The organism is Caballeronia sp. LP006 (genome assembly GCF_031450995.1).
In the GTDB taxonomy this organism is placed as follows: Bacteria; Pseudomonadota; Gammaproteobacteria; order Burkholderiales; family Burkholderiaceae; genus Caballeronia.
Genome location: NZ_JARTVW010000004.1, coordinates 459468 through 573793 on the forward strand (window position 1 = coordinate 459468; position 114326 = coordinate 573793).

Here is a 114326-nt window from a genome sequence, read left to right on the forward strand (position 1 = left end):
TGACCGGATCGGTCTGCGTGCGCTTTTGTTCGGTGCCGCCATCGTCGAGTAAGTAAACGTTCACGCGCTCGCGGTCATAGCGCATGTCGAGTGCGGCGCGCAGCGTGATCTCGAGCATCTCCGGCGGCTCGTTGTACGAAGGCACGTAGACGTCGACGGTCGGCAGCGGGCCGGCCGAGCGGTTCAACGGCACGCCTGGGCGCTCCAGCGCCCGGCTATTGACGAACAGACCGCCCAGCGTCAGCACGATGCCGTAGAGTTCCGCGCCGTACATCATCATCATCAGGATGAAGTCGGCGAAACCGTTATAGCCAAGTGTCGAGGTGGTGCGCCAGCAGACGTAGCGCATCGAAAGGAAAGCGGAACACAAGAGGAAGAAGAGTCGCGTGTGTTCGATGAAACGCGAGCGGCGCAGCACGACCATCACGGCGAGCGTGGCGAACGCCAGGCAAAACTGCGCTTCGAGGTCGATGCGAACCATCGCCAGCACGGCGACGACCGCGAATGCCGCGACGCATGCCACGACGATGACCCAGGTCGGCAAGCCGCCGGGCCGTCGAGGCGGTGGCGCGTGTTCGACACCGACGCTCGGCATCTCGCGCGCGGGCGGCCGCAATGCACGCGGCGTGAAATTCAACCTGGTCGCTACACTCATTAATCTCGCCCGCGTTGATTCGAATCAAGGCACGGGTCCTTAAGACCGTGCGTTGCCCCATTGGCATCGGCGCGTTCCGCCCATACGGAGAAGAACCAAGGAGAACAAGGCGCCTGATTCACTTAACGGCAGGTCGCAAGAAATCCTGAGCAAACGTTTCCTGGCAAAGAGCGGTTTCGGTTTGAAAATGATTTTTATATGAAAGAAGTACCGACATTCGCTTGTGGAAAGCATGGAAAGCACCTTTTCGGTGCTCTCGATATCGGGGGGGCGCGCAGGTCGAATCGCAAACGCGCACTTTCGACGATCGGCTTGCCTAGTCAGCCCGCGCGTTATCATTGCCATCTCTCGAATAACAATGAAGACGACCGCCGATCATGGCTTCAGGCAGACAAGATGAAACCGACGCGGACTTCCGCCCCGACGGGGAAGCGGACGCGTCCACGGCAGGCGCCAACTATCTCGTGCCAGGGCTCGAACGAGGCCTGCGCATTCTTGCTGAATTTTCGGCGCGTGAGCCGGTGCTCGGCGCGCCGGAATTGTCGCGCCGCATCGGCATTCCACGCACGACCACGTTTCGCCTCTTGCAGACGCTCGAATCGCTCGGCTTTCTCGAACGCGTGAATGGCGACCGCAATTTCCGGCTGGGCGTCGCGGTCTTGCGACTCGGCTTCGAATATGTGAATTCGCTCGAACTGACCGACTTTGGCACACCGTTGCTTGAACGCCTGCGCGATGCCACCGGCCTTTCCACGCATCTGCTGATCCGCGATCAGCGTGACGTGGTCTTTATCGCCAAGGCACAGAGTCACGAGCGCATGTTCAGTTCGGTGAAGGTGCAGGTCGGCACGCGCCTGCCCGCTCATGCGACCGTGCACGGTCACGTACTCATGGGCGACCTGACGCGCGAGGCGCTTCGCACGCTTTATCCGGAAGAGCGGCTCGAGCAGTACACGGACCGCACGCCAGTTACCGTCGATGAACTGTACGAGCGCGTCCGCGAGTGCGCGACGCTTGGTTATGGTCTGAGCGAGGCGTCGTTCGAGCGCGGCATTTCGGTGGTCACGGCGCCGGTGCGCGACCGCGCGGGTGCCATCGTTGCGGCCGTCACGGCGACCGTGCCGCGCTCAGACATCGGGCGGGACGAGGAGAAGCGCCCGCTTATCGAAGCGGTGTGCGGCGCGGCCATCGATCTGTCCGCGCGGCTGAACTACCGCCCATCGCCCGACGATCCGACCGCGCGGCTCCTCTCCCGCTAGAACGAGTGATGAATGCCCGCGAGCACGATCACCTGATTGGCCGTGCTCGACACGCCCGCCGTGAAGAACGCCGCCTTGGCGCCCGACGTGGCGTGCTCGTAGAGCGCATTGACGTATAGCTGCGTGGACTTCGACAGCAAATATATCTCGCCGATTTCGAATTGCGTCCAGCGTCCGCCCGCGAAAGTCGTGGTGGCCGCGCCGCCCGCGATCCAGTTGTCGGGCATGAGCTTGTAGGTGAGACCGGCATCGTAGGACTGGAAGGTGTTCGAGAAGCCATTCGATTCCAGCTTCACACGCGTATAAAGCCCATGCACGAGAAATTTGCCGATCTCGTATGACGCGCCCGCGCCCATCACTTCCTGCTTGTCCGCCACGTAACTCGCGGATGCAACGCCCTGGAAGGTGTTGATGCCCGTCGTGACGATGGACGGGGTGCGGTTATGCTCGTTCGCGTAAGTCGCGGCCGCCTTGAACGGACCGTTTGCATACGAGACGCCAAAACCGAGGTTCCTGCCCGTGGAAAAGTTCGTCGTGTTGCCTAGGCCCATCATCGCGCCGGCGGAAAAGCCATAGAAGTTCGCCGAGCGGAATTTGACCGAGTTGTCGTACGGCACCACGCCCGTATCGGCGAGTTCGTCGAGATTGCCCGGATGGAACGCGTACCAGCTTGCCGCGAGATAGGCCGTCGAAAGCGGTCCGAGCATGTCGAAGCTGAATGGCGTCTGATGCCCGAACGTCAGCGTGCCCACGTTGTTCTGATCGAGACCGAGGTAGGCTTGCCGATTCCACAGCGTGTTGGCCTTCGCGAAGGTTCCGGTATTCGTATAAAAGCCGTTTTCGAGTTGCGCCACCGCCTTAAGCCCGCCGCCCAGATCCTCGACGATCCGAAAGCCCCAACGATCCGGCTGCATGTTGCCCTGCTCTTCCATCCACTTTGGATGTCCGCCCACGTTGTTCACGTACGCGATCCCGGCATCGAGGCTGCCGTAAAGCGTCACTGTACTTTGCGCCGCCGCGCCGGTTGCGATCCCGGCTCCGAGCAGCCCCGCTGCGATGATGTGCTTCACCCTTCGTCCTCCTAACCGTGTGGTTCAAGAGCGGACCCGTTCCGCTTCTTTCCTTTGCCGTTTCATAGCGCTTGACCGCAACCCGGACGGCCTTCGATGACCGTGCTTCGGAAGGCATCGCGCCGATCCATGGTTGTGTTCCATATATGGATCAACGTCCTGCCTATGGAAAGTATAGTGAGGTTTTTAGCGCGGAAATAATAATTTTGCGACGCGGTCGGCAACGTCAAACGGGGCTGAAGAACTGTAGCTCCGGCAGGAAAAATGCTTCTGAATCAAGGTCAAAGCGCACGCTAGGCGCGTTGCTAGTGAGAGGGGATGCACATTTTTAAGACGCAGCTTCAGTGTTTTCACCTAGAGCGGCGGATTTTTATTTTGTCGCAGCAAAAGCACTCCTATAATGCCCATACATAAACTGATGTTCCGTAGATGGAACGCAATACGATCCCAAGGAAGGTGAGAGATGGCAGAACAGTGGCGTTGCGCCGGTCATGCCGGCGACTTGTCGGAAGATGCGCCGATCGAGTTCAAGCTCGACGACGGCGCGGAAATCGGCATCTACAAAGTCGGCGATGAGGTGTACGCGCTCGAAAACGTCTGCCCGCACGCGTATGCGCTGCTGACGCAGGGTTTTATCGATGGCGACACCGTCGAATGTCCGCTGCACGAAGCGGTGTTTCACATCCCCACGGGCAAATGCATGAAAGAGCCCGGCGGACGCGACCTGAAGATGTATTCGGTGCGTCTGGCCGGTGAAGAAATCCAGATCAAGGTGGCGTGACATGGAAAAAATCGTGAGCTTCAATCCGCATCTCAAGCCGTGGCTCGCGCCGCAACCGAATAACGTCGCGGGCAAGGGCGTGATCGAGCAGCCCGGACAAACCAAAAACTTCGTCTGGCAGACGCGCAAGGCGGAACCGACCCAGTACGAGAACGATTTCGGCGATGCCCTCGAACGCGTGTTCGAAGCCGGTGCGCTGGAACTCGATCAGGTGGCCGCAGGCTTGAACAAGGATGGCTTTCGCACGCCGGAAGGCGCGGCCTGGACCACCGAGCGTCTCGCCGCCGAGTTGCGCACGCTCGCGGAATGACGCGGCGGCACTGACAAAACGACATCGAATCCGGAGCAGATCCCCATGACGTCCCTCAAGCAAATCTCGACCGCCGATCCCGTCCAGCGCTATCTGGATCGCGGTCTGCGTAATTACTGGTATCCCGTGGCGCCGAGCTGGCAAGTGGCGAATGCGCCTATCGGGCTCACGCGTCTCGGCGATCAGATCGTCCTGTGGCGCGATAACGAAGGCCATGTACATGCGCTCGAAGATCGCTGCCCGCATCGCGGCGCGCGGCTGTCGCTCGGGTGGAATCTCGGCGGCAGCGTGGCGTGCTGGTATCACGGTATCGAAGTGGATGGCAGCGGCACCGTGCAGAAAGTGCCGGCCGTTTCCGCGTGCCCGCTCGAAGGACAGAAGTGCGTGAAGTCCTATCCGGTGGAAGAGCGCGCCGGCGCGATCTTCCTCTGGTTCGGCGACGACGCCAATCAGGAACCCGCGCCGCTCGTGCTGCCGGAAGAACTCGTCGGCGAGGAATACGCGAGCTTTCTTTGCATGTCGCACTGGAAGTGCAATTACCAGTACGCCATCGATAACGTCATGGACCCGATGCACGGCGCATATCTTCACGCGACCTCGCATTCGATGGCCGAAGGCGACAAGCAGGCCGACATGCGCGTGCGCAAGACCGACACCGGTCTCATGTTCGAAAAGGTGAATCAGCGCGACGTGAATTTCGACTGGGTGGAACTCGGCGAAACCGGCTGTCTGTGGATGCGCCTGGCTATTCCCTACAAGAAGAAGTTCGGCCCGGGCGGCAACTTCGGCATCATCGGTTTTGCGACGCCCGTGGACGAAAACAACTGCCAGGTCTACTTCTGGCGCACACGCAAGGTGTCCGGCTGGCAGCGCGACGCATGGCGTTTCCTGTATCGCAATCGTCTGGAAGGGCTGCACTGGGCCGTGCTGGAACAAGACCGCTACGTGCTCGAAAGCCTTGCGCCCAACGCGCGCGATCACGAATTTCTCTATCAGCACGATGTCGGCATGACGCGCGTTCGGCGTCTTCTGAAGCAACGCGCGCAGCAGCATTTGGCCGCGCTGGAAACGAGTGCAAAGGACGCGGAGCACGTTCATGCGTGACGCGCTCAAAGGCCGCCGCGTACTCGTGACCGGCGGCGCTCGCGGACTCGGCGCAGCGTTCGTCACGGCGCTCGCCAAACAAGGCGCGCGGGTCGCTTTCGGCGATGTCCTGCGTGCCGAAGGCGAAGCGCTCGCGCGATCGCTCAGAGAAGCGGGCCACGACGCGCATTTCATCGCGCTCGATCTGGCAGACCCGTCAAGCGTCGAAGCGTGCGTGGCGGCGAGCGTGCAGACGCTCGGCGGTATCGACGGCCTCATCAACAACGCCGCGATCACCAACTCGGGCGGCAAGTCCGCGGAAGAGCTGACGCCCACGACCTGGGATGCCGTCATGAACGTCAACGTGCGCGGCGCATGGCTGATGAGCGTGGCATGCCTGCCGCATCTCGCGAAGTCGGGGCGCGGAAGCATCGTCAATATCGCTTCGGATACAGCGTTGTGGGGCGCACCGAAGCTTCTTGCCTACGTTGCGAGCAAGGGCGCGGTGATTGCGATGACACGTTCCCTCGCCCGCGAATTCGGCGGCCGCAACGTGACGGTCAACGCCATTGCGCCCGGCCTCACCGAAGTCGAGGCGACCGCCTACGTTCCCGCCGAGCGTCACGAGTATTACCTGAAGGGCCGCGCGCTCATGCGTGCGCAAGTACCCGACGACGTGAACGGCCCTGTGCTGTTCCTGCTCTCGGACGCCGCGCGTTTCGTGACGGGCCAGTTGCTGCCGGTCAACGGCGGCTTCGCGATGAATTGACTTCTACCTCATTCGAACACCTGGAGATTGACGATGGCCGATGCAGATATCGAACGCAAATCGTGGGAGCAGCCCGCTGGCGCGAGCTTCGATCAATGGATGACCACGCGCGTCGCGCGCCTCGACACGCGGCGCTACGACTGGGACGCGCTTAAGTTTCAGGCTGACTACGACCCGAAGTATCGCCGTGCGCAGATGCGCTATGTCGGCACGGGCGGCACCGGTGTCGCCAAGGACATGAACACGGTTCCCGCAGGCGGCTTCACCTTCTCGACGATGGTCATTCCCGCCGGCAACATCGGACCGAGCCATATCCACATGGACGTCGAGGAAATCTTCTTCGTATTGCGCGGCAAGATGAAAGTGGTTTGCGAGAAGGACGGCGAAACCTGGGAAACGGTGATCGGCGAGCGCGATCTCATCTCGGTGCCGCCGGGCGTGTATCGCACGGAGATCAACATCGGCGAGGAAGACGCGCTTATGTGCGTGATGCTCGGCGCGGCCAAGCCCATTACGCCGACGTATCCGCCGGACTCGCCGCTCGCCAAGCTCAAGCGTTGAGACCCGCCATGACCGCTCGCACGCTCACCTACCTCGACGCGCTCGCGCAGTTTCCCGAAGCGCGTATCCATACCGCACATGGTGTCACGGGTTATCGCAAGGCAGGTGCCGCGCACCTGCGCACCCTGCCCGTGGTGCTTCTGCATGGTATCGGTTCGGGCGCGGCGTCGTGGGTCAGGCAACTCGACGCACTCGGCGCGCATCGCCGTGTGTTCGCATGGGACACGCCGGGTTATGGCGTATCGACGCCCGTGGCAAGCGCGCAGCCGCATGCGGCGGATTATGCGCAAGCGCTTGCGGCATGGCTCGATGCGCTCGATATCCCGCGTTGCGTGCTTGTCGGTCATTCGCTCGGCGCGATCATCGCGGGTTCGTTTGCAGCGCGCATGCAAGGGCGCGTCGCGGGCTTGCTGCTGATATCGCCGGCGGCGGGATATGGCGCGGCATCGAAGGAAGAGCGTGAAAAGAAACGCGACGCGCGTCTGGCGATGCTCGCCGAACTGGGTGCGCAAGGCCTTGCACGCGAACGCAGCGCCAACATGCTGTCGCCCGATGCGGACGATGCCGCGCGCGACTGGGTGCGCTGGAACATGGCGCGCATCGTTCCTGCCGGCTATGCGCAAGCGACGCATCTGCTCGCCAACGCGGATCTTGCAGCGGACGTTGCACGTTATGAAGGACGCGTGGCCGTGGCCGTCGGCGCGCATGACGCGATCACGCCGCCCGTTGCGTGCGAGCGCATCGCGCAAGCGGCACGCGTGAGCTTGCAGGTGATGCCGCACGCGGGCCACGCAGGTTATGTCGAAACGCCCGGCGCTTATACGGCGTTGATCGAATCGTTTTGCACTAGCGCGGATCGACCATGAAAGACGAAGGACAAACAATGAAACCGGAGACGTTCGGCGCAGACGACGCCGACAAGGCCGAACCGACTTACATCGTGCCGGGACTCGAACGCGGCCTCAAGATTCTCACGGAGTTTTCGCCGCGCGAGCCGGTGCTCGGCGCGCCCGAGCTGTCGCGGCGTCTAGGCATTCCGCGCACGACGGTGTTTCGCCTCTTGCAGACGCTCGAATCGCTGGGTTTTCTGGAGCGCGCGGACAAGGATCGCAATTACCGGCTGGGCGTGGCCGTATTACGCCTCGGCTTCGAATACCTCAGCTCGCTCGAATTGACCGATCTCGGCTTGCCCGTGATCGAAGCCTTGCGCGATGCAACCGGCCTCACGAGCCACATCCTGATTCGCGATGGCCGTGATGTCGTGTTCGTGGCGAAAGCGCAAAGTCACGCGCCGATCTTCAGCTCGGTGAAGGTGAATGTCGGCACGCGTCTGCCCGCTCATGCGACCACGCACGGTCATGTGCTGATGGGTGATCTTTCGCTCGACGAGCTACGCGCGCTTTATCCCGAGCCGCATCTGGAACGCTTTACGAAGGCGACGCCAGAAACGGTCGAGGAACTCTTCGAACGCGTGAAGGAAGACGCCGAACGCGGTTTCGCCACCAGCCAGTCATCGTTCGAGCGCGGCATTTCGGTGGTGACCGCGCCGGTGCGTAACGACACGGGGCGCATCGTTGCCGTCATCACGACGACGATCCCGCGTCCGGAGATCGATGCCGCGCTGCTCGAAAGCGGTCTCATCGACCGGGTCCGCGAAGCCGCCGATGCGCTCTCCATGCGTCTGAATTATCGTCCGGCCGCGCGGACCGCCGCGTCGAGCCGCTATATGAAGTCTCTGGGGTTGCAATGATTCAGATCGATCTCACGGATAAGGTTGCGGTAATCACGGGCGGATCGTCTGGTATCGGCTTCGCGACGGCGCAACTCTTCCTGCGCGCGGGCGCGGCAGTCGCCATCTGCGGCCGCAACGGCGAACGCCTCGACGCCGCGCAGGCCGAACTCGAGCGCCAGTTCCCCGATACGCCGTTGCTCGCGGCCCGCTGCGACGTGCTTGATGCCGAACAGGTGAACGCTTTCGCGGCGCGCGTCATGGAGCGCTTCGGCCGCGTCGACATGCTGGTGAACAACGCGGGACAGGGCCGCGTGTCCACCTTCGCCGATACCACCGACGACGCCTGGCGCGACGAGCTCGACCTCAAGTACTTCAGCATCATCCGTCCGACGCGCGCTTTCCTGCCGATGTTGAAGGATGCGCCCTCGCCCGCGATCGTCTGCGTGAATTCGCTGCTCGCGCTGCAGCCCGAGGCGCACATGGTCGCGACGTCATCGGCGCGTGCGGGCGTGTTGAGTCTCGTCAAGTCGCTAGCGACCGAGCTTGCGCCCGAGCGCATCCGCGTGAATTCGATCCTCATCGGCATCGTGGAATCGGGACAGTGGAAGCGCCGCTATCGACACTATCTCGATGCGCAGCCCGAACCGCGTCAGAGCTGGGAGCAATGGACCGCCGAGCTCGCGCGGAAGAAAAACATTCCGCTCGGCCGCTTCGGTCTTCCCGAAGAAGCCGCGCAAGCGCTCTTTTATCTTGCTTCGCCGTTGTCGTCCTACACGACCGGCAGTCATATCGATGTTTCTGGAGGCTTTGCCCGACATGTCTAAAACCACCACGGTCGGCGAACTGATCGCCGCGTTTCTCGAACAATGCGGCGTGCGCACGGCGTTCGGCGTCATCTCGATCCACAACATGCCGATCCTCGACGCCATCGGCCGGCGCGGCAACATCCGCTACGTCGGCGCACGCGGGGAAGCCGGCGCGCTCAACATGGCCGACGGTCTTGCGCGCGTGTCGGGCGAACTGGGCGTGGCGTTCACCTCGACCGGCACGGCGGCGGGCAATGCAGCAGGCGCGATGGTCGAAGCGCTGACGGCGGGCACCGCGCTGCTGCATATCACCGGTCAGATCGAAACCGAGTATCTCGACCAGGACCTCGCGTATATCCACGAAGCGCCGGACCAATTGGCGATGCTGCATTCCATCTCCAAGGCGGCGTTTCGTGTACGCACCGTGGAGACCGCGCTGCCGACCATCCGCGAAGCCGTGCGCGTCGCGCTGACCGCGCCTGCGGGTCCGGTGAGCGTCGAGATTCCCATCGACATTCAGGCGGCGCAGATCGAATGGCCGGCGGACCTCGCCGCACCGCACGTCGGCATGCTCACGCACGACACTCTGCGCGTGCAGCAACTCGCCGAAGCGTTGACGCAAGCGAAGCGCCCGCTCCTGTGGCTTGGCGGCGGCACGCGTCACGCGCGCGCGGCGGTCGAGCGTCTGGTGAAGCTGGGCTTCGGCGTGGTCACGAGCGTGCAGGGGCGTGGCGTGTTGCCCGAGGATCATCCGGCCACGCTCGGCGCGTTCAACGTGCATCCTTCCGTCGAAGCGTTTTACAAGACGTGCGACGCGCTCGTGGTCGTCGGCTCGCGTCTGCGCGGCAACGAAACGCTCAAGTACAAGCTCGCGCTGCCATGGCCGCTCTATCGTATCGATGCCGACGCACTCGCCGACAACCGGGGTTACCGCAACGAACTCTTCGTGCATGGCGATGCCGCCACCGTGCTCGACGAACTCGCCACGTTGCTCGAGGGCCGCTTGCGCGTCGATCAGACGTTCGCGGGCGATCTTGCCGCCGCGCGGGAAGTCGCGGTGGCGGAAGTATCGAAGGGACTCGGGCCGTACAAGCGTCTGGTCGATTCGCTGCAACGCGCGGTAGGCCGCGACTACAACTGGGTGCGCGACGTCACCATCTCGAACAGCACGTGGGGCAATCGGCTGCTGAAGATTTTCAATCCGCGCGCGGGCGTGCATGCGCTAGGCGGCGGCATCGGTCAGGGCATGCAGATGGCCATCGGCGCGGCGCTTTCGTGCGCGGCGAAGAAAACCGTCGCGCTCGTCGGCGATGGCGGTTTGATGGTGAACGTAGGCGAACTCGCCACCGCCGTGCAGGAAAAAGCCAACGTCATGATCGTACTGATGAACGACCAGTGCTACGGCGTCATCCGCAACATTCAGGACGCGCAGTACGGCGGTAGGCGCATGTTCGTCGATCTGCATCAACCGGATTTCGCGCAGTTTTGCGCGAGTCTCGGCCTCGCGCATCGCCGCATCACGTCGCTCGATCAGGCCGATGAGATCGTGCGCGAAGGGCTTGCCATCGACGGTCCCGTGCTCGTGGAAGTGGACATGCTTTCGGTCGGCTCGTTCGCGACCGCGTTTGCCGGGCCGCCCGTGAAAAAGGAAGAGCCGAAGGAGCCGGAATATGCGTGATCCCCGACATGTCCATCAAGCGATCGATGTCGCGATGATCGGCTTCGGCGCGATCGGCCGCGCGGTGTATCGCGCGCTCGATCACGATCCGCATGTGCGCATCTCGCATGTGATCGTGCCGGAGCGCGATCGCCACGATGTGCGCGCCTTGCTCGGCGACGGCGTCGATGTCGTATCGCATGTCGATGCGCTTTCGCATCATCCCGAGTTCGCACTCGAATGCGCGGGCCATGCGGCGCTCGTCGATCACGTGGTGCCGCTGCTCAGGTCGGGTACGGACTGCGCGGTGGCGTCCATCGGTGCGCTGTCCGACGTGAACCTGCTCGCCGCGCTCTCGCACGCCGCCGACGAAGGCGCGGCCACGCTCACGCTGCTTTCCGGCGCGATAGGCGGTGTGGACGCGCTGGCATCGGCGAAAGAAGGCGGCCTCGACGAAGTGCAATACACCGGCCGCAAGCCGCCGCTCGGCTGGCTCGGCACGCCCGCCGAAGGCGTCTGCGACCTGCACGCGCTGACGGTCGAGACCGTGATCTTCGAAGGCACGGCGCGCGATGCGGCGCGGCTCTATCCGAAGAACGCGAACGTCGCGGCAACCATCGCGCTCGCGGGCCTCGGGCTGGATGGCACGCGCGTCACGCTGATCGCCGATCCGACAGTCGAACGCAACGTGCATCGCATCGTGGCGCGCGGCGCGTTCGGCGAGATGTCGCTCGAAATGTGCGGCAAACCGCTGCCGTCGAATCCCAAGACGTCCGCGCTCACCGCGTTCAGCGCGATTCGTGCGTTGCGCAATCGCGCTGCACGCTGCGTCATTTGAGGAGCATGTAGAACCATGAATCATCCCGACACTTCGCTCGTTTCGTCTGGCGAGATTTTTCTCGGCGGCGAGTGGCGCAAAGGCCGCGGCAACGGTTACGCGAGCATCTATCCGGCCGATCAATCCGTCAACGCGGAGATCACCACGGCGAGCGCCGACGATGCGCTCGAAGCCGTGGAGATTGCAGATCGCGCGTGGCGCCGCGACGACTGGGCCGGCCTCAAGCCGCATCAGCGCGCGGCGGTGCTGCATCGCATCGCTGCCCTGATCGAAGCGCGCCACGAAGCGCTCGCGCAATTGCAGCGCCGCGACAACGGCAAGCCGATCAGCGAAACGCGCGCGCTCGTCGCGAGCGCCGCCAGCACGTTCCGCTATTTCGCATCGTGTCTCGAAACACTCGAAGAAGCGCTGACGCCCCCACGCGGCGACTATCTGACGATGAGCGTGCACGAACCGCTCGGCGTTATCGCCGCGATCACGCCGTGGAATTCGCCCATCGCCTCCGATGCGCAGAAGCTCGCACCCGCGCTCGCCGCCGGCAACGCGGTCGTGCTCAAACCCGCCGAAGTGACGCCGCTTGCTTCGCTGGCGCTGGCGCGCATCTGCGAGGAGGCGGGCGTGCCGCGCGGCGTGGTGAGCGTGTTGCCGGGCAAGGGATCGGTGATCGGCGACGCGCTGGTGCGCCATCCGCTCGTCAGAAAAGTCGCGTTCACGGGCGGCACCGAAGTGGGCCGTGGCATCGCGCGACTCGCGGCGGAGAAGTTGATGCCGGTATCGCTCGAACTCGGCGGCAAGTCTCCGACCATTGTCTATGCCGATGCGGACCTCGATCACGCGGTCAACGGCGTGCTATACGGCATTTTCAGTTCGTCGGGTGAATCGTGCATCGCGGGTTCGCGCTTGTTCGTCGAACGCAAGGTATATGGCGAATTCATGGCGCGCCTCGTGGAAGGCGCGCGCAAGCTGCGTGTCGGCGACCCGACGCGCGAGAACACGCAGATGGGTCCGCTCATCACGGCGCAGCATCGCGAGACCGTGGAGCGCTTCGTCGCGCTCGGTCAGTCCGAAGGCGGCCGTGTGTTGTGCGGCGGCGAACGTCCCACGGGCGAAGGCCGCGAAAAAGGCTTCTTCTATTTGCCGACGATCATCGAGGGTTTGAGCAACGACGCGCGCATGTGCCAGGAAGAGATCTTCGGCCCGGTGCTCGCCGCCCTGCCCTTCGACGACGAAGACGCGCTCATCCGCGCTGCGAACGACAGCGTATTCGGTCTTGCCGCAGGCATCTGGACGCGCGACTACAAGCGCGCGTGGCGCACGGCCCGCACGCTTGCAACCGGCACCGTGTGGATCAACACCTACAAGCAATTCTCGATTTCGACGCCATTCGGCGGCTGGAAGGACAGCGGCATGGGACGCGAAAAAGGCCATTTGGGCCTGCGTGAATACATGCAGCAAAAGAGCCTTTACTGGGGCTTGAACGACGCCCCGCTGCCGTGGGCGAACTGAAGAGAACTGAAGAGGCGGCTATGACCATCCTTGGCATTGAAAGCATCACTTACGGCGTGAACGATCTCGACACCTGCCGGCGCTTTTTCGCGGATTGGGGTCTGCGCGAAGTCGCCCACGACGAGACGGGCGCGCGCTTCGAAACGCTCAACGGTTGCGCCGTGCAACTCGCGCTCGCCGACGACCCCGCGTTGCCGCCCGCCTTCGAAGCCGGTCCAACGCTGCGCGAAGTGACCTGGGGCGTCGCCACGCGCGAGGAGCTCGACGCATTGCGCACACGCTTCGCGGGTCAGCCGGGTCACTTCGAGACCGATGACGCGGTCGGCTGTATCGACCCGAACGGCATGTCGATACGCGTGGTCGTCACGACCAAACGCGCGCTCGACGTGAAGGGTTCGCCTTCGAACGTGTGGGGACAGACGCTGCGTGTCGATACACCGAGCCCCGTCTACGATCGCGCCGAACCCGTGGAAGTGGGACACGTCGTGTTCTTCACGAACTGCGTGGCCGAGCAGGAGAAGTTCTATCACGGGCTGCTCGGCTTCGAGACCTCCGATCGTTACCCGGGTCGCGGCGCGTTCATGCGTTGCGCGCCGCACGGCGGGCACCACGACATCTTTCTTCTGCAATTGCCCGATGGCAAACGCGGCCTGAATCACGTCGCCTTCACCGTTCGCGACATCCACGAAGTCTTCGGCGGCGGCCTGCATATCAGCCGCTGCGGCTGGGCCACGCAGCTTGGACCGGGGCGGCATCCGGTTTCATCGGCGTACTTTTGGTACTTCAAAAATCCGGCGGGCGGTCTCATCGAGTATTACGCCGATGAAGACATGCTCACGCCCGAATGGCAGCCGCGCGATTTCGAGCCAGGTCCGACGGTCTTCGCCGAATGGGCCGTGGATGGCGGGCTGGACGGCCACACGCGCCGTCAGAAGGACGCGAAGGCGCCGGAAGGCAAGTTCATGACGGAGCGTAAAAATGGCTGATTCGAACGTGCTCGACGCGCCACGCACCGTGGTCGTCATCGGTGGCGGACAGGCGGCCGGCTGGATCGTCAGGACCTTGCGCAAGGAAGGCTTCGATGGCCGGCTCGTGATGATCGCCGATGAAATCCATCTGCCGTACGAGCGTCCGCCGCTTTCGAAGGCCGTGCTCTCGGGCGATGCGGACATAAGCACCGTGCGTCTCGTCGATCACGATGCCTTCGCTTCGCTCGATGTCGAAGCGTGGCAGCCGGAATGCGCGGCATCGATCGATCGCGAAGCGCGCGTCGTGCGGACGGCGAGCGGCCGCGAAGTGCATTACGACCGCCTGGTGATCGCGACCGGCGGCGCGGCACGCCGTCTGCCGGACGCGCTGGTGAAGACCTCGCATCTTGCCTACTTGCGCACACTCGACGACGCCGTCGCGCTCGGCACGCGTATGCGCGAGTCGCATGGCAAGCGCCTGCTCGTGATCGGCGGCGGCTGGATCGGTCTCGAAGTGGCGGCGACCGCGCGCAAGCTCGGCGTCGATGTGACGGTGATCGAAGGTGCGTCGCGTCTATGCGCGCGCTCGGTGCCCGAAGCGGTATCGGCGTTTCTGTTGCGTCTGCATCGCGATAACGGTGTCGACGTGCGTTTGAATGCATCGCTCGTATCGCTGGACGATCATGCAGGCGGCGTGCGCGCGCATCTCGCCGATGGCAGCACGCTAGACGCCAATTTTGCGGTAGCGGGCATCGGCCTGAATCCGCACACGGCGCTTGCCGAACATGCGGGTTTGGACGTGAACGATGGCATCGTCGTCGACGAATTCGGCGCCACGTCGGACGCTTGCGTGTTCGCTTGCGGAGATGTCGCCAATCATCCAAATGCGTGGCTCAAGCGTCGCGTGCGGCTCGAATCGTGGGCCAATGCGCAAAATCAGGCTATTGCCACGGCACGCGCCGTACTCGGGGTGCGCGCGCCGTATGCGGAAATTCCGTGGTTCTGGTCGGATCAATTCGACGTCAATCTGCAGATTCTCGGCGATATCGCGCCCGGCTACACACATGTCGTACGTGGCGATCTCGAAGCGCGCCGAGCTTCGCTCTTCTTCTTCGATGGCGACGCGCTGCGCGGCGTGATTGCGATCAACGCGGCGCGCGATCTCAAGGTCGCGAAGAAATGGATGAGCCAGGGACGCGCGGTGGACCTCGCCGCCCTCGCCGACACCGCGAAAGCGCTCGCCTGAGACAACCATCACCCCTTTACCGAATCACCCAGGAGCAGGCATGAGGACCATGGGCAATACGGTCGCCGAGCACGGCGGCACCGCCACCACTGCCGAGGGCGCGGCCGCAGCCGCCGCTTCCCCGGTGACGAAAGGATCGATCATCGCGCGCATCGAGAGGCTGCCCGCCAATGCGATGCAGGTGCGCGCCCGGATTCTGATCGGTGCGGCGACTTTTTTCGATGGCTTCGATGTCATCGTCATTGCGGCCACGTTGCCGCTTCTGATACAGAAGTGGGGGCTGACGCCGGGGCAAGTGGGCTTTCTGATTGCGTCGGGATCGATCGGGCAACTCGTAGGCGCGTTCCTGTTTCCATCGCTCGCGGAACGTTACGGGCGTGTGCGTTCCATTGCGTGGAGCTCGGGCATCATCGGGCTGACCAGTATCGCGTGCGGCTTCGCGCCTTCGTTCGCGGTGTTCGTGGCGTTGCGTATCGTGCAGGGGCTGGGATTGGGCGGCGAATTGCCGGTGGCGGCGACCTACATCAACGAGATCACGCGTGCGCATGGACGCGGACGTTTCGTGCTGTTGTACGAGATCGTGTTTCCCATCGGACTATTGGCATCGAACGGGCTTGGCGCGTGGATCGTGCCGCGCTTCGGCTGGGAAGCGATGTATATCATCGGCGGCGTGCCGCTCGTGCTGTTCTTCCTGTTGCGCACGCTGGTGCCGGAATCGCCGCGCTGGCTCTCGGAACGCGGCCGCATGCGCGAAGCGAGCGATGCGCTCGGCGCCTTCGAGGCCTCGGTGAAAGGCCCGTTGCCGCCGCTTGGCAACGTCGCCGAATTCGATGCCATGGCGCTGCGCCATCCGAAGCGCCGCCGTCTCGATCTGATCGGCCCGGCGTATCTAAAACGCACCATCGCGGTCGCAATGTTATGGATGACGTGCGGGGTGATTCAGTACGGTCTCTCGACGTGGCTGCCTACCATCTACAAGACGGTTTATCACGCACCGCTGCAACTCGCGTTGAACCTGGCCGTCGCGGCTTCCGTGCTCGGCGTGATCGGCTCGGTAACCTGCGCGTTGATCGTCGACAAGGTTGGGCGCAAGCCGGTCATCAACTGGTCGTTCGTTCTGTGCTCGATTTCACTGGTGCTTGCGGGCGTGTTCCAGCATGAATCCGTCTACGTGGTCGCGACGTTCTGCGCGCTTGGGCTTGGATTCATGGCGTGCGGCTTCATCACCGCTTATGTCTATACGCCGGAACTGTATCCGACCAGCATCCGCGCATTCGGCTGCGGACTTGGCGGCGCATGGCTCAAGGTGGCCGCGATCTTCGCGCCGGCGCTCGTCGGCAAGACGCTGCTCGGCGGCCAAATGGACCTCGCCTTCTATGCGCTCGGCGCGGTGCCGTTGCTGGCCGCGCTGGCGGTGCATTTCCTCGGAATCGAAACCAAGGGCCAGGTGCTGGAGCAGTTGGAGGCGTGAGGCGCTCAGGCGGCGGTCATTGGCTTGAGATTCGCCATCGGATTTCAATGCCCGCCAGTCGGTGAAACGAATCAACGGCCGCAGATGGAAGCGGCCGTTGCGTTTAATCGTCGAACCAGCAGTGCTCGTTCGGATCGACGCTCAGAAAATCGATCATATCCCTCAGGAAATCCAGTTCAAGCGCTTCGAACTCGCGCGTGCCTGCTGCGACGTCGTCGGGATTGAGCTTGCCTCGCGCCTTTCGCAGCGCGGCGACAGCTAAAGCGACGGATTGAGTATTCCCGTGCAAGGCGCTGCCGGGAGCGAATGGGAGAGAGGTTTTTGAGTTCATGTTCACGATTACGGCAGGCTCGCGTGAAACGTGAGGCCTGTTTTCTCGAAAGCGCTGATTTTTTACGGCACCCGATGCGTAAGCCTAACTTGGCGCGCATCGTCGGCTTTACTTGCTTGCGTTCGACGCGACGGTTTCTTCGCCAAAGGCCGCATCTGCTTCAATAGATAAAGCTTCGATGATGACAAGATAATTCACTCACGTTCTACAACGTAAAACGATAAAAATGTGATCCCTCGTCGGTCGCTATTAGACATTAGTTTTATTATGTTGGACGCTCGGCTATAAATCCGAGCAGCGACCCCACTTCCCGATCAACGCGTCACGCAATTACGCTCGACGACTCAGAAGCCAATCCCTTGCTAAAGTACGCCTCATCCACTTATCTCCATCCCAGAGAGGCACAATGGTTAAAGCTCCGACTCGAAGAAGCGCACGCGCCCTGTGCGGTTTTGCCGTCTCCCTTCTCGCCGCGTTCATCGCCACGCCGCAGACCGCATCGGCTCAAAGCAAGACCCTCGTCTTCTGTTCCGAAGGCAGCCCCGCCGGATTCGATGCCGCCCAGTTCACCACCAGCACCGACTTCGACGCCAGCGCGCACGCCGTCTACGACACGTTGGTCGAATTCAAACGCGGCACGCTCGACCTGACGCCAGGCCTCGCCGAAAAGTGGGACGAGTCGCCCGATGCCAAGACCTTCACCTTCCATCTACGACGCGGCGTGAAATTCCAGTCGACATCGTGGTTCAAGCCCACGCGTGATTTCAACGCCGACGATGTAGTCTTCACGTTCAAACGCATGATCGACCCGAACGACCCGTTCCAGAAGGCGCACCCGGTGAGCTTTCCGTATTTGACCGATCTCGGCTACGACAAGAACATCGCATCGGTCGAGAAGCTCGACGACAACACCGTGCGCTTCACACTAAAGACGGCCGATGTCGTTTTCGTGCGCAACATCGCCATGGAGTTCGCGTCCATTCTTTCCGCCGAATATGCCGCGCAATTGCTCAAGGAAGGCCGGCCGGAGGACATGAATCAGAAGCCTGTCGGCACCGGCGCTTTCGTGTTCCGCGATTATCAAAAGGACGCGACCATTCGTTACGACGCGAACCCAAGCTATTGGAATCGCAAGGACGTGCATATCGACAAGCTCGTCTTCTCGATCACGCCCGATGCCGCCGTGCGCGAACAAAAGCTCGCGAGCGGCGAGTGCCAACTCACCTCGTTCGCGCGCCCTGCCGATATCGTCGAGGCGAAAAAAAATCCGAAGCTCACGGTGTTGTCGGGCGTGGGCTTCAACGTTGCCTATGTGGGCTACAACACGACGCACAAGCCGCTCGACAACGTGACGGTGCGCCGCGCGCTGGACATGGCGATCGACAAGCAGGCGATCATCAAGACCGTCTACGAAGGCGCGGCCACGCTGGCCACGAACCCGATGCCGCCTTCGCAATGGTCGTATAACAAGGCGCTGAAAGACGCACCGCACGATCCCGCGAAGGCGCGCGAGTTGTTGAAGCAAGCGGGCTTTCCCGATGGCTTCACCATTACGCTATGGGCCATGCCCGTGCAGCGCGGCTATAACCCGAACGCGCGACTGATGGCGCAACTGATTCAATCGGATTGGGCGAAGATCGGCGTAAAGGCGAATATCGTCAGCTACGAATGGGCCGAATATAACAAGCGCGCAAAGACCAATGGCGAGCACGACGCCATTCTCTACGGCTGGCTAGGCGATAACGGCGACCCCGACAACTGGCTCGGCACCACGCTGGGCTGCGATGCAGTGCATGGCAGCAACATGGCGAAATGGTGCAACAAGCAGTTCGACGATCTTTTGGCTAAAGCGCGCCTCATAACAGATCAAAGCGCGCGTACGAAGCTTTATGAAGAAGCGCAAGTCGTCTTCAAGGATCAGGTGCCGTACACACCGCTTGCGCACGCCAATACGTTTCAGCCGATCTCGAAGCGCGTGCACGGTTATCTGATCAGTCCGCTTGGAGGCCATCGTTTCGACGGCATCACGCTGGATTGATTCAACTGGCGACCGCTTCGCGCAAGGCCTGCAAAAAGCGCACATAAGCGGTCGCACCAGGGTCAGCGTGGCCGATGCTGCGTTCTTGCACCCATGCCGCGCGCCCCTTTTGCGATTGCTTCGAGGCAGTAGCCGTTACCTGCGCTTGCGCAGTCGCGATCATGGCATCGAGCAACTCAGTCGCGCTGCCTTGCGATGCTTCGAGCGTATCGAGACTCGGCACGAGTGCATCGAGCACGGTCTTGTCGCCGACCTGACTCTTGCCACGTTCGATGATGCGCGCAGCCACCGCGCGTCCGATGCCAAGCGCCTCGTCGCGGCTCACCGTGTCCTTGCCGTTCATCGCCTTGCCTGCCGCGAGCAAGCCGCCGCCGACGAGCGCTGCAAACGTAGATGGATTCGCTGTCGAGAACGCCTTGCCCGCAGCGAACAATACGTCGGTAAGCGAGGCGTCATCGTTCAAAGCGGCAAGCGCCTTCACGATGGCAATGGACCCTGATTGCACCGTGATGCCGAGATCGCCGTCGCCCAAAGCGGCGTCGAGGTCGCGTAACTCGTCGGCATGCGCGGGCAGCGCGCTTAGCGCACGCGTCAAAATGGCGCGCAGTTCCTGGTTCGATACGCTCATTGCGCACTCCTCTTACGATGCGGTGCCGTCGCGGAAAAATGGCGAACTCGCGGGCGCTTCGAGCAGCGCTTCGAGTTCGTCGTCGAGCAGCATCACCGTGATCGATGCCCCCGCCATTTCCAGACTCGTTACGTATTCGCCGACATACGAGCGCGCTATTTTCAGGCCCTGATCGGCGATGAGTTGCGAGGAACGGCGATACAGCAAATACAGTTCTTCGAGCGGCGTCGCGCCGAGGCCGTTCACAAGTATCGCGAGCTTCGATCCCTTAGGCGCGTTCAGATCGCCGAGAATCTGACCGATAAGCCGCTCGGCGATGGCATCGGCCGTTTCGAGCTTGCCGCGATGCGTTCCCGGTTCGCCATGAATGCCGATACCGATTTCCATCTCGCCATCGGGCAATGTGAAGGTCGGCTTGCCTGCTGCGGGAAGTATCGTCGGCGAGAGGCCCACGCCCATGGTCCGGCAATGGGCATTCGCCTTGCCGCAAATGCGCGTGACCTCATCGAGCGAATCGCCGCGTTCAGCGGCGGCGCCCGCGCATTTGAACGCGAACAACATGCCCGCGACGCCGCGCCTGTCGGCCGCACGTTCCTTCGGCGCGGATGCTACATCGTCGGTCAACACCACTGTCTTGATGTCGATGCCTTCGGGTTCGGCCAAGTCGGCGGCAAGGTCGAAATTCAGGACGTCGCCGCCATAGTTGCCGTATACGTAAAGCACGCCCGCGCCGCCATCCACTGCCTTGGTCGCTTCGAATATCTGTTCCGCCGAGGGCGATGAAAACACGTTGCCCACGGCCACGCCACTGCAAAGCCCCTCGCCGACGTACCCGAGAAAGCCGGGCAAATGTCCCGAGCCGCCGCCTGTCACGATTCCCACTCTGCCTTCCTTGGGCGCGTCCTTGCGCACGAGCGCGCGTTTGTCGTCCGTCGCGCTCTTGATCCACGCGGGATGAGCGATAAGCAAAGCCTCGATGATTTCATCGACGAAGACATCGGGCTGGTTAATGATTTTCTTCATGTTGTGCTCCTCCGGTTTTAGGGTGCGTTGCAAGAACACGTCTAACGCTTGCGCCGCTGACTAAGCGCGTCGAGCAAGACAGCCGCGAAAATGACCCCACCTTGAATGAATTGCGTCCAGAAGGGATTCACGCCGAGTAGCGACAAACCCACGTTGATCACGCCGATCAGCACGACGCCGATAAAGGTGCCCACGATCGAGCCACGTCCACCCGCAAGCGATGTCCCGCCAATCACGATAGCGGCGATCACCTGCAATTCGAGTCCGTTGGCCGCGGACGGCAAGGCGGAATTGAGCCGTCCGGCAAGCACGATCCCAGCGATGGCAGCAGTTACGCCGGCCAGCATGTAGGTGAAGAAAACCACGCGGCGCACGGGAATACCGGCAAGACGCGCGGCTTCCTGATTGCCGCCGACTGCAAAGACCTGATGCCCGAACGTGGTCTTGCGCAAGAGCACATGGCCTATGGCGAAGATCACGAGCATGACGATCATCGGCATGGGCAAGCCCGCGACGGTCTTCGCGCCGAAGGCCGTGAAGGCGGTGGGGAAATCGAACTTCGTGCGACCATCGGAAATGGCGAGCGTGAGGCCGCGCGCCATGGCCATCATCGCGAGCGTGACGATGAAGGGCACGAGGCGCAACCACGACACGGCAAGGCCGTTGAGCGCGCCTGCCGCGGCCCCGACCGCAATTGCGACGCATAACCCTCCAACGCCGAGACCGACGGCGCCTGGGCTCGATCCTGCCATGACCGTGGCCGCGACCATGCCGCTCAACGCAACGAGCGATCCGACCGACAGATCGATCCCCGACGTGATGATGACGAACGTGCCGCCTACCGCCGCGATGCCGACGACCGAGACCTGCACCATGATGTTGGTGAGCGTGCTGGTCGTCAGAAACTCGGGCGATGCAATCGACAAGGCGATGCAGATGATGACGAGTGCGGCAAACAATGGCCCGATGCCGCTCCTCAGTTGGCGAATCACGCGGCGCGAGAGCGCCTCCGAGTCCTCGCGGTTGGCTGCCGTGGAGGTCATGCGCCTGCTCCTGTTGTAGCCCATTGAATGACAGTTTCAGAGTCCGCTTTGTCGCGCCGTAGCTCCGTCACGATGCTGCCGCGATACATCACGAGCACGCGATCCGACATGCCGAGCAACTCCGGCAACTCGGAACTCACCATGACGACCGCTGCGCCCGCACGCGCCATCGACACCATGTGTGCGTAGATTTCGGTCTTCGCACCCACGTCGATGCCGCGTGTGGGTTCATCGAGCATGATGACCACGGGTGCTGTTGCCGTTGCGCGGCCAAGAATGACTTTCTGCTGATTGCCGCCGGAAAGCGTGCCGGTGATCTGCAACACCGAAGACGAGCGAACGCCGAAGCGCGTGCTTGCTTCCTGCGCCAGCTTGCGTTTCTTGGCGCGGCTCACGAAGCCGCCGCTCGCAAGCGCTTTAAGGCTCGACAGTGCGATGTTCTCTTCGATGTTGGCATCGAGCACGAGCCCTTCGAGCTTGCGGTCCTCCGAGGTATAAACGAGGCCGTGACGCACGCCTTGAGTGGGCGAATGATTCGTGACCTTCTTGCCCTTCACGAAAATCTCGCCACCGGTTGCGGGCAGCGCGCCAAAGATCGTCTTGAGCAATTCGGTGCGTCCTGCCCCGGCAATGCCCGCTATGCCCAGGATTTCGCCCGAGCGTACCGTAAAGCTCGCATTGCGCAGCAACGGCGCGCTAGCGAGATTGCGCACTTCGAGCACGACATCGCCATAAGGACGCGGCTCCCACGGATAGAACGATTCGAGATTGCGCGCGACCATTGCCTGCACGAGTTCGGCTTCGGTCCATTGCGACATCGGACGCGCGCCGACCGTCGCGCCATCGCGCATTACGACGGCGGAATCGGCGAGTTCGAACACCTCTTCCAGATGATGCGAAATGAAGATGATGCCCATGCCCGAGGCACGCAGCCGCCGCACCACGGCATAAAGATTGGCGATGTCCTGGCTCTGCAGCGCGGCCGTGGGTTCGTCCATGACGAGGATTCGGGCATCGCGCGCCACGGCTTTTGCTACTTCCACGAGCTGCCTCTTGTTGAGCGGCAGATCGCCGAGGCGCATCCACGGCGGCACGTTGTCGAGTCCCACGCGATCCAGCGCTTCGCGCGCAAGCTGGTTGGCCTCGCGTTGCTTGACGAAGCCGTTCTTTGCAGGCATGCGGCCAAGGAATAAATTTTCCGCGACCGTCATGTCGTTGATCAGCGAGAGCTCCTGATAAATCACGGCCACGCCTGCATCGATCGCTGCGTTGGTGCCGCGCGCAAGCGGTATGCCGTCGATCTCGATCGTGCCTTCATCCGGCTCATACGCGCCAGACAAGGTCTTCACGAGCGACGATTTGCCCGCGCCATTCTCGCCGACGATAGCGAGCACATGGCCCGTTCGCAGTTCGAGGCTGACGCCGCGCAGCGCCTTGACGCCAGGAAAGCTCTTGACGATGCCTTGCATGCGCAATAGCGGCGCGGACGCTTTGAGCGGCGCCTGCGCTTGCGCTTCCGTTTCGACTGTCATGTCGTGCATTCCGTTAGCGGGCAACGCGCTAGAGCCCAAACGCTCGAACGCTTGAAGTCTTAAGCGTGTGCCCGCAGCTTGCCTTACTGTTTGACTTCCTCTGACCACAGCCCGTACTTCTTGGTCTCATCCGAATCGATATTCGATTTGTCGATGAGTAAAGTCGGCCAGGCATAATTCGCCGGAACGTCCTTCTTGGCGTTGTAGTCCGCGATGAACTGCAGCGACTTGGCGGCCATCTGAATGGGGTTCTGCGAGATGGTCGCGTCCTGCTTGCCGGAGCGAATGGCGGAAAGCGCCTGCGCCGTGCCATCCGCGCCGATCACGAGAATGTGCGCTTTATCGCCGAGCGGCTTATAGCGGCCCGCATTGTCGATAGCCTTTTCCGCACCCACGGTGTTGTCGTCGTTGGCGCCGAATACCGCGTCGATTTGCGGATATTTCTGCAGGATATTGGTCATCGCGTTAAGCGACTTCTCCTGATCGAATGCGCCTTCCTGACGCGCAACCACCTTGATGTCGGGATACTTCGCCATTTCGTCGCTAAAGCCTTTCTCACGGTCGGTGGCGGCGGTCGTGCCGACAAGGCCGATCAAATCCACCACGTTCCCTTTAGCCGAACCGTAGCGTTTGGTCAGTTGATCGGCAATCCACTTGGCGCCGGTTTGACCGAGCGCGACGTTATCCGACGCAACGAACGAAGTCACCTTGCCGCCATCCGACCCACGATCGAGCGTGAAGACCGGAATGTTCATCGAGTTGGCTTTCTCGACAGCCGGAATGATGGCCTTGGAGTCGATAGGATTCAGCACGAGGGCAGTCACGCCTTGACTCAGCAAGTTGATGGCGTCGTTGACTTGCTGTTGCGCGTCGCCATTGGCATTGGTCTGGACGAGATCGAAGCCTTGCTCCTTGGCGCCCTTCTCCACGCCGGCCTTGAGCCCGACAAAGAACGCATTGTTAAGCGTTGCAATCGAAAAGCCTATTTTCGCCTTGCCGCCCGCGGCAGCGGCCGGCGCCGGCGCGCTTGCGGGAGCGCTCGCGGCTTCGCTCGAACTCGCGCCTGAACTGCTGGCGGTCGAACTGTTGTCGCTCTTGGAACAACCGCTAAGCGCGGCCGCCGCGCATAGAAAAACCGCGCCGGTCGATTTACCGAACGTGCCCCATCCGTCGAATCTTGCTGAATTCCAGGCCATAGCTGTCTCCGTTGTAGGATTTATTCATTACGATGCAAACGACTATTTCCTCAAGGCAAGCGCGCTAAGAATCCTTCTTGTCGCGCTTGCCATAAGTCTTGAACTTCTCCAACACTTCATCCATCTGCTCCTCCGAAAGAAGCGGCGGAGCACCCAACTGACAGGCGAGAAGATATTGCTTGGCAAGCACTTCCACTTCATGCGCGAGCCACACGGCGCGCGCAAGATCGGTGCCGAGCGCGACCACACCATGATGCGCGAGCAGACACGCACGCCGGTTCAGAAGCGCGGCTAAAGCGTGATCGGAAAGAGTTTGCGTGCCAAAGAGCGCATAAGGCGCGCAGCGAATGGAATGTCCGCCGGCGGCCGCGACCATGTAGTGCACAGCGGGAATATCGCGTCCATGAATGGCAAGCGCCGTGGCCGCTATGGAATGCGTATGCACGACCGCGTGCATGTCTTGCCGTGCTCGAAGAATGTCGCGATGAATGCGCCATTCCGAAGACGGGCGAGCCGTGCGCAGCACGCTCGCGTCGTCACCGACATTTAACGGCAGCCACACTATCATGTCTTCGTGCATTTCACGCGCAGGAACGCCGCTGGGCGTGATGAGAAAGCCGTCGTTGAAGCGCGCGCTGACGTTACCCGAGGTTCCCTGATTGATGCCGAGCCGCTCCATTTCGAGCGAGGTCTCGACAATACTCCGGCGCAGCGCGCCTTCATCCACCGCGCTCATGCGGCATTACCTTCGGCTGCGAAGAAACCACGCAACGAACGTTCGAAAGGCGCTTTCACGATACCGCGCTCCGTGATGAAGCCCGTGACGAGTTCATGCGGCGTGACATCGAATGCGGGATTGCGCGCGTTGATGGCTCGCGGCGCAATAGGTTGCCCTGCAAGCGATGTCACCTCTTCTTCACGACGTTCTTCTATCTCGATCTGCGCGCCGGTCGGTGTGCGGAAGTCCAGTGTGGACGAAGGACAAGCCACGTAGAACGGTATGCCGTAGTAATTCGCTGCGATGGCCACGCTCAGTGTGCCGATCTTGTTGGCGAAGTCGCCATTTGCCGCAACCCGGTCCGTGCCGACGATCACGAGGTCCACCAGTCCATGCGACATGATCGACGCGGCCGCGCTATCCACGATCAGCGTTACATCCACGCCCGCCTGCTGCAGTTCGAACACGGTCAGGCGCGCGCCTTGCAAAAGCGGCCGTGTCTCGTCCGCGAACACCTTGAACACAATGCCTTCGCGATGTGCGGCATAAATCGGCGCGGTGGCGGTGCCTAAGCCTGTGGTGGCAAGCGCACCTGCATTGCAATGCGTGAGCACGCCGCTGCCCGGTTCGATAAGCGGCAGACCATGCATGCCGATGCCTTCGCATAGCGCCTGATCTTCCGCATGAATCTGTTTGGCCTCATCCACCAAAGCTTCGTAAAGCGCCTTCGAGTCGCTTGCGTTGCATGCGCGCGCGCATTGCAGCATGCGTCTCAATCCCCAACTCAGATTCACCGCCGTGGGGCGCGCGGTATCGAGCCAGCCCGCGCGCCGTTCAAGCTCGGCACGAAATTGCGTCAAGGGCAAGTCGCGCGCGTCCTGCATGGCGACGCACAATCCGTATGCTGCCGCGACGCCGATGGCGGGCGCACCCCGCACGCGTAATTCATGAATGGCTCGCCAGACGGCGGCTGCATCGGCGACATGCTCCACCACGATTTCATGCGGCAGGCGCGTCTGATCGAGCAGCAGGAGATCGCCATCGCGCCATTCGATCGTCGGGGCAAGCGTGGGGAACAAGGACTGCGCAACCATGGAAGCTCCGAGTGGACTATGCATGTGTGATTGTTTCGCGCTGAACCTCGCGCGCAAGCATGACGACCTGTTCGATACTGCCAAGCGTCGCGCGCTTGACCAGCAGGTCTTCCGCGCAACGCAGACAGCGCACTTCGATACGCGCCCTCGCCTGAGCATCTGGAATGCGCGTGATGTCCGCGACCTTCGCCATGCCGACAATGCGCCGAATCATCTTGCAGCCAGCGAAGCCGAGCGTATCCGCTAGCAGCCGACGCATGAAGTGCGTGCGATAACCTTCGACAGATCGCGCTTCTGCGTGACCGCCTATAAAGCCGCGTCCGCTACGGCTTTCGTGCTCGCGCCACAGCTTTAGAAATTGCGCGCTAAAGCCATTCCAGACCTCGGCCACTTGAACGAGCAACCATTCCTGATAGCCGGAAGGATCTCGATCGTCTATACGGCCATGCCAGTCGCGCGAAAAATACGCGAGCAGCAGGTTTGCGAGCACCGCGCCGATATCGAAGCCCATCGGTCCGTAGAACGAGAATTCCGGATCGATCACGAAGGTTTCGTCTTCGTTGACCATGATCGAGCCGGTGTGCAGATCGCCATGCAGCAAGGTCTCGGCGTGATTCATGAACGCCCATTTCATGTCGCCCGCGGCAATGCGCAACGCTTCGCTGGTCCTCAGTCGTTCAAGCGATGACGCAGGCAATGCGGCGCTGTACACGTTCGACGGATGATCTTCGAAAGGAAACGTAAAGACGAGGTCCTCGGTGATCTTGCACAACTCGGAATTGACCGCCGCGCTCATGGCCGCTTTCTTGATGTCCGGCGCGAGAAACAGATCGGACCCGTGAAAAAGCGTGTGCGCAAGGTACGTCGACAGATGCGCGGCGAGCTTCGGATAGACGACGCCATCCATCAGGCCTTGCCGCAAAATGCGATGCGAGGCGAGCCTTTGCATCACCATCAGAAAGCGCTTGCTGTCAGCGTGATACACCTTCGGCACATGCCGCGGACATAGCGCACCGAAGCGGCGTAACGCCGCTACCTCATGCTCCATGCGCTGACACGACAACGGCCACGTCTTGCCGACTAGTCTTAAAAAAGGCGGCGCCTGCTTGACGACGACGCTGCGTTCCGGCGCCTTCGTGTTCGTCACGAAGTACACATAGTTCAGGTTGCCGTCGCCGACTTCGGCCACTTCCAGATCGTGCGGCTCGCCAAGCAGCGCACGTATCTCGGGAATTGCGCCGAGATACGCGGCAAGCTCGCTTGCGGTAAAAGCCTCGAACTCCATCGGTGTCTCCTCCGATGTTGCTTCTGGTGCGCGTCTAAACGCAAGATTGTCTTAGCGACGCTTGCGCACCAGATCGAATTTGAAAATGCTCGTGTTGTAGTAGTCGTTGCTATAGCAGAGCGGTTCCCCGCTCTGATCGAAATCCACTTCGTCCAGCAGGAGAAACAAACCGAAGCCGTCTCCGAGTTCCGGCAGATCGCGCGGCGTGAGGATGGTCGGCTGTATTGACGTATGCGTATGCGACAGACGCCGGCCCGTGCGCGCGAACATGCCAAAAAGCGATTCGCCGACTTCACCGTCCGCTGCATCGAAGAGCGTCTTCGGAATGGTGTCGATGCAATAGGCGGCTACGGCGTCGTCCGCGCGGCGCACGCGTTCGATACGTACGCACGGCGCCCCAAGCTCGATGCCGAGTCTTTCTGCCAAGCTCTCCGATGCCGCAATGGTATCCATCTGTATGCGACTCGTTGAAGGCACGGCGCCGACGCTCTTGATCATGTCGGTTACGGACATCAGATCATCCAGACCACCCTGCAACTTCAGCGAAATTTGTCTGATGAAGGTGCCGCGACCTTGAACCCGAGACAGCAGACCGTGCGAGATCATCTGAGCAACGGCTTCACGCAAACTCGAACGGCCTACCCCGAGCAATTCGCAGAGTTCCAGTTCCGTGGGAATCTGATCGCCCGGCTTGAGCTTGCGCTCACGGATCATGGTCAGGAGCGACTCTTGAATCTTGTCGCTCATTGAACGCTCTACGCTTAGACGCATGTTGCTCTCTTCGGTAGCATGCAGTCAAATATACATCAGACATCAGATGTTTTTCTTAGGACTTTCCCTTGGATATTTTGTAGGCTCAATAGCTGGTGATAACGATGAACGGCTTTGCGGTTGCAGCAAGGCCATAATCATTTGCTTGCCGCATCTGACTTGTTGGCGCGTTGCACTGCGCCAAGAATTCATGGCTTCCACTGGTACATCAGAATCTTGGCGCGTGCATCGTCTTCCAAAAGAATGTCGTATTCACCATTGGCCCTTAGCGTGGCGCTGATACCTAGTTCCACATCGACATAGCCGCTAGTCCAGCCTACGTTCGCGCCCGGCGACATGCAGCCCACGTGTGCGCCGGTGCGCGCGTCGTACACATAAACCTTCTGCGTGAAGAGGCCCGCAACAAAGAGGTAATTGCCCGCTGTCGCAAGTCCCACGGGCGTGATTACGGGGTTGGCCGTCGTGTCCCAAGGCAGCGCGATGAGATAGGTCATGACGCGCGGCCCGCGAGTCCAGTTGTCGTAACGCGCGAGATATGGGCCGGCCTCTTTCCAGCGCGCGGCATCATAGGGAATGGTTTGCGTGAAGCCCGAGATATACATCGTGTCGGTCTCAGGCACGTAAAGCACTCGGCCAATGCGCGTGAAAGGCGCTGGCATCGTATAAGTCTTCGCCGATGTATAGGTGTAAAGCGGATTGCCCAAGGCATCGAAGCCCTGCAGCGGCATTTCTCGTATGCCGCTCGTCGGGGTACCGAACCATACGTTGCCAAGGGAATCGACCCAGATGAAGCTGTTGCCTATCAGACTCCCCGTCGATGGATTGCCTATGAATTCGCTCGTGTCGAGATGGCCATCGCCATTGATGTCGCGCCACATCCATTCGCCATAGGCCGGTTGATTCGCTGGAAAACCGCCTGAAATATAGGACTCGGCGAACATGACCGATGGTATTGCCGTATAACCGTGCGCGGCGTCGAAGCGATGCACATAGAGCTGATGCGAATATGGATCGAGCGTGAATAGATACGGCCGGTTGCCGTTCAGGCGCCGTACCATCGGCTGGCCACGCACCGCGCGTCCGATGTGAATCGAAGGGTCATCAGGAAAAGTGAAGCGGTCCACGGTATGCGCCGTGTACGTCCATTGCTTGCCGGGCGCCTTGCTCCAGTCCATCGTAAAGACTTTCGAGCCGGTATAGATGGTGTTCGGCGCGCCGGGATCGAAGCTCGCGCCATCGACGAACACGAGACCGTCCAGTTCCCATGTAACAGAACGTGTGACGCCTTTGAAAGCCTGCAGCACCGCGCCCGTTCCCACCGAGGCAGAGTTCAGAGCTCGCGGACCTTCGCCATTTTGTCCAACGTACAGATTGCCGGCCTGATCGAAACCGATACCCGTGACCGAGTTGAAGCGCCCTGCTTCGATCGTGCCAGCGGTCGCATGATTCACGCCCTTGAGCGTGCCGATCGCAGCTAGCGCTGCGTTTTTTCGGAAAGGCAAGATCTGCTGGCCCACGCCGTTATCTGCGATATAAAGATCACCCGATGGAGTGACCGCGATATCCGCGGGTACCGTTCCTATCGGGAGTATCGGCACGCCGCCAAGTAGCGCGCCCGTCGTCGAATAATGTGCAATGGCGGGGTGTCCGTTGAACGTGCCTGTAATGACCCAAAGCGTGCCGTCTATATCGAGTGCCATGCGTCCCGGTGATGTCACGTTGAACGCGCGATTACGCCTCATCGTGTTGGCATCGAACACGACGATCTGATTGCTCGACGCGTCGGAAACAAAAAGCTCGCTATCGTTAGCGGCCAGGCCGCGAATGCCCGCGTCCGTTCCGGCCGGCACAGTCGCCACGATTAGGAAACTGTTCTTGGTAGCATTCGCGCTGTTGCCGGCGCCGCCCGTAAAAGACGCGCCCTTGGCGATGTTGGCGATCGTGCGTCGCGTAATGCCGAACCACGTATAACCGTTGGGCGGATAATCCGCGCCGACGAGGCCACCGCCTTGATTGCCGATGGACATCGCCGCATAGAGGTATGTGCTGTTCGATGCAATGGCGTCGCCGCCCGCCGCGCCCCAACCATGCGTCGCACCCGCCACCGCGATTCGGTCGCCATTGCGATACGCCGCGATCTCGGCGCCGCTTTCATCCCACGGACTATTGGTATAGACGGTTCCTTCCGGTGCAACGCGGATGGCTTGTATGTCCTGCTGCATCCACTTGCCATCGCCGAAGCCAAAAGTGTTGCCGATCCAGGACGTGGTGTAATTGAGCGGCGACGTAGCCGCGCGCGCACCGCTGGCAAGGCTGAACACCATTAGCCATACCGCTAGAAAACATGAAACGTTCATCACCTGCACCCCGGCAAACCGCCGCAAAGCGAAATCGAGTTACGACCCTAATGATATGAAGAAAAGGCCTGTTTTCTTCTTAACGGCGGTCGGTACGAATGCTTGAATCCGGTTTATTGAGGCGTGTTCAATTCAAGAAGTCGAGCAAACAACGGAGAGGTCGAATGATAGATAGCGTGGACAGGAAACATCTCGAACGATGCATCGAACTGGCTAAAGAAGCGCTCGACCAAGGCGATGAACCCTTTGGTTCTCTACTGGTGGCGAGCGACGGTCACGTGCTCTTTGAGGATCGTAACCGCATCAGCACGGGCGACAAGACCTTGCATCCTGAGTTCGCTATTGCAAAGTGGGCTGCGGAAAATATGAGCGAGCCCGCGCGCAAGAATGCCGTGGTCTACACATCGGGCGAGCATTGTCCGATGTGTTCGGCGGCGCATGCATGGGTGGGGCTTGGGCGAATCGTCTATGCGAGTTCGACTGCGCAGTTCACGCGCTGGCGTGAGGAACTCGGTGCTGGGCCCGGCCCTGTCCGCGCGCTGCCCATTGAAGAGGTGATCGACGGAGCAATCGTGGATGGCCCCGTCGACGACCTTGCAGAACGCGTGCGTGCACTACATGTCGCTTATAGGCAGAAGCATCAAACGCGTTGATCGGTCAGTGCGCTGCTATGGTTTCGCTGTTGCGACACGCCTGGAACTTCGGTCTGCACGTTCGTCTGCGTGATGACCGACTCGCACAACGCGATCACTTGCGGAAGACTCGCGGCATTGAACAACGAATGATCGACATCGGCGTAAGTTGCGACACGCACTGAACGAAGCCGCTTGAGTCGGGCGCCCAGCTTGCCGCAATGCGCGGCGAGCAAGTCCAGGCCCGCATCGTAGGCGCCGTAGACCAGCACCGTGTTCACGCCTCTAGCGTCGAGCGCGCGAATGATCGGCATGGGTGTAGTGGCCTGCTCGGGCGGCGTTTTGCTCAGGCTGTCGAGCCTCAATACATCGACGACACGTGAACGCGCACGCGTGAGCATGTAGCCGCCGATAAAGCCCATTACGCGAAGCAGATTCTTATCGCCGCGCAAAATGGCTTTCCACTTCTGCGGATCGAGCATGGAGAACGCATAACCCGCCATGGAGTTGCGTGTGGATTCGCGCAACGCTTCGGGCGTTTTGTCCTCGGGACGCTTGAACGTAGGGATATTCACCGAAATCACGCCGGTAATAACGCTCTCGCTGACCGCTGCCTTCAAAGCGTGATACGCACCTGAACAAATGCCGAACGCATAGATCGTCTTGTAGCCTTGCCGGGACAACCAACGCGCGGCGACGCCAGTGTCTTCGGTTGCGACCACGTTATAGATTCTGCCGAAGGGCGTGTCTGACTGCACATCGCCCGAAGGAAGCGGACTGTCGCCACGGCCGCGTGCATCGAACCGCAATGAAGCAATACCACGTGATGCTAGCTCGCGTGCAATCCGCACGGAAAGCCGGCTATCGCCTACGCGTGAACTCGCCGCCGTATTCGTCATGACAAACACAGGGCCACGCGCTGCACCATGACGCGGCTCGCACAGCACGCCTACGAGTCCTTGTTCGTCCATTCGCACGGGACGCTCGACAGCCTCCGGCGTTTCGATGACGAGATCTGGCCACACGTCATGTGCCGCAGCCGATGTATTAACGGGGCCTGCTTCGAGCGCGCCGTTTGCAATCCACTCAGTGGCCGTTGCCAAAGCAGCCTTGGGCAATACCGTGAATGCCGACTCTTGAATGAAGCCAAGCAAATCTTCAAAGGGTTGTGTCTGCGTATCGACGCCAAGCCCACTGAGCGCATCCAGCAGCGGGTCTTTCGAGCTCGTTCGTGCGTGCATCAGCAATACGCGATTGGCGGGCGCATCAGCCGCACTTTTCACTTGCGACGCGAGATCGATCTTTTCCAGTCGGGCTCTAAAGGCATCGTCATAAACCTGACCCAGCACGTTGAGCGGACCAGTCTTGGGTTGCGCTTCGCGAAGGGGCGGTGCGAGCTGGTCGAGCCAGGTCTTGCGCACCGCGCCGAGTTCGCGAATATAGGTGCGTCCGCTCACGACTGGCGCAAGCAAGGCGAGATCGTCGACGGGACGCTTGAGCGCCGCAGCCAAAGCGAACGCGGCACCGACCCGAAAGCCCGCTAGCGTGACGTGTTCGATACCCGTCTGTTCCTTGAGGAAATCGACGGCTGAACCGATGTCATCCACCGCCGAATCGAACAGATCTTGTCCTGCTTCTAGATCGGCTGAATCCCCCGTGCCGAGATAGTCGAAGCGCAAGACCCACAAGCCGCGGGCCGCAAGAGCGTCTGCCAGGTGACGCAGGCCGCTATAAGTCCATACATATTCGTGGCCATAGGTGTTGCAGAGAACGACGCCGCGCGTGCCGGCGCCTGCGTGCAGCCATCCGAATCTTTTGCCGAAAACCACCGGTCTCATTTGTATTTTCCTCGTCTTTGGCGGTGTTCAGACGTAAGCAAGGAGTGCCTTCGAAACCGCCAGCCTGCATGCGTCATTATTATGCTTGGACAACTGCAGGCACAAAGGGAACGGGCAGCAAGTGCTATTCCCATCGACACGGGACTCCAGCTAGTCCTAGTCGGGCGTTGCGCAAAGCTTCTCTCCGGGCTTTGCGCCGCCATGCAGCGAGGGTTACTTGTCATCAATTATATTAAGCCCGCTTAGCACTTGCGATGTGCCGACGCGAATTTTGTTCAAACGGACTATCTATTGGCGATCATTGCATGGGGTGCATGATTTCTTGTCTGGCAAATGCGCTTAACTGCAAACAATCCGCGCGGCATCGCACAGAGCTTTTTAGGGTTTGCTTATATTTTTTTTTTTTGCCTTTGGCTTTTCGCAAAGCGGCGAGTCATCCCCGCCTATGAGGTTGCGATAAGGCGCGTGCCGAGCGAATGAGGTCGTCGAGCATGAGATCGCGTTTCTCTGGATCGGTGTCGCGACTCGTCATGAAGCAGAGCGCCGCGACGGCCAAACCGGAACGATCGCGAACGGGCGCGGCCATGCAATAGCGAAACGTATGCGACAAGCCTGTCGTGCAGCAGAAGCCCTGCTCCCTCGCGCGTTCCACATCGGTGAGGAAGTCTGTGAAATCGACTCGCTTGCCGTTGTCCAGAACGAAGTCTTCATCAGGAATGAGCGCGCGAATTGCGTCGCCGCTCAAATGACCCAGCAGCAGCCTGCCCGATGCCGTCCAGGGAATGGGGACCTTGACGCCAATATCCGAACTGATATTGAAAGGTCGAGAACTGTTTTCTGAAAGCACGACCGTGTATTTGTCGCCTTCGAGCATGCACAGTTGCGCGGTCTCGTCGTGGCTGCGCACGAGCGCGAGAATGGACTGATGCGCGCGGCTGATCAGATCGTTGTGCACCGCGTAATCGGAGCCGTAGTAATGCATCTCCCGGCCAAAGAAGATGCTGCCGTCGGGGCCCGCTTCCAGTAGACCCGCCTCGCTTAAAATTGCGACCAGTTCGTAGATGCTTGAACGCGGCGCGCCAGTCGCTTCGATCAATTCGCGCATCGCGAGCGGCCTGCGAGCTAGATGCAATTGCTTCATGATCGCCACGACCCGATCCACCCCGCGCGCACGCGACGTTTCCACAGTCGACATTGGCTGGGCTCCGCTCAATGATCCAGCACGCGATGCAGAAACTGCCGCGTGCGTTCGTTTTGCGGATTCACGAAGATTTGCTCGGGTGCGCCCTGCTCTGTAATCACGCCCTTGTCCATGAACACCACGCGATCCGCCGTCTTGCGCGCAAAACCCATTTCGTGCGTGACCACGACCATCGTCATGCCATCGCGCGCCAGTCCGCGCATGACTTCGGTCACTTCGCCGACGAGTTCCGGATCGAGCGCGGAAGTCGCCTCGTCGAAGAACATGATGCCTGGCTCAACGGCGAGTGCGCGTGCAATGGCCACGCGTTGTTGCTGGCCGCCCGACAATTGACTCGGATAATGCGTCGCACGATCGGCGAGGCCGACACGGTCGAGCGCATCCATGGCGCGCTTCTTGGCATCAGCGGGACTCATTTTGCGCGCCTTGATGAGTGCAAGCGTGACATTGCCGAGCGCGGTCTTGTGCGGGAACAGATTGAACTGCTGAAACACCATGCCCACATGTCCACGAATTTCTTTAGCGCGACGTGCATCGTGCAGCGGCACCTGGTTGACCCACACTTCGCCCGCATCCGCGGTTTCAAGGCCGCTCATGATACGCAACACGGTGCTCTTGCCCGAGCCCGATGCGCCGATCAAGACAAGCACTTCGCCAAGCCTCACATCGAGATTGATTTCCCGCAGCACTTGCGTGGCACCGAACGACTTGCCCACGCCCGCGAGGTTGATGATCGACGCTTCACTCATGACAGCACGCTCCTTCTACGGTCGTGACGGCGCACCCACTGCGACAGCGGAAAGCACACGATGAAATACAGTATGGCGACGAGGCCATAAATCTCGACTGGCTTGCCCACGCGATCGACGATCGCCTGGCCGCCGTGCATCAACTCCGACATGCCGATCATGCTAACGATCGACGTGTCCTTGATAAGCGAGAGATATTGCCCGACCAGCGGCGGCAAAACGATCCGGCCGGTCTGCGGCAAGACTACGGAGAAGAACGCTTGCGTTTTGGATAGACCGAGAATCTGCGAGACTTCCCACTGTCCTTTAGGGACCGCCTCGATGCCTGAGCGAAATACTTCGGCGATATACGCGCCTTGATAAACGCTCAAGCCGACGACTCCGGCGGCAAAGACATCAATGGCATAGCCGAAGTAGGACACGCCGAAATAGATGAACATCAGTGTGATGAGCACTGGCGTGCCGCGGAAGAGTTCGGTGTAGAGCCTTGCAATCTTGTCGGTGCCCCAAGGCCCGAAAGAACGAAGCACGGCGGCCAGAAGACCGATTACCGTACCGCCCACGATCGACGCGGCCGACAAGGCCAGCGTCATCAAGAGCCCTTGCAAAAGGATCGACAGGCTCGTCGTCAATAAATCGCTCGACATGTCTCGCTCTCCGATTAAGTGCGCGCGGCAGGACGGCGCAGCATGAACGATCGGCGCGAAGGCTTCCTGATGACGAGCGGCGGATGAAAGAGCCTCAAGCCAATCTGCCCTGCAGCCCAGGAAAGCAGGTTGCTGAGCACGAGATAGGCAAGAAGCGTGACCGTGAAAGTCTGTACGTAAAGCAGCGTGCGCGAATTGATGACGGTCGCTGTACCGCTCAACTCGGGCAGTGCAATCGCGGAAAGCAGCGACGTGCCGAGCAAAAGCTGGATCAGGTTGTTGACGATAGCCGGATAAACAGCGCGCGCCGCTTGCGGCAAGACCACTTGCGTGAAGATCTGCGAGCGCTCTAGTCCGAGAATCGATGCCGCTTCGAGCTGACCCTTGGGCACCGACTGGATGCCCGCCCGAAACACTTCCGCCAGATAAGCGCCTACGTTCACCCCTAGTGCGATCACACCTGCTGTATAAGCATCGAGCGTAATGCCAAGGGACGGCAAGCCGAAGAACACGATGAATATCTGCAGCAGGACCGGCGTGTTGCGGATGACTTCGATATAAACGCTTGCGATTCCGCGCAGCACGCGGCTCTTGGACCCGCTTGCAAGCGCCGTCAAAAGACCGAGCGCCATCGCAAGAATGAACGCCAGCAGCGTGATTTGCAGCGTGAGCCATGCGGCATGCAGGAAGTCGCTGAAATAGCCAGCAAGCGTCAACCATTCATAGCCCATGATTTTTCCTCACGTTGGACGTCACGCAACCGGCGTCACGGTTAAATTAATATTGCGGGTTGAGCGGGAAACGCGGCTCTTGCCCAAACCATTTTTTATAGAGCTGCGCGTTCTGCTTGGACGCGTTGATCTGGAACAGGAACAGGTTCAGATAGTTGAGCCAGACCTGATCGCCGGCCTTGACGCCGAACGCGTTGTATTCAAGCGGCACGAGGGCTTCGTCAGTGACGGTAAGTTCCTGATCGAGCGATGCCTGGTATGCGAGAAAGTTGTTGTCTTCGATCATCGCGTCAGCCTGGCCTTGCTTGACGGCGAGAATGGCGGCTTGCGAGCTGTCGAATTCCTGAATCTTCACCTGCATGTTGAGTGAGCGCACTTCGTCGCCGTTGGTCGAGCCTTTGACGGTGGCAATCGTGCGGTTGCTCATGTCCTTGATGGATTTGATCCCGCTCGATTTCTTGACCAGCAGCGCTTCACTCGCCACCACGTACGGATTGGTAAAGGCAATTTCCTTGGCCCGTTCGAGATTGCGAGTGAAATTGCAGAACACGACATCCACCTTACTCGTCTGCAGATTTGGAATGCGGTTGGCGCTGGTGGTGTTGACCACTTCGAGCTTTACGCCCATTTGCTTAGCGAGTTCCTTAGCGAGATCGACGTCGTAGCCGTCCGGCTGGCCGTCCTTGTTATAGAAACCGAAGGGCGCAAAGCTCAAGCAATCGCCTACGCGCAAGGTGCCGCGTTGCAAAACGGTCTTAAGCGTTGAGCTTGCCGCCCCATCCTGCGCTGGTGCTTCGACTTTCGAACAGGCCGCCAACGCGACAAGGCCGGCAATTGCAACCCAACGAGCAAAGCGCGCGCTTTCTCTAACAAGTTTCATGTGTGCATCTCGCAAGAGGAAAATCCGTTTGAGGCTTGTCCGATATATCGGACACGTATCCGACGCGGCAGATGGGAGGCAAGTCTTCCACTAAAAAAAACTTGAGGCAAGCGGGTTTACGCGTGGATGGATTAGACGCTCGCAAAGAAAAAGGGCAGACAAATTTCTTTGTCTGCCCTTCGTGGTGGTTCAAGCGCTTGCTAAAGATCCAGCACCAGCACCCTGCTCGTCGCACGCGATACACACGCCGTGAGAAATTCGGTCTTTTCGTCGTCGCCGAGAATGCAGTCGTTGTGTTCGACTTCGCCTTCGAGATAGCGCACTTTGCAGGTGCCGCATAGACCTGCGCAACAAGAGGTTTCAATCGGTACGCCTGCCAGTGCCAACGCGTCTGCAATGCTTTCTTCCTTAGATACCTCGATCTCTTGTCCCGTACTCGCAATGCGCACGGTGAAACTGTCAAGTGCATCGTTGGCGGCTTCATCGTCGAGATTGCGCTCCGGCGCCTTGAAATGCTCGAAGTGCACCGTGCCGGTGGGCCAGTGTCCGGCGGCATCGGCGCATGCCTTCATGAAGCCGCCTGGGCCGCAGTAATACACATGCTCGCCTTCGCGCGGCGCGTCGAGCAACCGGCGCAGATCGAGGCCCGTGGCCGGGTCGCCGCCATCGAAATGCAGGTGCAGCTTTCCGCTTGCGCGCATCGATTCGAACTCGTCGGCAAACGCGGCGCAGCTTGCGTCCCTGGTGCAGTAATGCATCTCGTAGTCGATGCCGGCGTCGTCCAGTTCATGCGCCATCGCCTTGAGCGGCGTGACGCCGATACCGCCTGCGATCAGTAACACGCGACGCGCGCCATCGACGAGACTAAAGTTATTGCGCGGAAGACTCACCTTCACGATGTCCTGTACGCGCAGTTGCTCGTGCAGTGCTTTCGAGCCACCGCGTCCGCGCTCATCGCGCAGAACGGCAATCACATAGCGATGCCGTTCGCGCGGCGCATTGCAGATGGAATACTGACGGATCACGCCGCCTGCAAGATGGATGTCCAGATGCGCGCCAGCCGTGAACGGCGGCAATGCATGTCCCTCAGGGTCGACGAACTCATAGGAGTTGATGCCGCGTCCTTCGAAGCGGACTTGTCGCACCATCAATTGCAGCGTCTGTGCCTGGCGGTCGGTTGATATGGGTTGTGTCGACATGGTTGCGTCTCCTCGATCGATGAGCGGCGGGCTTGCGAAAGCGCTCGGCATTGGTCAAAGCGCCTTCGCCATATGCCGCTATTGCTTCATCGATTGCTCGAGTTCCTCGAAGCTTTGCCGCACGAAGTTAGCGCGCTCATCACCCTTCATCGTCTCGCTCTGCGCGAGAATGGCGACGATCTTCTTGGTGACGGCGCGACGACGCGTGACTTCTTCTTCAACGGTCTTGCCCTCGGGAATTTCGAACACGTTGCCCGAGCAGAAGCTGTTGGGCGAGCCGGCGTTCTCGCGAAACCAATCGGCGAAATTCTGCGCAGATGCCGCCGGGTTCGAACCGCGCACCGCATCGCGCAACATCTTGCGGAAGAGGAAGAGGCCCGCATCGAACTTCGTCGGATTCTCGAGCGCGTGCACGGCAATGGGCCGCTGCGAAATGATCGCTTCGTAATCGCCCGGTGCGTATTGCGCTTCCTTATAAGTCTCGCGCTCGCGATGGTTCGGCGGAATCGGTACGATATCTTCGATCTTGTACTTGCCAAAGCGCTCTGGACGACGCATGGCGACTTGCCCTTCGAGAAAGTCGATCGACTCGTAGCCGACCATTTCCTTCTTGCCCACACCGCGTGTGTCGATGCCCGGACCCATCACGCGCCAGCCGATCATCTTGCTGTTTTGATCGTCGACAGGCACGGTCCAGCGCACGATATGAAAGCGGCTAAAGAGCTTCTTCTTCGAACCGTCCTCCGACGTATATGCGTGCAGACTCAAGTTCGGCAGCACCTGATGCTGCACACGCACGAAGAGCCGATCCTTGTTCACGCGGCGCGCGCCCGCACAAGCGAGGCTTCGGCCTTGCTGCACCGGTTGAAAATGCATATCGGGAGCGACTTCCATCGAGGCCGCGCCGACTTCATCGAACGTCGTGCCCTGGAAGTTGCCATTGACGACGTTCTTGGCCGCATGCAGCGCGGTCGGGTGATAGTTGTCGGCGGCGTTGTCCTGCACTTGCAGCCAGTTGCAATGCTGGAAGTTGCTGTAGGGGACGAGTTCATCGCCGGGCAGCACCGTGTAGTCGCCTTCCCATTCAGGGAACGGCGGCACGTTCTCGGGTGGCCCCATATAAGCGAACACCAGGCCGTTACGTTCGACGGCTTTATAAGCGCCTTGACGAATCGAACAGGCATACTTCTCGGCCTCTTTTTCTTCGCCCTTAGGGAACGGTACGTGAAGACACGCGCCATCCACATCGAACACCATGCCGTGATAGCAGCACATGATGCCGTGTTCTTGAATGGCACCGTACTCGAGCGATGCGCCGCGATGCACGCAATGCGCGTGCAGCACACCAATCCTTCCGCTGCCGTCACGGAACGCCACGAGTTCTTCGTTGAGTATTTTCAGGTAACGCGGAGTATCGGTCAGTTCGATCGACATGCAGATGGGATGCCAAAACGCGCGCATGTACTCGCCCATCGGCGTGCCGGGACCGGTCTCGGTCAACTCCGGATCGTGGCCCGGCACCTTGCTCGTGTAGTACCCGCCGAAGGGAATCAGCTTCTTGACGGCGGGCGCGCCGCCACTGCTCTTCTGCCCTTCCAGCTTGTCTGATTTGATCGTCATGGAGAGTCTCGTCCTGATGTGGGGATGGATATGGTCCGCTGCTTTTGATGGTTGAAGTCCGAACTCCGATTACCGAACTCCGTACTCTGTATACAAAGATTAGCGACGGACCGCTGCGTTGTCTCTATGGGTAAACGCGAATGTGGACTAGCATGCGTGGCTTCGTTCGTTGACCGCCGCACTGGCGGGCTGTAACCTTGTCGTATTCTGTATCCAGAGATTGAGCTCGACATCATGCCCGCCAAACTTCTCAAGCTTCAGGCCCGCACGGACTACGTGGACGAGGTCTACAAGGTCTTGCTCGATGCCATCAGTTCCGGCTCGCTCGCGCCTGGTACGCGCATCACGCAGGAAGAGATCGCCGAGCAACTCGCCGTATCGCGTTCACCCGTGCTGCAGGCGCTGCGGCTCCTAAAAAAAGATGGGCTCGTGCAGGACGCGCCCGGTCGCGGTCTGCTCGTCACCCCGCTCGATCCCGCGTGGATCAGCCATCTCTACGAGATTCGCGGTGCACTGGATTCGCTTGCCGCACGCCTCGCGGCGGAACGTGGAGCGAAGCTCGACAAGTCGCTGATCGCGAACGGCCGGCGCGCGTCGAAAAGCGACGATGTCAAGGCGATGATCGATGCGGACATGGTGTTTCATGGCGCCATCTACGAAGCCTCGGGCAATCCGCTGATCGCCGATACCGCGCAGATGCATTGGGTACATCTGCGTCGCGTGATGGGCGCGGTCTTGCAGGCATCGGGACAGCGCAAGTCGATCTGGGATGAGCACGCCGCCATTGCAGCGGCAATCGCGGAAGGCGACGCGCAACGCGCATCCGAACTCACGGATCTCCATACCGCGAACGCGCGCAAGAATCTGGTCGAGCGTCTGGGTCTTGTACTGAATGAACAGAGGCAGGCGGAAGCAACGTGAACATGAATCGGCATCGCGCGAGAAAGCCCTGCATTTGCAGGGCTTTTCGTGTTGAACTGCTTTCATCGGTCCGTGCGACGGCGGCTATTCACCAACGCAGCCGGTATCGTAAAGACCATGAGGGCGCCTATCACGCAACTTACCGCAAGACCAAGCACACCATTACCGGTCGAACCCGAATGCGTTTGGATGATGCCAATCAGCCACGGGCTCACGACACCCGAGATGCTGCCCACCGAATTGGCAAGCGCGAGCCCTGCGGCTGCCGCACCGCCGCTGAGAATCGCGGGCGGCAAGACCCAGAACTGCGAGATGGTCGTGACCACGCCCATGGTCGCAATCGTGAGCGCGATCATGCCGAAGAAGGTCGAGTGCGCATACACCACGCTGAAATACAGACCGATTGCGCCGACAATGCCCGCGCCCGCCAGATGCCAGCGACGCTCGCCGAGCTTGTCCGAGCTATGACCGACTGCCAGCATGGCGATGGCGCCGGCCGCATATGGAATTGCCGTCAGGAGACCGATGTTGAGCGGATCGGAAACGCCGCTTGCCTTGACGAGCGTCGGCAGCCAGAAGCTCACGCCGTAGAGGCCCATCGTGAAGAAAAAGTAAGTCACGCTCAGCAGCAGCACCTTGGGATGCAAGAGGCCATCCTTCACGGAATGCAGTGCATGTGCGGGCTTCTCATCGCGAAGATTCGCTTCGAGCATGGCCTTTTGCGAGTCACTGAGCCACTTTGCATCGGCGACTTTATCGTCGAGATAAAAGAACGCGACGATACCGAAGAGCGCGGTCGGAATGCCTTCGAGCAGAAAGAGCCATTGCCATCCCGCAATGCCGTGCATGCCGCCCATATGACTCATGATCCAGCCCGACAGCGGTCCGCCAACGACGCCCGACATCGGAATGCCAGTCATGAAGAGCGCGGTCACCTTGCTGCGCCGCGAGGCCGGAAACCAGTACGTGAGGTAGAGCAGGATGGCTGGAATGAAGCCAGCTTCGGCCACACCGAGCAAAAAGCGCATGATGTAGAAGCTCGTCGGGCTGGTCACGAACATCATGCCGGCGGAGATGACACCCCACGTCACCATGATCCGCGCAATCCAGCGTCGAGCGCCTACGCGCAAGAGGATCAGATTACTTGGTACTTCGAACAGAAGATAGCCGATAAAGAATACGCCCGCCCCGGCTCCATAGACCGCTTCGCTGAAATGCAGATCATTGAGCATCTGCAGCTTGGCAAAGCTCACGTTGATGCGATCGAGATAAGCGCAGAGATAACACACGAAAAGAAATGGCAGCAGGCGCCATGTCACCTTTGCATAGGTGGACGATTCGTCGCCCGCCAGGTACGCAACCGGACTATGGGAACTCATTGTTGTGTCTCCGTTGTGGGGCAGGTGCGGCGTCGCATGCATCGCGTGCCTCTTGCCGGTGTCGTGGCCTTGGACGACCGTTATGGATATGTCTCGACGGCTTCCATGTTCGTGGCGCGCACAACGAAAGACAAACGATGCCTGTTCATAGAACCATGACACGCATTCATGCATAAGGAATTGCCATGAGGCGCATCCCCAACTTCGTTCTCTTGCGCGCATTCGAGGCGGCCGCGCGGCTGGAGAGCTTCACGCTTGCCGCAAGCGAACTGCACCTCACGCAATCGGCCATCAGCCATCAGGTGAAGGAGCTGGAGCAGTACTTCGGCAGGCCGCTTTTTCATCGACGCAACCGGCGGGTCGAGACGACCTCCGAAGGACGCCGGCTTCATGAGAGCCTTGGACGCGTGTTCGATGTGATCGAAGCCGCGTGTGGTGAGGTCGCGCTCGAACCCCAGGCGCAAGTGCTAGCCGTGCACTGCGCACCGAGCTTCGCGGCGAAGTGGCTCGCGCCCCGTCTGCCCGAGTTCATGAGCGAGCATCCGATGGTGACCATTCGCCTATCATCGGATGCGGAGCCGGCCGATCTCGCGCGCGTGCGTGAAGTCGATGTCGCGATCTCTTATGGCTTCGCGCATGAGCGTCCCGGTGTGATCACGCGCGCGCTCGGAGCGGAGCGCATCGTGCCGCTTTGTTCGCCTGCGCTCGTGCGCGACGACGTGCCCGTTGCCGAGCAGATCCGCAAGCTGACGCTCATCGACTCGCAACTCAGCCGCGTGACCTGGCCGGGATGGTTTGCATTGAACGAACTGGAAATGCCGCGCGGGCCGAGACCATCGTTCGACCGTGCCGCACTCGCGATATCGGCGGCGGCGGATGGCATGGGTGTCGCGCTGGAAACGACACGGCTCGCCGAACGCGAGCTTGCGCGTGGCGATTTGATTGAACTCGGGGCAGGCATCTTCGCGCCGCTTGCGAGAGAAACGCACTTCCTTTCCTATCGCGTAACCGAGCGCAATGTCGAAAAGGTGAAATGCTTTCGCGACTGGGTGCTGATGAAAGCAGGCCTCGACGAAACCGTCGAAGCCTGAGTGAATCGAGCCGCTTGTTTCAGGCTGCGATAGCCTGCTTCTCGCCTTTTTCCTCGATTGCTCGCGCATGTTCGAAAACGCGCTCGCGCTCACGCGCAACCAGCGCCCGTTTGCGCGCGAGAGTTTGTCGCTGATACTTCGGGTCGCCCATCAAGGTGACGTACTCGTTGTATCGATGCCTGAGATAACGCTGGAAAAATTCAGCGCCGGGCAGGCCGCAATCAAGCGCCATAAGCACGCCGTAGTCCATATCCCTTAGATCGGCCAGGGCGCTTATGGCCGTTTCAAGCGCGGCGTAGCGTTCTGCGAGCGGTAAGCCTTTACCGCATAACGCGTGAAAGCGTTGATAGGGAAATACACAGCCATGCGACGCGCAGCGCCGCAAAGCTCTCGCAAGCCGTAGACTCAGTTCGGTTTCCACATGCCCTCCCTGTCTGTTGCGCGGATCGCAAGCGCAAGATTTCGCCGCCATTATTCGAGCTATCGAGAATGGCGAACCTTTGCCTGAAAATCATTCTTTAAGCCAAGAAAACGCGCGGCATTCACTTCGGGCCGCATTTTTTCGCGATTAGAACGGCGAAAAAATACCATGCAGGCATTTGCACTGGCTTACGGAAATAAGCTTGACACGCAATATCCCATAGTGTGCGTGCCCGTTGCCAAAGATCGAGATGGAAAGCACAACGTTGTCGATTGCCAATGCGCCTAAAGAAAACCAGGCGCAAAAAAGACTTAATAAGGTAACGGGTGACCGCTTTGAGACTCGGAGCGCTAGTTTAAACATGCAGATGCAGTACATGCTAGCAAACATATTGTCGAATACCAAGAAAACTTTTGCCGAGGAAAGTACCAATGGCTTACACGAAAATGTCATCCGGAATGTTTTGCTTGCTGCATCTTAGACGCGTGCGCCAAGGTTCATGATTATGCGGGGAATAAGACGAAGGCCGGAGGTCTGCTTTAGAAAATGACCTGACTAAAAACGTCACCAATGTCGACTGCGCCGCAGGCGATCTTAAGGATGGTTTAAGCGTTCGGGGCTAAAACCATCACGAAACACGTTCAGTCAAGCAAGGTCCACGCGGATGGTCAAACCGGGCAACGCTCAAAGCGCTTTGCTTCAGGCTTAAGAGCGTAGGTGATGACCGTCCCATTTGGCCCGGCAGCGATGCCGGGCTCTTTTTTAAGCGTTTTTATTCGATGGGTCGGGCAACTGCGGAGCATGCTCGTCGCTCCTGGCACTGCTTGCGGGAAGCTCGAAGCTAAACGCCGCGCCCGCTTGATCCAAATCGATGAGTCGAATCTGGCTGCCATGCAACTGAAGCATGCGCTGCACGATCAGCAAGCCAAATCCGCCGCGATGCCTGCCTCCCGAAGCGAAAGCGCGCTGAAAGAGCACGCCGCGCACGTCGGCTGGAATGCCGGGACCTGTATCGCTTACCGTGACTTCCACGTGGCCGTTTGAATGTGCAAGCCTAACTGTGACCGTACCGCCTTCCGGCGTGTGATAAATCGCGTTGTCGAGCAAATTCGTGAGGATTCGCTCGATCATGCCAAGATCAGCCGATACATTAGGCAGGCGCGGCTCGATATGCGCATCAAGTCGCACTTTGCGCGCATCGGCGGGCAGTTCGAATTTCTCGAACACATCTTGCAGCAGATCGGCGAGCGAGAACGACTCCGCTTCGGGATGCACCATGCCGTGTTCAAGCCGCGCTAGTTCAAAAAGCGATTGCGCGAGATGCCCGACCTTCGCGCTTTGCGCAAGTGCGATCGACAGATAACGGCGACGGTCTGTGTCGGCAAGTACATCGGCCTTGAGCGAAAGCGTTTCCAAGTAGCCATGCAAGGAAGAAAGCGGCGTGCGCAAGTCATGTGAAATATTGACGACGAGTTCGCGTCTTTCACGATCCTGCCGCTGCAATTCGCGCCATTGTTCGCCAATGCGCGCGGCCATTTGGGAAAAGGCGCTTTCGAGCACCACGATTTCGTCCCGCTCGTTCTCGCGTGCCGCCACGTGCAACGGTACAGGCGATGGCTCGGCCGATGCCCCGCTTGCGTCGAACCTGCGCATGGCATCGGTCAAGCGGCGCAACGGACGCGTAATGAGCCCGAAAGCGATCACGCCCGCAACGAGTCCGAGCAAGGTCACGAGTCCCATGGACAGAAGCGTGGTGCGCAAGACCGCGCTCGCCGAGGCTTTCGCCGCAAGCTCGTCGTGCTCTTCGCCAAGCAAAACCACATAGACATAACCGAAAGGCGGCTTGCCGGGCGTGGCAAGCGCCGCGGCGCTAAAGACTTTGCGCTTGTCGATGCTGCGTGGATCGTCGCCCAGAATAGGGAGCGGCGCGCCATTGATCAGACGATGCACGGGCGCAAGATCGACACGATCGCGCTTCAGATGACCGGGAGGCGCATCGTCGGCACGAACGCGGCCTTCGTTGTCGAGCAGGTAGACTTCGACGCTCGGGTTCACCACCATCAACTGGCTGAAGAGACGGCGCACGGCGGGCGCGTCGATATCGCCTGCGTCCATGAGCGCGCCATCGTGGGCGATATGCGCAGCGAGCCCGCGCGACAGGCTCTGAATGACTTCCTTCTCGCGCAAATCGCTTGCGCGAATCTGCAACCATGCCGATGCGCCGCAGCATGCAAGCAGCAGCACGCAGAACACAGCGAAAAGCCGTTGCGACAGGGTGAGCTTCATGAACTTCACGATGCGCTGTCCGTCGCGAGTTTGTATCCGCGTCCCCAGACGGTCACGATGCGGGCAGGCTCGGTGGCATCTTTTTCGACCTTGGCGCGCAAGCGGTTGATATGCGTATTGACCGTGTGCTCATAGCCTTCATGCGCATAACCCCAAACCGCATTGAGCAGATCCATGCGGGAAAATACTTTACCGGGATGTTGGGCGAAGTAATAAAGCAAATCGAATTCGCGTGGTGTCAGTTCTATGCGCAGCTCATCTACCCACGCTTCGCGCGCAAGCGGATCGATAGCGATACCCGCGACTTCGAGACGGCCTGTATCCAGGCGCGAATTCTTGGCGACTGCATCCACGCGACGCAAAAGCGCCTTCACTCGCGCCACCAGTTCAAGCACCGAAAAAGGCTTGGCAAGATAATCGTCCGCACCGAGTTCGAGACCGAGAATGCGATGCACCTCGCTGGAACGCGCGCTAGTAATGATGATCGGGGTATAGCGCGTCATGGCGCGCGCACGCCGGCAAATTTCGAGGCCATCCACGCCGGGCAGCATCAGATCGAGAATCAACGCATCCCATCCGCCTTGTTCGAGCAAGCGCAAGCCCTCGGCGCCATCCGCGGAATGCACGACCTCATAGCGCTCGTCGCGCAGATGCAGGCTCAGCACATCGGCGATATGCATGTCGTCTTCCACGATCAGAATGCGTTTAGGCTGGTCCATGAGGAAATTCAAAAGAATTAAAGCGCTAGCCCGGATATTGTGCAGAAAAGCGGCGCGGCCAAGTATCACATTTAATTTAACTTTCGGTGAGGACTCGGTAAGCCGCGCACGCCTAAGATGGGGCTCATCTGATCGAGCGAAGGAAAAGACATCATGCTAGACCGCCGCCGCTTTCTGCTGACGGGCACCGCTGCCGCAGCCGCGTTTGCCTTGACAGGCCGTCTGCGTGCGCTGGCCGCGCCCTCGCCGCAAGAGAAGTTCGAAATCACGCATGGCGACGACGAATGGCGTCGCATGCTCGATTCCATGCAATACGACGTCCTGCGTCGCGAAGGCACCGAGCGGCCCTACACGAGTTCGTTGAATGGCGAGCATCGGGCCGGCACTTTCTCGTGCGCGGGTTGTGCCCTTGCGGTGTTCTCTTCAAGCACCAAATTCGAAAGTCACACCGGATGGCCGAGCTTCTGGGCGCCGCTCGATCACGCTATTGCCACGCGGCAGGACGGCTCGTTCGGCGTCTTGCGCACCGAAGTGCATTGCCGCCGCTGCGGTGGACATCTGGGCCACGTGTTCGACGATGGACCCAAGCCGACCGGTCTGCGCTATTGCATGAACGGCGTCGCGATGAAGTTCACCGCTGGCGCTGCTTGATTGGCCACCTCAACGCTTATTAACTTTCTAAAAAGACACGACCATGCTGCTCATCGTTCTCGCCTATCTCGGCGGCGCGCTGACGATACTCAGTCCGTGCATCCTGCCTGTCCTTCCCTTCGTGTTTTCTCGCGCGGATCAGCCGTTTGCTAAAAGCGGCTTGCCGTTGCTGCTCGGCATGGGCATCACGTTCGCGTTGGTGGCGACGCTCGCCGCGCTTGGCGGCGGCTGGGCCACGCAAGCAAATCAATATGGACGCTGGGCCGCCATCGCGCTTCTCGCCGTATTCGGACTTGCTTTACTGTTGCCGCGCCTGGCCGATCGCATCATGCATCCGCTCGTCAGCGCCGGTAACCGACTGACGGCTTTCGCCCAGCGCGGCGATGGCAAGGCGAGCTTCGGCGGCTCGTTCCTGCTCGGCATCGCAACGGGTCTTCTGTGGGCACCGTGCGCAGGTCCGATTCTCGGACTCGTGTTGACGGGTGCCGCATTGAACGGCGCAAGCGTAGGCACCACGCTGCTCCTGCTCGCTTATGCCGCGGGCGCCGCGACTTCGCTTGCCGTGGCGCTGCTCATCGGTGGCCGCGTATTCGCCGCGATGAAGCGCTCGCTCGGCGCGGGCGAATGGATACGGCGCGGCATCGGCGTCGCGATGCTTGCAGGCGTCGCCGCTATCGCATTGGGCCTCGATACGGGCGTGCTTGCAAGGGTATCGACAGTAGCGACGGCGGGCATCGAACAAAAGCTGGTCGACCGGTTTTCGCCTCGCAATAACGCCATGAAAGCCGCTAATACCACTGCCGATGCCGATGCACCGCGCATGATGCGCGCGAGCGCGGCGCCTTCGACTGCGCCGACGGCTTCGTTGCCCGTGGAAGGCACGCTGCCCTCGCTCGATGGCGCGGTGCAATGGCTCAACACGCCGCCGCTCACGAAGGACGCGCTGCGCGGCAAGGTCGTGCTCGTCGACGTGTGGACGTATTCATGCATCAATTGCCTGCGTACCTTGCCTTATGTGAAGGAGTGGGCAAAAAAGTATCGTGACCAAGGGCTCGTGGTGATCGGTGTGCATGCGCCTGAGTTCGCGTTCGAACGAAACGTCGACAACGTGAAGAAAGCCGTGCATGACCTGGGTGTGGACTATCCGGTAGCCATTGACAATAACTTTGCGATCTGGCGCGCGCTCAACAATGAATATTGGCCGGCGCATTATTTCGTGGATACCGAGGGCAAGATCCGCTATCACCATTTCGGCGAGGGCGACTATGCGCATTCGGAAGAGGTGATCCGCCAGTTGCTGGCGGAAGCGGGTCACGGTAATGCACCCGTGACGAAGCAGCCCGACACCAACGAAGATATCGCGGTACAAGGCGCGATGATGCAAGCCGATAACGCGGACGTGCGCTCACCCGAAACCTATGTTGGCTATGCGCGCGCCGAGCAGTTCATGTCGCCTGGCGGCCAGACGCAGGATCGTGTGCATGACTATGCCCCGCCCAAGGCGCTCGATGTGAACGACTGGGGTGTTGCCGGCCCGTGGAAGATCGGCTCCGAGCACGCGACGCTCGCGGGCAAGTCGGGACGAATCGTTTATCGCTTCCATGCGCGCGATCTGCATCTCGTGCTCGGGCCTTCGCCGGATGGCAAGCCCGTACGCTTTCGCGTCAGTATCGACGGCGCGCCTCCCGGTGCTTCGCATGGTAGCGATGTCGCAGCCGATGGAAGTGGTACCGTGACGCAAGAGCGCCTTTATCAACTCGTGCGGCAAGCGGGGCCTGTCAAGGACCGCACGTTTAGCATCGAATTTCTGGATTCGGGTGTCGAGGCTTATGCCTTCACCTTTGGTTGATTCATCGAGGAGCCATCATGGCGAATAAATTCAGCAAGACAGGCAAGGCCCTTAGCGTGGCTGCGCTGGCTGCAGGTGCTTTCGCGTTGCAGCAAACCGCGCATTCGAGTGAAGACGCCAAGGTCATTCCTGCACCCGCGCATGACGAGAGCGTAGGCGCCACCCACACGGAGACGGCGGTATTTGCCGGCGGTTGCTTCTGGGGCGTGCAAGGCGTGTTTCAGCACGTGCGTGGCGTTAAGGAAGTCGTCTCGGGCTATACGGGCGGCAATGCCGATACCGCTCAATACGAGCGCGTAAGCGAAGGCGATACGGGCCATGCGGAGTCGGTGCGCATAACCTACGATCCTGCCGGAGTGACTTATGGCCGGCTCTTGCAGATTTTCTTTTCGGTCGCGCATAACCCCACCGAGTTGAATTACCAGGGACCGGATCACGGCACGCAATATCGCTCGGCAGTCTTTCCGCAAAATACGACTCAGCGCAATGTCGCTACCGCATATATCGCGCAACTCGATGCGGCGCATGTTTATTCCGGCAAGATCGTGACTCATGTCGAGAATTACAAAGGCTTTTATCCGGCCGAGGCTTACCACCAGAATTACTTGACCGAACATCCGGAAAGCACGTATATAGCGATTAACGATCTGCCTAAGGTGGGAAATCTCAAGCAATTATTCCCGCAGGCTTATAGAAACGACGCGGTGCTCGTGGCGGTCGCATCGAAATAAACGTCTTAGCACGGTGCGCGCGTTTCGAGCCAGGCGTCGACGTAATCGAGAACGGCAGGCATATTCCGCCTGCCGAAGCCAATGCGAAAATGTGCGTCGCCGTAATCGAGCAAGGTCGAAGGAAGCAGCAGCACGCCCGTGTCCTGCAGCAACTCGGCGCAAAAGCTGCTGGCGCGCTCCTGCCTGAGCCGCACGAAGCCGATCGTGCCCGCACGCGGCCGATGCCATTCGAAATTCATGGCGTGGCGTGCCATGAATTTATCAAGCACCCGTAGATTTTCACGGACGATAGAGACATTCCGCTCGATGAGCGTGCCCGAATGACGCGCGGCGATGGTTGCAAGATACTCGCTCGGCGCGCTGTTACTAATCGTCAGATAGTCCTTGAAGATGCTCATGCGTTGCAGCACTTGGGCGCTTTGCGTTGCAATCCAGCCGATGCGCAAGCCCGCCAGTCCATGCGTCTTCGATAACGCACCGAGCGTGATTGCACGCTCGTAGACATCGCATGCGGCGGGAAGGCGGTCGGCACAGTCGTGTTCGAGGCCGCGATAGACCTCATCGCTGAAGAGCCACAGTCCGTGCTTGCGCGCAAACGAAACGGTAGCGTCGAACACCTCGCGCGATGGCAGATACCCGGTCGGATTGTGCGGCGAGCAAAGGACGATGGCGCGCGTTTGCGGCTTCAGCAGCGCTTCGAGATCGGCCGGATCGAGCGCCCAGCCGCCCGCTTCGTTTGCTCGCCACGGCGATACACTTACGCCCAGCGCTTCAACCACCGAGTAATGCGATTGATAGCCGGGCATGTGCACGATGACATGATCGCCCGCCTCAAGCATCGTGTTCATGAACAAAAAGATCGCTTCCTGAGCGCCCGTATGCACGATGATCCCGCTTGCATCGATGCACTCATACATGGCCGCCAGCTCGGTTCGCAAGTCCGATGCGCCCGGATATTCCGTGTAGCCGAGCCAGGTATCGAACAAGCCGTCGCTTGCTTGCGGTTCGAGCGCGAGCAGGTCACGCACCGACATCGATTCGGGATCGGAACTGCACAGCAAATGCCGTGCGGTGAATTCGTGCTGTGCGAAGTAACGTTCCAGCTTGAAAGGTGTGGGATTCATGGCGTGGGCTTGATCATGGTCGACGAAAGCCGTAGTCTCTCGCAGTAAAGGCCCATGAAGCCAGCTAATCTTTCTAAGTTCGATTAAGGAACGCTAATGCTCGACTACGCCTCGCTCGATGCCTTGCTCGCGGTCGTTCGCACCGGTTCGTTCGAGCGCGCGGCAGCGTTATTGAGCGTCACGCCTTCGGCTGTCTCGCAGCGCGTGAAGTTGCTGGAAGAACGCGTGGGCAGCCTGCTCGTGCGACGCGGACAGCCGTGCGAGGCAACCTCCTCAGGCGCGCTATTGTGCCGCCATACCGAACGCGTGCAATTGCTCGAAGCCGAACTGGGCGGTCGCATGCCCACACTACCCGGCACGACGAGCGGGAGCCGCGCCAAGCTGCGCATCGCGGTGAACGACGACAGCATGAGCACATGGTTCATCGACGCCACCGCTGACTTCTGCATCGAACATGCGCTGTTGCTCGATGTGGTCGTGGACGATCAGGATCACACCGCAGAGCGTATCCGTGCGGGCGATGTACAAGGCGCCGTCACCACGCAAGCCGATGCCGCACCGGGCTGGCGGTCGGTCAAGCTTGGTCGCATGCGTTATCGGGCTGTGTGTTCGCCCGGTTATTTCAAGCGCTATTTCGCGGAAGGACTGACACGCGAGGCATTGCGTCGCGCGCCGTGTGTGAATTTCAACGAGAAGGACGAATTGCAAAAGCGCTTTGTTCGCCGCGTTGTTCGTGCCGATATTGCACCGCCCGCGCATTTCGTTCCGCACGGCGAAGGTTTCCTGCGCGCGTGCACGTCCGGACTTGCATGGGGCATGTGCCCGCAGCGGCTGGTCGAGTCGCGGCTCGAAAGTGGCGAACTGGTCGAGCTAGTGCCGGGGACGCGACTCGATATCGATCTTTACTGGCAAAGCTGGCGCTTGGCCTCGGGCTGGCTCGACGACTTCACCGCCGAGCTACGCGCCCGGGCGAAGTCGTCGCTGAGTTGAGTCTTAAGCGCCCTGCTTTTCGATGGAATCGACACGGTCGGGATAAAACGCGAGATGGTCCTTGATACCGGCGACGGCATCGTAGGGTTGCTCGTAGGTCCAAACGGCGTTGACGCCTTTTTCGCCCAGGCTCGTGATGCTGTAGTAGCTGCAAACGCCTTTGTAAGGACAGTACGTCTCGTGCGAAGTGCGCGTGAGTTGCGACGTGTCGGCGTCATCGCGCGGCAGATAAAGCACCTCGCCATATGAAGCTTCGCGCAAAGATAGCGCTTTGCTGGTATCGACGATTACGCGGCCACCCGCCTTCACAACGACATGCGCGGGACTGGGCTGGACAGTAATCGGATGATCGGGACCGGGAATCTTGACGGTACGTTCCATGGCTTCTTCCTGCCGTTTTCGAGGGGAAAGCCATGGTAGCGCGGTTGTATGAACCGCGCAGAAACGGACGGCGGTAGCGCCGTTCGAGCGCTACCGCGAGCATCGCTTAGTGGCCGAAATAGGTCGGCTTGGAGCCGTCGTTATTTACGGGCGGCATGGCGCGCGAGCCGGTGGATGCGCGGTAATAATCCGAGCCGCCATAAGCGCTATCGTTGGCCGACGCTGCACCATTCTGGCGCGCGGCGCGGCCTTCGGCGGCCTGTACATCGGCCGGATACGTCGTGCGGTCGCCTGCCGCGGGGTTATAGCCCGCCGCTTCGACCTGTTGCAGGTCTTGCTTGACTTGCGAGCGCGTCACGGCCGAATTGGTGTCCGACTGAGCGAAAGAAAGAACCGGCGCCACCACAACGGCAGCAACGGCCACGACTTTGATGATCGACTTCATGGTGAACCTCCGGGAGTTGTAGCGCTGACAGTTCTGCGCCTGCTACATTTGAGCATCAGGCGTGCCTGGCTCCCTTCGGCATTCAATCTGCCTTGCTCTCCACGAGCTTCACCAAAACATGCAGCATGCGATTAGCTGGCGTCGCTACACCGAGCGCATCGCCACGTCGCACGATCAACCCGTTCAGATGGTCGATTTCGCTGCGCTTGCCGCGCATCACGTCCTGAGCCGTCGACGAAAACTGGTTCGGCATGGTCTCCGCGATACGGCGCACGGCCGCATCCACATCGCCAGGTAAACTCACGCCTTCGGCACGAGCGACGGCCGTGCATTCATCGACGATATCGCGCATGACGCGCGTCACGCCCTCGCCCTTCACAATGCGTCCATAAGGCAATTGCGAAAGCGCTGAAAGCGCATTGTAGGTGCAGTTCAAGACGAGTTTGACCCACAGCGCGCCGCGCACGTTGTCGGAGATGTCGGTGGGCACGCCAGCGGCCACGAAGGCGTGCGCGACTTCTTCGCTCGCACTCGATGGTTCGATCACCAGTTCACCACGCCCGTGGTGCTTCATATGTCCTGGCCCTGCCATTTCGGACGCGACATAGACCACGGCCGCCGCCACTTCTTGCGGCACATACTCACGCAAGCGCTCGGCGTTCTCGACGCCGTTTTGCAGCGACAAAACCAGCGTATCGCGTTCGAGATGCGGTTTGAGTAACGCGGCGGCGCTTTCGGTATCGGTGGACTTCACGCAGAACAGCACGAGCTTCGCTCCTCGCACTGCGCTCGCTTCGGTGCTTGCCGCAAGCTGCACACGTTCATCGAAGGTTTGTGTTTCGAGACGCAGACCATCGCGCGTAATGGCCTCGACGTGCTGCGGCCGCGCGATCAGCACGACCTCATGACCCGCGCGCGCGAGCATGCCGCCGTAATAGCAGCCCACTGCGCCTGCGCCCATGACGGCTACTTTCATGTCCTTTCCTCGCTCTGTTGCGTTGTCGTTGACCGGTGACGCCGAGCAAATGCAGCGTCTATCGGTTCGGAAAATAACACATCGGCAAGCGTTGGCGTTCCATGTCGATACATGGCGGCAAGCCACTCGAATGCTTCGCAGACCGCATCGAGCTTGCCGACACGCTGTTCCTCGCAAACGCTTGCGCGAAAAACACTGTGTGCGGACGCACTATAGTCAGTCGTTTTCGTGATGAACCATATTGTTAAAACGTATGTGCGGGAGATACGCTCCGTCAAGCGGATCGACGATGCTGTTCATAAAAGGACGACCGCTACGGGATGGCTGATAACGGGGAGACCAGGTTGCGGCGAAGAAGCCGTGATCACCCAACGAAGAGTGGTACCGAGAGCAGAAACAAAAAGCAAAGCGGCAAGCCGCTCGGCGACGGGCGAGGCGCGGCAGAGGCTTGGGCGTTTTCACGAGAACAAAAACATGAATCATGGATATGAAACATCGCTCGTCAAGCGCGTGGTGAATCAGCTTGTCGCGAGCATCGTCAGCGGGGAATACAAGGACAACGTATTGCCTCCGCAAGTGATTCTTTCGAAGAAGCACGGGGTAAGCCGGACCATCATGCGCGAGGCGCTCAGCATTCTGATCTCGCGACGCATGCTCGATGTGCGGCCCAAGACCGGCACGCGTATCAAGCCCGCGAAAGAATGGCTCGTGTTCGATGAAGAAGTCGCCGACTGGCGTTTGCGCGCCATGCCCGATCAGGAATGCATGCGCCGTCTCATCGAGTTTCGCGCACTCGTCGATCCGCCCGCTGCCGCGCTCGCCGCCATACGCGCGAACCGGCATCAGCGTATTGGCATCAACGCGGCCTTTCAGCGGCTCGTCCATGCAGGCCCTTCGGAAAGCCTGCAATCTTCCGCTGAAGAAGCGTTGCAAGCCGCCATCATCGAAGCGAGCGGCGACGAACTGCTGCAGCAAATGGGTTGCGTGGTGCGCGTCGGCATCCGTGCGATGAAGGCAACCGTTCGCACGCAGACTGTCTCCACCGATGCGCAACTCGGCGATTATGGCAAGGTCGTCCGTGCCATCGAGACCGTCGATGGCGAAGGCGCGCGCTCCGCCATGTCGCAGGTGCTTTCGCGTGCGGCGTCGGTCTGGCTGGAAGAGACCGTCTGAGGCATAGCAGGAAGTTCGAAAGCCGTTGCCTTCCCGTGGACCGTATCTTGCGCGCGATTCGTGCGGCTTACATACGGCGTCGGCGTGACTACAATGGGTGAATGCCCTTTTCACGCTGAGCGTTCCATACTGGAAACACGGAGGCAAACATGGCGGAACTCGATAAGGAAGCAGTCGTCGGCGTGCTCAACCGGATTCTCGAATCCGAACTGGCGGGCGTCGTGCGATACACCCACTACTCCTTCCTGGTCTTCGGCTTCGGCCGGATACCGATCGTCTCGTGGCTGCGCGAACAGGCGGACGAATCGTTACTGCATGCGCATCAGGCGGGCGAATGGATCACCACGCTCGGGGCCTATCCGTCGCTTGAAATCGGTCCGTTGCTCGACAACCATACGTTCGATATCGCGACCATTTTGCGCGAATCGCTGCAATCGGAAAAACTCGCGTTGGATCTGTATCGCGATCTGCTGAAGATCGTGGAAGGTCGGTCGGTCGCGCTCGAAGAATATGCGCGACAGATGATTCAAACCGAGGAACTGCATGCCGGGGAAGTGGACAAGATGTTGCGCCGTCCCGGTGAAGTGGATACCGCGCCCGAACGGCGAACGGGACACGCATAAAAGAAAACGCGCCGGCCGCATCCACATGCATGCGGCCAGCGCGGTGTCGGCTCGTGTGCTTATTTCGGCTGCGCGACCGTGCGCAGATACGGCTTGAGCGTCTTGAAGCCTTCCGGATACTTTTTCTTGGCGTCATCGTCCGACACGGAAGTCGGGATGATCACGTCTTCGCCCGGTTTCCAGTTCACCGGCGTGGCGACCGTGTGCTTCGCGTTGAGTTGCAGTGCGTCGAGCAGGCGCAGCACTTCGTCGAAGTTGCGTCCCGCGCTCATCGGGTACGTAAAGGTTGCCTTGATCTTCTTGTCCGGACCGATTAGAAACACCGCGCGAATGGTCGCGTTATCGACCGCGGTGCGCGGGCCACCGCCGCTCGCGTTCGGATGAATCATGTCGTAAAGCTTCGCGACATTCAGGTCCGCGTCGCCGATCATCGGATAGTTGACGGCCGTGCCCTGCGTTTCCTCGATGTCCTTCGCCCATTGCGAATGGTTCGTTACCGGGTCGATGGAAAGGCCGATGACCTTGGTGTTGCGCTTGTCGAACTCGGGCTTGAGCTTTGCCATGTAGCCGAGCTCGGTGGTGCAGACAGGCGTGAAGTCCTTCGGATGCGAGAACAGAATGGCCCACTTGTCACCAATCCATTCATGGAAATGAATCGTGCCTTGGGTGGTTTCCGCGGTGAAATCGGGGGCTTCGTCGCCAATGCGGATGGACATGTTTGATCTCCGTGTTGAAGTAATTCGAAGCGCGTCCCGCTCGTCGTGATGACCGTGACGAAACGGCTTTCGATACGAATGCGCAATTCACTCGATGATTATAGTGTGCTTGCGATTCTCCTCGCGCGGCGGCCGATGGTCGCTCATCGACGTTTTCAAGCTTTGGTTATCTGTGCGCAAGCAAAGGCGTCCCAATCGAACGGCGAACGTGCGTTCCTAAAGTGTTTATCACGAGACGATATAAGCTAATAACCGCTTCAAGCCTGGCGGCTCTCGTGATCGCGCGCTTCCTCGGCGCTTTCGTAGATATAAGGCGCGACGCCGCGACGCTTGAGCGCATCGCCGAGTTTCATGCGCAGGAAACTGCTCGTGGTATAGCGCGTGACGCCGTCGTAGTGGTCGCCCACGAGTTTCGTCACCATCTCCGAATAGGCATCGAGCATATCGGGGCGAATCGAGAAATTGTCGTAGTTGACGATGGCATGTGGGCGCACCTTTGCGTTCGCTAGTTGCTTGGCAACTTCGCGGCGAATAGCTTCGACATCGCCAAGATTCTTCACTTCGTGCCCTTCGAAATTGATGAAGAACAGGTTCTTGCGCGCGTCGTAGCTGAAGCGCTCCGCAAGGTTCAGACCGAGCAGCGTATCGCGCAATCCCATGGGCGTATCGCGGAAAATGCGTTCGTCCATGAGGCGCGGCGGCGCGTCGATCACCGGCGTAAAACCCATCTGCGCGACGATGTCCCGCTCGATATCTACACCGGGCGCCACTTCGATCAGCGCGAGCCCGTCTTGCGTCAATTCGAACACGCAGCGCTCGGTGATATACAGCACCGTCTGCCCGCGCTCGAACGCATACCGGCCGCTGAACGTGCGATGCTCCACGGCATCGACGAACTTGCGGCAATCGCCTTCGCGGCGAATCACGAGCTTGCCGTCTTCCAAGCCGACATCGAGCTTGCCTGCGTTGAACGTGCCGACGAACACGACTTTCTTCGCCGCTTGGCTGATATTGATGAAGCCGCCCGCGCCCGCGAGTTTCGGCCCAAACTTGCTCACGTTCAGATTGCCGTCGCGGTCCGCCTGCGCAAGGCCGAGGAAGGCGATATCGAGTCCGCCGCCATCGTAGAAGTCGAATTGATACGGCTGATCGATGATTGCCTGCGTATTGGTCGCCGCGCCGAAATTGAGTCCGCCTGCGGGAATGCCGCCGATGACGCCGGGTTCGGTCGTCATCGTGAAGAGGTCGATGACCTGCTCTTCGTTCGCCACGCTTGCAATGCCCTCCGGCATGCCGATGCCGAGATTCACCACGCTATTGGCCATCAATTCGAACGCGGCGCGCCGCGCGATGATCTTGCGCTCGGTCAGCGCCATGGGTGCAACCGAACTTGCCGCAACCCGCAGTTCGCTCGAATAAGCCGCGCTATAAGGCTCGCCGAAGGTCTGCCAGTGATTGTCGGAACTCGCCACCACCACGCAATCGACCATGACGCCGGGAATCTTCACCTGCCGCGAGTTGAGGGTATTGGACTCCGCGAGCCGCTCGACCTGTGCGATCACGATACCGCCAGAGTTGCGCGCGGCCATCGCAATGCTGAGCGCTTCGAGCGTGAGCGCTTCCTTTTCCATCGTGACGTTGCCGTTGAGATCGGCGGTGGTGCCGCTCACGATGGCGACATCGATCGGGAAGGTCTTGTAATACAGATACTCCGCGCCGTCGATCGACATGACGCGCACGATATCTTCCGTGGTGCGCGCGTTGAGCTTGCCGCCGCCATTGCGCGGATCGACGAAAGTGCCGAGGCCGACCGTGGAGAGTTGCCCCGGCCGATGCGCGGCAATGTCGCGAAAGAGCTGTGAAATCACGCCCTGCGGCAGATTGTAAGCTTCGATGCGGTTATCGATGGCGAGCTTCTGCAACCCCGGCACGAGTCCCCAGTGACCGCCGATCACGCGCTTGACGAGCCCTTCGTGCGCGAGATGATTGAGGCCCTTGCCACGGCCATCGCCCTGACCTGCGGCATACACGAGCGTGAGATCGGCAACCGGTTCGCTGCCTTCGGCGTGGTCTTCGAGAAAGCGCGCTTCGAGCGCAATCGCCACTTCCTCCGCGAAGCCGATACCGACAAAGCCGCTCGTCGCGATGGTGTCGCCCGCATGAATCAGGCGCACGGCCTCGCGCGCGGTGACGATCTTGCCGCGCTCGACAAGCCGCGTGGACGAGGGAAACGGATGGCGTGTCGGTGCGCTGCTGGCGGTCATGGCGTCTCCTCGCTTGAGTCTTTCCCGGCGCGCGTCAGTGTTCGCGCGCGCGCGCTCGTCTTCTGCGTCTAAGCGTACTTGATCTGGGCGACGGCACGCAATTCGTCGGCGGTCGCCGTGCCATAGCCGAAGAATTCCAGGTACGCCGGGATCATCTCGAACAGCATGTCGGTGCCGACCTGCACCGAGCAGCCCTTGTCCTTGGCCGCGCGCAAGAGCGGCGTGTACTCCGACTTCATCACCACTTCGCCGACAAAGGTCGTGGGCGCGATGCGATCGATATCGAACGGCAACGGATCGCTCTCCTTCATGCCGAGCGGCGTTGCGTTGACGATGACATCGAAGCCTGCGGGATCTCTCGTGTCCGTACGCACGATGAGTTCCGGATAGTGATCGCGCAAACGCCCGGCGAGCCCTTCGACCGAAGCGGTGTTGGTGTCGAAGATGGCGAGTTCCGCCACGCCCGCCGCCGCGAGAGAAGCCGCAATCGGCGAGCCCACGCCGCCGCTGCCCAGCACCAGAACGCGCGCGCCCTTCAACGCGCGGCCCTTGCGTTCGACGCCGCGCACGAAGCCGGCGCCATCGAACTGGTCGCCGAGCAGCGTGCCGTCTTCGCGTTTGAGAATGGCGTTGCATGCGCCCGCAATGCGCGCGGTGGGACTCACTTCGTCCATCAGGCCGACGGTCGTGATCTTGTGCGGCATGGTGACGAGCGCGCCGCGCAGGTTGGTCAGCTTGAACAACTGCGGCACGAAAGCGACGTAATCTTCCGGTTTCACGCCCATGGGGACGACCACGGCATCGATGCCCTGTTTGTCGAACCAGGGGTTGTAGATCATCGGCGCCTTGAACGCTTCGGTCGGAAAGCCGAGATGGGCAATTACGGTGGTCTTGCCGCTGATCATGGCGACGCTCCTTCGAAGATGAGCGCGCAACGGTGCGCGCGACGCCTCCATGATAGTGCGACTTGCCTGCCCGCGGTTCTTTAATGGCTCGCGCCGAGATAGGCCGCCTTGACCGAAGGATCGTTCTTCAGTTGCTCGGCGGGGCCGTGCGTGGCGACGCGGCCGTTCTCGAGCACGTAGCCGTAGTCCGCTACGTTGAGCGCGGCGGCGGCGAACTGTTCGACGAGCAGCATGGTCACGCCCTCGTCTTTCAGGCGCGCGATGATGCGGAAGACTTCATCGACGAGAATGGGCGCAAGGCCCATCGAAGGTTCATCGAGCAACACGAGGTCGGGGTTCAGCATGATGGCGCGGGCCATCGCGAGCATTTGCTGTTCCCCGCCCGAAAGCGTGCCCGCGAGCTGATTGCGGCGCTCCTTCAGGCGCGGAAACAGTTCGATGGCGCGTTCGAGATCGGCGGCCACGTCGCCTTTCGGACGCGCCCAAGTCAAGCGCGGAAACGCGCCGAGCAGCAGATTGTCCGTGACCGACATGGTCGCGAAAACGCGTCTTCCCTCCGGCGAATGAGCGAGGCCGAGGCGCGCGATCTTGTGCGAATCCATGGCGTCGATGCGCTTCGCGTCGCTGCCGATGCCCATGGTGATCTCGCCTTCCGTCGGCCGGATCATGCCGGAGATGGCGCGCATGGTCGTCGTCTTGCCCGCGCCGTTCGAGCCTATCAGCGTGACGACTTTCGCCTTCGGGACATCCAGGCTGATGCCGTGCAGCACTTTGACCTTGCCGTAGCCTGCGTGGAGATTCTTGATTGTCAGCATCGCGTGTCGCTTCGTCGGATGATCGGGTTGGCGTGATTGGCGCGTTGCGTTCATACGGCTTCCGCCGCTTGTCCGCCGAGGTAAGCCTCGATCACCTTCTCGTTGGCCTGTATTTCGGCGGGCTTGCCCTCCGCGATCTTCTGCCCGAAATCCAGCACCGAAACCGTGTCGCAAACACTCATGACCACATCCATATGATGCTCGATGAGCACCACGGTAATGCCGTGATGCCGCACCTTGCGAATGATCGCGACCAGTTCGCGGATATCCGGCGCGGTCAGGCCCGCAGCGGGTTCGTCGAGCAGCAGCAGTTGTGGATCGAGCGCGAGCGCGCGGGCTATTTCAAGCAGACGCTGCTTGCCGTAAGGAAGATTGCGCGCTTCCTCGGCCGCTGCATGTTCGAGTCCGACGAAGCGCAGCATATTGAACGCCCGTTCGCGCGCCGCGCGTTCTTCACGCTTGTAGCGCGCACTCATCAAACCTACATCCGCGAAGTTCGAACGGAAGGTGTGATGCAGGCCGACGAGCACATTCTCCAGCGCCGTCATCTCGCCGAAGAGCTGCACGTTCTGAAAGGTCCGCGCGATGCCCGACAGCGCGATCTTCGACGACGTGCGTCCCGCGAGCGACTCGCCTCGATACTCGATTGCACCCGCGGTCGGCACGTAGATGCCCGTGAGCACGTTCATCATCGTGCTCTTGCCCGAACCGTTCGGACCGATCAGGCCATGGATGGTGCCGCGCCTGACGGTCATGTTCACATCGTTGAGCGCCTTGAGACCGCTGAATTGCATGAGCACGCCGCGCACGTCGAGAATGGTGCTTGCTCCTTCGGTCGTGACGGCGGCGACGGCGTCGTCCCGCTGGGTCTGCATCGCCAGTTCCTGCGTGTCGACCTTCGTCACGCGCACGCGGCCCAAATTGAGCGTCTTGCGCACGAAGCCGACAATGCCATCTTGCAGGTAATACACGACGAGCAGAATCATCAGGCCGAAGATGGTGAGACGCCAGTCGGTGAGCGCTTCTATCCAGAAGGAAAACGCCGCAAGACCGGCTGTGCCGATGACGGGAATCGCCACGCGTTGCAGCGTCGTGGTTTTGCGAGCCAGGGCGAGCGCCGCGCCCGCAACGACGAGCACCGCAAGCGCGGTTGCCACGACGCGGAAGTTGGAGATGTCGTCGAGCAGCTTCGGCAACAGCACGATCACCGTCGAACCGATGATCGCGCCCGTGCGTGTCTTGCGCCCGCCCATGATGATGGCGAGCAGGAACAGAATGGTCAGCTCGAAGTTATACGTGTTCGGCGAGATGTACTGCTCGGAGTACGAGTAGAGACAGCCCGCGAGCCCCGCGAATCCCGCGCTGATGACGAACGCATAGACCTTGTGCCGATACACCGACACGCCCATGCAATCCGACGCAATGGGGCTATCGCGCAAGGCTTCGAAGGCGCGCCCGAGATGCGACTTGAGCACGCGATGCACCACGATCAGCGACACCACCAACAGTGCCGCCACGAGCCAGTAGTACTGGATTTCGTCGAGCTTGTGACCGGCAATGGTCGGCTTGGGAATCTTGAGACCCATCGGACCATTGGTGAGGAAGTCCATCTCGTTGATAAGTATCTGGATGATGGTGCCGAACGCGAGCGTCACCATGGCGAGGTACGGACCCGACACGCGCAACGCGGGCAACGCCAATATTGCGCCGAAAGCCGCCGTCACCACGATGGCAAGCGGCGCGGTCAGATAGAACGGCAAGCCGAGCTTGATGAAAAGCACGCCTGCCGTATAAGCGCCCACGCCGAAGAGCCCCGCATGGCCAAGCGACACTTGCCCCGTGTAACCCACCACGATATCGAGCCCGAACAGAAGGATCGCGTAGATCATGATGGTTTCGACGAGGTGGATGTAATACGGATTGCCCGATACCACCGGAAAGATCGCGACTGCGGCGAGTCCTGCGAGCGCCGCGACTATGTTCTTTGCTTTCATGTAGGCGGCCTCAGACTTTCTTGATCGCGGTCTTGCCGAAGAGGCCCGCAGGCTTCACCGCAAGCACGATCAGCAACAGCACGAGTCCCGGCACGTCCTTGTAGCCGGTCGAGATATAGAAGCCCGTCGTCGTCTCCGCTATACCCAGGATCATTCCGCCGACGATGATGCCCATGCCGCTCGACAAGCCGCCGATGATCGCGACAGCGAACGCCTTGAGGCCGAGCACCGCGCCCATGGTCGCGCCGGTAAGTGTGAGCGGCGCGATCAGCACGCCTGCGAACGCCGCCGTCAGCGACGACAACGCATACGAGAACGTGATGACGAGCCCCGTGTTGATGCCCATCAGCGCGGCCGCATCGCGATCGTTCGCGGTGGCGACCACGGCCTTGCCGAAGATCGTCTTGCGGTTGAAGAACTCCACCGCGAGCATCATCACGAGCGCGCCGCCGACCACGAGCAGTTCCATCGGCAACACGTTTGCGCCGAACACCTTGAGCGGCGCTTCGGGCAAGGGCGACGGAAAACGCAGGTCGTCGCGGCCCCAGACGTTTTCCGCGACGTTCTTGAAGATGATGCCGAGCGCGATGGTCGACATGATCCAGCCGAACTCCGACTTGATCTTGATGGCGGGCCGCACGCCGATGCGCTCCACGAACGCGCCCTGCACGAGCCCGAAAAGACACACGACCGGGATCATGAGCCAGTAGTTCACGCCCGCCGAAACGAGCGTGAGGCCGACGAGCGCGCCGAGCATGAGAGCATCGCCCTGGCCGAAGTTCAGCGTGCCGGAAGTGGCGAACGTCAGTTGATAGCCGAAGGCGATGACGGCGTAGATCATGCCGAGCGCGATGCCGCTATATATGAGCTGGAGAAGGATCATCGTCGGGCGTCAGGGCGGCGTGGGATGCTCGATTGAAAAAGAGCCCGATCTGCGACCGGGCCCTGGAGAGACAACAGCGGCGGCACGGCGTTAGTTCGACGCCGTCGTCTGCTTGGTGCGAAGCGTGCTGCCGCCCTTCTTGTCCGCGTCGTAGGCGTAGATCACGCGGCCGGCCTTCACTTCGCCGATCACCGGAACGTTCGAACTGATCGCTTCGTGATCGGTCTTGGTGAAGGGCTTGTCGTAGACCATGACCACGCCTTCGACCTTCGTCGTGAGGTTTTCCAGCGCTTCCTTCACCTTCGGACCATCGGTCGAGCCGGCTTGCTTGATGGCCGCCGCGAGCAGATAGATCGAGTCGTAGCCTTGCGCCGCCGACACCGGCGAATCGATACGATCGCTCTTCGGCTTGAACTCCTTCACGTAAGCGTCGATGAAGGTTTTGCGCTTGGGCGTGTTGGCTTCCTGGATGAAGGTCTGCGGCATGCGCGCGCCTTCGCCGTTGTTACCCGCGTTGTCGATGTAATTGGCCATCGAAAGCGTCCAGCTGCCGATGAGCGGCACCTTCCAGCCGAGCTTGGCCATGCCGTTCGCGATCTGCGCGAGTTCCGGCCCGATACCGTAAGTCAGCACCGCTTCCGCGCCCGCTTCCTTCGCCTTGAGCAACTGGGCCGTCATATCGACGTCCTTGATGTTGAACTTCTCGACCGCGACGGGCTTCACGCCCTTGGCCGACAGCGCCTTTTCCAGATCCTCGCGGCCGAGCTGACCGTAGTTGGTCGAATCCGCGAGAATGGCGACCTTCTTGAAGCCGCGCTTGGTGATGGCTTCCTCGACGATCATCGGCGCCTGGATGCGGTCGGCGGCGGCGTTGCGGAATACGTAGTTGTCGGGCTGATCGTCGAATTGCTTCGTCACGACCGTGCCCGTCGCCACGTTGTTGAAGACCGGAATCTTCGCTTCCTGGAAGAAGCGTTGCGAGGCGAGCGCCACGCCCGTGTTGATATAGCCCACGACCGCGACCACTTTCTCCTTGTTGATGAGTTCCTGCGCGATCTGCACGCCGCGTTCATTCTTCGCTTCGTCGTCGCGTTCCACGAGCACGATCTGCCGTCCCAGCACGCCGCCCGACTTGTTGATCTCGGCAGTGGCGAGACGCACGCCGTCGCGCATGGAGACGCCCATCGAGGACGAACCGCCGGTAAAGGGACCGTCCACGCCGATCTTGATCGGATCCGCGGCCTGCGCGAGGCTCGCGCTCAATGCAAAGACGCCGAACGCGAGCGCACCTGCGATGCGCTTCATCTGCATGCCCATATCTGTCTCCGTCGCTTGAATCGTTATGTGATGAGGTCGGCTTTGCGCATGCCCTCGCCGCTCGTTCGTTTCGGTGCATCGCTCGAACGGCAATTTACGAATGCGGTGATCGATATTAGAAAATTGTAAGGATCAGACCATATTCGGACATACCCGAACAGCACGAGCGTTAGCGCACTCCCGACGCGACGTAATGTGCGACGGGATGGAATAAACCCTTAGTCAGGTAGATTGCGGATGCGTAAGCGCATCAGCGCGCGTGCTGCAAAAAAACGCGCGGCTTCCCTAAGGAACGCCGCGCGCAACTTGCGCACGATTGCTCGTTTGATCGCGGCCCGGCTTAACGCGGCGAGCCTGCCTCGATAGCCTGCACGAACTGACGCATGACCGAGCCGGAGGCATCGGTGACGGCCCAGAAGGTCATGCCGTCGCGATTCCAGCGTGCGAGCGCATAACCGTCGTCGGATTGCGTGACGGCCGCCGCCCCTTCCTTCGTGTCGAGCGATGCGCCGCCCTTGCCCGAGGGAAACACGTACACGTCGATCGGATGCTTCAGATAGCGATACACCACCACCGCCACCGGCCGATGATTGACGTAATCGAGCCTGCCGCCGACCAGCGCGAAGCCCGGCCCGGCCGGATCGATGACGGGCGGCGCATAGTCGATACGTCCGTTGAACCAAGGCTTCACCGTGTGCTTGTCGCTCGACAGCACGTCGATAGGCCGGTCCGACATCAGTGAACGCACGTGACTCGCGACGATCTCCTGTGCGAGCGGATCGCCCGCACCACTCACGCCATGCGGCACGGCCTGAAACCACAGCATCGCGCCGAGCACGAGCGCGGCCAGCGTGCCGCCCGCGAACGCGCCGCCGAAGAACGGCACGGGCGTGGCGAACCATCGCCACGAACGGGCCGAGCGTTCGCTCTGCTCGTCCTGCTGGTTTCGTTCGCGCGCGCGTTCCCGCACCTTGACGTCTTCCGCTTCGGCCCGGATGCGCGAGAGCACCTGAGCACGCAAATGCGCGGGCGCGCGATGAGTCAGCGAGCCGTCGATGAGCCTCGTTGCGAGCGAGGCGGTGTCATTATTGTCCATTGCCCGACTCCTCAAGACCCGGCCCCGTGCGACGCACGAGCCGCATGCCCGGTTTGTCCTGCGCGGCGTGCACGGCGAGCGCCAGCAACTTGCGGCCGCGCGCGAGCCGTGACATCACCGTTCCTATCGGCACGCCCGTCACGGCGGCCACTTCCTTGTAACTCATGTCTTCCAGCTCTCTCAGGACCAGCACTTCACGAAACGGAATGGGCAAGGTTTCGAGTGCGCGATGCACGATATGCACCTCGTCCTTGCGTACCGCAAGCGTTTCCGGGTCTACGCCCGCTTCCTCGGACCAGCCGGGCAGCGCTTGCTCCCCGGCGATTTCTTCGTCGTAGGGCGTCGCGTCGGCGAGCTGCACGCGGCGGCGCCATTCCGTGAACCACGTATTGCGCACGATGGCAAAGAGCCATGCACGCGCGTTCGCTTCCTCGCCCTCCTCGAAGCCGCTGAAGAAACGAAAGGCGCGCAGATAGGCTTCCTGCACGACATCGTCGGCGTCGCTCGGACTGCCGGATAGCCAGCGCGCGAGGTTGTACGCGGCATCGAGATGCGGCATGAATGTCGCCTCGAAACGCGCGTCCACGCCCGCCGCCTGTGTTCGGCTTTCCGCGGACTTATCTGCTTTCGACCTGGGCCACATCGCGCGGGTCTCCTTGGGAACAGGGTTCGACGTTTTCGTTACCTGGCAACGCCCTCGTCACATGTACTCGCCCTGGGCGCGGTTTATTCCCGCCGAAGCGGCGTAATCGAAAAAATAAAATCGACAAGATGAATCGGGAATATCGCGACGCTCTCGCCGGTTCGATGGACGGATGCCGCGCAGCTTCAGCACTCGAACATGAACGCGCCGGCTTCACGCCCATGCATCGTGCCGCCATGCGCGTGAGCTTCAGGAAACCATTAAACGCGGCCGCATTGTTCGTATTCAAGGAGTGCGCATGACACACGACCCGAAAGACCTGCCCGACGCGCAGGAACTCGACGACCACGGCAAGCGCCGGCGCACTGCATTGTCCTGCATGGCCTGGGCCGGCGCGGGCGTGCTGTGGACGGTGAGCGGCGGCGTGCCGGTGTCGAGCATCATTTCATCGGCGCAGGCGGCTGAGAAGAAGACGAGTTCGTTCAGCTTCGTGCAGATCAGCGACAGTCACATTGGCTTCAGCAAGGACCCGAACACGGAACCGACGAGCACGCTGGAAGAAGCGATCAATCGCGTAAGCGCCATGCCGAAGCAGCCCGCGTTCATGATTCATACCGGCGACGTCACGCATCTGTCGAAGCCCGCCGAATTCGATACCGCCGACCAGATCATCCGCAAGGCGGGCATGCAGGTGCACTACGTGCCGGGCGAGCATGACGTGCTGGTCGAGGACGGCAATCCGTTCTTCTCGCGTCTTCCCGCACAATACGGCAGGAGCGGCGACCGGCACTGGTACAGCTTCGACGAAAGCGGCGTGCATTTCATCGGCCTGACCAATGTCATCGACCTCAAGGGCGGCGGTCTCGGCTTTCTCGGCGATGCGCAACTCGCCTGGCTCAAGGCCGATCTGCAAGGACGATCGAGCAGCACGCCGATCGTCGTGTTCGCGCATATCCCGCTGTGGGCGCTTTATCCGCAATGGGGCTGGGGCACCGACGACAGCGCACAAGCGCTCGCGCTCTTCAAACGCTTCGGGTCCGTCACGGTGCTCAACGGCCATGTGCATCAGGTAGCGCAAAAAGTGGAAGGCGACATGCGCTTCTATTCGGCCATGTCCACCGCGTTTCCGCAGCCTGCGCCCGGCGCCGCATCGGGGCCCGGACCGATGAAAGTCGGCGCGGACAAGCTGCGCTCCATGCTCGGTCTGCGCGAAGTCACGCATGTGCAGGGCCGCGAATATCTCGCCGTCGTCGATACCCCGCTTGCAGGAGATAAGGCATGAACGTCGCCACGCTCGCGAGCTATGTCTCGCCCTCCAGATTGCGTCCTCTTGCCGGACGCGTCGCGCGTCAGGCCGCGTTTGCGCTCGTCGTCAAGGGACTCGTCGGCATCATTCCCTCGGCGTGCGCGGAGCAACCCGCGCAGCAGATGGTGGCGATGAATACGCCGACCATCAGCATCGACAATTTCGCTTTCAGCCAGCCGAGCGTCACCGTGCCGGTCGGCACCAAGGTGACGTGGGTGAATCATGACGACATGCTGCATACGGTCGCGGACGAAGCGAAGTCATTCAAGTCAGACCCGCTCGACAGCGGCCAAAGCTACTCGCATGTGTTCGACAAGCCCGGCACTTACAAGTACTTCTGCTCGCTGCATCCGCATATGACGGGGACAATCGTCGTGCAATGAGCGCGCGGGCACGTTCGCCTGACGCTCAACCGCGTGCCTTCGCGATGGCGCTCAGATTGCCTTCGCCGAAGCCGTGATGCCCGCGACGCTCGACGATCTCGAAGAACATGTCGCCCGGCTCGCGCTCGGCGAAGGTTTGCAGGAAGAGTTGCGGCGTGCCGTCCGGCAGAATCTCGCCGTCCACGAGAATGCCGCGCGCACGCAGCTTGTCGATATCGAGTCCGTGTCCGGGCAGGCGTTCGTCGATTTGATCGTAGTAACGCGGCGGCGGATTCAGAAAGCGCATGCCGCGCGCCATGAGGGCATCGACGGAAGCGAAGATGTCTTCCGATGCCAACGCGATATGCTGCACGCCTTCACCTTCGTGATCGGGCAGATACTGTTGCATGAGATCCGTGCGATACGTGCCTTCCTCGTACACCGGAATGCGGATGTTGCCGCACGGCGAAACCGTGACCGCGGAGTCCTGCGACACATGCCAGTCCGGATGCACCTGATGAATCTCCGAGAAGTGCAGCACTTCGCGGTAGAAATCGAGCCATTCGCGGATGCGGCCCGCGCCGACCGTCTGCGTGAAGTGATCCACTTCGAAGAGACCGGTGCCGCCTGGCTCGGCCTTCGCGCCGGCAATGGGCCGGAAATCGATGTCGTAGATCGTGGACACGCCGCTATCCTTGCCTGGCCAGTGATCAACGAAATAAATGTGCGAGTCGCCAATACCCTGAATGGCCGGAATGGCCAGCTCGTTCGGGCCGATCTTCTCGCCTTCGAAATCCCAGGCGCCGAATTCGACCGCGCGCTCGTGAGCGAGCGCCGCGTCCACCACGCGAATGCCGATGGCGGCAATGCCCACGCCATGCGATTCGGCGAAGCGCGACGCGAAGGAATCCGGCTCTGCGTTCAGGAGGAAATTCATGCTGCCCTGACGAAACAGCGTGACCGCCTTGCTGACATGCTGCGCGACCGGCACGAAGCCCAGCCGCTCGAATAAAGCGGCGAGGCCCTGCGGGTCCGGGCTGGAAAACTCGACGAACTCCAGCCCCGCGATGCCGAGCGGATTGTCGCCGACTTCGGAATCGGGCATCGCGCGGGCGGGGGAAGTGGAGTCGGGCTGGGTCATCGGCAAAGTCCTCAATGGTCGGGCGGGTTCTCGGACGTGAAACTACCACAGCGATGGCTGCCTGTGCTCACGGCCGATAAACCTGCCGCTAGAGTAGCGGCAGCGCGATCATCGTGTCAAAGCCGGGACTTCGCGCGGCTCGGGCGCTTTCGCTGTATCAGGCGGCAAGCCGTTGCGGGCTCATCGACGGGCGTCTTGCTTGCGGGGGAAACACGTTCCAGGTGCCGTCGTCGTGCCGGAAGAAGATGATCGCGAGCGGTCCGTTCGCGTGCCACGCCTCGATGCAGACGTAGCGCGAGCCCGTGACCTGCGAGCGACACAGCCGCACGACGCGTGCCGGATGCGCCGCGCTCGGGGCGAGCCATTTGTCGACGGCCCAGTGCAGCGAGTTTTGAATGGTGTGCATGATGGTCTCCTTTCTGGTCAGACCGTTCAGGCGGCGAGTGCGGCGTTCAGGCGGCGTTGCCGATCGGCAGCGACATAGGCGCGAAACAATCCCGTCACCGCGCGCCACGCCACGCGCGGATGGGCGAAGCAGGCGCGAACCTGGCGGCTTTGGCTTTGGCCGAACAGGCACCACGTCACGAAGTGCTCGCAGTTGTTGGTCAACAAGCGATACCGGTCTTCACCGAGCCGGCTGCGGGCGCGGCGCACTGCTTCCAGGCCGACGAAGCACGCGGTCGGGTTTTGGCGGATGGTCACGTCATGGCCGCCCGCGAATTGCGCGAGACTGACTTCTTCCACCGGACCGCGATGCAGCGACTTAGCGAATCCCGCGTAATGGATAACCCGGCCGTCGCCCGCATAGAGTCCGTGATGTTCGTAACCCGAGCGGCGCGTGACGAGTTCGGCGCCTATGGCCGGTTCGTCATCGAACGACAGGCTGCACGCGGCAGCTTGGGTATCGTTCGTTCCGGACGGTTGGGTGTTCGACATGGCTCGCTCCGATTTTTGGTCTCGTCGCGCCGAAGTGTCTGTTCGGCGGCTTGTTGCGGAGTCTTTTGCAGGTTTCTTGCCAGTCTTCGTAAATGTTTGATTTATATAGAAAATCACCGTTTTACGTTAGATTCCCGATAGCGGTTGGTGATTATTAACCAACAGTCTAGGAGGGCGATGTGTTGGCTCCAGAGCATCAATAGAGCGCCCGTGCGCGTTCGGTTCGTAGTGTTGGTCGTTCGGTTGTCTGCCAACAGCGGTTGTTGGCGACGGTCCAACTGATGGCGCAAGGCGCGGGCATCGACATAGGGCGAAGGCCGCATCGAATAAGCCGATGGCGGAGGCGCATGCATATCGGCATAGCCCTTGCATAAGTGCCCGCATCGAATTCGAGCAAACAAGGAGAGCCGTAATGAGCGCAATCACCATCACCGATCTGGATCACGACCGCGAACTCGATCGCGCGGCGATGTTGGCCATCAGTGGCGGCGGTGGCGCGCCTTGGCTCTTCGGCTGGATCACGCCATATGTCGCGGACCGTCAGCAAGGCGGTGGCGGCAGCAGCGTGGTGAACATCTACGACATCACGAACAACATCAGCGTCGGTCAGATGGTCAACCAGTATCAGAGCGTCGATGTGAACAACACCGGTGCGGGCGCGACGCTCACCGTCAGTCCCAACGCGCTGTCCAGCAATCGCGCGGGATAAGCTCGGCGGTTGAGTGCACAATGACTGGGGCCGCGCGCCTCGGCCGACCGCATGACGCGCCAGTCAGGACCTTGGGAGGTTGCCGTGACCTTCAGCAACGAGTTTCGATGGACATCCGCTGCGCGCACCGACGCGGGCCTCGTGCGTCAGATCAACGAAGACGCGCTGCTCGATGCGCCCGAACGTGGCCTGTGGGCCGTCGCAGACGGCATGGGCGGTCACGCGGTTGGCGATCTGGCGAGCCGCATGGTGATCGAGAGCTTGGCGAGCATGACGGCACAAAGCGCACTGGCGGATGCACGGGCGCATTTGCTCGATATCAACGCGCGCTTGCGTGCGGAAGCGGCGCGACGGCAGGTATCGCGAATCGGCAGCACGGTGGTGTTGCTGGCTGCGCGAGACGGCGTATGCGCCTATCTGTGGGCGGGCGACAGCCGTATCTATCTACTGCGGCGCGGGCGGCTGCGGCAACTCACGCGCGATCACAGTCACGTGGAAGAACTGAAGGCGCGCGGACAATTGACGGCGGAAGAGGCGCTGCATCATCCGGCGCAGCATCTCATCACGCGTGCGGTTGGCGCGCTCGACTTCCTCGATCTCGACGAAGATTCCATCACGCTGCACGATGGCGATACGTTCCTGCTTTGCAGCGATGGTCTTTCGAACGAAGTGAGCGAGGACGAGATGGTGGCGCAGCTTGCGTTGAGCAGTTGCGAGCTCGCGGCGCAGAGGCTGCTGGAGATTGCGCTGGAACGCGGCGGGCGCGACAACATTTCGGTTGTCGTCGCGCGTGCGGAGGATTTGATGGCTTCGGATAGGACGCAGGTTAATCCTGGCCTGTAAGCGCTTACGAATGGCGCTGCTGATGCATCTGCATATACGCGCGCAGAAGCCGATTGATGCGCGTTTGATACCCCTTCCCTTGCTCACGAAACCATTCGAGCACGTCTGCATCCAGCCGCATGGTGACGGCCTGCTTCGGCGGCACATGCAGTTGAGCCTGTTCGAAAAAGGTGTCGTCAAGCTCCGGGATTTCAGTCAGGTCGATATCGGCGTCTCGTGCCTGCTCGAGCCGCTTCCAGTCAGTTGCCGATTTTTTGCTCATAGCGCTTTGCCTCATGTCTGGTTGCCTTGCGCGCCGAGATGATTCGCACCGCGTCTGCGCACCGCTCGACATACACTACGACGCCCACCGTGGCGCTCATCCAGCCCAGCGCTATCCAGCGCTCCTCGCCGTAGTCTTCCCGCGAATCCAACCAGGTCAGAACCGGATGGTTGAATACGTCTACTGCGTCTCGAAAATCAATGCCGTGCTTCCGAATGTTGGTCTGGTTCTTGACTTCGTCCCATTCGAAATGCACGCATCACCCGTATTGACAATTGTATGTACAGTCTAACACGGACGATCACTACATTGAAGCTACTGTCCTTCCCTGCTCTTTTGCGCCGCAAGCCTGAAGTCCTTCGAATGCAGCCCGTGCTTCTTTAAAAGCATCTGCAGATGCGACCGGTTCATCTCATACCGCCGCGCAAGTTCGGCCACCGTGCCGCCCACTTCATGCAGCCCACGTTCCAGAAATGCGCGCTCCGCTTCGTCACTCGCAACGCGCTTGGCTTCGCTCAGCGAACTCGCCGTCGCAATGCCGTTGCCATTCGCGGCAGGACCGCCCATCGCCAATGAGAGCGATGTCTTCGGCCGGATGTCCAGCGGAAGATGCTCGATATCCGCCATCTCGCCTGCAAGACAAGCGATGCGATAGATGATGTTGCGCAACTCGCGGATGTTGCCGGGATAATCGTAATTGCGCATGAAGTCCCTTAAGCGTGGGGACATCTTGATGGGCCGGCGCTTGAGCGTGGCCGCCGCTTCATCGCCGAAGTAAGACAGCAAGAGCGGTATCTCGTCGCGGCGTTCACGCAACGCGGGCAAGGTCAGATGAATCACGCTCAAGCGATAAAACAGGTCTTCGCGAAAGCGACCTTCATCGCAGAAGCGCCGCAGATTGCGATTCGTCGCCGCGACGATGCGCGCATCCACCGAAATGGCTTCATCCGAACCCACGCGTTGAATCTCGTGCGCTTCGAGCACGCGCAACAGCTTCACCTGCCCAACCAACGGCAGCTCGCCAATTTCATCGAGAAATATGGTGCCCGTATGCGCGCTCTCGAACTTGCCCTTGCGGTCGTTGGTCGCGCCCGTGAACGCGCCCTTGCGATGCCCGAATAGTTCGGATTCCAGCAGATTATCCGGAATGGCCCCGCAATTCACGGAGATATAGGGCTTGTCCGCGCGCGAACCATTCGCATGAATGACCTTGGCCATCAGTTCCTTGCCCGTGCCGCTCTCGCCGTCGATCAGCACGGGAAGATCCGTAGGCGCGGCTTTTTCCGCTATTTCCAGGGCTTCGAGCAGCTTCGGGTTATCGCCGAACGTGCCTTCGAATACGAAGCTGCGTTCGATCAAGGCCTGACGCCGCGAGCCCGGCGACATGTCGCGTCGAGGTTCGGCGGCAGCGGCCTGAATGAAGCGCTCCTTGTGCGAAAGCTGCATGACCTCATCGCGCAAGGAACTCGCCTGACGCAGAAGCTTTTCTATCTCGGGCCGCTCCAGCCGCGATGTCCATCGCAAGGTGGAACGCAAAATCTCGATCTTCTCGATGATTCCCGCATACGATATGGCCGATGCGGGCACGCCGCTGTCGCTTTCCGGTTGGTCTAGTATTTTCATGCTGCGCTCAGTTGCTTCTGCACGAGTTGGTAATACATGCCCTTTCTTGCGACCAGCTCATCATGCCTGCCCTGCTCCACGATACCGCCTTCATACAGCACCAGAATCTTGTCGGCACGCATGATGGTGGAAAGCCTGTGCGCGATGATGACCGCGGTGCGTCCCTTGAGAATCTCCTGCATGTTGCCGAGGATATTGCTCTCGGATTGCGTATCGAGAGCGGACGTGGCTTCGTCGAAAACCAGCAGACGTGGGTCGTGATACAGCGCGCGCGCAATACAGAGCCGCTGAATCTGTCCACCCGACAAACCCACGCCACGTTCGCCCACCACCTGCTCATACCCTAGCGGCAGCTTGACGATGAACGCATGCGCATCCGCCATCTTTGCCACTTCCTCGATACGCCTTCTATCCGGCGACTCCTCGCCGCTCGCGATGTTCTCCGCTATCGTGCCCGAGAACAGCAAGTTGCTCTGCATGACGTAACCAATCTGCGCGCGATAAAATCCCTTGTCGATGACGCTCAGGTCGTAGCCGTCCACTGTCATCTTGCCTTCGCTCGGCGCATAGAAACCAACGAGCAGCTTGGCAAGCGTCGTCTTGCCTGAACCGCTTCTTCCGACTACCGCGATGAGTTCGCCGGGCTTGATATCGAAGCTGATATTTTCCAGCACGTAAGGCGTGTCGCCTTCGCCATAGCGAAAATACACGCCGTTAAAGCTGATTTCGCCCTGCAAGTCGGGCAACATCACGCGCTGCTCCATCTCCGAAGGTTTCTGCTCCGGGTCTATGTCGAGCACATCGCCGAGACGCTCCATCGCCACGCCGGCATCGTTCACAAGACTCCATAAGTTGATGAGGCCCATGAGCGGCGACAGCACGCTACCCATGAAAGCATTGAACGCAATCAACTGGCCGATGCTCAGTTCGCGCGAAAGCACGAGGTTTGCTCCGACCCACAATACGGCGATAGTCGTACCTGCATTCAGCAACTGGCTGCACAAGCCTACGCCGATATTGAAGCGTTGCGACTTGTATTGCACTTCGAGCGACTTTGCGTACTTCTTTTCCCACTTGAGCCGCACCGCACGTTCGATGCCCATCCCCTTCACCGTTTCCACGCCGCCCAAGGCTTCCATGAGAAACGAACGTGCGTCTGTAGCCGAAGAAAACGCTTCGCGCGCATTCTGCTTGATGCGCGGCGTGGCGAGGATGGTAAGCGCCATCATCGGAATGACGAAGGCAATCAGCAACAAGGTCAGCTTCACGTTGTAGAGAAACATGATCGTGAAGTAGATGAAGATCATCAGCAGATTGAGTACCGTCGTCACCGTGGATTCGGTGAGAAAAGCGCGAATGGTGTGGTTTTCCTGGAAGCGCGCGAAAACGTCGCCGGTCTTGCGCTTGGCGAAAAAGCTGAAGGGCAGCGAGAACGTGTGCCTGAAGAACTGCGACATCATCGCGAAGTCCATGTTGCGCACCATGAAGTTCGCAAGATAGGCACGAATGGTCGACATGAGTTGAGTGAACAGGTTCGAGATGATCAACCCGCCTATCAGCACATGCAGCAAGCTGACGTTCTGATGCACGATCACGCCATCGAGAATGTTCTGGATGATGAGCGGCGGAATCACGCCCAGCACTTGAATCACGAAGGTCGCTAGAAACAGATGCAACAGGACCTTCTTGTACGGCTTCAGATACCCCACGAAGCGAATCCACGGCGAACGCGATACCGCTTGCTGCGCCATGTCCTGCACCGGAGAAAACAGCAGACATGTGCCGCTCCAGCCGCGCTCGAACTCGCCCACGGTCATCTTCTTGAAGCCGATGGCCGGGTCCGCGACCCACACGTTGTCTTTCGAAATACCGTAGACGATGATGTAGTGATATCCCTCCCAATGCGCGATGAACGGCATCTCGAAGCCGCGTAGCGACTCGAACGTGCACTGCACGCCGCGCGTGGTGAAGCCGAGCGCATCGCCGGCGCGCGCAAGACTGTCGAGCGTTGCGCCTTGCGTCGTGACGTTCGCCAGTTCGCGCAGTTTGCCGAGCGTCATGTTGATGCCGTAGTGCTTGCAGATCATCGCAAGACACGCGGCGCCGCAATCCATTTCCTCGGCCTGCTCGACCCACGCAAAGCGCTTGATGACGCGCTCGCCCATCTCGGGCTTGGTGTGGAGATCGAGCATCGACGGCAGTCTGCGACGCTCGGCGAGTTTCTTCTGACGCTGCAGTTCGCGCTCGCTGAAACGAATGCGTTCTTCCAGCACTTCGCGCAGCTTCACATTGCGCTCGATGATGAAATGCACCGTCTTTTCAGGGATGACGAGCAGGCGCGTGTCCGTGAGCGCAATGGCCGACGCCATCTGCTCCTGACGCATCACGCACGCCTTCTCGCCGAAGATTTCACCGGGCCCGAGCGTGGCGAGTACATGCTTTTCGTTGCCGTCTTCGCGCACGATCCGCACTTCGCCCTGCCGCACGACATAGAGGCGCCGGTCATCGCGCGAGTCTTGCTTGAAGATCTCCTTGCCTTCGCCGACGCGCTTGACGCCCACGCTGCGCACGCATTCCTCGAGTTCGGCCTTGTTCAATTTGCCGCGCAGATCGAACAGTTTCGCGACGAAGCCGCCCGCCGAACTGATCGCGACGAAGCTCGTGACGAACGCGAGCGCAGCCGGGTTTCTTGCGATAATCGGCTCGATCGCATTGCGCGGGATGAACAGCAGTTCGGTCTTGCCTGAAGAGCGCACCGACGATTCATGGCGATACTCGCGCAGCATGGCGATATCCGCGAACGTCTCGCTCGCCTTCTTCACTCCCATGCTGATTTCCTTGCCGTGCTCCTCGGTAAAGATGCGCACAGAGCCGGCCTTCACGACATAGAGCCCGTCGGCGGAATCCCCCGCATTGCACACGGTTTCACCGAAGCCAAAGCGGCGCGACTGAGCATGTTCCGCGAGTTGCGCGATCTCCTCGCGCGTGAACGGCGAAAGAATCTCCACGGTCGCGAGAAAGTCGGCGGGCGCATCCAGGCTCGAAGGGGCGTCCATATCGTTCGCTCTGTCGTAGTTTCGGCTTGGTTCTGGCTTAACGTGCTTCGATCACATGTTCCTGCGCGCGCGCCACCAGCCATTCCTCGCGCAATAGCCGGCGAATCTCGGCTGCAACGTCCTGATCGAGCTTCGCGGGATACTTCGACGTAACCGAGAAAATCTCATAGGAAGAGCCATCGGCGGAGATGAACGGGCCGAGCAGATCACCGGCTTCTGCATTGAAGACCTTCGCTTCTATCTCCGGCTTGAGTTGCCCGCGCATCACGCGGCCTATCACGCCGCCTTCTTCGCGCGTATCGGCGAGCGAATGTTCGCGGGCCATGTCCGCAAAGCTGTCTGGGTCGTCGTTGAGATATGAGATCATCTCGCGCGCGCTGCCTTCGGTATCGAGCAGAATGTGGCTCACTTCGATACTGTCGAACTTCGGCGAATTGAGCTGAAAATATTCTTCGACCTCGCGCTCCGTACCGATGTTTTCAAGCATTTTTTCCTGATACAGCGTGTCGGTGATGAACACTTCGAACTCGTCGAGACTCACGGAAAGCGCATCGAGATAGTTGTTCATGTCGGCCGCGCGATGCAGCCCGCGAATGCGACGGAACTGGTCGGCGCGCGTTTGGATCTCATCGTCGCTTAGCTTGACGCCCGCCTTCTTCGCCGCGCGCACGGTCAGCTTGTCGCGCACCAGTTGCTCCAGCAGGCCGTCGAACTGGCCGTTGAGCTTCAACAGCCTAATCAGTTCGCCGACATCGACCACTTCGTCGTCGATTCGCACTATCGCCGTCATGTCGTTCTCCGTTGATTTGAGGATGCATCTCGCAGCATGTCCGACCGGTTCCGCGTGCGTAACCCTCCTTCCCTATCCCGCCACATTGCGGAAGGGGTCGAGCCCGAGGTCGATGAGCCGGCGCTCGCGCACGACGATCTCGGCAGTGGCGGTCATGCCGTAACGCAGCGGATATTTCGTGTCGGCGACCTGATAGAAGTCGCGATCGAGTGTCACGCGTCCTTCGTAGACAGGCTGCTTCGTGCCAGGGCTCGGCTTGGTCGCGGGCGAGATGAACGCGAGCGTGCCGTCGATCACGCCATAGCGTTGGTAAGGAAACGCGTTGAATTTGAGCTTGACGTGCTGTCCCTCGCGAAGAAAAGCACGATCGTGTTCCGCAATTTCGATCTTTAACACGGGCCTGGCGTTGGCGGGGGCAATGCCGCCCAACGGCGTGTTTGCCTGAATCTTGTCACCGGTCTGCGTGGATGTGACATCGGTGACGACGCCCGATACCGGCGCGAGTATTAGCAGGAAATTATCCTTGTCGATATTTTCGAACTTGATGCGCGCGGCAGCATCCGCCACGAGCCGCGCGGTCTGTAGTTGCAGACGCAACTTGTCTTCCGTGCTCGCCACTTCGCGCATGGCGGATTCATATTGCAAGCGCAGATTGGTCGATTCCTGTCCGCTCGTTTCGAGTTGCGCCTTCGCCTGCGTGAATTCATGGCTCAGACGAAAATCCAGTTCTGCGAGTTTCGACTGTTCCACGCGATATCCGCCATCGGCTTCGAGATACGCGTTGCGTTTGACTTCCACTTGCGATTCCGACACCCCGCCGCCGCCCGGCAAGGCAAAGAGCCGCGTGAAGCGGTCGAGTTCGGTCTTCGCGGCATCGCGTGCGCGGCGGGCGTTTTCGAGCACGCTGCGTTGTTCCTGCAATTGCGCCTTCTGTCCTTCCGCGAGCTTGCTCGTGCCTTCGTTCACGCGCTGTTGATGCTGATGCTCTTCCACTTCCATCTGATTCTTCAGCGCGACGATCTTGCGCTGCATGAGCAGCTTCTTCTCGGGGAACTGCTTCCATTCGCGTTCCGCATCGTCGAGCTTGAGTTGCGCTTCGAGCGCATTGGTCGCCGCTTCGATTGCACCACGTGCATTGAGGCGCGCGACGACGTCATCTTTGCGTACGGGCTGGCCTTCCGCGATGAAAAGCTCGGCAAGCTCGCCGTCGATCGGCGCGTAGAAGCGCCGCACTTCGGACTCCGGCGCGAGCGTGCCTTGCGCGGCCACGGTGACATCCGCATGTCCCACGAACGACCAGACCAGCGCGGACGCGACCAGCGCGACCATCGTGTAGATGAGGGCTTGCGTCAGGCGCAGCGGCTCGGCCGTGAGTATGGCGATACCTTCCGCGCCATGATCGACCAGCGCTTCCGATAAAGGTTTAAGGTGCGCGTCTTTCTTCACCGCTCGTGCCTCCCGTGGTTGCCGTCGTGATGGTGTTGGCACCGATCAAGCCGAGCTTGGTCTTGAGCAACTGCGGTTCGAGCACCATGCGTAGATCCTGCAGCGAGCGGCGCTGCAGGCTCGACTCGTTGTCTATCTCGCTTGCAAGCGCCGCCCACTTACCGTTGTCGGCCTTCACTTGCCGGAAGATGCGCATGCCGCGTGTGGCCGCATCCTCGGCATCGGTGAGAAGTCGCGCCTGACTGCGGAACGTGTCCGACACACCCGATTCGAGCCGTTGCGATCCGCCGATGCCACCGTTCGTCCGATACTGATTCCATAGCGTCTGTGCTTGCGACATGAGGCTTTGCGCGCGGGCAGCAGCCTTGTCCCGGAGCGAAGCGACATCAGGCGCGACCTTGTTTGCGAACCACGTGTCGCTATCGAGATCGAGCGTTTCGTAGAACGACAGCAGCGCTTCGTCATAAGCTTTCGTGCCGCGCGCCTTCTGCAAATCTGCGTATTGCGCGGCCACGGCTTTCTTGTGCGCGAGTTCCTTTTGCGCCGTCGCGGACCATGAGCCTTGCGGCAATTTCTGCAACCCGTCCAGCGCATCCGGCGTCTTGCCGTCGCGCCAGGCATCGGCGATTGCAGCGTATTGTCTGAGCACCTCAGGTGGCGGCAGTTGATCCGCACTGATCTGTTGATACCGCTCCTGAAAAGGCGGCGTCGAAAAATTCGCCGTATTTATGGATGCGGCAAGCGGTGCGAGGCTCGTGCCGCTCGCCGCGCTGCGCAGATCCGCATAGCGCTTGAGATCGGCGCGCACGCGATCGAGGCCGCCCAGTCGCGGATATTTGTCCGCATAGTCCTTGAGCGCGCCGTCGATGGAATCGAGATCGTCTTGCGCAAGACCTTTAACGATGGTCCCATTCAATCGCTCGATAGCCGCGAGGTAGACAGAGTCGTCGCTCTGCAGCTTGCGCAGATGACTAAGTGCAAGCGCATACGGCTCGCGAAACTCGGGCACATAGCCCGCAAGCCGGTCGAGATCGCGTTGATGCCCCGACGCATCCGCTTCCCAGTGCTTCAGAATTGCGCCGATCCGTCCTTCATCGTCATACATGCGAATGGGCGCATCAGGACCTCCGCGGCTCATTACGAAGCTCTCCAGTTTGCCTATCCAGTCGAGCTCGTCGATCATGGAGCGCACATCGGGATTGTTCTGACCGAGGGCTTTCATCTGCGCGATGATGGCGTCGGCGTTCGCGAAGTCACCATGTTGCAACGCGGCCAGCCAGCGCGGAACATTTCCCTTGAGCACGGCTTCCGTGTTCATCGCGGCGAATTGCGTGTCTTGCGGATGCGTAAGCAGATAGTCGCTCGTGACGCTCGCAGCTTGTGCATAGTCGCCCTGCGCCAGCAGCGATTTCGCCTGACGTTCGTTCGATCCGCTGTAAAAGAGCGCCGCACCACTGGCGAGCATCGCGATCAGCACACTCGCTGCAATCATGCGCGTGCGGCGCGTTGTACGACGGTCATCGCCTGCGAAGGCCGTATGCAATTCGGAAACGAAAAGCGCCGTCTTGCCACGCCGCTTCTTTTCAGGAGCGGCTTCTTTTGCGGGGACAGGCTGCGAATCCAGATTGATTTCGTCTTCGATCGCCGCAGCTTGATCGACGCAAAAGATATCGAGGAACGAGTGCGCCGATCCGACGAAGGTCGTCTTGTCGCTGTCGAAGTTATTGTCGGCATGCGAGGCAGCCATTTCCGTGAGCGTCGATTCGCTCTCTTCGCCATGCAGATGCACGACATAGACGAAATGCGTGCCTCCGAAGGCAAGCGTGTCGCCGTTCTTCAGTTCGACCGCTGACTCGCCCAGGCGCGCGCCATTCACGAAGGTGCCGTTGGTGCTGCCAAGGTCTTCGACGAACGGCGCCGCGCCCTTGACGAACACATGCGCATGCCGCCGCGATACGTAATTCACCTGATGTGGATACTGCTCGCGATGACGCGCAAACGTAGCGTCGCTCTTGCTCACGAGAAACGGGAATTGCAGCAGTTCGACGGGCTGCAAGTTCAGGTCGTTGCGCTGCGGAACGAGCGTGATGCTCAAGGGCTTGACGGCCACGTTGCGGCGCTTGCGCGGTGCAAATTGCACGCGGTATGCGAGACGGTTGCCGAACCCGATCTCATCGCCCGCACGAACGCGCACGGGCATTTCGCGCACGGGTGTGCCATTCACGGCGGTGCCGTTCTTGCTGCCGAGATCGGCGATATAGACGAGGCCATGCTCGATGAAGATGCGCGCATGACGACGCGAGAGTTGGGCGACGGCTTCGGGCGGGCTGGTATCGAACGGTGCTTCCGCACGGCCAATGGCGAAGAGATTTTCGTCGATACGAATCTCCGCCAGATTCTCGCCGATTCCGTTACGAGCGAGCGGCTTCAGGACGACATCGAACGCTTCGCCCACGTTCGGCTGCTGTTCCGCTATCGGATCGCCTGGAGCCATGTCCATGTCACGAAGTGAGTCCACGAGCCTCGAGCGGCGCATGGAGCGGATGGGTCGTCCCGCCAGCCGAGCTATGCGACGGCGGGTGTTGAAAGTTTAAGTCACGCATTATCGTAGTCAATCGTGCAGCACTGGCTTAAAACGCCATACGCGAGCCGCTTGAGGCGATATGGAACGATCGTTAGCAAAGCTTGAGGATTGCTCACTGAGGTGTATCCGTGGATGCGTTCTGAACATTCACCGTTGGCCATCCGCCGCCGAGCGCCTTATAGAGCGTCACCGTATCAGACAGGATCTGCTGATGATTGGCGAGCAGCGCAAGCTGTGCGGCGAGCAAGGTGCGCTCGGTTTCAAACACTTCCAGCTGAGAAATCACGCCTTCCTTGAGCTGCGCGTCGATCTGCGCCGCGACGATGGTCAGATGCTCTACTTCCTGTTGCAACTCGACGCGCTGCTTCGTATGCGAATCGAGATTCACGAGCGCATTCTCTACTTCCTCGAACGCGCTCATGACGGTGCTGCGATATTGCTGTTCCGCGACCGTGGTTTGCGCTTCGGTGGTCTTCACGTGAGCACGAACGCTCGGATCGAGAACCGGGATGTTGATGCTTGGCAGAAAGCTGAAGGTGAAAGTTTTGAGCAGGTCCGTCAGCGCGAAACTGGCGCTGCCGCCGCGCCCGGTGAGACTGATGGTCGGCAATTGCGCGAGCTTCGCCTGACCGACGAGGTCATACGATTCGAGCACGCGATACTCCGCCGCGACGAGATCGGGACGCCGTGCGAGCAACTGCGATGGCAGCCCCGACGGCACCGGCGGCGCCTGCACACGCGTTTGCAGATGCCCTTCCGGCAGCTTGAATTCGCCTGCGGGAACGCCTGTCAATGTAGCGAGCGCGTTATTGGCAAGATCGCGCGAACGGCGCAATTCCAGCAGATCGCGCGTGAGGCGGTTCAATTCCGCGCGCTGCGTCAAAACCTGCGTATGGGGCACGAGACCGTTCTTTTCCATGCCCTCGAAGATCGTCAGGATTTGCCGGTTGGTCGCGATGGTCTTCTTCTGCTGCTCGATCTGATCGTCGAACTGAAGAATCTGGAAGTAAGTGGTCGAAACGTTGGCGACGAGTTCGAGATAACCCGCGCGCCAGTCGGCCTCCGTCGCGCGAAATTCGGCCTTCTGGGCTTGCACGCCTTTTTCCACCGCGCCCCAGATGTCGATGTCCCAGTTCACTTGCGTGCCCAGGTTGTATTGCTTCGAAAACATCTGGCCAGTGGTCTTTTCGAAGCTCGCGCCCGCACCCGCATCCATGGAAGGCAACGCGCCCGCACGGGCCTCGCCGATCTGCGCGCCCGCCACGTTGATGCGCGCGGCCAGCACCTTGATATCGAAGTTGTTGTCGATAGCCTGGCCGACGAGCGTATCCAGTGCGGGATCGTGGAACTGCTTCCACCAGTCGGGCTGAATGGTGGCAGCCGCTGCGACCTTGGGCGCGTCGATCTTGGTGAAGGCGGTCTTCTCAGGCGTGTCCGGGCGTTGATAAGTCGGCACCTTCACGTCGATGCAACCGGCGAGCAGAGCAAGCCCGCTTGCAAGGCCGACGCGTAGCAGCCCAAAGCGCAAAGAGCCTAAGCGCATAGAGCCAAAGCGCAACGATGGCAACAAGGCTTGCACGATCTCGCTCCCGGTGAACGCGCACCGACGGTCAGGTTGAGTGTGGAGGCGTCGCGGCCCGGCTCGTCGATTCATCGAGTAAATCACAAGGCGGAACGGGATGCCATACGGATCGAATCGGAGGCCGCCCGCCGTCTTGCGAACGGCGGGCGGGTATTGCAAGCGAGACTCCCCGTGCCTCGCCTTTACCGCGTAACCACATTGATGCTTTACCGCGTCACTGCCGCTTTTATTCCCGGCTTCACGAAACAAACGGCGTGAACACGTTGATGTTGCTGACGTTGTGTGCGTCCTGCTTCGGCTTGACGTTCGAGGTCATGTCGCTTGCGAACGCAGCGTTGAGGCCGTTCTGGTTGAACGTGTTTTGCGTCTGGTTTGCGAGTTGTTCCGTCGTACCGCTCAGATCGAACGCGCTGCTGCTATAGAACGGCATGAGGAAATTCATGCCGCCGCGCACGGCCGACATTTCGTCACGGTCCATTTCGGCTTGATGGGAAAGATCGCGGATGGTCAGAGTGGACATGATCGAAGGCTCCTGGATAAGGTTGATTTAGCTCAGTACGGGACTGGCGCCAAGGTTGACGGTGCTGATGTTCTGCGCTTCCTGCTTTGGCATGACGTTCGACATCATGTTGCCGCCGAAGGCCACGCCCACGCCGTTTTGATTCACCGTGTTCTGGGTCTGGCCGATCAGTTGCTGCGTGCTGAACGAAGATTCGAACTTCGTGATGTCGATGCCGGGAAACAGGAACGACATGCCGCCGCGCACGGCCGACATCGTCTGGCGATCGAGCTCTTCGGTAACGGGCAGGTCTTGAATGGTCAGCGTGGTCATGGCGGTTCTCCTTGGGACTTCGCGCTTTGCGCATCGGGTGGTGGTTGGCGACAACTTGTTTGCGTGAGCTGTTAAATGCATAGGGTGTGCCAGTCGTCGTTCGATGCGGAAAAATATCTAGCAAAGCCTTGTCGCACATAAGCACGGTCGACGTAATGCGCTCTCAAACTCGACCCACTGATGATGGTCTTCTACCAACACTTCGGACTCCAACTGTCCGTTATCGAACGACATCGCTTTTCTCGGGCCCGAGACGAACGCTCTCATCCGCGAAACGTCTGCGGATATGGCGTATCAACAGGGAAAGGCGGCGCTTAAGGCATGCGCGCGCCGCTTACTTGACGTAGATCGTGATCTTCTTCGAATACACAGGCGGGTCGGTCGGGATGTGCCGGTCATCGCCCATCAAGAGCTGAAGTGTGTGCTTGCCCGGCGGAAGTTCGATAGTCGTTTCCGTTTCGCCCGCGCCGTAGTGCAAGTGATTGCGGTCGGACGGAATCTCCTGATCCATCGGCGGCAAGTCCGTATCGATCAACAGGTGATGATGCCCCGTGTTAGGGAATTTGACGCCGCGCGGCGCCACGCCCATGTACCGTAGACCGAACCACACCTTGATAGGCTTGCCCGCCGCGAAGGTCTGGCCATCGTTTGGATAGCCGATATAGGCGTAAGCGTTGGCGGGCGCCGGCGTCGGCCCCGCTACGGCGAATTGCACTGCAAACACAGCGGCAAGCAATGCAAAACGTGATAGCGCGATTGCGCTGACGGTTCGGTTCTTCATGTCACTCCCCTGGGCTGCGCGGTTGCCGTGCATGCTTCATTTCATCGTGATGGTGATCTTCTTGGAATAAACAGGAGGATCGTGCGGTACGTGGTTGTAGTCGCCCATCAGCAGCTGTAGCGTGTGCTTGCCCGGCGGAAGTTCCAGGCGCGCATCGGTCTCGCCCGCGCCATAGTGAAAGTGATTGCGGTCGGAGGGAATCTCCTGATCGAGCGGCGGCAGGTCAGTATCGATCAGCAAGTGGTGATGTCCGACGTTGGGCATGTCCACGCCCTTCGGACAGACGCCCATGTTGCGCAGTCCCATGCGTACCCAAAGTTTGCCGCCCGAGATCACGGCGCCGTCGGGCGGCCAGATGATGTATGCCTCGGCGTTCGGCGGAGCGGGAGTGCGCTGACGCGCGGCGGAAAAAGACGTATCGGCGGCGACGGCGGCGAGTGAAGCCAGTGCGCCAAGCACGGTTCTTCTCAACATGTTGTGCATGCCTCTTGATGAACAGTCACATGAAGGACTGACGAATGTGCGAGCGCTGAAGATACTGTCGTACGCTCGTGCGTGGAGCGATCATGCCGTCGTCAGGTTTTTAGATTAGAACGTAACGTTTAAAAAAGATACTTACGAGAGACCGGAAGCGCACTCCTCATCACGCATACCTGCTTAATGGGGATTTAAGTGCCGACTGACCGCGTGCTATCTTTGTTTGTGCTGCAGATGCACGAGCGCGACGGCAAATGCATGGTCCTCGCATGCGCCGACTTTGCATGAGCATCCAGGCGACAACGACAGACGCGCGAACGGCGCGCCCCTAATCAAGCCGGACCGAAAGGGTGTGAATATGTGGCGGACTCTCTTCATCGCAGGCATGTTCGTGACGATGGGCGGCGCGTTCGCAGCGCCTTCCGATCCACCGCTTGAGAGACCTTCGGTCGCGGCCGCCGACACTCATGCGAATCGCATGGCGCTCGTTATCGGCAATACGCACTACGGCGACGCCCCGCTGCCGGCCGCGGAGCACGACGCATACGATATGAGCGTTGCACTCACGTCGCTCGGATTCAACGTGACGCGCCGTATCGATCTCAACGAAACCGCCATGCGCGACGCGCTCGACACGTTCGTCATGCAACTGGGTCCACACGATACCGCGCTCGTCTACTTTGCGGGCCACGGTCTGCAGGCAGGCGGCGATGCCCTGCTCGCCCCGCTCGATGCCCGCGCCGATGCGCCCGTCACGCTGGTCGAGAAAGGTATTCCGGTGAAGGATGTCGTGGCGCGCATGGTGCAACGCCGTCCGGACGCCGCGAACATCGTCGTGCTCGACATGTGTCTGAACGATCCCTTCGGTGCCGCGCCCACCGAGAGCATGTCTTTGCCCGCGAACACACTGGTTGCGTACGCAACTACTTTTGCGACCGAAGCCGCCGAGACGGAACGCAACGGCCTTTACACCGCCGCGCTGTTACGAGCGATGTCCGGCGAAGCACGCACCACATCCCGGGTATTCGAAATAGCCGCCGCAAATGTCGCGCGGCTGACGCACGATAGCCAACGGCCGTGGATCGCATCGACACTCGATGCCGCATTCACACTCGCACCGATGTCGTTAGCTTCCACGGACGCCATCGATGCGACGCAATCCGCCACGGGTACCCGTACGCGCGGCATTCTTCCCAAGGACAGCAGCGAGCAATACGAACTGACCTTCTGGGAATCGATCAAGGACAGCACGTACCCAAGCGATTACGAAGCCTATTTGAAGGCGTATCCGAACGGACGATTCGCCACGCTTGCCAAGGCACGCATCGATCGCTTGCGGGCGGCCGCCGCAAGCTCGAAGCCCGCGGCATCGCCGCAGTTGCCAGCTTCGCCTACTCCGGCGCCAACGCCGAAGCCCGCGCCGCCTATCGTCGCTGAAAAGCCGCGTCAAACCGCGCCCACGCCTGCACCGGCAACCACGACCGCCCCTGTCGCAGTTGCATCCAAACCCGCAGCGAAGACTTCCGCAGGGGCCGAAGTAAAAGACTGCCCGTCTTGTCCCGCGCTGGTCCCGCTCTCGGCTGGCAGCTTCAACATGGGCAGCAACAACGACGATCCCGCAGAAAAGCCGCCGCATCGCGTGGCCATTGCGCAGCCGTATCTCATCGGCAAATACGAAGTGACGATCGAACAATGGAATGCATGCGTCGATGCCGGCGCCTGCACACGTATCTCACCCGATGGCGACGCCGGCAACGCGCCGCCCGCCAATGCGCCGATGCGCAACGTCAGTTGGGACGACGCGCAGGTCTACGTCAAATGGTTGAGCAAGGTGGGCGGCAAGGCATATCGCCTGCCGACCGAGGCCGAATGGGAATATGCGGCGCGCGGCGGCACGCAGAGCACTTACTGGTGGGGCGATCAAATGAAGAAAGGCAACGCCGACTGCAAGGATTGCGGCGAGCCTTATCGTCCCGAAGCGCCGATGCCCGTAGGCTCATTTGCCGCGAATCCGTATGGTCTCCACGACATGAACGGCAGCGTCTGGGAATGGGTCGCCGACTGCTGGCACGGCAACTACAAAGGCGCACCGGCCGATGGCCACGCGTGGGACGATCCATCATGTTCAGTGCGCGTGATTCGCGGCGGCTCGTGGCGCGAAGGCGCGAGCTATATGCAATCGGCCACGCGATTCAAATACAGCTCGAGCGTGAGGCAATCGCAGAACGGTTTTCGTGTGGCGCGTGACGCGCAGTGAAGGCACACTATCGCAACGCCGCCTTCACGATGATCTGCCCTTGCGTATCGCGCTCGATCTTCTTAAGCACCGGCTGCGCCGCCTGAAAGTCCTCGGGCGTGCAGACCTGTTTGCCGAAATTCGCGGTGAAAGTGCGCGAAATTTGAATCGTGTTGGTCGCGGCATCGAACAGATAGCGCGATGAAAAGCGGAAGAAGCCGCTATCGAGGTCGAGGTTGTCGGGCACTTCGACCACGTGCATCGTACGAGGAAGCACGATCTGCGATACCTCGTCGAACACGCCGCTTACGCACAGATAAGGTTGCGTACGCACGCGCTCCGCAAGCCAGTTGCGCGCCTGCGTCGCGATGCCGCCCGAGAGACTCGTCAACGCGGGCAACGCGGTCGTGCCAGTGGGCCAGACCACGTCGTCGAGCGTGCCGTTCACGGTCGTGGCGAAGGGGCCGCTCGTGGCATCGACATCGCTGGTCGTAAGCGCGCCCGCGCCACGCAGATTCGTATAACGCAGACGGTCCGTTGCGATCTGCTCGCGCCGCTCCGTATTCGCCGAACGCAGATTCATACGCTCGATCTCGGCACTCCATCCTGCATCCTCGACCCAGTACGCAAAGTTGGCGACGCCTCCGGGCGCCACGTCGATCTGCAATCGCGCCGCGCGCGACAAGGGCTGCGTGGATGGTGTGTGCGAAAGCTTGCCGGCATTCACGAGCACGGTCGGGCGATCCATGTCCGCGAGTGGCAGATAGCCGAACTCGACGCTCGCCGCCGTGCTATCCGCATATAGATTCAGATCGGGCATCCATGTGATGACGTGATTGATCGCGCCCGCGCCGTAGCCTGGCACCGAAGGCAGCGAATACACCGCGCCCAGGCCGATCAGCGCGGGCTCGTTGCGAATGCCCACGGCATCGAGCAACGCGCCGAACAGCGCGACGTGGTCCTTGCAATCGCCATAACGATTCGCAAGTACCTCCGTCACGCGATGCGGCACGGCGGGACTTTGACCGATGAACATCGCGACATAGCGGATATTGCGACGTACCCAGTCGTAGAGCGTCTTTGCTTTGGCGCGCGCGTCGGCGTCGTTGCGTGTGAGCGATTGCGCGAACGCGATCACGGCGGGATCTTTCGTGCTCGGGTCCACGGAAGGTTCGCGATAGCTCGCGGCGAAGCTCGCGTAATCGGGAAACGTCGACACCATCAGACGGTCGCCGTATTGCGCGTAAGCGACCGAGCCGGTTTCGATGCGCGCAATGTGTTCGCGACGGTAATCGAACGCATAGCGCGTGCGGCCATTCGCGGTGACGGGCGGCTCGGCTTCATAACCGCGCGCATCGGCGAAGAGCGGCTTGGTCGCGGGCAGATCGAAGATGAGCCGCTGTGCAAGCACCGGCCGCGAACCCGGATCGACGTAATAGTTGAACTGCCCTGCGATGACAGGGCTCGCCTGGCTCTTGCGAAACCGCAGATGCACCGTCGAGCCGATGCCCACCGCCGGAAAAATCACCGCGCGCAGCTTGGCGTCCTGAAACGTGGGCGCGCCGGCCGAACGCGGCTCCTGGATGTCACGGATCTGCTCGGGCGAAACATCGTGACGCGCGCCGTTGGCATCGACGGAATAGGCTTCGACGATTTCCACGTTCGACACGCTGCGGTCGTACCAGACGTAACGCTGCGCAATTTCGTCGATGCCGGCCGACGTGTTCGCGCGCAACACGGTGGTATCGTCCTCCGTCACCGAACCGTCTTCGGCCACGACGAACTCGTGGCTGTCGCTGATAACGGTCGATGGATCGTCGTCGCCGGATGCGGCATGCGCAATGCCAGTCAGCGCGAGCGCCAGGACGAGAGCCAAACGGATCGATAAACGAGTCATGTCGCAGGCGCATGTGGGAGCTGCGTCAATGCTACATGAAGCGCGCCGGGGTCGAGCGGCGTCAGCGTGCAGCGAGTTGCGCCAGATCGGCCTGCAATTCGTCGAGCGGATGCGACCAGTCGCCGAGTTGCGTCTGACGATAAAGCCGCATAGACGGATACCAGGGCGTGAAGCGCTGACAGTCATACCAGCGGCAATCGCACGCGTTTGCAAGCAGCACCCACACGGGACGATTCAACGCGCCTGCAAGATGCGCGGGCCCCGAGTCGATGGTGATGAACAAATCGAGTTCGTCGAGCACGTATGCCGTATCGCCGAAAGCCGCGAGATACGGCGCCATGTCGATGACATCGTGTGCCTGCATCAACGCACGTTCGTCATCGGTCAGCGCGCCGACCTGAAGCGAGTAGAAGCGGCAATCGGGATTGGCGAACAACGCGGCCAGTTGTTGGAGTTGCATCGACCGGTACGGCTCATGGCGCACGTTGCTGGCGCTGCGCCAGCCGATACCGACCTTCATCCGCTTCGGTTCGCGTGGCATCGATGCAAGCGCTTCGTGCGGCAAGCCGCGATTGGGATTGCATGCGATCATGCCGCCGGGATTCTCCATCGGAAAATATGGCGAATGCTGATAGCGCGCGAAGAGATTGAACACGTACGTGATGCGGTCGCAATGCTGCATCTCGTGCGCACGTTGCTCGGCCGTCGGGATGACAAGACGCACGCCTTCGCGCGGGCGGACGACATCGCGCCACTCGTCGAAGACTTCGATGACCAACTCGCGTGCGCCTTCCCGCAGCAAGGCATCGACGTAGCGCGAATAGAGCACGAAATCGCCGAAGCCGCCTTCGATGGAGATCAAGATCGACTTGCCGGCAACGGGTTCGTCTATGCCGAGCAGCTTGGGACGCGCCAAGTCGATCCACGGCATGTCACCGCTAAAGAGCACGTGGAGAAGCGACTCGCCGCGTCCGACATCGCGGTTGATGCGATGCAGTGCATGCGCTTCGTGATACTTGCCGCTCGAGTAAAGCACCATCGCGAGTTCTTCGGTGAGCTGGTAGCGCACTAAGGGAGACATGTCGTGCGTAAGCGCTATCCTGAGACAACGTTCCGCAAGCTCGCGCATGCCGAGATAGTTCAAGTCGATGCCGAGTTGTCCGATCCATATGCCCGGATCGGGCAAGGCGGCGAGTCGAGTGATCATGGCCTGCGCTTCGGCGGCGCGCCCGGCCACGCGCAAGGCGCGTACGCTGTCTATGTTGAGCGGTAAGTTCTGGGCGTCTGGGAGACTCATTTTTATTTTGCAAGGTGCGAAGAGCGAAGCCGCGAATGCCCGCGCTCGGGCGCACATGCTAATTGCACGGTTCGCCTTAGCTGCAAAAAAATGTCAGATCGAGCTTTCGTTGTCGGGTACGACTTCCGAGCATAGACGCAAGCGTATCGATCAGGCGAGCACGTACGTGAAACAAACGCGCCGGTTGTGGTAACCGTTTCCGAGTCTGTCTCGACGAGCCCAGGAAGAAGTAGCGCCGGCATCGTTCGTTTCGGTATCGGGTTATCCTGCTGCGAGACGCGGGTTGCACCAGACATTGCATCTGTTCTTGCATGTCTTCGCCAGGAGCCTGATCGATGATGCCTTTGCCTAACTCGAACCATGCACGGCGTCATGGTTCTTCTCTGCCATGAACGGCCGTTCACCGGATCGCCGACGGTTCCTGCGTGTCGCGGCCACGGCGGCGCTCGCCGGAGCGACAAACCCGCTCATCGCGCAGATCGCGCCCTCGCAGTCGACGCCCATGCACAAGCGCCCGATTCCATCGAGCAACGAAGCGCTGCCTGTAATCGGCTGCGGCACGTGGCGCACATTCGACGTCGGCGACGACGCCGCCCGCCGTCGCGAACTCGCCGAAGTGCTGCGCGTGCTGTTCGCGGCGGGCGGCTCGGTGATCGATTCATCGCCCATGTATGGCTCGTCCGAAGCCGTCGCGGGCGACCTGCTCGCCGAATTGCACGCACGCGACAAGGCGTTCATCGCCACCAAGGTGTGGACCGATGGACGCGAGGCGGGCATCGCGCAAATGGAACAGTCGATGCGCCTTTTCAAAACGCCGCGCATCGACCTCATGCAGATCCACAATCTGCTCGACTGGCGCACGCAACTCGCCACGCTGCGCGATTGGAAAGCGGCCGGGCGCGTGCGCTATATCGGCGTTACGCATTACACGTCGAGCGCGTTCGGGCAGGTCGAAGCGGTGCTGCGATCCGAGCGTGTGGACTTCGTGCAAATCAACTACGCGGCCAACGACCGCGACGCCGAGGAACGGCTGCTGCCGCTTGCCGCCGAGCGCGGCGTCGCTGTGCTCGTCAATCAGCCGTTCGGCGGCGGCTCGCTGCTCGCCTCGCTTCGCGCAAAACCGCTGCCCGCGTTCGCGGCCGATTTGGGCTGCACGAGTTGGGCACAGCTTCTGCTCAAATTCGTGTTGGGAAACCCTGCCGTCACTTGCGTGATTCCGGGCACCGGACGGCGCGAGTACATGATCGACAACGTGCGCGCGGGCATTGGCGATTATCCGGATGCGGCGCTGCGAAAGCGCATCGCGGATGCCGTCGCGTGACTAGAGAGCCAGGACATGCCATGAGCGATACCTTCGATCTTCAACGCTTCGTCGATGCACAAGAAGCCGTCATCGACGACGTGCGCGCCGAGTTGTCCGCCGGCCGCAAGCGCACGCACTGGATGTGGTTCGTGTTCCCGCAAATCGCAGGTCTCGGCCATAGCCACATGGCGCGGCATTACGCTATCCAGTCCCGCGCGGAAGCCGAAGCGTATATCGCGCATCCTGTGCTCGGCGCGCGGCTCGTCGAATTGACTGGCATCGTCAATGGCGTGAAGAATTCGAGCGTCGAGCAAATTTTTGGGTATCCGGACGACATGAAGTTTCATTCGTCGATGACGCTCTTCGCGCGCACCGCACCCGATCCCGCGATCTTTAACGACGCGCTGCAACGCTTTTTCGATGGCCACGAGGATGAAGGGACGCTCGCCCGCTTGAAGTAGCCGCGCGTGGGCATGGCCGTTGCGCTTTCGTTGGCATTTCAACGATGGAGAGACGCGATGACTCAATCCCTCAAGCTGCACGATCACGTTAGCTGGAATACGCCGCAGGGCGAGACCACGGGCCATGTCGTGAAAGTGATCCACGAACGCACGACAGTCGATGGCCATACGGTCAATGCATCGAAGTCCGATCCGCACTACGAGGTGGAAAGCGACAAGAGCGGCAAGCATGCCGTGCACAAAGCGAAAGCGCTGAAACGCATTTCACACTGAATTTTCTTCGATTTCCGCGTCACGGCGTGCGCCCCAAGCGGGTGCACGCCGTGCGTATGAGCACGTTCCCTGCAAAATTCGCAATAAACGTTCACACTTCTACCGCGCTAGATTCGCGCAATTCCCAAGAACTGATTTGCCAAATCTTTTGAGGATTGGAAGATGAACTCGAAACTCGTGGCACTGCTCTTCGCCGCATCGGCCATTGGCCTGACTTCCACCGCGTCCTACGCGCAAGTTGCGGGCGCACAGACGCTCGGCGTATCGGTCGAGGTATCGACCGCCATCATCGACGGCTGGAGCGTCAGGAAGTCGATTCTCAACAAGCCCGTCTTCAATGAACAGGGCGCGAAGGTCGGCGTGATCCACGACATCATCGTGGCGCCAGACCGTTCGGTTTCGTTCGCGATCATCGCGGCAAACCAGTTCCTCGGCGTCTCGCATCACGACGTCGCCATTCCAGTCGAGCAACTCGATTTCCAGGGCGGCAAGCTCGTGCTGCCCGGCGCGACGAAGGACGCGATCAAGGCCCTGCCCGAATTCCAGTACACGAAGGTCAAGGCAACGCCGAAGCCGCGTGCGGAGTTCGAACATCATTGATGCTTGGCAGGCAGCGGCGTGAGGTTTGCGCCGCTGCAGGTCGCTTGCGAGTTCGTCGTATCGAAGTAAGCACGCTTCAAAGCCGTGGCGGCGTTCGTTCGACGCCGCTACGCACGGCATCGGTCCGACGCAGCTTCAACGCGCTAATGCGCGCGATCGGTCAGAACGAACTCCACTCGTCGCCATGCGTCGCCGCAGCGGTCGCCACGGGCGCGGCACGCCGCGTACGCGCGGGTGCGGCAACGCGCGCGGCAGTACGCGCCACGGGCGCGGCAGGCGCATACGACCGGGGCGCAATACCACCGCCTTCGACCACGAAGAACGCCATGACTTCGTTCAGGCGACGGCCCTGCTCTTCCAGCGCCTGCGATGCGGCCGCGGCTTCCTCGACGAGCGCCGCGTTCTGTTGCGTGACCTCGTCCATCTGCGTGATGGCCTGATTCACCTGCTCGATGCCGCGTCCCTGCTCCGCCGATGCTGCCGCGATCTCCGACATGATGTCGGTCACCTGAGCCACGGCCTGTGTTACTTCGGTCATGGTCGTACCGGCTTCGCTCGCGAGTGCCGAGCCGTCCTTCACCTTTTCGACGGAATCGGCGATCAGTTCCTTGATCTCCTTCGCCGCCGACGACGAGCGCTGCGCGAGGCTGCGCACTTCGCTTGCCACGACCGCAAAGCCGCGTCCCTGTTCACCCGCGCGCGCCGCTTCAACGGCCGCGTTGAGCGCCAGAATGTTGGTCTGGAAAGCGATGCCTTCGATGATGCCCGTGATCTCCGCGATCTTCGACGAGCTGTTGCTGATGCCGTGCATGGTGTCGACCACGCGACCGACCACATCGCTGCCCTTTCGCGCGACATTCGAGGCATTCGACGCGAGCGAACTCGCCTGATGCGCGTTGTCGGCATTCTGACGCACCGTGGACGTCAATTGCTCCATGCTCGCCGCCGTTTCCTGCAACGACGCCGCCTGCTCTTCGGTGCGCTGGCTCAGGTCCGTGTTGCCGGTGGCCAGTTCCTTGGCGGCGCCGCCCACCGCGCCGCTGCTGTCGCGCACACGGCTCACGGTTTCGGTCAGGCGTTCGTTCATCTCGGCAAGCGCACGCAGCAAGTCGCCAGTCTCGTCCTTCGAATCGGCGATGATCGTGCTGCGCAAGTCGCCACGCGCCACGGTTTGCGCGATCTCGACTGCGTCCTCGATAGGCCGGGTGATCGAACGCGTGATCGCAAAGCCCGCAGCCACCGCGAACAGCGTGGCGAACGAGCACAGCGCGATCAGCACGTTGCGCTGCATTTCGTACTGAGCTTCGAAATCACGCACGATCTCTTCGCGACGCGTGGCCGTGTAGCTCGCGTAGTCGTCGGTGGCCTTGACCAGTTGGGCGAGCAGCGGACGGCATTCGTCGTCCATCTTGGAGATCGCCTGGTCGTGCTTGCCGGCGAGCGCGAGGCCGACGATATCGGTCGCCACCGGGCCGTACAAGCCTTCCACGCGCGCCATTTCGGCGACAAGGCCACGGGCCTTCTCGCTCGTGTCGCTCGCCGAGGCGATCATGTCCTTGAGTTGTTTCAGGCGCGCCTGCACGTCTTCGTGAGCGCGCGTGACCTGGGCTTTTTCCAGTTCGAGATCGGCGGGCTTGCTGACGAGCACGAGATTGCGTGCAGCAATGGCGCGGCGATCGACCGCAGTGCGCAACTGACTGGCCACATCGGCGCGCGCGTTGATGCCGTTGACGTAGTTCGCGAAGCCGTCGGTCGCCTGGGAAAGCGAGCGCAGCGACATGCCTGCGACGAGCACCACGAGGACGGCAAGAATGCCGAAGCCGGCGACCAGTTTGTTCTTGATCGTGATGTTTCTAAGGTTCATTTGAAGGTTCTCTCAGTCAGTTCGTGGAACTGTTTCGGCGTCGTATGTTCGACTCGTGCGCCTTGCGCGGCGTACAAGCGAACGTTTGCCCTCATCCGGGGCTTGGCGCTCTAGGAACTATTACGGCGGGCGGTTGCGAAGTCTGAAGGGGCGGAAATACGATTAGTCGGCATTTTGTCCATACCTTCGTCGCAACGGCGGTAACTTTGTCCAATCGATACTTCATCGGCGATACTTGATGCTCCTCACGCGATCAAAAGACCGATGACCGAACATCTCGACTTCCGCACGCCTGAATTCAACGCCGCCCTGGCCGCGTTACCCGTCGCGCCTGCCACGAACATCGCTCATGCCGAAGACTGGTGGAACGCAGTGCGCGGGCTGTATAGGCAGTCCGACGACCTGATCAATCTGGAAAACGGCTTCTGGGGCGCCATGGCCGAGCCGGTGAAGTCGATGTTCCATTACTGGATCGATCGCCTGAACCACGAAACCACGCTGCTCGTGCGTCCGCACTGGATGACGATCCACGATGGCCTGCGTCAGCGTCTTGCTGGCGCCATGGGCTGTTCCGCCGATGAAATCGAGCTCACGCGCAACGCGACCGAGGCGCTGCTTGCGCTCATCAGCGGCTATAACGGCCTCGAACCGGGCGATACCGTGCTCTACAGCAACCTCGACTACCCGTGCGGACGCGATGCGATGGAATGGCTGCGCGAACGGCGCGGCGTCGAGCCGGTGCGCATGACGATGCCCGAGCCTGCCACGCGCGAGGCCGTGCTCGACGCTTACACGTCGGCGTTGAAAGCGCATCCGCGCACGAAGCTCGTGCTGCTGTCGCATGTCTGTTTTGCGACGGGGCTGGTGCCGCCGGTTCGCGAGATCGCGGCGCTCGCGAAAGCCGCGGGCGCAGACGTGATCGTCGACGCCGCGCATTCCTGGGGCATGCTCGACTTCGACGTGCCGACGCTCGACGCGCCGTTTGTCGCGTTGAATCTGCACAAGTGGATTGGCGCGCCGCTCGGTTGCGGGGCGATCTACATCAAGAAAGAGCGTCTCGGTTCAATCGACCCCTATCTCGGCGATACGACCTGGCCCGCCGACGATATCCGCTCGCGCGTGCACACGGGTTCGCCGAACTTCGCGGCTTGGCTCACGTTGCCGGCGGCGCTGGAGTTGCATCAGCGCATTGGCGCGCGCTCGAAGGAAGCGCGTCTGCGGGCCTTGCGCGACGCCTGGGCCGAACCGGCGCGCGCGCTGCCGGGCGTGCGGATCATGACGCCAGCGGATGCATCGATGACGGCGGGTATCACTGCGTTTCGCATCGAAGGACTGGCGAGCGATGTCATCGTGAAGACGTTGAAGGACAGGTTTGGCGTGTTCACGGTCGCGCGGCCGATTCCGGATGCAAGCGATGTCGTGCGGGTGACGCCGGGGATTTTTACGCGGATGGAGCAGGCGGAGAGGTTGCTGGAGGGGATTGATGCGATGGCGGGTGAAGCGGGCTGAGTGGACACGTGGGAACGCTCGTTCAACGCATCGAGCGTCCCCGCTCACCCCCCATCCAACCCCTCGATCAACGCCTCGAGCGTCTCCGAACAAGGCGCCTCGACCTTTAACGCAAGCAATGCATCCGCGCGCGTCTTGCCGATATTGATCGCCGCAATCGGCTTGCCGCTCTTCGCCGCCCATTCGCAGAATCGATAGCCCGAATACACCATCAACGATGACCCGAGCACGAGCATCGCGTCGGCGGCTTCGAGCGAGCTTGCCGCGTCCTGCACCAGCGCGCGCGGCACGCTCTCGCCGAAAAACACCACGTCCGGCTTGAGCACGCCGCCACAACGCGTGCAGCCCGGCACATTGAACGAAGCGAAGTCGATGTTCTCGATTTGCGCATCGCCATCCGGCACCGATGGCGCCGTGTAATTCGTAAAGTCCGGGTTCGCTTCTTCCAGCATCCGCTGCACCGCCACGCGCGTAAGCGCCGCGCCGCAAGCCATGCAGCGCACGCGGCCGAGATTGCCGTGCAGCTCGATGACATCGGGATTTCCAGCACGCGTATGCAAGCCATCGACATTCTGCGTCACCAGCCGATGCACCCGCGAACGCGCCGCCAGCGCCCGCACGGCGTGATGCGCCGCGTTCGGTTGCGCATCCGCCACCACCGGCCAGCCAATCAGGCTGCGCGCCCAGTAACGGCGGCGCGCGTAGTCGTTGCCTAGAAACTCTTTCAGCAGAATCGGCTGACGGCCCGTGCGCTGGCCCTCGCGATCGCGATAACAGGGAATACCCGACTCGGTGCTGATACCCGCGCCCGACAGCACGAATAGCCGCGGGTGCCGCTCGACAAAATCCTGAAGTGCAAGCACGTGCCGTCCTGAAACCTTATTGAGATGCTCAGAATATAAGGCGAAACGCGCCGCCGCGCTCACGCACAATCCGGCCTTACCACTTTATCGAATATCAAATTGGCTTGACCAGATCGCCGCGTATCGCTAAATTAATGCGCTGTCGCCCCCACACAAACCACATAAAGAGACACGCCATGCTGACCGTCATCTGCGAAACCCCCGGAACTCTCAAGGCCGAACAGCGCGAGAAGCCCGCGCGCGGCGACAACGAAGTGCTGCTGCGCGTGAAGCGCGTCGGCGTGTGCGGGACCGACTTGCATATCTTCACCGGCAATCAGCCGTTCTTGTCGTATCCGCGCGTGATGGGGCATGAACTCTCCGGCGTGATCGAAGAGGCGGATGCATCGAGCGGACTCAAGGCGGGCGACACCGTCTATGTCATGCCCTATCTGTCGTGCGGCAAGTGCATTGCATGCCGCCAGGGCAAAACCAATTGCTGCGTGAACATTCAGGTGCTCGGCGTGCATCGCGACGGCGCGTTCACGGAGTATCTGAACCTCCCCGCGCAATTCGTCCACAAGGCCGAAGGCGTCACGCTCGATCAGGCCGCGATGGTGGAATTCCTCGCGATCGGCGCGCATGCGGTGCGCCGCGCGGATGTGCAACCGGGACAACGCGTGCTGGTCGTCGGCACGGGGCCGATCGGCATGGCGGCGATCACCTTTGCGCGTCTGCGCGGCGCAAACGTGACCGCGCTCGACACGCGTGAAGATCGCCTGAACTTCTGCCGTCGCGAGTTGAAGGCGGACGCGACCGTGCAAATCGGCGAGCGCGACAAGGAAGAGTTGTCGAGCCTCACCAACGGCGAATTCTTCGATGTCGTCTTCGATGCCACGGGCAACTCGCGCGCAATGGAACGCGGCTTCGAATTCATCGCGCATGGCGGCAAGTACGTGCTGGTGTCCATCGTGCCGGACCGCATCTCGTTCGCCGATCCCGAGTTTCACAAGCGCGAAGCAACCTTGCTCGCGAGCCGCAACGCAACGCCCGAGGACTTCGAGACCGTGCTCGATGCCATGCGTCGCGGCGAAGTGCCGACCGATGCGCTCAACACCCACCGACTCACGCTCGCCGACGTGCCCGAGCGCTTCTCGTCGCTACTCGACCCGAAGGCGGGCGTGGTGAAGGCAATCGTCGAGTGCTGATCAATTAGTTCTGTCGGCCGCGTGCGAAGCGCGGCCTGCCCTGCGCGTCGTGCCACGGCTCGGCGTTTTTGCACCAGATTTCATAAGTGGGCGGAAAGAGGCCGGTTTCGTCGAAGATGCCGGTTGGCACTTCGATTTCCGGCACGCCGTCGAAGGCGAGATAGATAGGCGAGCCGCATGTCAGGCAATGATGCCGATGCCCGGTCTCCGAGCTTTGCCAAGCGACGGTATCGCCCGTGATCTGCACGGCGTCGCGCTCGAAGATGGCATATACGCCGAACGGCGCGCCGTGAATGCGGCGGCATGTCATGCAGTGGCAGAGATTGACTTGCAGCGGCCGCGCGAAGACCGCAAGGCGCACCGCGCCGCAAGCGCATTGGCCTTCGTGAAGGGACGTCATGGCGTTCATCTGAAGTCTCCGTTTCGCGCTGCAAGGAGCTTCTAATCGCTTGGCCCTCGGGCGCGTTCGTTATGAGCGTAGGTCGCACGATGCAGACTGCCTGGGCCGTGTTGTCTGGCCGCGTCCGCAAGAGTTGAATACTCTTTCACCGTCTGCTTCAGCCGTATAGCCACGAGCGCGACAAGCGCCCTGCATTAGCCGATGCAACGAGCGCACTCGATCGAATGCGCTCATCGGCGGCCCTTGGCTTCAGCGAACGTAGTAACCGCGATTTTGCATGCACTCGCCGTACGCGCGCCAGTAGCGCACCATTGGCGGCTCGGGCGGCGGCATCGGCGGCATTTTCATCTCGGCGTAATTTGCATCCGATGCGCCCGAAGCCGCCACGGCGCCCGATGCGCCCGAAGCACCTGCAGCGACCGCGGCTCCGGATGCGCCCATCGGCGCCGATGCGCCCGCGGCAACCGTCGCCGAAGCGCCTGCGGGCCGGCCCGCCATCGTCGCGGATGCGCCCGATGCCGGCGCCGCCGACGCGGCCAGCGCGCCCGATGCAACCGGCGGCAACGGCGGCTCGACCGGGCGCGGAGCCCCGAGCGTGCGCGTCTCGATGGCGTTGTTCTTCGGTGCGGTCTGCGGCTCGCGCGCCATCACGACCTTGGTCGTCTGATTGGCATAGGCGTAGCAGGCCGCGTTGTCGACGCTCTGCTGCCCCGTGCTCTGACTGCGGCCGGGCAAGGCGAGCGGTTGTTGCGCGAAGGCCGCGCCACAACTGACGAGCAAAGCGAATCCCGCGTAAGTGGAAGGTCTCATTGGCTTGCGTTTCCCCGATGCGGTGTTATTAGTCGTTGCAGCGCGCACGGGGTCACGCCGGCCTCAGGCGGCAGGTGACCGCGCGCGTCTGCGCCGGGCCTGCTGCAAGAATACCGTGCCGGCAAAGTGTTCCACGCCAGAAGCACCGGCTTCATCCGCCAATTTTCGATAAAACGGGTCGGTCGCCGCCTGTTTCTCCCTCAGAACTTCATGCCCACGCCAACGCCGAACACCCACGGGTCGATCTTGAGCGAGCCGAGATCGACGCCGCCCGCCGACGCGCTCGTGCGCATCCAGATCTTCTTGACGTCCGCGTTGACGAACAGATTCTTCGCGACCTGCACATCGACGCCCGCCTGAAGCGCGGGGCCGAAGCTGCTGTGCTTGATGGAGACATCGGCGTCGCCCGCTTTCAGTTTGTCGTTGTAGAAGAGCGTGTAGTTGATACCCGCGCCGACATAGGGCCGCACGCGTCCCGCATGATTGAAGTGGTATTGCAACAGCAAGGTCGGCGGCAAAACACCCACGCCGCCGAGCCCGCCTATGCTCGATGTCACCTGATGCCGCGAGGTCGCGAGAATCAGCTCGACGCCGATGTCGTCGCGAATCATGTAGGTGAAGTCGAGTTCGGGAACGATGGAGTTATTCACGTCGGTGTTGAGCGTGCCGAGCGCGCCGCCCGCGCTCACTTGCGGCTCGATGCTGATGGCGCGCAACCGCACGAGCACATCGCCTGCATGGATGCCGCCCATCGAAACGTTCGACGACGAATCTTCCGCCGCGTGTGCCATGCCCGCGCACAATGCCGCGCATGCCATGACGATGGCGCTAATGCCTGCTTTCACTGTTTTCATTGCTGGTTTCCCTGTTCTGGATCGATGTCCTGCACAGGAATTGTCCCGAGCGCAGCACCGCCCGGCGTTGATGCGCGTCAAGGCAAGACGCCGTGGTCTGCTCTCCTGCGGGGGACTTTGCGCGAGAACAAGCTATGTTCGCGGGTCCGTTGTTTGCTTGCTACAGTCGGGCGCACAACAACGGGAGGCGATACATGAAACCGATAATCGGCGCACTCAGCCGCACGGCGGGGATACTGCTCGGCGGCACGATCGCAGTCGTGGCAAGCGCCCAGCAACCGAACAAGCTGCACTACGACAGTACTCCGGCTTATCAGGAACACAGCTCGACGCCACCTGCCGCGGCGGCGGCATCGGCGAGCGATGCGCTCAAGACGACGCCGGGCAAGACCTCGGCGGGAAAGGGACCAGCGCCGGATCGGCCGAATGGCTTGGGGATGGATGCGGGCGCGGGCAGTATGAGCAAGAAGCCCTGAGCTTCGTGCGGGGTTGGGACGATCGCAGAACGCGGGCGTGTTCGTAGGTCCGCGCGCCCCGATGCGTTACGAACAGGCTGCCAATGTCCTCGCCCCGCAAGACCATTGCTTGGCACGCTATGACGCATCCTTCGCCTTATCCGGCCACGGCCAAGTCGCATACCGCGACGTCTTCGCTGAATCGCCGGACTCGGCTGCGTCCAATGACGCTGTGCTCTGCTCGGCCTCCGGCAAGTCCTCGCCAAACCAAGCCACCTCGCGGCGTCGTTCCTCGACATACGCATCCCAGCCTTTCGCGTTGTCTTCGAATAGATCGTGACGCACGGTATTCGCGAGCATCGGCCGATTGAGCGTCTCGTCGAGAAGCGCCTTCGGCCACACGAAAAACGCGCCCGACGCGCGCCGGATAAACTCGCGCGGCGTCATGTCGCCCGCGACGAAGCCAAGCAGCGTAAAGTCCGCGAGCGCATCGTTGCCACGCACCGCATCGGCGATGCTCGGATAGTCATCGGCACATTGACTCAGGCAGAACACGGTTTCCAGCACATCGCCGAGATGCAGCAGCAATGCGCGCCGCTCGAAGGGTTCCTGCACGTGGGACGCTTGTGTCGTCATTCGATCTTCCGTCTGTCGATTTAGTTTGCGATGCAGCGTGCCCGCAGCAAGTAAAGCAGCAACAGTGGCACGCCTCGTTATCCCAATCTTAACGAACGCACGGCGACGCCTGTTCCATCACTTTGAAAAGCGTGTCCTGAAGCTCAGCCGATAATCGTTCGGCGATACCCCGAGCCGCCGCATGAACACGAGGCGCATGCGGTCCGCGGTGCCGAAGCCGCATTCGTAGGCCACGGTCTTGAGCGGCGTATCCGTGCTTTCGAGCGCGTTGCGCGCAGCATCGACCCGCGCGCGCTCGACAAACTCGTGCGGCGTCATCTGCGCGAGCTGCACGAAGGCCCGCGCGAAATTGCGCTCGCTCATGCCCGCGACCTTCGCGAGTTGCGACACTGCGAGCCTTTCGCCGATGTGCTCCATCACGTAACCCTGCACTTTCGCCACCGGCGATGTCTCGTCGGCAGGCGCGCTCAGATAAGGGCTGAACTGCGACTGTCCGCCGCGCCGCTGCGCGAACACGACGAGGCGCTTCGCCACCGCAAGCGCCACGCGCGCCCCGTGATCTTCCGCGACGAGCGCGAGCGCCACATCGATACCCGCCGTCACTCCGGCCGACGTCACGAGCCGCCCATCGCGCATATAGATGCGATCCAGCTCCACGCGCGCCTGTGGAAAGCGCTCGGCCAGACGCGGCGCATTCTGCCAGTGCGTGGTCACTCCGCGCCCGTCGAGCAGACCGGCATGACCCAGCGCAAACGCGCCAGTGCAGATCGAGCCGTACCGCTCGCATTTTGCGGCGACATCGGCGAGCCAGGCGGTGAGATCGGGATCGGGCTCATCGAAAGGCAGACCCGGACCGCCCGCGACGAGCGCCGTGTCGTAGCGCCCGCGCGCTTCATGCCATGAGACGTCCGCCAACAGCCGCGTGCCGTTCGATGCGCGCACCGCAAGCGCTTCGGGGCCGACGAGCGTGATTGCGTAGGCATCGGCGGCGGGTACGAACATATTGGCTTCCGCGAAGACATCGACGGGGCCGGCTACGTCCAGCGCCTGCACGCCGGGAAAGATCGCGAGGGCAACGGTGGGCATCGGCGAAGGCGGTTTTTAGCTCGTTGAAAACACATGGCAGAAGACAGCGTGCGACTGGCAGAGTTCGACGCGTCGTTTTCATTGTCGCGACCGCGCGTTTTGCCGACACTGATACTCATCGAAACGCAATGCAACGCAATGTCTCACGCCACGGAGGCGAGTGCAATGGACACATCAGCAAACACCCGCGTCGATATCGAACGCAGCGCGCATGCCGACTTGCAGGAGTATCTGCTCGATGAAGCGCTGGCCGAAACTTTCCCGGCAAGCGATCCCATCTCGCCGAGCCATATCAGTTAAACAACCTTCAAGGAGTAGTTGAAATGAACGAAATCATCGCTGGCATCCGCATTCCCGACAGCAAGATGGCGCGCGAAGCCACGCAACTCGTGCGCGATACCGAACCCGACTTGCTTTATCACCACTCGCGCCGCGTGTTTCTGTTCGGTGCGCTCGCGGGCGAACGCAAGCAACTGAAGTATGACGCGGAACTCTTGTATATCGGCGCGATGTTCCATGACATGGGACTCGTCGATGCCTACAGCAGCGCGCACGACCGCTTCGAAGTGGATGGCGCGAATGCGGCGCGCGACTTCCTGCTCGGCTACGGCATCGGCGAAGGCGAGATCGAACAAGTATGGGATGCCATCGCGCTGCACACGACGCCGGGCATTCCGCAGTACAAGAAGCCGGTCGTCGCGCTCGTGACGGCAGGCGTCGAGATGGACGTGCTCGGGCTTGCTTACGACGAATTCACGGCGGATCAGCGCCGGCTCGTGGTGGCGGCACATCCGCGGGAAGCGAATTTCAAGGAAGGCATCATCGATGCGTTCGCGCAAGGCACCATCAAAAAGCCCGAAACGACGTTTGGCAACGTGAAAGCCGACGTGCTCGCGCTGAAGGACCCGAACTACAAGCGGCTGAACTTCTGCAGCATCATCCTCGGCTCGGCATGGAGCGATGGTTCTCACGATCATTCGACCTGCCGTAATCCGGCGCATCAGCACGCGTGACGTGAACGCATCAGCGGCAGATGCGATACGGGCCCATGTCGACGTGAAAGTGTGTCTTGTGGAGCGCGTTGTAATCGGGGCCGAGGGTCGTGTCGAACGACTGGCATGCGCCTTCGTGGACGCGTCGCAGGAAGCTCGCTTCGGGCGATGCAGAATCGTCCCAGCGCGCGAGCGTGATGCGCTTGCCGTCGGCGAGCACGAAACCCGTGAGGTCGATGGCATTGGCGCTTGCATGCTGACTGAGCGCGCCGTCTTGCCGATGATTCACGTTGCGGCACGCGTAGCTGCCAACATGCTCGATGCGCGTCACGCGTTCGCCGAAGAGTTCGACGGCGGCGCTCTGCAGGTATCGATGCTCGAAGAACGCCATCGAGAGCGCGAGCGGACACGTGGCGAGATACGGCGAGCTGTAGCGAACTTCGGCGGATTGCGTCACGCGCACCACGTCCTTGAGTCCGCAGCCGCCGGGGGCCGATGAATCCGCCATCGGCCGATAGTCGAGCCCAGATTGTTCGAGCGCGGCCCGGCACATGTCGGCGTCGTGCAGCGTGCGCCAACGTCGGAACGTGGTGAAGAAGTCGGGTGGCGCGCGAACATCGAGCAGCGTGAAAGGATCGTATTGCGCGGGTACGCTAATGCGGCGCGCATAGACCGCATAGCCCAGGCCGAGCGCCGCGACGCACGCCACCAGCAGCAGCCACGCGACGAATCGACCGATCAAGACGCGCGCCCTGGTCGAAGCGGATCGACGCGCAACCGTCAGCTCCCTTCTGCCGCGTGCGTGCCGCCTGACTGCACGCGCTGTGCGAGCTTCGCGTCGTAACTCGAATGAACGTGCACGCGCTTCTTGTCGGGGTAAGCGTACGAGTAAGCCTTGCGCAATGCGAGCGATGCCTCGTGAAAGCCCGACAAGATGAGCTTCTGCTTGTTCGGATAGTTGGCGATATCTCCGACCGCGAAAATGCCCGGCCGCGACGACTCGTAATACGAGGTATCGACTTCGATGCGTCCGCCGCGCACATCCAGGTTCCATTGGGCGATAGGCCCGAGATCCGCCACGAGGCCATACAGCGCGACGAGCTTGTCGGCGGCGAGATCGGTGGTGCCGTCAACGTGCTTGATACGCACGCCGCGCAAGGTGTTGCCGGGCGCGTCGAGCGAATCGATCATGCCGACGACGAACGCCATCTCGCCCGCCTCCACGGCGCGCTTCATTGCCGCCACGGATGCCGCCGCCGCCGAAAACCCGTTACGCCGATGCACCAGCGTGAGCTTCTTCGCGACGCCGCGCAAAGCCAGCGCCCAGTCGAGCGCGGAATCGCCGCCGCCCGCGACGATGACCTCGCGGTCCGCGAAATCTGCCAGACGCGCGACGCTGTAGTGCACGCCGTTGTCTTCGAGCGCGTCCGCTTGCGGCACTTGCAGGCGCTGCGGCACGAACGCGCCATTGCCCGCGGCGATCAGAATGGCGGCGGCATCGAAACGCATGCCCTGCTCGGTCTCGACAGTCCAGCGATGATCCTCGCGTTGCGCCACCGACATCACGCGCTGATCGAGGTGGATCGGCACGTCGAACGGACGAATCTGTTCGAGCAGACGATCCACGAGTTCGCGCGCGGTGCACGAGGGAACGGCGGGAATGTCGTAGATCGGCTTGTCGGGATAAAGTTCGATGCATTGCCCGCCGATGCGCCCGAGCGTGTCGACAATCTGGCACGAAAGGCCGAGCACGCCGGCTTCGAAGGCGGCGAAAAGCCCGACGGGGCCTGCGCCGACGATGAGGACGTCGGTGGTGTGGATGGCGTGATCGTTCATTGCGGGGTCCGGTGTCTGCTGCGCAAAACGCAGCATTGAACGGACCACGATACAGAAACCGAACCAGCGCGGCAACGAAACCCCTGCTTTCCGAACGGCGATAGCGTGCAGTTGCAGCCGCTCAATGCCCGTCCAGCTCCCGCGCATAATAAGCCGCCGCGGCTTCGATCTCGTCCGGCGTCATGTTGCGCGCCACGTTGCGCATGACTTCGTTGATATCGTTGGTGCGCGTACCATTGGCAAAAGCGGTCAACTGCGCCTTCGTATAAGCGGCCGGCAAGCCGTCGAGCCACGGGCTGCCCGCCTTGCTGTCGATACCGCCGTGACACGTCGCGCAGGGCGCGATGTTGCGCATCGGCGCACCGTGGGAAACGATCGAAGGCGCGAGCGACGCGCTCACCTTGCGCTGCGCGGGCGGCCTCGGCAAGCTCGCGTAGTAAGCGGCAAGATCGCGCATGTCTTGATCGGAGAGATTCACGGCCATCGGCGACATCACCGCGTTATTGCGCGCGCCCTTCTGAAAATCGATCAACTGTTTGTAGATCACCGACGCATACTGGCCCGCGAGATTCGGCGAATTGGCCTCGCTCATGCCGCGCTCGCCGTGACACATCGTGCAGCGCAGAGCCAGCGTCGCGCCGCGTCCAACCGCGCTCGCGTTGACGTTCACGAGCAACTGCGGCGTGACTTCGACACCCGTGAGCGTGACGGTCGGCTCGACGGTCTTTCCGCCCTCGCCCGCGTACCAGCTGCGCGGCACACCCGCCGCGCTGCAGATGGCGTTCCAGACGCCCGTGAACGGCTCGTCGCGATGCACCGAAGGCAGCCACACGAAGCCGATCAGCGCCGACACCACCGCGATGCCGATCATCCCCAGCACGCTCGTCGCGAACCAGCGGTTCCTGAAGGTGAAGAGGCGTTCGTCGCTCATCGCTGCGCTCCGATGGGAACCGCGGGCACGGCGGTATCCGGCCGCGAGAGAAGCTGCGCGATGGGATAACCGTAGTTGACGAGCGTGAGGCCGATCATCAGCACGAGCCACAGCGCGAAGCTGTTCAACGCCACCGGTATGCTGCGCGGCTCATGCAACGCGCGGCTGAAGCGGAACTCCTCGACCGTCACGCGCGGCGCGCGATGCGCCTGTATGAGCACAATGAAGAACAGCACCGCCGAGACCACGAGAATGAACCCGCCGATCACCGAGACGATCACGGACACGGCCTGCGCCGCGATAGCAGGGTCCGTATAGTCGTAGAAGGCCATGCGTCGGGGCATGCCGAGCACGCCGACGTAATGCCACGGGAACGTCAGCACGATCATGCCGACGAACCACAGCCACAACTGCCAGCGCATCAGCTTCAGGTTTTGCAGCGCGCGGCCGGTGAGATGCGGCCACAGATCGTAGGCGATCGCGAAGTACATGATGACGATGGCGCCCGCGAAGATCAGATGAAAATGCCCCGTCACCCATTGCGTGTTGTGCACGGTAGAGTCGAGCTGATAACTCATGTTGATGAGCCCGCCCGCGCCGCCGAAGCCGAGCATCACGAAGGAGAAGGCGACGGCGAGCATCATGGGATTGGACCAGGGCAGCGCCTTGATCCACCCGAGCGCGCCCTTGCCGCCGCGCAACCGCGCCGCGATCTCCACCGACGCGCAGATGGTGAACACGGTCAAGAGCGTCGGCACCGCGACCAGCGCCGTGAACACCGAATGCATGAACTTGAAGCCCGAGCCGACTTGCGGATCGGCGAACAGATGGTGAATGCCGATGGGCATCGACACCACGAGAAACAGAATGAAGGAGATGCGCGCCATCGCATCGCTGTAAAGACGCCCGCCGATGGCGCGCGGAATGATCGTGTAATACGCGATATATGCCGGCATCAGCCAGAAATAGACGATAGCGTGCAGCGTCCACGAGAAGAACACGCGCGCAAGTCCCGCGTCGATGGTGTGCTTGAGGCCGAGCGCCACCGGCAGAATCATGAACAGCACTTCGATGGCCGCGCCCACCGCCGTCCAGCCCCACAAATAAGCGCCCGCGACGGTCGCGAACATGGCGAGCGGCACCGGCTTGCCGCGATTGTCGCGCTTCCACGCCGCGAGGTTCACCGACATCAGCGCGACCCAGATCCACGAGCCCACGACCACCAGCACCACGCCGATGTAATAGAACGCGTTGCCGATCATCGGCGGATAGAAGGTGTAGAGCACCGACGCAAGACCCATGGCGACAGGCGCCATCGCGGTGACGGAGCCTATGGCGACGAGCCAGAAGCCGAGCCACGCCCAACGCTTTCCGACGAGCGGGCGCTTCAGCGCCAGTTCGCTTACCGCATAGCCGAAGCCCATGGCGATCAGGGTCGGAAACACGTAGCCCATGGCCGAGCCGTGCGCCGTCACCGAGCGGTAGTACAGCTCCGGATTCTGTAGCCACGGATGCAGCGGACTGCGCACCAGCATCTGCCACGCGCCGAGCAAAAGCGCGACACCGAAGGCGATGAACGCCAGCCAGAAATGCGCGAGGACGAGGCGCTTGCTATTTAACACAGGACACTCTCCGCGAATTGGCCGGCAATTGCGCGGCCATCTGCATGAACTCGGCGCGATCCACCACTTTCACATGCGCCCACATGTTCTGATGCCCGGTGCCGCAGTATTCGTGGCATGGCATCAGGTGCTCGCCGGGTTGGTTGAAGGTCGTCTTGAAGGTCGAGACGTAACCGGGTTCGAGCATCGAATTGATGTTGGTGTTCTCGATCAGAAAGCCGTGCACCACGTCCGAACTCGTCGCGCGGAACGTAACCGGCACGCCTGCGGGCACCACGAGACATTGCGGCGTGAACGAATACTGCTGCGCGACGATCCGCACCGTCACCGAGCCATCCGCCTCGGGCGCGCTGCCGAGATTGCTTTCGATGAATTCGCCCGATACATGCAGCGATTCGGGGCGCACGGTCTCGACGCGCGAAGGCGGCATCATTGCCCAGTGGATGCCGGTGTAGACCACCATCGCGACGAGCACGACGACGATCGCCATGACAAGCATTGCCCAGCGTTTTTCGACGCGCTCGGCGACTTCATGCGAACCGGGGGAAATGGCCATTTATCTGCCGCCTCGACGAATCACGATCACTGAATCACCCCGCGCGGCAAGAACACGGCGAAGTAAAAGACGAACCACAGTCCGATGACGATCGCGGTGGAGATACCCGCGAGCGCGAGCGCGCCGGCGGGGCCGCTCTTGACTATTTCATCGAGCCGCGCGTCTTCGTTCGGGTCTTCGTTCATGTGTCGTCGATCCTCAATAAAGCGGCGCGGAGCGCAGCTCGTTGACTTCCTTCACCGTCACCGGCGCGCCGCGATTGCCCCACGCGGTGCGGATATACGTGACGACCGCCGCGACCTCCACGTCGGACAGCGACTGCGCGAACGGCGGCATGCCGTATGGACGCGGATTCTTGAACGTGCCGGGTGGATAGCCGCCGTTCAGCACCATGCGGATAGGGTTCACGGCCGAATTCATGACGATGGACTGATTGTTCGCGAGCGGCGGAAAATCGGGCGGCTTGCCCTGGCCTTGGGCCGCGTGACATTCGGCGCATTGGGCGTCATAAATCTTCTTGCCGAGCGGCGAGAGATTCGTGCGCTGTTCGACCACGGCCTGGGTCGGCGGCTCGGACTTGTCGCCGGAGCGCGCGGGCAACGCCTTGAGATAGACGGCCATCGCGCGCACGTCGTCTTCGGAAAGATATTGCAGGCTGTCGTAGACCACTTCGGCCATCGGTCCATACACCGCGCCGCGATGCGAGACGCCCGCGTGCAGCAAGCCCACGATTTCGTCGATACTCCAGTCGCCCAATCCCGCTTCCTTGTTCGACGTAAGCGAGGGCGCGTACCAGTTCTGAATCGGGATCAGGCCGCCTTCGAATGCCTTCGACGCGACATTGCCGCCGAGCGCGTTGATCGCGGTATGGCACATCGAGCAATGCCCGAGTCCTTCGACGAGATACGCGCCGCGATTCCATTCCACCGATTGCTTCGCGTCCGGCTGGTATTCAGCCTCCCTAAAAAAGAGCGAGCGCCAGCCGATCAGCAGTTCGCGCCGGTTGAACGGAAAGCGCAGTTCATGCGGCCGGTTCGGCTGATGCACGGGCGGCGTGGACATGAGAAACGCATAAATGGCGTCGGAGTCGGCGCGCGTGACCTTGGTGTAGGACGTGAACGGCATGGCCGGATAGAGCAGCGAGCCGTCCTTCGAGCGGCCGGTGTGCATCATTCGGTAGAACTCGTCGGCGGTCCAGTTGCCGAGTCCGGTTTCCTTGTCCGACGAAATGTTCGGCGTGAAGAGCGTGCCGAACGGCGTATCCATGGGACGGCCGCCGCCGAAGGTCTTGCCAGCGGGCAACGTATGGCACGCGATGCAATCGCCCGCGCGCGCGAGGTATTCGCCGCGCTGGACCGTGGCGGCATCGGCACTCTTCGTCTGTGCAGACGCGTTGCCCGCCGATACGGCGCAGGCCGCAAAGAACACCGCCAAGGCAAGCGTCCCAAGTTGTCGGAATCGAAGCACGTCGGTTCCTCGGTTAGTTATGGACGCTGCCGCAAGCGAGCGGCATCTTGAGGCTTCCGGCCGCGACCGGCGACACATCGGGCGGCGCGGGCAACGACGCGAGGAACGCGGCGATGGCGGTGATATCGCGCTCGCTCAACTGCTGCGCGACGTGGCGCATGCAGTCGGGCGCGATGGTCGTGCGCGTGCCGTAGCGCCATGCCCCGAGTTGCGCGCTGATGTAGTCGGCGTGCAAGCCGAGCAAGCCGGGAATGGCGGGCTCCATGCCGGTCATCGCGCCGCCGTGGCAACTCACGCATGCGGGCACGTTGCGCGCGGAATCGCCCTTCGTGACGAGCGCCTTGCCGTAATCGAGCGTCTTCGTATCGGCCGTGACGGCGCTCGGCGGCGGGAATGGCGGACGCTCGCCCGCGAAGTAATCGGCGATCTGCCTGAGATACGCATCCGGTAGATACGCGAGCAGATAGTTCATCGGCGGATACTTGCGGCGCCCGTCCCGAAACGCGAGTAACTGGTTGTACAGATAGCCCGCGGGCTTGCCCGAAAGACGCGGGAAGTAGTCGTTGCCGGTGCCTTCGCCCTGCGCGCCGTGACAGGCGGCGCAGCCCATGACGCGGGCCTGCATGGTGTCCGGGGCGCGCTCGAGCGCCGGCTCCGCCGCGAATGCGCCCATGCTCGCGAATGCCAATAGCGTGGACAACAGGAGTGCGGTGCGCTTAGTCACGTATCCCACGTTTCCCACGTATCCCCCGTTTAGAGTTGCCGTGTTCGATCAGCCGGACGTGCACGTCAATGCGGTCGCCGGCGCTTGTTGTTCAGTGCAATGCAATGCTCGTACTGCTGATGATTGTCGGGTGGTTGTATCGGTGGATCGTCGTTTTTGCACTTCTGATCTTAGAAGAGCCCAACCGTTTTTCCCAGCCTGCAGATTGTCTCAATCCGCGCGTTTGCTGCGTGCGGATCGAGTGATCGTTGTTTGCGCCAGATCAATGAACCGCATTATTTTGAGATGCGTAACCACGCCATGCCGTCTTGCCTAGCCTCACCAATAAACGCTTTGCGCGTCCGCGTGAAGATTTTCGAGAAAAATATTTGCGCGCTTACTTGAGCCCGAGGCGGCGCGCGAGACGATTGAGATTTGCCCGGTCGACGCCAAGCTCACGCGCCGTCGATGCCCAGTTCTGCCCGTTACGCGCGAGCGCATCGAGGACGATCGTGCGTTCGTAGGCGGTGACGGCTTCGCGGAAATCGACGCCGGCGGCAGGCGTCGGCGGCGCGCCCGGTGACGCGGTGCGCGTGGTGTCGGCGAGACCGAAGTCGGCGGCGGTAAGCGTCAGGATGCGCGGACGTTCGCGCACGCCCGCGAGCGCCTTCAATGCGCTGCGCGCGATCAGATGCTCCAGTTCGCGGACATTTCCCGGCCAGTCGTAAGCGAGCAGCGCGGCTTGCGCATCGGCGGAAAGGCGCAGGCTCAGAAGGCCGAGGCGCGCGCGGTTCTCCTCCAGAAAGAAGCCCGCGAGCAACAGGACGTCGCGTCCGCGCTCACGCAACGGCGGCACGACGAGCGGATAAACCGACAACCGATGATAAAAATCCGCGCGAAACCGTCCCGCCCGGACTTCCTCGACGAGATCGCGATTGGTCGCGGCGATGAGCCGCACATCGACCTTATGCTCGCTGTCCGATCCAATGCGCTGCAACTGCCCGTTCTGCAGCACGCGCAAGAGCTTGGCCTGCACGGCGAGCGGCAGTTCGCCGACTTCATCGAGAAAAAGCGTGCCGCCGTCGGCCAGTTCGAATTTGCCGCGCCGGTCCGACGACGCGCCCGAGAACGCACCGCGCACGTGCCCGAAGAGTTCGCTTTCGACGAGCGTATCCGGCAGCGCCGCGCAATTGAGGCTCACGAGCGGCTTGTCGGCCCGCGACGAGAGCGCATGAATCTCGCTCGCGACGAGTTCCTTGCCGACGCCCGTTTCACCGGTAATGAGCACGGTCAGCTCGCTCGTAGCGACGATCGCGATGTCTTCCAGCAAGCGCTTGTGCGGCTCGCTATTGCCGATCATCTCGCGGCGACGCGTCCCGTTCGCCTGCCGATACGACTCCGCGCGCTGCCGTTCGGCTTCGCCCGTGCGCGCGAGCGTATCGATGCGTTCGGCCACACTCACGGTCGCCGCCGCGAGACTGAGAAACGCCTGAAGCGAAGCCATGTCGATGTCGTCGAAGCGCGCGGGATCGAGTGCGTCGAGTGTGAGCAAACCCCAAGGCCGTTCGTCGATGAAAAGCGTGCAGCCGAGGCAATCGTGTACTTCGAGATGACCGTCCACGCCCTTGACCAGGCCGTCGTAAGGATCGGGCAGATCGGAGTTGGCGGCGAAGCGCGTCGGTTCGCTGCGCGCGAGGATGCGGGCAAAACGCGGATGATCGCCGACGCGAAAGCGCCTGCCGAGCGTATCGCCAGACAATCCGTCGATCGCGAGCGGCACGAGCATGTCGCCATCGAGTCGCAGGAGCGCGGCGGCGTCGCCCGGAAAAAGCGCGCGCAGCGTACGCAAAAGGCGACGATATCGCTCGGTGTCCGGCATTTCGTGCGAGAGGTCTTCGATCAGCGGAACGAGCGCATCGAGCAATACACGCGAAGTCATTGCGACTACTTCAGCAGTCTTTCTGACTAGAGTCGAATCGACCATATACGAAGGTAAGCAATTGATTTAACGATAATTCTACTCTGGCACGGAACCTGTATTGCAAATTGCGAGACGAAGCGCTCCCTGCTTCGCCCTGGAACGAGGACTCCGACCATGCTGTCACCCGAACACCGCGCCATCGTCAAAGCCACCGTGCCGCTTCTGGAAAGCGGCGGCGAGGCGCTCACCACGCACTTCTACAAAATGCTCATCGACGAGAATCCCGAAGTGCGTCCGATGTTCAACCAGGCGCATCAGGCGAGCGGCGCGCAGCAGCGTGCCCTTGCCAACGGCGTCTTGATGTACGCGCGGCACATCGACCAACTGGAACAGCTCGGCCGACTCGTCGGGCAGATCATCAATAAGCACGTCGCGCTCGATATCCGCCCGGAACATTATCCGATCGTGGGACGCTGCCTGCTCAGGTCGATCCGTGAAGTGCTCGGCGAGGAAATCGCCACCGATGCCGTGATCGAGGCATGGTCCGCCGCGTATCGGCAACTCGCGGATCTTTTGATCGGCTTGGAAGAAGGCATGTACAGCGAACGCGAGAAGGCGCCGGGGGGCTGGCGCGGCACGCGGCGATTCGTGGTCACGCGCAAGGTCGCGGAGAGCGAGGAGATCGTGTCGTTCTATCTCGTGCCCGAAGATAGCTGCGCCCTGCTCGACTTTCATCCGGGCCAATACATCGGGCTGCGCGTAAATATCGATGGCGAAGAAATGCGCCGCAACTACTCGCTGTCCGCCGCGCCGAATGGTCGCGAGTACCGCATCAGCGTGAAGCGCGAAGCGAACGGCCGCGTGTCCGGCTTTCTGCATGCGAACGTACATGAGAACGATGTCATCGAGCTTTATCCGCCCGCTGGCGACTTCAGGCTCGAACATAACGAGAAGCCGCTCGTGCTGATCAGCGGTGGCGTCGGGATCACGCCGACGCTTGCCATGCTGCATGCCGCGCTCGCCGCCAATCCGAATCGACCGGTGCACTTCATTCATTCGGCGCGCCACGGCGGCGTGCACGCGTTTCGCGAGGTGGTGGATCAACTGGCGGCGCAGTATCCGCAACTGAAGCGTTTCTACTGCTATGAACAGAAGCGCGATGGCGACCAGGAAGCGCACGGCACTGGTTTCGTCGATGAAACCCTGCTCGCGCGATGGC

The 114326-nt window shown here is 61.1% G+C and carries 111 protein-coding genes (2 of these 111 cut by a window edge); 40 read left to right on the forward strand and 71 right to left on the reverse strand.

Annotated features, from left to right (window positions below; translation table 11 throughout):
* Nucleotides 1-655, reverse strand: the 5' portion of a protein-coding gene (gene bcsA / locus P9250_RS12200; RefSeq protein ID WP_310393253.1) for a UDP-forming cellulose synthase catalytic subunit. Its footprint begins 1718 nt before the window's first position; only the first 655 of its 2373 coding nucleotides appear in the window; the start codon lies at nt 653-655; its stop codon lies beyond the left edge, outside the window.
* Between the two features lie 377 nt (nt 656-1032).
* Here bcsA and P9250_RS12205 point away from each other — a divergent pair, with 377 nt between their 5' ends.
* Nucleotides 1033-1914, forward strand: a complete 882-nt coding sequence (locus tag P9250_RS12205; RefSeq protein ID WP_250526692.1) for an IclR family transcriptional regulator — start codon at nt 1033-1035, stop codon at nt 1912-1914.
* On the opposite strand, the gene P9250_RS12210 is transcribed toward P9250_RS12205, so the two are convergent.
* On the reverse strand, nt 1911-2984 hold the full coding sequence (locus P9250_RS12210) for a porin (protein WP_250466999.1): 1074 nt from the start codon (nt 2982-2984) through the stop codon (nt 1911-1913). The genes P9250_RS12205 and P9250_RS12210 overlap by 4 nt on opposite strands.
* 463 nt (nt 2985-3447) lie before the next feature.
* On the opposite strand from P9250_RS12210, the gene P9250_RS12215 reads away from it, so the two are divergent.
* Genes P9250_RS12215 through P9250_RS12280 form a run of 14 tightly spaced genes read left to right on the forward strand, consistent with a single transcriptional unit; the run spans nt 3448 to nt 16712 of the window.
* A complete protein-coding gene (locus P9250_RS12215; RefSeq protein WP_250467001.1) occupies nt 3448-3765 on the forward strand; it encodes a non-heme iron oxygenase ferredoxin subunit in 318 nt (105 codons plus the stop codon).
* 1 nt (nt 3766) lies between these two features.
* Complete coding sequence (locus P9250_RS12220) at nt 3767-4075, forward strand: recombinase-like helix-turn-helix domain-containing protein (RefSeq protein ID WP_310393255.1); 309 nt, start codon at nt 3767-3769, stop codon at nt 4073-4075.
* 45 nt (nt 4076-4120) lie between these two features.
* A complete protein-coding gene (locus P9250_RS12225) occupies nt 4121-5179 on the forward strand; it encodes an aromatic ring-hydroxylating dioxygenase subunit alpha (protein WP_310393257.1) in 1059 nt (352 codons plus the stop codon).
* Nucleotides 5172-5927 (forward strand): SDR family oxidoreductase, encoded by a 756-nt coding sequence (locus P9250_RS12230; RefSeq protein WP_310393260.1) that lies wholly within the window; start codon nt 5172-5174, stop codon nt 5925-5927. Before P9250_RS12225 ends, P9250_RS12230 begins: the two co-directional genes overlap by 8 nt.
* A gap of 33 nt (nt 5928-5960) precedes the next feature.
* Entirely contained in the window at nt 5961-6488 is a 528-nt protein-coding gene (locus P9250_RS12235; protein ID WP_250467008.1) for a cupin domain-containing protein, read from the forward strand.
* Nucleotides 6489-6496: 8 nt separating this feature from the next.
* A complete protein-coding gene (locus P9250_RS12240) occupies nt 6497-7354 on the forward strand; it encodes an alpha/beta fold hydrolase (protein WP_310393262.1) in 858 nt (285 codons plus the stop codon).
* Between the two features lie 17 nt (nt 7355-7371).
* A complete protein-coding gene (locus tag P9250_RS12245; RefSeq protein ID WP_250467011.1) occupies nt 7372-8238 on the forward strand; it encodes an IclR family transcriptional regulator in 867 nt (288 codons plus the stop codon).
* Nucleotides 8235-9044, forward strand: a complete 810-nt coding sequence (locus P9250_RS12250) for an SDR family oxidoreductase (RefSeq protein ID WP_250526696.1) — start codon at nt 8235-8237, stop codon at nt 9042-9044. Before P9250_RS12245 ends, P9250_RS12250 begins: the two co-directional genes overlap by 4 nt.
* Entirely contained in the window at nt 9037-10704 is a 1668-nt protein-coding gene (locus P9250_RS12255; RefSeq protein WP_250493398.1) for a thiamine pyrophosphate-binding protein, read from the forward strand. The genes P9250_RS12250 and P9250_RS12255 overlap by 8 nt, the downstream gene beginning before the upstream one ends.
* Nucleotides 10697-11521, forward strand: coding sequence for an aspartate dehydrogenase (locus P9250_RS12260; RefSeq protein WP_250493399.1), 825 nt, complete (start codon nt 10697-10699; stop codon nt 11519-11521). The genes P9250_RS12255 and P9250_RS12260 overlap by 8 nt, the downstream gene beginning before the upstream one ends.
* Nucleotides 11522-11536: 15 nt before the next feature.
* The gene (locus P9250_RS12265; protein WP_309849233.1) at nt 11537-13027 is read left to right on the forward strand and encodes an aldehyde dehydrogenase; all 1491 of its coding nucleotides are present in this window, start codon (nt 11537-11539) and stop codon (nt 13025-13027) included.
* A gap of 20 nt (nt 13028-13047) precedes the next feature.
* Nucleotides 13048-14013 (forward strand): VOC family protein, encoded by a 966-nt coding sequence (locus P9250_RS12270; protein WP_310393266.1) that lies wholly within the window; start codon nt 13048-13050, stop codon nt 14011-14013.
* A complete protein-coding gene (locus P9250_RS12275; RefSeq protein ID WP_250467022.1) occupies nt 14006-15241 on the forward strand; it encodes an NAD(P)/FAD-dependent oxidoreductase in 1236 nt (411 codons plus the stop codon). The genes P9250_RS12270 and P9250_RS12275 overlap by 8 nt, the downstream gene beginning before the upstream one ends.
* Nucleotides 15242-15281: 40 nt before the next feature.
* Nucleotides 15282-16712 carry an MFS transporter gene (locus tag P9250_RS12280; protein ID WP_409014873.1) on the forward strand — a complete coding sequence of 477 codons (1431 nt, stop codon included), beginning with the start codon at nt 15282-15284 and terminating at the stop codon, nt 16710-16712.
* 103 nt (nt 16713-16815) lie between these two features.
* Here P9250_RS12280 and P9250_RS12285 read toward each other — a convergent pair whose 3' ends face one another.
* Nucleotides 16816-17049 (reverse strand): hypothetical protein, encoded by a 234-nt coding sequence (locus P9250_RS12285; protein ID WP_250467024.1) that lies wholly within the window; start codon nt 17047-17049, stop codon nt 16816-16818.
* Between the two features lie 400 nt (nt 17050-17449).
* Between P9250_RS12285 and P9250_RS12290 the strand changes: the two genes are divergently transcribed.
* Nucleotides 17450-19081, forward strand: a complete 1632-nt coding sequence (locus P9250_RS12290; RefSeq protein WP_250510044.1) for an ABC transporter substrate-binding protein — start codon at nt 17450-17452, stop codon at nt 19079-19081.
* A 1-nt stretch (nt 19082) separates the two neighbouring features.
* Here P9250_RS12290 and P9250_RS12295 read toward each other — a convergent pair whose 3' ends face one another.
* The 10 genes from P9250_RS12295 to P9250_RS12340 all read right to left on the reverse strand — a co-directional run bounded on the left by P9250_RS12295 (nt 19083) and on the right by P9250_RS12340 (nt 30728).
* Entirely contained in the window at nt 19083-19709 is a 627-nt protein-coding gene (locus P9250_RS12295; protein WP_250493403.1) for a DAK2 domain-containing protein, read from the reverse strand.
* Nucleotides 19710-19721: 12 nt separating this feature from the next.
* Nucleotides 19722-20732: a dihydroxyacetone kinase subunit DhaK gene (locus P9250_RS12300; protein WP_310393271.1), complete on the reverse strand. Its 1011-nt coding sequence runs from the start codon at nt 20730-20732 to the stop codon at nt 19722-19724.
* A gap of 41 nt (nt 20733-20773) precedes the next feature.
* Nucleotides 20774-21775 carry an ABC transporter permease gene (locus P9250_RS12305; protein WP_244828172.1) on the reverse strand — a complete coding sequence of 334 codons (1002 nt, stop codon included), beginning with the start codon at nt 21773-21775 and terminating at the stop codon, nt 20774-20776.
* A complete protein-coding gene (locus tag P9250_RS12310; RefSeq protein WP_409014874.1) occupies nt 21772-23316 on the reverse strand; it encodes a sugar ABC transporter ATP-binding protein in 1545 nt (514 codons plus the stop codon). The genes P9250_RS12305 and P9250_RS12310 overlap by 4 nt, the downstream gene beginning before the upstream one ends.
* 74 nt (nt 23317-23390) lie before the next feature.
* On the reverse strand, nt 23391-24503 hold the full coding sequence (locus tag P9250_RS12315) for a sugar ABC transporter substrate-binding protein (RefSeq protein ID WP_250467035.1): 1113 nt from the start codon (nt 24501-24503) through the stop codon (nt 23391-23393).
* A gap of 64 nt (nt 24504-24567) precedes the next feature.
* Nucleotides 24568-25239: an L-fuculose-phosphate aldolase gene (locus P9250_RS12320; RefSeq protein ID WP_310393275.1), complete on the reverse strand. Its 672-nt coding sequence runs from the start codon at nt 25237-25239 to the stop codon at nt 24568-24570.
* Nucleotides 25236-26315 carry an S-methyl-5-thioribose-1-phosphate isomerase gene (gene mtnA, locus P9250_RS12325; protein ID WP_310393277.1) on the reverse strand — a complete coding sequence of 360 codons (1080 nt, stop codon included), beginning with the start codon at nt 26313-26315 and terminating at the stop codon, nt 25236-25238. The genes P9250_RS12320 and mtnA overlap by 4 nt, the downstream gene beginning before the upstream one ends.
* Before the next feature lie 16 nt (nt 26316-26331).
* Nucleotides 26332-27600: an S-methyl-5-thioribose kinase gene (mtnK, locus tag P9250_RS12330; RefSeq protein ID WP_310393279.1), complete on the reverse strand. Its 1269-nt coding sequence runs from the start codon at nt 27598-27600 to the stop codon at nt 26332-26334.
* Between the two features lie 51 nt (nt 27601-27651).
* Nucleotides 27652-28347 carry a GntR family transcriptional regulator gene (locus tag P9250_RS12335; RefSeq protein ID WP_244829674.1) on the reverse strand — a complete coding sequence of 232 codons (696 nt, stop codon included), beginning with the start codon at nt 28345-28347 and terminating at the stop codon, nt 27652-27654.
* 212 nt (nt 28348-28559) lie between these two features.
* Nucleotides 28560-30728 (reverse strand): hypothetical protein, encoded by a 2169-nt coding sequence (locus P9250_RS12340; protein ID WP_409014875.1) that lies wholly within the window; start codon nt 30726-30728, stop codon nt 28560-28562.
* Nucleotides 30729-30826: 98 nt separating this feature from the next.
* On the opposite strand from P9250_RS12340, the gene P9250_RS12345 reads away from it, so the two are divergent.
* Nucleotides 30827-31381, forward strand: a complete 555-nt coding sequence (locus tag P9250_RS12345; protein WP_310393281.1) for a nucleoside deaminase — start codon at nt 30827-30829, stop codon at nt 31379-31381.
* Here the strand turns inward: P9250_RS12345 and P9250_RS12350 are convergent.
* The 8 genes from P9250_RS12350 to P9250_RS12385 all read right to left on the reverse strand — a co-directional run bounded on the left by P9250_RS12350 (nt 31369) and on the right by P9250_RS12385 (nt 40225).
* The gene (locus P9250_RS12350; protein WP_250526711.1) at nt 31369-33198 is read right to left on the reverse strand and encodes a serine aminopeptidase domain-containing protein; all 1830 of its coding nucleotides are present in this window, start codon (nt 33196-33198) and stop codon (nt 31369-31371) included. The genes P9250_RS12345 and P9250_RS12350 overlap by 13 nt on opposite strands.
* A 433-nt stretch (nt 33199-33631) precedes the next feature.
* Nucleotides 33632-34393 carry an IclR family transcriptional regulator gene (locus P9250_RS12355; RefSeq protein ID WP_310393284.1) on the reverse strand — a complete coding sequence of 254 codons (762 nt, stop codon included), beginning with the start codon at nt 34391-34393 and terminating at the stop codon, nt 33632-33634.
* A 14-nt stretch (nt 34394-34407) separates the two neighbouring features.
* Nucleotides 34408-35148, reverse strand: coding sequence for an amino acid ABC transporter ATP-binding protein (locus P9250_RS12360; RefSeq protein WP_310393285.1), 741 nt, complete (start codon nt 35146-35148; stop codon nt 34408-34410).
* Nucleotides 35145-35795: an amino acid ABC transporter permease gene (locus tag P9250_RS12365; protein ID WP_250526713.1), complete on the reverse strand. Its 651-nt coding sequence runs from the start codon at nt 35793-35795 to the stop codon at nt 35145-35147. The genes P9250_RS12360 and P9250_RS12365 overlap by 4 nt, the downstream gene beginning before the upstream one ends.
* Nucleotides 35796-35809: 14 nt before the next feature.
* Nucleotides 35810-36526, reverse strand: a complete 717-nt coding sequence (locus P9250_RS12370; RefSeq protein WP_244829669.1) for an amino acid ABC transporter permease — start codon at nt 36524-36526, stop codon at nt 35810-35812.
* 46 nt (nt 36527-36572) lie between these two features.
* Nucleotides 36573-37406 carry a transporter substrate-binding domain-containing protein gene (locus tag P9250_RS12375; protein ID WP_244829668.1) on the reverse strand — a complete coding sequence of 278 codons (834 nt, stop codon included), beginning with the start codon at nt 37404-37406 and terminating at the stop codon, nt 36573-36575.
* A 200-nt stretch (nt 37407-37606) separates the two neighbouring features.
* The gene (locus tag P9250_RS12380; protein ID WP_250467053.1) at nt 37607-38605 is read right to left on the reverse strand and encodes a PDR/VanB family oxidoreductase; all 999 of its coding nucleotides are present in this window, start codon (nt 38603-38605) and stop codon (nt 37607-37609) included.
* 78 nt (nt 38606-38683) lie between these two features.
* A complete protein-coding gene (locus tag P9250_RS12385; protein ID WP_310393290.1) occupies nt 38684-40225 on the reverse strand; it encodes a Rieske 2Fe-2S domain-containing protein in 1542 nt (513 codons plus the stop codon).
* A gap of 234 nt (nt 40226-40459) precedes the next feature.
* Here P9250_RS12385 and P9250_RS12390 point away from each other — a divergent pair, with 234 nt between their 5' ends.
* Nucleotides 40460-41146 (forward strand): GntR family transcriptional regulator, encoded by a 687-nt coding sequence (locus tag P9250_RS12390; RefSeq protein WP_310393292.1) that lies wholly within the window; start codon nt 40460-40462, stop codon nt 41144-41146.
* Nucleotides 41147-41208: 62 nt separating this feature from the next.
* Here the strand turns inward: P9250_RS12390 and P9250_RS12395 are convergent, their stop codons facing one another.
* Nucleotides 41209-42525, reverse strand: a complete 1317-nt coding sequence (locus P9250_RS12395) for an MFS transporter (protein WP_250467056.1) — start codon at nt 42523-42525, stop codon at nt 41209-41211.
* A 185-nt stretch (nt 42526-42710) separates the two neighbouring features.
* Here P9250_RS12395 and P9250_RS12400 point away from each other — a divergent pair, with 185 nt between their 5' ends.
* Nucleotides 42711-43616 (forward strand): LysR substrate-binding domain-containing protein, encoded by a 906-nt coding sequence (locus P9250_RS12400; RefSeq protein WP_250467058.1) that lies wholly within the window; start codon nt 42711-42713, stop codon nt 43614-43616.
* Nucleotides 43617-43635: 19 nt separating this feature from the next.
* On the opposite strand, the gene P9250_RS12405 is transcribed toward P9250_RS12400, so the two are convergent.
* The 3 genes from P9250_RS12405 to P9250_RS12415 all read right to left on the reverse strand — a co-directional run bounded on the left by P9250_RS12405 (nt 43636) and on the right by P9250_RS12415 (nt 47042).
* Complete coding sequence (locus tag P9250_RS12405; RefSeq protein ID WP_250467060.1) at nt 43636-44037, reverse strand: hypothetical protein; 402 nt, start codon at nt 44035-44037, stop codon at nt 43636-43638.
* Nucleotides 44038-44799: 762 nt separating this feature from the next.
* Nucleotides 44800-46323 carry a HAMP domain-containing sensor histidine kinase gene (locus P9250_RS12410; protein ID WP_310393295.1) on the reverse strand — a complete coding sequence of 508 codons (1524 nt, stop codon included), beginning with the start codon at nt 46321-46323 and terminating at the stop codon, nt 44800-44802.
* Nucleotides 46324-46328: 5 nt separating this feature from the next.
* Nucleotides 46329-47042 carry a response regulator transcription factor gene (locus P9250_RS12415; RefSeq protein WP_244829660.1) on the reverse strand — a complete coding sequence of 238 codons (714 nt, stop codon included), beginning with the start codon at nt 47040-47042 and terminating at the stop codon, nt 46329-46331.
* A 153-nt stretch (nt 47043-47195) separates the two neighbouring features.
* Between P9250_RS12415 and msrB the strand changes: the two genes are divergently transcribed.
* From msrB to msrA, 3 genes are read left to right on the forward strand one after another with little or no spacing between them, the layout of a single operon-like run.
* Nucleotides 47196-47693 (forward strand): peptide-methionine (R)-S-oxide reductase MsrB, encoded by a 498-nt coding sequence (msrB, locus tag P9250_RS12420; RefSeq protein ID WP_310393297.1) that lies wholly within the window; start codon nt 47196-47198, stop codon nt 47691-47693.
* Between the two features lie 43 nt (nt 47694-47736).
* Entirely contained in the window at nt 47737-49542 is a 1806-nt protein-coding gene (locus tag P9250_RS12425) for a cytochrome c biogenesis protein DipZ (RefSeq protein ID WP_310393299.1), read from the forward strand.
* 17 nt (nt 49543-49559) lie between these two features.
* Complete coding sequence (msrA, locus tag P9250_RS12430) at nt 49560-50273, forward strand: peptide-methionine (S)-S-oxide reductase MsrA (protein ID WP_310393300.1); 714 nt, start codon at nt 49560-49562, stop codon at nt 50271-50273.
* A 5-nt stretch (nt 50274-50278) separates the two neighbouring features.
* Here the strand turns inward: msrA and P9250_RS12435 are convergent, their stop codons facing one another.
* Nucleotides 50279-51397, reverse strand: coding sequence for an aminotransferase class I/II-fold pyridoxal phosphate-dependent enzyme (locus tag P9250_RS12435; RefSeq protein WP_310393302.1), 1119 nt, complete (start codon nt 51395-51397; stop codon nt 50279-50281).
* 96 nt (nt 51398-51493) lie between these two features.
* Between P9250_RS12435 and P9250_RS12440 the strand changes: the two genes are divergently transcribed.
* Entirely contained in the window at nt 51494-52387 is an 894-nt protein-coding gene (locus tag P9250_RS12440) for a LysR family transcriptional regulator ArgP (RefSeq protein WP_310393304.1), read from the forward strand.
* Between the two features lie 3 nt (nt 52388-52390).
* Here P9250_RS12440 and P9250_RS12445 read toward each other — a convergent pair whose 3' ends face one another.
* The 3 genes from P9250_RS12445 to P9250_RS12455 all read right to left on the reverse strand — a co-directional run bounded on the left by P9250_RS12445 (nt 52391) and on the right by P9250_RS12455 (nt 54189).
* Nucleotides 52391-52768: a DUF427 domain-containing protein gene (locus P9250_RS12445; protein ID WP_309849164.1), complete on the reverse strand. Its 378-nt coding sequence runs from the start codon at nt 52766-52768 to the stop codon at nt 52391-52393.
* Nucleotides 52769-52874: 106 nt separating this feature from the next.
* Complete coding sequence (locus tag P9250_RS12450; protein ID WP_244829652.1) at nt 52875-53213, reverse strand: DUF4148 domain-containing protein; 339 nt, start codon at nt 53211-53213, stop codon at nt 52875-52877.
* Nucleotides 53214-53295: 82 nt separating this feature from the next.
* Complete coding sequence (locus tag P9250_RS12455; RefSeq protein ID WP_310393307.1) at nt 53296-54189, reverse strand: 2-dehydropantoate 2-reductase; 894 nt, start codon at nt 54187-54189, stop codon at nt 53296-53298.
* 474 nt (nt 54190-54663) lie between these two features.
* On the opposite strand from P9250_RS12455, the gene P9250_RS12460 reads away from it, so the two are divergent.
* Both P9250_RS12460 and P9250_RS12465 read left to right on the forward strand, forming a co-directional pair.
* Entirely contained in the window at nt 54664-55362 is a 699-nt protein-coding gene (locus P9250_RS12460; protein ID WP_244829648.1) for a FadR/GntR family transcriptional regulator, read from the forward strand.
* Between the two features lie 149 nt (nt 55363-55511).
* Nucleotides 55512-55985: a bacterioferritin gene (locus P9250_RS12465; RefSeq protein ID WP_244829647.1), complete on the forward strand. Its 474-nt coding sequence runs from the start codon at nt 55512-55514 to the stop codon at nt 55983-55985.
* 59 nt (nt 55986-56044) lie between these two features.
* On the opposite strand, the gene P9250_RS12470 is transcribed toward P9250_RS12465, so the two are convergent.
* The 9 genes from P9250_RS12470 to P9250_RS12510 form a co-directional block, all read right to left on the reverse strand.
* Nucleotides 56045-56701, reverse strand: coding sequence for a peroxiredoxin (locus P9250_RS12470; protein WP_244829646.1), 657 nt, complete (start codon nt 56699-56701; stop codon nt 56045-56047).
* 257 nt (nt 56702-56958) lie between these two features.
* The gene (locus tag P9250_RS12475; protein WP_310393310.1) at nt 56959-58965 is read right to left on the reverse strand and encodes an acyl CoA:acetate/3-ketoacid CoA transferase; all 2007 of its coding nucleotides are present in this window, start codon (nt 58963-58965) and stop codon (nt 56959-56961) included.
* 68 nt (nt 58966-59033) lie between these two features.
* On the reverse strand, nt 59034-59870 hold the full coding sequence (locus tag P9250_RS12480; protein ID WP_244829643.1) for a shikimate dehydrogenase: 837 nt from the start codon (nt 59868-59870) through the stop codon (nt 59034-59036).
* Between the two features lie 80 nt (nt 59871-59950).
* Entirely contained in the window at nt 59951-60685 is a 735-nt protein-coding gene (locus tag P9250_RS12485) for an ABC transporter ATP-binding protein (RefSeq protein WP_250467084.1), read from the reverse strand.
* 50 nt (nt 60686-60735) lie between these two features.
* On the reverse strand, nt 60736-62679 hold the full coding sequence (locus tag P9250_RS12490) for an ABC transporter permease subunit (protein ID WP_250526728.1): 1944 nt from the start codon (nt 62677-62679) through the stop codon (nt 60736-60738).
* Nucleotides 62680-62689: 10 nt separating this feature from the next.
* On the reverse strand, nt 62690-63562 hold the full coding sequence (locus tag P9250_RS12495; RefSeq protein ID WP_250526729.1) for a branched-chain amino acid ABC transporter permease: 873 nt from the start codon (nt 63560-63562) through the stop codon (nt 62690-62692).
* Nucleotides 63563-63652: 90 nt separating this feature from the next.
* On the reverse strand, nt 63653-64873 hold the full coding sequence (locus P9250_RS12500) for an ABC transporter substrate-binding protein (protein WP_404989441.1): 1221 nt from the start codon (nt 64871-64873) through the stop codon (nt 63653-63655).
* A 346-nt stretch (nt 64874-65219) separates the two neighbouring features.
* On the reverse strand, nt 65220-65975 hold the full coding sequence (locus P9250_RS12505; RefSeq protein WP_244829638.1) for an anti-sigma factor: 756 nt from the start codon (nt 65973-65975) through the stop codon (nt 65220-65222).
* Nucleotides 65965-66618 carry an RNA polymerase sigma factor gene (locus tag P9250_RS12510; RefSeq protein WP_250493425.1) on the reverse strand — a complete coding sequence of 218 codons (654 nt, stop codon included), beginning with the start codon at nt 66616-66618 and terminating at the stop codon, nt 65965-65967. Before P9250_RS12510 ends, P9250_RS12505 begins: the two co-directional genes overlap by 11 nt.
* 298 nt (nt 66619-66916) lie before the next feature.
* On the opposite strand from P9250_RS12510, the gene P9250_RS12515 reads away from it, so the two are divergent.
* Nucleotides 66917-67900, forward strand: coding sequence for a metallophosphoesterase (locus tag P9250_RS12515; protein ID WP_250467092.1), 984 nt, complete (start codon nt 66917-66919; stop codon nt 67898-67900).
* Nucleotides 67897-68307 carry a cupredoxin family copper-binding protein gene (locus tag P9250_RS12520; RefSeq protein ID WP_250467094.1) on the forward strand — a complete coding sequence of 137 codons (411 nt, stop codon included), beginning with the start codon at nt 67897-67899 and terminating at the stop codon, nt 68305-68307. Before P9250_RS12515 ends, P9250_RS12520 begins: the two co-directional genes overlap by 4 nt.
* 25 nt (nt 68308-68332) lie before the next feature.
* Here the strand turns inward: P9250_RS12520 and P9250_RS12525 are convergent, their stop codons facing one another.
* The 3 genes from P9250_RS12525 to P9250_RS12535 form a co-directional block, all read right to left on the reverse strand.
* Entirely contained in the window at nt 68333-69427 is a 1095-nt protein-coding gene (locus tag P9250_RS12525; RefSeq protein WP_310393318.1) for a VOC family protein, read from the reverse strand.
* 157 nt (nt 69428-69584) lie between these two features.
* Nucleotides 69585-69833, reverse strand: a complete 249-nt coding sequence (locus P9250_RS12530) for a hypothetical protein (protein WP_244829630.1) — start codon at nt 69831-69833, stop codon at nt 69585-69587.
* 26 nt (nt 69834-69859) lie between these two features.
* Nucleotides 69860-70363 (reverse strand): lecithin retinol acyltransferase family protein, encoded by a 504-nt coding sequence (locus P9250_RS12535; protein ID WP_310393320.1) that lies wholly within the window; start codon nt 70361-70363, stop codon nt 69860-69862.
* Between the two features lie 412 nt (nt 70364-70775).
* Between P9250_RS12535 and P9250_RS12540 the strand changes: the two genes are divergently transcribed.
* Nucleotides 70776-71072: a hypothetical protein gene (locus P9250_RS12540; protein ID WP_244829628.1), complete on the forward strand. Its 297-nt coding sequence runs from the start codon at nt 70776-70778 to the stop codon at nt 71070-71072.
* 84 nt (nt 71073-71156) lie between these two features.
* The gene (locus P9250_RS12545) at nt 71157-71915 is read left to right on the forward strand and encodes a protein phosphatase 2C domain-containing protein (RefSeq protein ID WP_310393322.1); all 759 of its coding nucleotides are present in this window, start codon (nt 71157-71159) and stop codon (nt 71913-71915) included.
* A gap of 4 nt (nt 71916-71919) precedes the next feature.
* Here P9250_RS12545 and P9250_RS12550 read toward each other — a convergent pair whose 3' ends face one another.
* The 12 genes from P9250_RS12550 to P9250_RS12605 all read right to left on the reverse strand — a co-directional run bounded on the left by P9250_RS12550 (nt 71920) and on the right by P9250_RS12605 (nt 85345).
* The gene (locus P9250_RS12550; protein ID WP_250467102.1) at nt 71920-72177 is read right to left on the reverse strand and encodes a BrnA antitoxin family protein; all 258 of its coding nucleotides are present in this window, start codon (nt 72175-72177) and stop codon (nt 71920-71922) included.
* Nucleotides 72155-72433, reverse strand: a complete 279-nt coding sequence (locus P9250_RS12555) for a BrnT family toxin (RefSeq protein WP_310393324.1) — start codon at nt 72431-72433, stop codon at nt 72155-72157. The genes P9250_RS12550 and P9250_RS12555 overlap by 23 nt, the downstream gene beginning before the upstream one ends.
* 59 nt (nt 72434-72492) lie before the next feature.
* Entirely contained in the window at nt 72493-73800 is a 1308-nt protein-coding gene (locus tag P9250_RS12560; protein WP_250493429.1) for a sigma-54-dependent Fis family transcriptional regulator, read from the reverse strand.
* Nucleotides 73797-76856, reverse strand: a complete 3060-nt coding sequence (locus P9250_RS12565; RefSeq protein ID WP_310393326.1) for a peptidase domain-containing ABC transporter — start codon at nt 76854-76856, stop codon at nt 73797-73799. Before P9250_RS12565 ends, P9250_RS12560 begins: the two co-directional genes overlap by 4 nt.
* 37 nt (nt 76857-76893) lie before the next feature.
* Nucleotides 76894-77646, reverse strand: a complete 753-nt coding sequence (locus P9250_RS12570) for a peptidylprolyl isomerase (protein WP_250467109.1) — start codon at nt 77644-77646, stop codon at nt 76894-76896.
* Between the two features lie 72 nt (nt 77647-77718).
* Nucleotides 77719-79092 carry an HlyD family efflux transporter periplasmic adaptor subunit gene (locus tag P9250_RS12575; RefSeq protein WP_244829623.1) on the reverse strand — a complete coding sequence of 458 codons (1374 nt, stop codon included), beginning with the start codon at nt 79090-79092 and terminating at the stop codon, nt 77719-77721.
* Complete coding sequence (locus P9250_RS12580; RefSeq protein ID WP_310394142.1) at nt 79070-81586, reverse strand: FHA domain-containing protein; 2517 nt, start codon at nt 81584-81586, stop codon at nt 79070-79072. Before P9250_RS12580 ends, P9250_RS12575 begins: the two co-directional genes overlap by 23 nt.
* A gap of 202 nt (nt 81587-81788) precedes the next feature.
* Nucleotides 81789-83219 (reverse strand): efflux transporter outer membrane subunit, encoded by a 1431-nt coding sequence (locus tag P9250_RS12585; protein ID WP_309964064.1) that lies wholly within the window; start codon nt 83217-83219, stop codon nt 81789-81791.
* A 277-nt stretch (nt 83220-83496) separates the two neighbouring features.
* Complete coding sequence (locus tag P9250_RS12590) at nt 83497-83778, reverse strand: hypothetical protein (protein WP_250493431.1); 282 nt, start codon at nt 83776-83778, stop codon at nt 83497-83499.
* Between the two features lie 27 nt (nt 83779-83805).
* A complete protein-coding gene (locus tag P9250_RS12595) occupies nt 83806-84090 on the reverse strand; it encodes a hypothetical protein (protein WP_250493432.1) in 285 nt (94 codons plus the stop codon).
* 334 nt (nt 84091-84424) lie between these two features.
* Nucleotides 84425-84871 (reverse strand): DUF4399 domain-containing protein, encoded by a 447-nt coding sequence (locus tag P9250_RS12600; protein WP_244829620.1) that lies wholly within the window; start codon nt 84869-84871, stop codon nt 84425-84427.
* Nucleotides 84872-84907: 36 nt separating this feature from the next.
* Nucleotides 84908-85345 (reverse strand): DUF4399 domain-containing protein, encoded by a 438-nt coding sequence (locus tag P9250_RS12605; RefSeq protein ID WP_244829619.1) that lies wholly within the window; start codon nt 85343-85345, stop codon nt 84908-84910.
* A gap of 361 nt (nt 85346-85706) precedes the next feature.
* Between P9250_RS12605 and P9250_RS12610 the strand changes: the two genes are divergently transcribed.
* On the forward strand, nt 85707-87605 hold the full coding sequence (locus P9250_RS12610; RefSeq protein ID WP_310393331.1) for an SUMF1/EgtB/PvdO family nonheme iron enzyme: 1899 nt from the start codon (nt 85707-85709) through the stop codon (nt 87603-87605).
* A 7-nt stretch (nt 87606-87612) separates the two neighbouring features.
* Here P9250_RS12610 and P9250_RS12615 read toward each other — a convergent pair whose 3' ends face one another.
* Entirely contained in the window at nt 87613-89481 is a 1869-nt protein-coding gene (locus P9250_RS12615; RefSeq protein ID WP_310393333.1) for a DUF3857 and transglutaminase domain-containing protein, read from the reverse strand.
* A gap of 61 nt (nt 89482-89542) precedes the next feature.
* Nucleotides 89543-90778, reverse strand: a complete 1236-nt coding sequence (locus P9250_RS12620; protein WP_310393335.1) for a glycosyltransferase family 9 protein — start codon at nt 90776-90778, stop codon at nt 89543-89545.
* 388 nt (nt 90779-91166) lie between these two features.
* Between P9250_RS12620 and P9250_RS12625 the strand changes: the two genes are divergently transcribed.
* The 4 genes from P9250_RS12625 (at nt 91167) to P9250_RS12640 (ending at nt 93415) form a co-directional block, all read left to right on the forward strand.
* The gene (locus tag P9250_RS12625) at nt 91167-92099 is read left to right on the forward strand and encodes an aldo/keto reductase (RefSeq protein ID WP_250467122.1); all 933 of its coding nucleotides are present in this window, start codon (nt 91167-91169) and stop codon (nt 92097-92099) included.
* A 20-nt stretch (nt 92100-92119) separates the two neighbouring features.
* Nucleotides 92120-92542 carry a DUF1810 domain-containing protein gene (locus tag P9250_RS12630; RefSeq protein WP_250467124.1) on the forward strand — a complete coding sequence of 141 codons (423 nt, stop codon included), beginning with the start codon at nt 92120-92122 and terminating at the stop codon, nt 92540-92542.
* A 57-nt stretch (nt 92543-92599) separates the two neighbouring features.
* Nucleotides 92600-92815: a DUF2945 domain-containing protein gene (locus tag P9250_RS12635; protein WP_310393337.1), complete on the forward strand. Its 216-nt coding sequence runs from the start codon at nt 92600-92602 to the stop codon at nt 92813-92815.
* Between the two features lie 162 nt (nt 92816-92977).
* Nucleotides 92978-93415, forward strand: a complete 438-nt coding sequence (locus tag P9250_RS12640) for a PRC-barrel domain-containing protein (protein WP_244829612.1) — start codon at nt 92978-92980, stop codon at nt 93413-93415.
* Nucleotides 93416-93575: 160 nt separating this feature from the next.
* Here P9250_RS12640 and P9250_RS12645 read toward each other — a convergent pair whose 3' ends face one another.
* Nucleotides 93576-95279 carry a methyl-accepting chemotaxis protein gene (locus tag P9250_RS12645; RefSeq protein ID WP_250510074.1) on the reverse strand — a complete coding sequence of 568 codons (1704 nt, stop codon included), beginning with the start codon at nt 95277-95279 and terminating at the stop codon, nt 93576-93578.
* A 264-nt stretch (nt 95280-95543) separates the two neighbouring features.
* Between P9250_RS12645 and P9250_RS12650 the strand changes: the two genes are divergently transcribed.
* Complete coding sequence (locus tag P9250_RS12650; protein WP_310393340.1) at nt 95544-96788, forward strand: aminotransferase class V-fold PLP-dependent enzyme; 1245 nt, start codon at nt 95544-95546, stop codon at nt 96786-96788.
* A 44-nt stretch (nt 96789-96832) separates the two neighbouring features.
* Here P9250_RS12650 and P9250_RS12655 read toward each other — a convergent pair whose 3' ends face one another.
* Nucleotides 96833-97714 (reverse strand): NAD-dependent protein deacetylase, encoded by an 882-nt coding sequence (locus P9250_RS12655; protein WP_310393342.1) that lies wholly within the window; start codon nt 97712-97714, stop codon nt 96833-96835.
* A gap of 113 nt (nt 97715-97827) precedes the next feature.
* Here P9250_RS12655 and P9250_RS12660 point away from each other — a divergent pair, with 113 nt between their 5' ends.
* Nucleotides 97828-98838 carry a zinc-binding alcohol dehydrogenase family protein gene (locus P9250_RS12660; RefSeq protein WP_250467130.1) on the forward strand — a complete coding sequence of 337 codons (1011 nt, stop codon included), beginning with the start codon at nt 97828-97830 and terminating at the stop codon, nt 98836-98838.
* A 4-nt stretch (nt 98839-98842) separates the two neighbouring features.
* On the opposite strand, the gene P9250_RS12665 is transcribed toward P9250_RS12660, so the two are convergent.
* From P9250_RS12665 to P9250_RS12675, 3 genes are all read right to left on the reverse strand, one after another.
* Nucleotides 98843-99247 (reverse strand): GFA family protein, encoded by a 405-nt coding sequence (locus P9250_RS12665; RefSeq protein WP_250467132.1) that lies wholly within the window; start codon nt 99245-99247, stop codon nt 98843-98845.
* A 240-nt stretch (nt 99248-99487) separates the two neighbouring features.
* Nucleotides 99488-100048 (reverse strand): hypothetical protein, encoded by a 561-nt coding sequence (locus P9250_RS12670; protein ID WP_244829606.1) that lies wholly within the window; start codon nt 100046-100048, stop codon nt 99488-99490.
* A gap of 200 nt (nt 100049-100248) precedes the next feature.
* A complete protein-coding gene (locus tag P9250_RS12675) occupies nt 100249-100866 on the reverse strand; it encodes an OmpW family protein (RefSeq protein WP_244829698.1) in 618 nt (205 codons plus the stop codon).
* Between the two features lie 230 nt (nt 100867-101096).
* Here P9250_RS12675 and P9250_RS12680 point away from each other — a divergent pair, with 230 nt between their 5' ends.
* Nucleotides 101097-101378, forward strand: coding sequence for a hypothetical protein (locus tag P9250_RS12680; protein ID WP_244829605.1), 282 nt, complete (start codon nt 101097-101099; stop codon nt 101376-101378).
* Nucleotides 101379-101495: 117 nt separating this feature from the next.
* Here P9250_RS12680 and P9250_RS12685 read toward each other — a convergent pair whose 3' ends face one another.
* Together P9250_RS12685 and P9250_RS12690 are read right to left on the reverse strand one after the other, a co-directional pair.
* The gene (locus P9250_RS12685; RefSeq protein WP_310393344.1) at nt 101496-101993 is read right to left on the reverse strand and encodes a hypothetical protein; all 498 of its coding nucleotides are present in this window, start codon (nt 101991-101993) and stop codon (nt 101496-101498) included.
* 117 nt (nt 101994-102110) lie between these two features.
* Nucleotides 102111-103079 (reverse strand): GlxA family transcriptional regulator, encoded by a 969-nt coding sequence (locus P9250_RS12690; protein WP_250510080.1) that lies wholly within the window; start codon nt 103077-103079, stop codon nt 102111-102113.
* A gap of 165 nt (nt 103080-103244) precedes the next feature.
* On the opposite strand from P9250_RS12690, the gene P9250_RS12695 reads away from it, so the two are divergent.
* Nucleotides 103245-103379: a hypothetical protein gene (locus P9250_RS12695; protein WP_255784629.1), complete on the forward strand. Its 135-nt coding sequence runs from the start codon at nt 103245-103247 to the stop codon at nt 103377-103379.
* 23 nt (nt 103380-103402) lie between these two features.
* A complete protein-coding gene (locus tag P9250_RS12700; RefSeq protein ID WP_310393347.1) occupies nt 103403-104092 on the forward strand; it encodes an HD domain-containing protein in 690 nt (229 codons plus the stop codon).
* A gap of 10 nt (nt 104093-104102) precedes the next feature.
* Here P9250_RS12700 and P9250_RS12705 read toward each other — a convergent pair whose 3' ends face one another.
* The 9 genes from P9250_RS12705 to norR form a co-directional block, all read right to left on the reverse strand.
* Complete coding sequence (locus P9250_RS12705) at nt 104103-104813, reverse strand: extensin family protein (RefSeq protein ID WP_310393349.1); 711 nt, start codon at nt 104811-104813, stop codon at nt 104103-104105.
* 38 nt (nt 104814-104851) lie between these two features.
* Entirely contained in the window at nt 104852-105907 is a 1056-nt protein-coding gene (locus P9250_RS12710) for an NAD(P)/FAD-dependent oxidoreductase (RefSeq protein WP_310393351.1), read from the reverse strand.
* 121 nt (nt 105908-106028) lie between these two features.
* Complete coding sequence (locus tag P9250_RS12715) at nt 106029-106838, reverse strand: c-type cytochrome (protein ID WP_250467147.1); 810 nt, start codon at nt 106836-106838, stop codon at nt 106029-106031.
* On the reverse strand, nt 106835-108460 hold the full coding sequence (locus P9250_RS12720; protein WP_244829598.1) for a b(o/a)3-type cytochrome-c oxidase subunit 1: 1626 nt from the start codon (nt 108458-108460) through the stop codon (nt 106835-106837). The genes P9250_RS12715 and P9250_RS12720 overlap by 4 nt, the downstream gene beginning before the upstream one ends.
* On the reverse strand, nt 108450-109016 hold the full coding sequence (locus tag P9250_RS12725) for a cupredoxin domain-containing protein (protein WP_244829597.1): 567 nt from the start codon (nt 109014-109016) through the stop codon (nt 108450-108452). Before P9250_RS12725 ends, P9250_RS12720 begins: the two co-directional genes overlap by 11 nt.
* A 26-nt stretch (nt 109017-109042) precedes the next feature.
* Nucleotides 109043-109201, reverse strand: coding sequence for a hypothetical protein (locus P9250_RS12730; RefSeq protein WP_250493447.1), 159 nt, complete (start codon nt 109199-109201; stop codon nt 109043-109045).
* A gap of 13 nt (nt 109202-109214) precedes the next feature.
* On the reverse strand, nt 109215-110483 hold the full coding sequence (locus P9250_RS12735) for a cytochrome c (RefSeq protein ID WP_310393353.1): 1269 nt from the start codon (nt 110481-110483) through the stop codon (nt 109215-109217).
* Nucleotides 110484-110496: 13 nt separating this feature from the next.
* Entirely contained in the window at nt 110497-111156 is a 660-nt protein-coding gene (locus P9250_RS12740) for a c-type cytochrome (protein ID WP_244829697.1), read from the reverse strand.
* Between the two features lie 427 nt (nt 111157-111583).
* Entirely contained in the window at nt 111584-113170 is a 1587-nt protein-coding gene (gene norR / locus P9250_RS12745; RefSeq protein ID WP_244829594.1) for a nitric oxide reductase transcriptional regulator NorR, read from the reverse strand.
* Between the two features lie 111 nt (nt 113171-113281).
* On the opposite strand from norR, the gene hmpA reads away from it, so the two are divergent.
* A protein-coding gene (gene hmpA, locus P9250_RS12750) for an NO-inducible flavohemoprotein (RefSeq protein ID WP_310393355.1) crosses the window boundary here: on the forward strand, nt 113282-114326 show its 5' portion. It continues 143 nt past the right edge of the window; the window shows 1045 of its 1188 coding nt (coding positions 1-1045); it begins with the start codon at nt 113282-113284; the stop codon falls past the right edge of the window.

Coding starts and splice junctions, on each gene's coding strand:
- P9250_RS12670 (WP_244829606.1), bottom strand. CDS start 100,048: ATGAGACCTTCCACTTACGCGGGATTCGCTTTGCTCGTCAGTTGTGGC.
- P9250_RS12695 (WP_255784629.1), top strand. CDS start 103,245: ATGGACACATCAGCAAACACCCGCGTCGATATCGAACGCAGCGCGCAT.
- P9250_RS12595 (WP_250493432.1), bottom strand. CDS start 84,090: ATGACCACGCTGACCATTCAAGACCTGCCCGTTACCGAAGAGCTCGAT.
- P9250_RS12515 (WP_250467092.1), top strand. CDS start 66,917: ATGACACACGACCCGAAAGACCTGCCCGACGCGCAGGAACTCGACGAC.
- P9250_RS12440 (WP_310393304.1), top strand. CDS start 51,494: ATGCTCGACTACGCCTCGCTCGATGCCTTGCTCGCGGTCGTTCGCACC.
- P9250_RS12455 (WP_310393307.1), bottom strand. CDS start 54,189: ATGAAAGTAGCCGTCATGGGCGCAGGCGCAGTGGGCTGCTATTACGGC.
- P9250_RS12255 (WP_250493398.1), top strand. CDS start 9,037: ATGTCTAAAACCACCACGGTCGGCGAACTGATCGCCGCGTTTCTCGAA.
- P9250_RS12665 (WP_250467132.1), bottom strand. CDS start 99,247: ATGAACGCCATGACGTCCCTTCACGAAGGCCAATGCGCTTGCGGCGCG.
- P9250_RS12245 (WP_250467011.1), top strand. CDS start 7,372: ATGAAACCGGAGACGTTCGGCGCAGACGACGCCGACAAGGCCGAACCG.
- P9250_RS12415 (WP_244829660.1), bottom strand. CDS start 47,042: ATGGACCAGCCTAAACGCATTCTGATCGTGGAAGACGACATGCATATC.
- P9250_RS12710 (WP_310393351.1), bottom strand. CDS start 105,907: ATGAACGATCACGCCATCCACACCACCGACGTCCTCATCGTCGGCGCA.
- P9250_RS12410 (WP_310393295.1), bottom strand. CDS start 46,323: ATGAAGCTCACCCTGTCGCAACGGCTTTTCGCTGTGTTCTGCGTGCTG.
- P9250_RS12365 (WP_250526713.1), bottom strand. CDS start 35,795: ATGTCGAGCGATTTATTGACGACGAGCCTGTCGATCCTTTTGCAAGGG.
- P9250_RS12270 (WP_310393266.1), top strand. CDS start 13,048: ATGACCATCCTTGGCATTGAAAGCATCACTTACGGCGTGAACGATCTC.
- P9250_RS12240 (WP_310393262.1), top strand. CDS start 6,497: ATGACCGCTCGCACGCTCACCTACCTCGACGCGCTCGCGCAGTTTCCC.
- P9250_RS12265 (WP_309849233.1), top strand. CDS start 11,537: ATGAATCATCCCGACACTTCGCTCGTTTCGTCTGGCGAGATTTTTCTC.
- P9250_RS12470 (WP_244829646.1), bottom strand. CDS start 56,701: ATGTCCATCCGCATTGGCGACGAAGCCCCCGATTTCACCGCGGAAACC.
- P9250_RS12465 (WP_244829647.1), top strand. CDS start 55,512: ATGGCGGAACTCGATAAGGAAGCAGTCGTCGGCGTGCTCAACCGGATT.
- P9250_RS12305 (WP_244828172.1), bottom strand. CDS start 21,775: ATGACCTCCACGGCAGCCAACCGCGAGGACTCGGAGGCGCTCTCGCGC.
- P9250_RS12295 (WP_250493403.1), bottom strand. CDS start 19,709: ATGAGCGTATCGAACCAGGAACTGCGCGCCATTTTGACGCGTGCGCTA.
- P9250_RS12355 (WP_310393284.1), bottom strand. CDS start 34,393: ATGTCGACTGTGGAAACGTCGCGTGCGCGCGGGGTGGATCGGGTCGTG.
- P9250_RS12390 (WP_310393292.1), top strand. CDS start 40,460: ATGCCCGCCAAACTTCTCAAGCTTCAGGCCCGCACGGACTACGTGGAC.
- P9250_RS12505 (WP_244829638.1), bottom strand. CDS start 65,975: ATGGACAATAATGACACCGCCTCGCTCGCAACGAGGCTCATCGACGGC.
- P9250_RS12500 (WP_404989441.1), bottom strand. CDS start 64,873: ATGCAGATGAAGCGCATCGCAGGTGCGCTCGCGTTCGGCGTCTTTGCA.
- P9250_RS12335 (WP_244829674.1), bottom strand. CDS start 28,347: ATGAGCGACAAGATTCAAGAGTCGCTCCTGACCATGATCCGTGAGCGC.
- P9250_RS12715 (WP_250467147.1), bottom strand. CDS start 106,838: ATGAGCGACGAACGCCTCTTCACCTTCAGGAACCGCTGGTTCGCGACG.
- P9250_RS12725 (WP_244829597.1), bottom strand. CDS start 109,016: ATGGCCATTTCCCCCGGTTCGCATGAAGTCGCCGAGCGCGTCGAAAAA.
- P9250_RS12215 (WP_250467001.1), top strand. CDS start 3,448: ATGGCAGAACAGTGGCGTTGCGCCGGTCATGCCGGCGACTTGTCGGAA.
- P9250_RS12450 (WP_244829652.1), bottom strand. CDS start 53,213: ATGAAGTCGATCATCAAAGTCGTGGCCGTTGCTGCCGTTGTGGTGGCG.
- P9250_RS12370 (WP_244829669.1), bottom strand. CDS start 36,526: ATGGGCTATGAATGGTTGACGCTTGCTGGCTATTTCAGCGACTTCCTG.
- P9250_RS12360 (WP_310393285.1), bottom strand. CDS start 35,148: ATGAGTGAAGCGTCGATCATCAACCTCGCGGGCGTGGGCAAGTCGTTC.
- P9250_RS12475 (WP_310393310.1), bottom strand. CDS start 58,965: ATGACCGCCAGCAGCGCACCGACACGCCATCCGTTTCCCTCGTCCACG.
- P9250_RS12615 (WP_310393333.1), bottom strand. CDS start 89,481: ATGACTCGTTTATCGATCCGTTTGGCTCTCGTCCTGGCGCTCGCGCTG.
- P9250_RS12230 (WP_310393260.1), top strand. CDS start 5,172: ATGCGTGACGCGCTCAAAGGCCGCCGCGTACTCGTGACCGGCGGCGCT.
- P9250_RS12640 (WP_244829612.1), top strand. CDS start 92,978: ATGAACTCGAAACTCGTGGCACTGCTCTTCGCCGCATCGGCCATTGGC.
- P9250_RS12645 (WP_250510074.1), bottom strand. CDS start 95,279: ATGAACCTTAGAAACATCACGATCAAGAACAAACTGGTCGCCGGCTTC.
- P9250_RS12425 (WP_310393299.1), top strand. CDS start 47,737: ATGCTGCTCATCGTTCTCGCCTATCTCGGCGGCGCGCTGACGATACTC.
- P9250_RS12530 (WP_244829630.1), bottom strand. CDS start 69,833: ATGCACACCATTCAAAACTCGCTGCACTGGGCCGTCGACAAATGGCTC.
- P9250_RS12385 (WP_310393290.1), bottom strand. CDS start 40,225: ATGACGATCAAATCAGACAAGCTGGAAGGGCAGAAGAGCAGTGGCGGC.
- P9250_RS12700 (WP_310393347.1), top strand. CDS start 103,403: ATGAACGAAATCATCGCTGGCATCCGCATTCCCGACAGCAAGATGGCG.
- P9250_RS12570 (WP_250467109.1), bottom strand. CDS start 77,646: ATGACGGCGATAGTGCGAATCGACGACGAAGTGGTCGATGTCGGCGAA.
- mtnA (WP_310393277.1), bottom strand. CDS start 26,315: ATGGTTGCGCAGTCCTTGTTCCCCACGCTTGCCCCGACGATCGAATGG.
- P9250_RS12320 (WP_310393275.1), bottom strand. CDS start 25,239: ATGAGCGCGGTGGATGAAGGCGCGCTGCGCCGGAGTATTGTCGAGACC.
- P9250_RS12225 (WP_310393257.1), top strand. CDS start 4,121: ATGACGTCCCTCAAGCAAATCTCGACCGCCGATCCCGTCCAGCGCTAT.
- P9250_RS12380 (WP_250467053.1), bottom strand. CDS start 38,605: ATGTCGACACAACCCATATCAACCGACCGCCAGGCACAGACGCTGCAA.
- P9250_RS12490 (WP_250526728.1), bottom strand. CDS start 62,679: ATGAAAGCAAAGAACATAGTCGCGGCGCTCGCAGGACTCGCCGCAGTC.
- P9250_RS12345 (WP_310393281.1), top strand. CDS start 30,827: ATGCTTGAATCCGGTTTATTGAGGCGTGTTCAATTCAAGAAGTCGAGC.
- P9250_RS12620 (WP_310393335.1), bottom strand. CDS start 90,778: ATGAGTCTCCCAGACGCCCAGAACTTACCGCTCAACATAGACAGCGTA.
- P9250_RS12395 (WP_250467056.1), bottom strand. CDS start 42,525: ATGAGTTCCCATAGTCCGGTTGCGTACCTGGCGGGCGACGAATCGTCC.
- P9250_RS12610 (WP_310393331.1), top strand. CDS start 85,707: ATGTGGCGGACTCTCTTCATCGCAGGCATGTTCGTGACGATGGGCGGC.
- P9250_RS12205 (WP_250526692.1), top strand. CDS start 1,033: ATGGCTTCAGGCAGACAAGATGAAACCGACGCGGACTTCCGCCCCGAC.
- P9250_RS12590 (WP_250493431.1), bottom strand. CDS start 83,778: ATGTCCACTCTGACCATCCGCGATCTTTCCCATCAAGCCGAAATGGAC.
- P9250_RS12690 (WP_250510080.1), bottom strand. CDS start 103,079: ATGCCCACCGTTGCCCTCGCGATCTTTCCCGGCGTGCAGGCGCTGGAC.
- P9250_RS12675 (WP_244829698.1), bottom strand. CDS start 100,866: ATGGCATGCGCGGCATTGTGCGCGGGCATGGCACACGCGGCGGAAGAT.
- P9250_RS12310 (WP_409014874.1), bottom strand. CDS start 23,316: ATGCACGACATGACAGTCGAAACGGAAGCGCAAGCGCAGGCGCCGCTC.
- P9250_RS12275 (WP_250467022.1), top strand. CDS start 14,006: ATGGCTGATTCGAACGTGCTCGACGCGCCACGCACCGTGGTCGTCATC.
- P9250_RS12605 (WP_244829619.1), bottom strand. CDS start 85,345: ATGTTGAGAAGAACCGTGCTTGGCGCACTGGCTTCACTCGCCGCCGTC.
- P9250_RS12550 (WP_250467102.1), bottom strand. CDS start 72,177: ATGAGCAAAAAATCGGCAACTGACTGGAAGCGGCTCGAGCAGGCACGA.
- P9250_RS12435 (WP_310393302.1), bottom strand. CDS start 51,397: ATGAATCCCACACCTTTCAAGCTGGAACGTTACTTCGCACAGCACGAA.
- P9250_RS12350 (WP_250526711.1), bottom strand. CDS start 33,198: ATGAGACCGGTGGTTTTCGGCAAAAGATTCGGATGGCTGCACGCAGGC.
- P9250_RS12220 (WP_310393255.1), top strand. CDS start 3,767: ATGGAAAAAATCGTGAGCTTCAATCCGCATCTCAAGCCGTGGCTCGCG.
- msrB (WP_310393297.1), top strand. CDS start 47,196: ATGCTAGACCGCCGCCGCTTTCTGCTGACGGGCACCGCTGCCGCAGCC.
- P9250_RS12290 (WP_250510044.1), top strand. CDS start 17,450: ATGGTTAAAGCTCCGACTCGAAGAAGCGCACGCGCCCTGTGCGGTTTT.
- P9250_RS12300 (WP_310393271.1), bottom strand. CDS start 20,732: ATGAAGAAAATCATTAACCAGCCCGATGTCTTCGTCGATGAAATCATC.
- P9250_RS12740 (WP_244829697.1), bottom strand. CDS start 111,156: ATGGGCGCATTCGCGGCGGAGCCGGCGCTCGAGCGCGCCCCGGACACC.
- P9250_RS12630 (WP_250467124.1), top strand. CDS start 92,120: ATGAGCGATACCTTCGATCTTCAACGCTTCGTCGATGCACAAGAAGCC.
- P9250_RS12540 (WP_244829628.1), top strand. CDS start 70,776: ATGAGCGCAATCACCATCACCGATCTGGATCACGACCGCGAACTCGAT.
- P9250_RS12460 (WP_244829648.1), top strand. CDS start 54,664: ATGAATCATGGATATGAAACATCGCTCGTCAAGCGCGTGGTGAATCAG.
- P9250_RS12280 (WP_409014873.1), top strand. CDS start 15,282: ATGAGGACCATGGGCAATACGGTCGCCGAGCACGGCGGCACCGCCACC.
- P9250_RS12560 (WP_250493429.1), bottom strand. CDS start 73,800: ATGAAAATACTAGACCAACCGGAAAGCGACAGCGGCGTGCCCGCATCG.
- P9250_RS12260 (WP_250493399.1), top strand. CDS start 10,697: ATGCGTGATCCCCGACATGTCCATCAAGCGATCGATGTCGCGATGATC.
- P9250_RS12485 (WP_250467084.1), bottom strand. CDS start 60,685: ATGCTGACAATCAAGAATCTCCACGCAGGCTACGGCAAGGTCAAAGTG.
- P9250_RS12580 (WP_310394142.1), bottom strand. CDS start 81,586: ATGGCTCCAGGCGATCCGATAGCGGAACAGCAGCCGAACGTGGGCGAA.
- msrA (WP_310393300.1), top strand. CDS start 49,560: ATGGCGAATAAATTCAGCAAGACAGGCAAGGCCCTTAGCGTGGCTGCG.
- P9250_RS12635 (WP_310393337.1), top strand. CDS start 92,600: ATGACTCAATCCCTCAAGCTGCACGATCACGTTAGCTGGAATACGCCG.
- P9250_RS12685 (WP_310393344.1), bottom strand. CDS start 101,993: ATGACGACACAAGCGTCCCACGTGCAGGAACCCTTCGAGCGGCGCGCA.
- P9250_RS12495 (WP_250526729.1), bottom strand. CDS start 63,562: ATGATCCTTCTCCAGCTCATATATAGCGGCATCGCGCTCGGCATGATC.
- P9250_RS12680 (WP_244829605.1), top strand. CDS start 101,097: ATGAAACCGATAATCGGCGCACTCAGCCGCACGGCGGGGATACTGCTC.
- mtnK (WP_310393279.1), bottom strand. CDS start 27,600: ATGGAGTTCGAGGCTTTTACCGCAAGCGAGCTTGCCGCGTATCTCGGC.
- P9250_RS12600 (WP_244829620.1), bottom strand. CDS start 84,871: ATGAAGAACCGAACCGTCAGCGCAATCGCGCTATCACGTTTTGCATTG.
- P9250_RS12375 (WP_244829668.1), bottom strand. CDS start 37,406: ATGAAACTTGTTAGAGAAAGCGCGCGCTTTGCTCGTTGGGTTGCAATT.
- norR (WP_244829594.1), bottom strand. CDS start 113,170: ATGGTCGATTCGACTCTAGTCAGAAAGACTGCTGAAGTAGTCGCAATG.
- P9250_RS12315 (WP_250467035.1), bottom strand. CDS start 24,503: ATGGCCTGGAATTCAGCAAGATTCGACGGATGGGGCACGTTCGGTAAA.
- P9250_RS12625 (WP_250467122.1), top strand. CDS start 91,167: ATGAACGGCCGTTCACCGGATCGCCGACGGTTCCTGCGTGTCGCGGCC.
- P9250_RS12340 (WP_409014875.1), bottom strand. CDS start 30,728: ATGAACGTTTCATGTTTTCTAGCGGTATGGCTAATGGTGTTCAGCCTT.
- P9250_RS12525 (WP_310393318.1), bottom strand. CDS start 69,427: ATGACCCAGCCCGACTCCACTTCCCCCGCCCGCGCGATGCCCGATTCC.
- P9250_RS12400 (WP_250467058.1), top strand. CDS start 42,711: ATGAGGCGCATCCCCAACTTCGTTCTCTTGCGCGCATTCGAGGCGGCC.
- P9250_RS12535 (WP_310393320.1), bottom strand. CDS start 70,363: ATGTCGAACACCCAACCGTCCGGAACGAACGATACCCAAGCTGCCGCG.
- P9250_RS12250 (WP_250526696.1), top strand. CDS start 8,235: ATGATTCAGATCGATCTCACGGATAAGGTTGCGGTAATCACGGGCGGA.
- P9250_RS12585 (WP_309964064.1), bottom strand. CDS start 83,219: ATGCGCTTAGGCTCTTTGCGCTTTGGGCTGCTACGCGTCGGCCTTGCA.
- P9250_RS12510 (WP_250493425.1), bottom strand. CDS start 66,618: ATGTGGCCCAGGTCGAAAGCAGATAAGTCCGCGGAAAGCCGAACACAG.
- P9250_RS12445 (WP_309849164.1), bottom strand. CDS start 52,768: ATGGAACGTACCGTCAAGATTCCCGGTCCCGATCATCCGATTACTGTC.
- P9250_RS12565 (WP_310393326.1), bottom strand. CDS start 76,856: ATGGACGCCCCTTCGAGCCTGGATGCGCCCGCCGACTTTCTCGCGACC.
- P9250_RS12520 (WP_250467094.1), top strand. CDS start 67,897: ATGAACGTCGCCACGCTCGCGAGCTATGTCTCGCCCTCCAGATTGCGT.
- P9250_RS12730 (WP_250493447.1), bottom strand. CDS start 109,201: ATGAACGAAGACCCGAACGAAGACGCGCGGCTCGATGAAATAGTCAAG.
- P9250_RS12480 (WP_244829643.1), bottom strand. CDS start 59,870: ATGATCAGCGGCAAGACCACCGTAATTGCCCATCTCGGCTTTCCGACC.
- P9250_RS12235 (WP_250467008.1), top strand. CDS start 5,961: ATGGCCGATGCAGATATCGAACGCAAATCGTGGGAGCAGCCCGCTGGC.
- P9250_RS12660 (WP_250467130.1), top strand. CDS start 97,828: ATGCTGACCGTCATCTGCGAAACCCCCGGAACTCTCAAGGCCGAACAG.
- P9250_RS12650 (WP_310393340.1), top strand. CDS start 95,544: ATGACCGAACATCTCGACTTCCGCACGCCTGAATTCAACGCCGCCCTG.